Here is a 115,343-nt window from a genome sequence, read left to right as displayed (position 1 = left end):
AAAACTAGAAATTAAACGTCAACAAGCTGAAATTGATGTTTTAAAAAAGTACAAGGAATTGGAAAGGAAGTGGCGCCAAAAGTAATAATACAAGTGGTTAATGCGTTGAAATCAAGTTATTCAGTTAAGGTAATATTAGGGGTTTTTAATATCTCAGAATCTACTTATTACCGCTGGAAACTTAAAAATTATGAAGTAGATTCAGTTGAAGAAAAAATAAAATATATTTGTCGTAAACACAACTATACCTATGGTTATAGAAAAGTAACTGCCGAATTAAATAAACATAGCGTCAAAAAAGTAAACCATAAAAAAGTACAAAGAATTATGCAGGAAAACGAGCTGAATTGTCGCGTTAAACCTAAAAAATCTAAAAGACCAGGTAATCCATTTTATAAAACAGATAATTTGCTACAGAGAAATTTCAACGCAAGCCGTCCATTAGAAGCACTTGTAACGGATATTACTTATTTACCTTTCGGTAATACAATGTTATATCTTTCGTCAATTATGGACGTGTATAACGGAGAAATAATTGCTTATACGATAGATAATCATCAAAATCAAAGTTTAGTAAACGACACATTGAATCAATTAGAAATTCCAGATAGTTGTATACTCCATAGTGATCAGGGCAGTGTTTACACATCTTATGAATATTATAAATTGTGCGAAGAAAAAGGCATTACCAGAAGCATGTCCCGTAAGGGAACGCCAGCTGATAATGCCCCGATTGAATGTTTCCATTCCTCGCTAAAGTGCGAAACATTCTATCTAAACAAAGAGCTCAAAAGCTCTAATAACATTGTAATAGATATTGTCGAAAATTACATTGAAAACTATAATAAAGTTAGAATTCAACAAAAGCTAGGCTACTTATCTCCTATAGAATTCAGAAAATCAGCAGCCTAGAAAATAGTGTTTTTATTAAGTTCCCATTTTAAGGGTTCAGTGCCATTTCTCTCCCATTCCTTTTTTGTGCACGCTTACCGTGGTCATAGCCTCAGCCTGTAGTCTTCGGCTAGCGCTTTTCCCGAAGGAGTGAGTCAAATCACTGCTTTTTTAATGAAAATGGTTATTTTACAATCCAAAATTTCATACAATTGTATAGTACATTCATAAACACACTGCCATATCGCTAGAGATTAAATTAAAATAATACGGGAAGATAATTAATAAGAAGGTGAAATAATGTTAGATAGAGAAGAAGTTTTTAATTATGTGAATCGTAAGTATGATGTAAAACCAGATTATCCTTGGCAAACTTATTCGAACTTTGCAGCTTTAAGACATAAAGATAACAAAAAATGGTTTGCTTTAGTGATGAATATTTCTCAAGACAAAATAGGATTAAATGGCACTGATGAAATAGATGTATTGAATTTGAAAGTCAGACAAGAATTTATTGGTCCTTTAAGAAAAAAAGAAGGGTTTTACAAAGCCTATCACATGGATAAGTCCAATTGGATAAGCATCAATTTAAATGAGATTAACTCTATAAATCATATTAAAGATTTAATAGCAGAAAGTTTTGAGCTAACACATTAACTCTGTTCATTTTTAGCAAAACTTCACGTTAAATTGATATTAAAAACAGGTGAGCATCCTTTAGTTATAAGATGCTCACCTGTTTTATTTTAATTATCTAATTTTACTGTTCTTCTGCTTCTTTTTGATTCGTACGTTTTTGTAATAATATTGCTACCGCTGCTAGGATTAGGGCTAAGACGGCGATACCGATAAGTCCAAGGTATTTAGCAATATTACCAAAGACAATACCTACGACTAAGAAATCTGTATCTGAGAATGTCGTTGCTGCGCCACCAAGTTCTCCTAAGAATGGCAAGAACAGTAGTGGTAAGAATGTAATTAACAAGCCATTTAATGCTGAACCTGCTATTGCACCTCTAATACCTCCACGTGCGTTACCAAAAACGCCAGCAGTTGCCCCTAAGAAGAAGTGAGCTACTACGCCTGGAAGTATAACTACGCCACCAAATAAGAATAAGACGAACATGCCCAAGACCCCAACAATAAAGCTGACAAAAAAGCCAATTAATACAGCATTTTGTGCATAAGGGAAAACTATAGGACAGTCTAATGCTGGTTTTGTATTAGGTACTAATTTTTCAGAAATACCTTTAAACGCTGGCACGATTTCAGCTAATATTAGGCGTACACCTGTTAATATGATAAACACACCAGCTGCAAAAGTAACCCCTTGAATCAGTGAAAATACAATAAAGTTTTGGCCGTCACTAATTTCTGTATGTACGAAGGTTGGCCCCGCAAATAATGCTGCCACAAAATAAAGTAATGTCATTGTGAGTGAAATACTGATTGTACTTTCTCTTAAAAAGCTTAAGCCTTTTGGAAAATTAATTTCTTCAGTTGATTTAGATTTCCCTTTAAATAACTTTCCAACCTCTCCAGCTGCCCAATAACTGATTGTACCAAAGTGACCTAGAGCGACTTGGTTAGTTCCAGTTATTTTCTTCATCGTTGGTTGTGCTAACGCTGGTAATATAGCCATAATTAATCCTAAAATAATAGATCCCGTGATTACTGTCAATGTCCCAGTGATATTACCTACTGACAGTAATATAGCTAAAAAGGCTGCCATATAAAATGTATGATGACCAGTTAAAAAGATATATTTCAAATTCGTAATACGTGCGATAATGATATTAACAATCATCCCAAACACCATAATTAATGCTGCTGTTGTGCCATATTGTTCTAAAGCAATTGAAATAATTGCTTCATTATTAGGTACAACACCTTGCACGCCAAAAGCGTGTTGGAATATTTTTCCAAATGGTTCTAATGATTGTGTTACAACATTCGCCCCTGCGCTTAACACTAAAAATCCAAGTATTGTTTTAATCGTACCGGACGTGATGTCAGTGGCAGATTTTTTCTGCATAATTAGACCTATCAAAGCGATTAAAGCAACTAATATAGCAGGTTGACTCAAAATATCAACGATAAAATCTAGTATAGGTTTCATAACGTTGCCCCCTTACTTATAATTTATAAAATGTTCAAATCACTTAATTTCTCATTCAATTTATTTTGTAACTCTTCCTTATCTAGAATGTTATCTAAAACAATAACGTCCCCTAAGTGCTTTGTATTTTCTTCTAAATCTCTACCGCAAATAAATAAATCTGCCATATCAGGACTCGCAGACATAACATCACTGTGTTCTACTTTAATGTCTGATGGTGCATTTAAATTTTTCAAAGCTTCCTGTGCATTCATTTCCACCATAAAGCTACTTCCTAAACCGTGACCACATACAACTAAAATTTTCATTTTCATCATTCTCCTTTAAATATATTTATTATTTCATCAATGTCTGTTGCTACTAATAATTTATTAACTGTGTTCGAATCCCCTAAGATGGTTGCTAAATTCCTTAATATTTCTAAATGGCCTTCGTTATCAACAGCGCTTAATACAAACACGAGAGAAGCATGATGTCCATTTTCAGAAAAGTTAATATGGTGATTCAATTTCAATAAACTTAATCCTATTTTTTTGACATCATCACTCGGTCTAGCATGCGCTATTGCGATTTCAGGTGCTATTACAATATAGGGCCCTAATTCTTCTACGCTATAAATCATCTTTTCAATGTATTGTTGTTTAAAGTACTCTTGTTCTAGCAGAGGTTTAGATGCTACACGAATTGCATGTTTCCAATCATCCACTCGATCTCGTATCAGTACTTTATCTGATGATAAAATTTCCAGACTCATTTATATCCCCCTTATTAATGTTGACTTACATCACGAATACATGACATGATATCTGCTATATTTCCAGAAAACAGTGTTGCTCTCATTGCTTCGTCCATGATTAGCTCGCTAAATTGTCGCAAAGCATTTAAATGTATCTGCGGCTGCTCCGTAGCTAATGTAATAATGATATGCACTGGATCGTATTGCTGATGATTAAAGGTCACACCCGTTTTAAAATGAACTAAACTAAAGCCTACAGGTTGTTTAACATGTTTATGGTTAGCATGAATCAATGCAATATGAGGACTAATTACCATATAAGGTCCAAATGCATCTAATTGTTCAATAATGTCAGCTGCATAGGCCTCATCTACGATTTGGTCATTTACAAGCGGTGATACACATTGTCGAATTGCATCATTTCTTAAAAGTGTTGGCTGTTGTGTCAATATTCGAGATTGTGGTAATACTTCTTGTAACGTTGGTCCTAACCCTTTGACATCATTTACATATCGTTCTCTTGAATGGTTGATAATTTCATTTAATTGTTTTCGATCATCTTTATTTAAAAATGGTGAAACCCTAATTACTGATACACTTGCTTGTTCAAAAGGGACAGTAGAAATGATATAATCAATACCTTCATGTTTTAGCATTACTTCATCTATTTCATATATAGAATAAGCATCTACAATTTCTAATTCCGGATAAATATGATCCATCCTACTTTTTAATAATTGAGAAGTTCCTATACCTGATCCACAAAGTAATACGACTTTAATGGCATTTGTTGTCACTGCTGAAATCCGTTCAATCGCAGAAGCAAAATGCAGTGTGATGTATGATATTTCATCATCAGTAAAGTCGATTTGGTAATTTTCTTCAATGCCCCATACATGTCTTTTGATTCCCTCTATAATATGGTCATACTGCGCATGAATCTCCTTATTTAAAGGGTTCGCATGCGTCATATCAAACTTCAATCGATGAATTGCAGGTCTCAAATGTACGATTAAACCATTTGCTAATTTGCTATCAGACATTAAATCTAATCCTAACTCTCCACTCATACGTTCAATCAATTGTTCTGTTAATACCTCTAAATCGTCTATTTGTTGATTGAGTTCATTCACTTCTGACGTTTTAGCACCTAATAAATGCAAAGTAATAAAAGCTGCCTCACTTTTTGGAAATTCAATCTGAAAAATATCTTCTAATTTTCCTTTAATTTTAAGCGCAATATGAAATTGCTCTGTTTTAGAGAGCTTTTCATACTCTTTATCAGGTATGTCGAAGGCGAAATGTTCATTTGTACGATGCAGCGCAATCAAAATGTGATAAATCAATCCGTCAATTGCACTTTGAACTAACTGATATTTCGCATCTAATAAGATAGAAGTGACTGTTAAACGAATTTGTTCTAACTCTTTATTCGAAAAAAGTTGATGTCCCATATGATGTGTATGCGTTTGAAAATATTCATGTACACGTGTGGCATAGGCTTTACGATAAGCATTTTCCTCACCCTGTATCACAAACCCTTTATTTTTCTTGTACTCAAGAAGCAAATCGTTTTCTTCTAACCAAGATTGAACATTTTTCAAATCTTCAACAATCGTACGACGTGTTACTGAAACTAAAGTTGCTAATACTTGGGATGATGTGGGTTCAATCGATTCAAACAACTTCAAAGTGATATATAATATGCGTTCTTTCTTTGAATAATGCATCGATGTTCCTGTATATTTTGGCTCTAATGTTGCCAACTGAGGAGCTGTTGTTGTAATCTTTATCCCATCATATTTATTCCGATGTATCGTTAAATCTAATTTATCTTCCATAGTTTCAATATATTCAAGATCATATTGAATTGTTCTTTCAGATACATTGAACTGTGTTGCTAAATTATGAATTTGAACAAAGGCTTCACGTTCAAGTAAGTACGTTAATATATGATGTTGTCTCTTGCTTAACACATCAGCAACCTCCTTACAGTTATATTGTAATCGCTTTCTTGCACGTGTGGATGTGTAATCTATTTCGTCTCACAATACGAAAAGTTGCACACCTAATTTAAAAATACTATTTTTAAATTATAAAATGCATAGACCTAATTTGATACATCTTTATTTATTTTTCAAAACAAAAAAGATGTAAAAGTAACTAAACTTTTACATCTTTTGCTGACATTGATTCAATACCATAACAAATCATACAATTATTTATTATTTTTTACTTCTTTATACAAATCTATCATTTCCTGTGCAAGATCTTTAAAAGTGATAGCTGTCATTAAATGATCTTGACTATGCAATGTTAACAGCGTCAAATTGATATGTTCACCTTGTGCTTCCTTCGTTAACATGTTTGTTTGAACATGATGCGCTTCAAGTAATGCATCTTCAGCTTGTTTTAGTTTCGTTTCCGCTTCATCAAATCCACTTTTTTTAGCTGCAAATATGGCTTCCATCGCACTACTTTTAGCATCACCGCTATAAGTAATGAGCGACATTGCAAATTCTAAATTTTTCTCTTCTTCAGACATCATCCCACCCCTATTCGCTCATTAAACGTTCAGCAGCACTTAATACGTTTGCGCCATTCATCGTACCGTAATCCGTCATTTCAATCACTTCTACGGGTATGTTTTTTTCCGCACCTTTTTTAGTATATTCATCTTTTTTAAAACGCACTTGTGGTCCTAACAACAAAACATCTACTTGAGCATCTTCAATTTTCTGATCTGCTTCTGTCGTTGAAACTGCAAATATTTCACGGTCTAACTCTTGTTTTTCAGCTTCTTTTTGCATTTTCTGAACTAACAGACTTGTACTCATTCCTGCTGCACATACGAGCATTATTGTTTTTTCTGCCATATAAATCCCTCCATTTATTAATACCATACCCTATCTGTTAATTGATCTCGCTATCATTGATAATGTGTGACGTTGTCCACGTATCGCTTTACTTAATTCAAAAATATTTTCTACAGGAGCTAAACCACCATAGCCTGCGTCACCAATATGTTGAATATCCACACCGCATATTTTATTTCGAATAGCAAAATCCCTAATTGTACTGGCGTCAGAACTCTCTTGACTTGTCCCTATTGCTGACATAACTAAACCACTATGATGATGGACGGCTTTCACTATGTCTTTTAGTTGTGCTTCATCAAACCCTGGCACTGTTCCGATAGATGGTACTAAAATAATATCAGCACCTGCATCAATAAATTTTTCAACATATGCTTTTGTAATTACAGGTTCATCTACACCTGCGCTGTGCATTTTTCCTGCTATAATCAATCCTGAAAAATTTGCTCTTGTCTCAGCAATTGCACCAACAATCTTTTCATTAGATACGCCAGTACCTGGGTTCCCTGTCATGCAAATAAAGTTTATGCCTAATTTTTCTAAAGCCTTTACTGTTTTCGGACTTGCTTGACGTCCTTTAGCAATATTTAATTTTTCTTCTGCCATGCTCGCTTGGTCATCTACTGGTTCTAAATTGACGCCTATAGGTCTTGCAACAAGACGTCTCAATTCTTTGATGACGTGTTTGTTCTCATCTATATTTTCTACTTTAGGATTGAACGCATCTAATCCATTCAATAAAATCAAATCTGCTCCGAAGGCACGTGATAGTTCTGCATTTGTTATATCTGGTATGACTGGTGTGCGCGTAACAACATTCTCTGCTAACACTACCCGACCATCACTTGCTTTAATACTTTGTTTTAATTCTTCAGCCGTCATTTTCACTATTTCTGAAGCATTCGCACTTAATAATCTCTTAACCATATCATCTACTCCTTTATTTTGATTCTTCCGTTTCTTTTATTCCGTTCGCTTCCTTGTCTTCTAAATATAAATTATATTTCTCCATCGCTCTATAAAATGGGTAATAGAGTAAAATATCGATAATGATACAGACAATTTGAACCAATGAACCACTATAATGTCCTGTTGCTAAAAACCCACTGATGATAGGTGGTATCGTCCATGGCATCGCTGTACCATTTGTAAGGTGTACGAGACCACTCGACATTGCGAAATAAGTTATCGTCGCATTAATCATTGGTGCTAATACAAATAGAATAATTAATCTCACATTAAGTACAACAGGTAAACCAAACAATGTCGGTTCATTAATATTAAATATACCTGGCATCAGTGTAAGTGGTGCCATCGTTTTTGTGATTTTACTAGAACGCTTTTTAAAAGCTAATATCGCAATTACGATTACTAGTCCTATTGTTGAGCCACCGCCACCCATAAATACAAAGTTATCAATGAATGGCTGCGTTATGATGTGCGGTAAGTCTCCGTGTGGATTGGCTTGATATGCTAGACGGTTTTCATCAATATTTTTCAACCAAATAGGTTGCATAACTGCATTTACTACGTTTGCACCATGGATACCGACAAACCAAAATGCACTATTAAGACCAACTAAGATAATGGTACCAATTAAGCTACCTCCCATCAGACTTAACGGCACACCTAATGTATTAACAATCAATTCATGGATGTTGCCAAAAGGTAAATTATCCAATGCGATATATACAGCAAGCCATAATATGATAATAGCTGCCCCAGGTATTAATGCACTAAAACTTTGTGCTACTGCTGGTGGAACCTGATCTGGCATTTTGATTCTAATGTTTCTATTGATAAACCACTGAAAAATTAACCCTGAAATAATACCAATAATCAGTGCTACAAATAAGCCCTGACTTCCCATATATATTTGAGGTATTGCCTCTTCAGGTACCTTATCTCCAGTCATTACATTTGGTGTGACAACTAAAAACGCTGACATCGCAATAATACCGGCTGAAACCCCATCTGTATTGTATTGCCGGGCAATACTATGTGCGACACCGAAACTTGCAACTAACCCCATTAACCCGAATGTCCCATTCACTGCTTTCATTAAATATGGTTGAATTCCCTGTGCTTCTAGCCACTCTATCCAGCCTGGTATCGCAATACCACTGATTACTAAAAATAATGAACCAATAATAATCAAAGGCATTGCAACGATAATGCCATCCCTCATTGAAATTAAAATTTTATTAGATCCCAATTTAGAAGCGACTGGTAACAAATGTTTTTCTAATGCGTCATTAAATTTACTCACATCAACACCCCATCGTAGATTCGATTTTGAAAACGCTTTCAATGTTTTAATTAATTATAATTTATAACTAATAGAGTGTCAATATAGTTGCAACTTTTTATTTTTAATATAATAATAAGAGTATTAAGAAATTATGGTGATAAAAATGAAAGCAAACATGACAAATAAACAGCGTATGATACGGGGTCAAATTTTAAATGAAATATATGTACGCGGCCCTATATCAAGGGTTGATATAGCAAAAAACACAGGTATTACACCCGCAACAACAACTGCAGTAACCGCAGATTTAATACAAAATAATCTCATTAAATCTACGGATATTGAAGTTGATAACTATGCTATTAACACTAAAAAAACATCAGGACGCAAAAAAATATTACTTACAATTTGTAATAAATACAATTACTATGTTGGTATTGAATTAGCCAGAGATTTTGTAACGTTATGCTTAAGTGATAATCTTGGGAATATCGTTGATCAAAATATAATCGATATTACTGCAACACAATTTCTAAAAAAAATCACACCAAACTTTATCTTGGAAGAACTTAATCATTTCTTAAAACAACATGCAGCTTACGATATTCAGGCAGTTGGCATTGCTTTACCAGGTCACTTTGATGAAACATCTCAACAAATTGCTTCAAATAGTGATTGGTCTGGTTTTGATTTGGAAGATTTACTTTCTCGTATTAGCTTTCCTGTATTTTTAGAAAATAATGTACATTGTATGAGCCTATATGAACATTTACTTACATCAGAAAATCATGGCGAAAATTTCATCTTCTTCCATGCTGTAAAGGGCATTTTTTCATCTAGTATGTATCGTGGCAATTTATATGGCGTTTCTAACTTTTCTGTAGGGGAAGTTGGACATACTATTATCCATCCAGATGGCGAACGTTGTGAATGTGGTCGTAGAGGATGCTTACAAAACTATTTAGGTGGCATGAATATTATAAATAAAGCTAAAGTCATTTATAGAAGTGCTCAAAGTACTTATCTCACAAGTTTAGTAGCAGACTCAAATGATATAACTTTAGATACTGTTATAGAAGCATATCGTTTAGGCGATAGTGGCATTGTACAAATTATTAAAGATGCCATGCGTGCAGTTGCAATTACGCTCAATAATTTAACCATGTTAGTTGATACCAATAAAATTTATTTGCATGGCCCATTATTTAACAATGATATTACGAATGTCATTTTAAAAGAATACTTGAGTTACCAAAACTTATACGGGGGATTAGGTGAAATTGATTTTCAAATGAAGTCGTATCAGCCTATTAATGGTGCAAAAGGTGCCTGTGCCCTTGCCATCCACCAACATTTAATTTGGTCAGAAGTATAAATGAAGCCAAAATATAATAGTTCAATAAAAGTGGGAGAAGGAGATTATTTATCTCCCTCCCTCTTTTTTGATTTCTAATACTTCTTACAACAAATATTCACTATAAAAATTTATAACTCACAAAAATTAAACAAAAATAACTTTTTAAATTATGAATTTTTATATTTTATGAAAAAGCGGTGCGCATAATATATAACTGTGATATTCTATTTTAATAAACATATTACAAGGGGGATTTTTATGCATTGCCCAAATTGCGGGGAGCCAGTTACAAACACAGATTTATTTTGTGGTGAGTGTGGCGCCAAATTAACACTTCAAGATCAATCATCTACTGACAACCCAACTACTAATCAACATACATCTCAGTCTGATGTATCACAGAATCAGGAATCATCTCAGACATCTTATCAGCCCAAACAACCAAGGCAATCAAACAAAAATAATACTAAACATTCTGATGATATTTTTAATGAGGCAAAATTATTTTTCTCCAACTCATTTTCTAGGACAGATGATGAAGTTATAAGTAAACATCAATTTACATTTAAAACACTTTTCAGTCTCATTATTGCAGGATTTATAGTTACACTTATTTTATTATCTTTAGTTATACCAGCAGAGATAGCATTTTTTGCAACAAGTAAGGCTAATATCGTTTTTAATATTACCTTTTACATACTCATAGCTATTTCAATACTTTTTGGTATTACCTTATTATTGATTAAACTGCTAAACATTAAAATCAGTGTACATAAAGCACTTTCAGATTTTGTATTAGTTAATACTTTTTCTGTAATTGCGTTCTTATTAGGTTTATTATTTCTAGCCATTAATGTACCAAGTTTTGGATCAATGCTTGTTTTAATTTCTATGCTATTTACATTAGTATCACCAATTTATCTCACAACAAAGCATAGTCATAAGCATCCACTTCGCATGCCCGTGGTTTATGCTATTTTAATTTATATTCTTATTTTAGGTGTCATCCTTCGCATCTTTATTGAAGGTACAGTTTCAAATTCTTTAAGTGTTTTAGATTCATATTTTAATACAGATTATTAAGGAGAGAGTTAATTAATGAAATACTGTAGTAATTGTGGAGCCGAAATTAAACCAAACCAAAAAGTATGTACACAGTGTGGCACCCCTGTACATCAACAACGTAGTACAAATAACAACGACAATCATAATAAAAAATCAAAATTACCATTTTATATTACAATTGCTGTCATTGTAGTTATCCTTATTGCATTATTTACAGCTTATAAAATAATTGAAAGTCAACTTTCACCGACAAAACAAGCTGAAGCCATTTCAAATGATTTAAAGAAAAATAAGCCGAGCAACTTAGCTCATAATTTAAAAGCAAACGGCGAGTCTCTATCTAAAGACGAAGCCAAAGCTGTCTATAAATATATTAATGAAACAGATAGCCCTGAACGTGTTGGTAATGAAATACAAAGCGCTGCGCAAGATATGAAAGATAATACAATGGGTGGTTCTTCTGTTACAGTTGGCGATAATGAACTCATAAACATCTCTCAAGATGGTAAAAAATGGGGGATATTTAAAAACTATAATTTTAATGTAAATGAAGAGTCTGTCACCATTCTTCCTGAAGAAGATAGTACGTTATCTTACAAACATAACGACGATACGAAACAAGTGAAACTAAAACAAGGTAAGACAAAAACACTTGATGACTTCCCTATTGGAATATACGATTTAAAAGCTACTCAAAAAGTAGATGAGAAAAAGTTTGATGGCGTCGTTCATATCGATATGTCAGAAAGTAGCGATGCTGAGCCTCAATTCAAACAAAAGCGCTTCACTGTAAGTACTGATTCAGCATATATCGATTCAGATTCACTAAAGCTTTATATCAATGGTGAGAAACAACAAGACTTTAATGAATACGCTAGCGAAACATTTGGTCCATACTCTCCTGATGAAAAAGTAGAAGTATATGCTACAACTGAAGTTGAAGGTAAACAATTCACATCAAATGTAGAGAATGTTTCAAGCCCTGAAAACGATGAGGAAGAAGTTGATGTGACTTTAACCTTTGATGATGAAGCTATTAGCGACCATGAAGACAAAGTATTTGAAAAAGAAACTCAATCTGAAGAAGACGAAGACCCATCCAGTTCAGATGATGAGGAAGTCACACGTGATAATGTTATAGACAAAGTCGAATCATATGAAGGCGAAAGTTTAGACACTGATACTTATACTTATAAAGAACCTGAAGAAACAGATGATGGTTGGGGATTTTCATTTACCGATAAAGACGGTAATTTAGCTGGATCATATACTATAGATGATGATGGTTATGTCACAGAATATGATGAAGACGGTGAAGAAGTCAATTCTGGATATTAATATTGTTTTATAACAGCCTACGTTGTATACGTGGGCTGTTTTTATTTAAATATATCTTTCTTACTTCTTTTGAAAATAATTTTAATTATGTGTTGTTATCCACGTTATTCGAACATCTTCAATCCCCCTTTTTTTATCACTCTACTCCACTTTCATTTATTTTTTTAATTGTAACGATTTTCGTAACTTTTATATGCAAGTGTATATAAATGTAATATTACATGTTAGAATTTTATCGTAATAAACTCATAATGTTTATAAATCCACTAGATCTTGGATACCTGGACTATTTATCCAGGTTTCTTATCATTTAAGAAATAGGTGAAAAGATGAACTTCGTAGAATTAACAGAAAAAGAATTCACTGATTTTATTAATCAAAACTTTGTGCATTATACCCAGTCTACTTCTCATTTTCATTATAGAAATAATAAGAAGAAGGATGTACATTTAGTAGGTGTTAAAGAAGATAAGAAAGTGATAGCAGCTTGTCTATTAACAGAAGCTAGGGCATTAAGATTTTTTAAATACTTTTACTCTCACAGAGGTCCGGTTTTAGATTATAGTAATCCAATATTAACTAAATTCTTTTTTGAAAATTTAAAAGTATATTTAAAAGCTCAAAAAGCATTATTCGCTTTAATAGATCCATATATTTTAGAAAATATTAGAGATGCTGATGGAAAAATAATTGAGCACTATGATAATGAAAAGCTTAAAAATGCATTATCAAAATTAGGTTATGCTCATCAAGGTTATAGTATCGGTTACTCTACTACTAGCCAAATTAGGTGGTTATCTGTTTTAAATTTAAAAAATAAAAATGAGAGTACCATATTAAAAGAAATGGATTATCAGACACGTCGTAACATTAGAAAAACTTTTGAAATGGGTGTAGAAGTAAAAACACTGGATATTTCAGAAACTAATGTATTCTTTGAACTATTTCAAATGGCAGAAGAAAAGCATAATTTTAAATTTAGAGATAAATCTTATTTTGAGGAAATGCAAAAAATTTATGCCAATCAATCCATGTTAAAACTCGCGTATATCAATTTAGAAAATTATAAACAACAATTGCAAAAGAAAAATGCTAATCTTCTTTTAGAAATTAAAGATTTAGAGAATAAATTACAAGAAAACACTAATTCTAAAAAAACAAAAACGAAATTGTACCAGTTAACACAACAACAAAATAGTTATGAAAGAAAAATTAATGAGACGATTGAATTAATCTCAACAGAAGGAAATATCTTAAATTTAGCTGCTGCATTTTATATATACACGAAAGATGAAGTTTATTACCTATCTAGTGGTTCTAATCCTAAATACAACCAATTTATGGGATCTTATCGTTTGCAATGGGATATGATTACATTTGCCATAAATAATGCTATTCCAAGATATAATTTTTATGGCATTACTGGAGACTTCAGTGAAACTTCTGAAGATTATGGCGTACAGCAATTTAAAAAAGGCTTTAATGCACACGTAGAAGAATATATTGGCGATTTTATAATTCCAATCAGAAAGTATTTATATAAACTATATTTATTAAATAAAAATAGACACGTTAAATGAATTAGATTCAGCTAGATTCAAAACCAAACGCTGTAATGGTATTTGGTTTTGAATTTATTTTTGTTCATTTATCTCATTATTTAATATTTCTTGAAAATGGCAGCGCCTTAGGCCAATTTCTGAATAACCCGAAGATTACAGGATGAGGTTGCGCCAGCAAAAAGCGCACAAAAAAATGCCAACAAAGTCATAAACTTTGTCGACATTCTAAACCAATACAAACTTGTATCGTCTTCTGTATATTTATTTAATTTAAAGCTGAGTCATCGACGATAACTTCTACATTCGGATGTTGGTGCAAGATTGAAGCAGGAAGTGATTCTGACACTTTACCATCCAGTAATTGTTGGATTGCTTCTTGTTTATTACTTCCAAACGCTATCAGAATGATACGCTTCGCATTCATGATAGATGCTAAGCCCATTGAAATAGCTTGTTTAGGTACATCTTCAATATTATCGAAGTGTTGACTGTTGGCTTTGATTGTTGAATCCGTTAAATCTACTACGCGTGTTTCACTTTCAAATGATGAAAATGGCTCATTAAAACCAATATGTCCGTTTTCACCGATACCTAAAATTTGAATGTCTGCTGGCCCTGCATCTTGTATACATTGCTCATAAGCTATACATTCTTTTTCTACATCTTCTGCATCACCTTTAGGTAAATAGATATTGTCTTCATTCCAAGTGCTATTATGATTGAATAAATTCTCTTTCATATAAGCATGATAACTTTGTTCGTGATCTGCCGCTAACCCAATATACTCATCTAAATTAAATGTCACCACATCATTTAATTTTGTGTGATTAACATTAATTAATTCCGATAAGTATTTATAAATATCAATCATTGTACTTCCCGTAGCAAGACCTAACACAGCATTAGGTTGCGACTTTATTTGTTTTAAAAGTTCTATAGCAACATATTGACTCGCCGTTGTGCGATCTTTCAAATTTATAACGTTCATATTTCTACCCCATTCTTTCTAATATCACTATATATTTTCATAATTAACATTTAATATCCTATATTACATAATTATCTGTTTTTTATCAAATTAATATAAAATGAATCATGCATACAATACCATTATACGCCTGTTTATGACTGTCGACTATCTAATAGTTCTTCTACTTCATTTTTTATCGTAGTTACATGGGGGCCATAAACAATTTGAACGCCGTTACCCTTCTGAATAACGCCTCTTGCCTCGGTCGACTCTAATACTTTTCTATCAACATCTTGATTAGTCTTTAAGGTCACTCTTAATCTTGTTGCGCAACAATCAACGACATCAATATTCTCTTTACCACCAAGACCTTGAATAATCGTTTTAGCACGATCAGTTGCTTCTACAGTTTCAGCGACTTCCCCTTCTTCACGCCCAGGTGTTTTGAAATTAAATTTCGTTATGCAAAATCTGAATATTATATAATAAAGTATAAACCAAACGATACCTATTGGAATTACCCATAAGAAATTCGTCTTAGCGTTGCCCTGCAATATACCAAATAATAGATAATCAATGAAACCACCACTAAATGTTTGACCAATTGTAATATTAAATATGTCTGCGAACATAAACGCTAAACCATCTAAAAAAGCATGTATGACATAAAGGACCGGTGCTACAAATAAGAAACTGAATTCTAATGGTTCTGTAATTCCTGTTAAAAATGATGTTAACGCTGCAGATAACATTAATCCGCCAACGACTTTTTTACGTTCTGGCTTTGCAGTATGATAGATTGCCAATGCTGCACCACATAAACCAAACATCATGGTAATAAATCTACCAGACATATATCTTGATACACCCGAATAATATTTAGTAACATCAGGATCACCCAATTGAGCAAAAAAGATGTTTTGTGTACCTTGTACAATTTGTCCTTTCACTTCTAAAGTACCACCCAGTGCTGTCTGCCAAAATGGTAAGTAAAAAATATGATGTAAACCAAATGGTCCTAAAAGCCTTAAAATAAAACCAAAGAAAAATGTACCAATAACGCCTGTCTTATCTACGAGGCCTCCAACACCAAATATCCATCCTTGAACAGTTGGCCAAATAAAGAACATCACGACACCTAATAGAATAGAACCTAATGCTGTGATAATAGGAACAAAACGCGAACCTCCAAAGAAGCCTAAATAGGCTGGCAAGGATATTTTATGGAACTTATTATGTAAAAGCGCTGTCATGACACCGGTTATAATACCACCAAATACGCCTGTTTCCACTGTTTGTATTCCAAGGACTGTACTTTGTCCTTCTTTAGCCAAATTACCGTCTGCTAATGTATCAGTAATAATTAACAAACCATTCATTGAAGCATTCATAATGAGGAACCCTAACATGGCAGCTAAACCTGCTGTCCCTTTATCACTTTTGGCTAAGCCAGTCGCAACACCCACTGCAAAAATGACAGGTAAATTTTGGAAGACAATATTACCTGCAGATGACATTAATATAAATATATTTTGTAATAGTTCAATATCCAATAAAGGATATGCTTTGATTGTATTTGGATTACTTAATGCCCCACCAATACCTAACAATAAACCAGCTGCTGGTAAAATCGCTATAGGTAACATAAAGGACTTACCGAATTGTTGCGCTTTCTCAAATAGCTTACTCATAATTGATTAACATCCTAATTACCATAAATATACAAGCAAAGAAAATGATAATCAATACAATTCGTCATTATGAAAAACATTTTCAAAAAGATGTAACGCTTTTTATGTAAGCCCTTCATTATAAATCCCGTTTAGTTCACTTAAACAACAGTTTTCTTTATATATTAAGTAATCTTTTTGACCTATCAAAGGCACTTTACAATCTACATTGTCATATTAAAAGTTTCTCGGCAGTGTTTTGAGCCAACATTTTCGGTAAATAATAGTGGCTCAAGACTATAATCTGTGACTTCGTATGGTGTGCAAAAAAATGGGGAGGGACAGAAATCAAAATTTAAAATTTGATTTCGTATTCCCAACCCTTACAGCTATTACTTCGCTTAAAATATATCGCCTAGTGTCACTGACATAATTGCTTTTATAGAATGTAATCTATTTTCAGCTTGATCAAATATCACAGCGTGTTCACCTTGAAATACGTCATCCGTAATTTCCATTTCAGACAAGCCATATTTTTCATAAATCTGTTGTCCTACTTCAGTGTTTAAATCATGAAATGCTGGCAAACAATGTAAGACGATTGCCTCAGGATTCATTGTATTCAGTAGCATCGATTCATTGACTTGATAAGGTAATAACTCATTAATACGTGTTTCCAAAACAGATTGATCCTCACCCATTGATAACCATACATCTGTATAAATAGCATCTGTTTGATAAATCGCTTGATTCACGTCATCCGTAATTAAAATTTCACTCTGAGATTGTGCAGCATAATCCTTAGCTAACTTTTGAATTGCTTCATCAGGTTGTAAAGATTTAGGTGCAGCAATATGTACGTTAACGCCTAATATTGCTCCAGTAATAAGTAAATCATGTGCTACATTATTTCTAGCATCACCTACATAAGTTAATGTTTTGCCTTCTAAAGTTCCCCAATTTTCTTTTAATGTAAAGAAATCCGCAATCATTTGCGTTGGATGCCACTCATTCGTCAAGCCATTCCAAACTGGTACATTGGCATTTTTAGCTAAAGATTCTATATCTTTTTGATGATAACCTCTAAATTCAATACCATCATACATACGTCCTAATACTTTTGCAGTATCAGCTGTAGATTCTTTCACACCTAAGTGAATATCTCCTTGGCCGAAATACTCTGGGTATGCGCCCAAATCATACGCGGCAACACTAAATGCCGAACGTGTTCTTGTAGAGGGTTTTTCAAAGAGTAACGCTAAATTCTTTCCTTTTAAATAAGGATGAGGGATCCCACGTTTTTTCTTTTCCTTTAACTCTCCAGTAAAATCTATCAATGTATTCAATTCTTCTGCTGAAAAATCGCATGTTTTCAAAAAGTGTTCCCCTTTAAAAACTTGTAACTTATTTAAAGCTGTTGTGTTCAACCCCATTTTCATCACTCCAATATTTTTATAAGATTTATATACATAATATACGTAATTAACAAATAAAACAAGTATAAATATACTTTATTCTGTATATTATTGAATTAAAGTTCAAAATATTATCTTACATCATTTGATAAACAGCACTAATTTAAACTAATGTTTTTAACATTTATGCAGTTTTTCAAAGCATTTATGCAATGTGTTTTTTAATGAATCACACTTGTGAAATTTATTTTTTGAGTTATGCACGAATGCATATTACACTACTTTTTTATACTACAATGTCCCTGAACTACTTAACTGACGGAGGTGATCGATTCTGTTAAATGAAATTGTGGCTGTAATCAAACAGATTATTGCTCAAGTTATTTCTGGAGAGTTCCAAGAAAATTAGTCTTTCATTTCCACACCATTTCAAAACGATTGCATAATTAGCTTTTTAAAATAAGAGAGTCCCATTCTAATTTCCAAACTAGAATGGGACTCCAATAACGATAAATATTTATTTTTTAAATACATGCTTTTTTACGCTTATGTTGCTTCTTTCTTACTAAGTTTTGCACGTTCTTCAGGTGTTTTTAAGAAACGTGTCATAATTGCACTTGCCACATATAATCCAAAGATTAAGTACATCATTCCTTTTACACCAATACTATCGTAGAATAATGCTACTAACCCAGGTCCAGCAAATACACATAGCCCTGCGCCTAAGTTTAATATAGCCATCGCTGGTCCTTTATCGCCATCACCTACAAGAGAAGGTACAAGCGCAGAAATTGGAACAAATCCTGCTAGACACATACCCCATAAAAATCCTACAGTACCAACGACAAATACATTACCTGTAAATAATTCTGGTACAAAATATAATCCTAATGTAAACACAGCACAACCAACACCACCGATGTATGAGATTGTATTCTTCCAACCAATCTTGTCACTCAACGCACCGAATATTAAATTAAATATAATATTTGCGATAAAAATTGTTCCCCAAATATTGAGCCAAGTCGTCGTTGCAATACCTTTGGATGATAAATATATTGGTAAGAACAATGGAAATGCATATTGTGCCGCTTGATTAATTATTCTTACGATACATGCCACTGCAACACGTGGCTCTCTTTTTAATATCGTAATTCCAGCGCCCATTTCTTTTACATGTTCTTTAACACCATGCCCTTTATCTTCTATTTCAAATTGATCTCTGTTTACAAATACAGCTAAAAATGTTCCGATAAGTACCCATATAATGGCTGTCCATAAAGTGAACACATGACCAAACCATTGAATTGCAAATGAAGAATAGAATGAACCAAGCACACTTAAACCACCTGTAAATACAAACCAGAACCAACCTACTGCGGCACCTAATCGTTTTTGAGGTGAACGGTAAGCCACCCAAACTAAAAATGAATAAGCAAACAACGGATAACCAAATCCTCGAATAGCATACGATGGAATCATTAATTCATAATTCATCGTAGGTATCGCAAATCCTACAAATATAATATGACCAACAATATATAAACCTGTGCCTAATAACATAACTTTACGCGGTCCAATAATTTCGACCAAAACACCAGAGAACCAAGATCCAATTGCAATCGTCACACCATAACAAGTCGTTAAAATTGCAGTTTGTTGAACGGATAAGCCATGATCATGAAGATAAGGACTAATCCATGCAAGTTCTAATCCATCCCCCATCATAAATATTAATACGCCAATGTAACCCCATAATAAGGTTGGTGGCATTCCCATTTTCGTTAATTTTTTATTCATATTTAACACACCCCTATGTAATTAAATTGATAACTTATGGCTACTTATACAATTACAAAACATACTAAAAACTTGAGTAATAAAAAAATTTCAATTATATTCTTCCATGATTTATTGATTAGAAAACGCTTCCATATATTGCCTTTATATTATTGTATTTTTCTAATAATGCAAATTTATTTTCGTTTCCTTTCGTTTTCTTTCGATTTATAATTAATAATAGATGCTTTTTGTATTATTACACCTTCTATAGTACTCTATTAAATAAACACAGCTATTCTTTTGATATGTTTAATAAATTATTTAAGTTATATATTAATTACAGATGATTGATTTTTATACTGAAAACGTTTACAATAATCATGATTTAATCATCATATGACTAGATGATATTAATTTGTAAGTTAGGGGTTAAAATATATGCTGTTATTAATTGCTTTAAGTGCTGTAATTGTACCGTTTATCTTTTTAGTGCTGCTTCGCATGTCAGCTTTAAAAGGTATGATAATCAGTGCAATTGTTGTTACGTTATTGGGAATATTTGTTTGGGGTATGAAAGGTAATGTCGTAATTGCCTCATTATTACAAGGTACGCACAAAACGTTTACGATTCTATATATCTTATTCGGTGCGCTTGTATTACTTAATACTTTACGACAAACTGGGGCTGTAAATCGTATTAATTCAGGCTTCCAGAAAATATCTGGAGATATGCGTGTCCAAGTGATTATCGTCGCTTTCTTATTCGGATCACTTATTGAAGGTGCGTCTGGTTTTGGTACACCTGCAATGGTTACAGCACCATTAATGGTAGCTTTAGGTTTCAGACCAATGATTGCTGTAGTATCTGCATTAATCGCAGATAGTGTGGCCGTATCATTTGGTGCGGTTGGTACGCCTGTCCTTGTAGGATTGAGTACATTGAAAGATGCTGACAGTGAATTCTTCCAATCTACTGCTGAACGTATTACTACATTAGATTTATTAAGTGGTATTTTCATTCCAGTTATTGTAATCATTACTTTAGTTGTTTTCTTTGGTAAGAAAAACAAATTAAAATCTATACTTGAAATGTTACCATGGCTCGCTTTAATTGGTGTTGTTTATGCAGGTTCAGCATTTGCTTATGCATTCTTATTTGGCGCAGAGTTCGTTGCAATTTTAGGTTCATTAACTGGTCTAATAGTAGCAGTTATAACTGCAAGTAAAGGTTGGTTATTGCCTAAGACTGAGTGGAAAGATGGCTTAGATGATTCATATGAAACTAATGAGTCTGAACACTCAATGAGTTTGCTAACAGCTTGGGCACCGTATTTAATGGTAGTTGTCTTATTACTACTTACAAGAACGGTACCATTTATTAAAGATTTCACAACAAGTGTTTTAGATTTAACTTGGACTAATATAATGAATTTTGAAGAGATTTCATCAGATTGGGAAGTATTATATTCACCCGGAACCATCTTAATACTATCCGCAATATTTGCGATACTCATTCAGAAAAAACCGTTTAAAGACCTAACTAAAGCTAGTAAGGAATCATTGAGTACAATTAAAATTACAGGTATTACGCTTATTGCGACACTAGCAATGGTTCACGTCTTCATTAACTCTGGTATTAATGCCAATGACTTAATTAGTATGCCTGAGTACATAGCTAATGCTATGTCCCAATACTTAGGTCCAATTTGGTTATTTGTCGCTCCATTCTTAGGTGCCTTAGGTTCCTTTATTACCGGAAGTGCAACAGTATCAACGCTTACATTCTCACCAATTCAAATGAACATCGCAAACGCAATTGGTGCTGAACCATTCACTGTATTAGCAGCACAAATTATCGGTTCCGCTGCAGGTAATATGATTTGTGTTCATAACGTTGTTGCAGTTTGTGCTGTGGTAAATATGCCAGGTAAAGAAGGTAGTGTTATTAGAAAAACACTCGGACCAGCACTATTATATTGTGCACTTGCAGGTATTAGTGCATATATCTTCACACTATTTTTCTTCTAATTTAGTTGAAGTTAATAAATAAAACAGACTAAGTGCTTTGATTAGCATTTAGTCTGTTTTTATATGTTCTTTTTTAATGCTGCAAAACACCTAGGATATCCAATAGATTAAAGTGTATTTTTACTTTATAACTTCGTTATATTATCATACTCCTTAATATTTTGATAAAGTACAATTAACTTATTAATTAAATTTATTTGCCAAACTAAACAATGGGATTGGATGGGGATCTACAAATGAAATTTAAAAATGTTACATTATTAACATCTGAGTTGGAAGAAACTTTGCAGTTTTACGAAGAAACATTAGAATGTCCTGTTCAAGTTATTGATCAAGATTCTTTTATTGTTCAAATTGGGGAAACTCAATTACATTTTCAAAAATCTGAAGAAATCAATCAACCGTTTTACCACTTTGCAATAGATATTCCTTATAATCATTTTTATGATATGAAACAACATTATCAAAATATCTTATTTTTATTAATGGAAGATGGTCAACACACAACTTATTTTGAGTCCTTTGTTGCACATTCACTTTATTTTAATGATCCTTCAGGTAATATTGTCGAACTCATTGCAAGGGTATCTAATATGACGGATGATCCTGAATTTTCAAGAATTAGTGAAGTTGGATTTGTATGTAATGAGCTAGACGATGTATATCAAGCTTTAATCAATCATCATCTTACAACTCATGAAGCACGCTCATTTTCTCCAGAAGGTTTAAATTTCATGTGTGACTCAGACGATGAGTGTTATATTTTATTGACGCCAGAAAATAAAAAATGGTTTTTTTCTGATAAAGCATCTACTGCATTTCCGATAGCTATTGAAACACAAGACTTCAAATTAACTTACGACGACAAACATCAATGGTCTTTAGTATCTTTATAAATTTATACATAAAAAAGGATGGGAGCAAGACATGTATTGCTCCCATCCTTTTTATATTCAAAATATTATTCTCTTACCTGTGATTTGTCACTGACAAACTTTTTTAACGTTTTATCTAATCCATCTTTTGCTTCTTGATCATAATCATAAGTGCCGTCTTCATTAGAAGTGATGTGTTTATCTAATATAAATCTACCTTTGTGAATTGTATCTGCACCTAATTCTTTAATCACTGGATCTAAGCTATATTGAATTGCTAATACATGTGCAAAGGTTCCGCCTAATGCTAACGGCAATACTGTCTTACCTGTGAAAGCACCTCTTGGTAATAAATCTAAATACGTTTTAACAATACCTGAATAAGCTGCTTTAAATACAGGAGATATGATAATAATACCATCTGCGCTTTCTATTTTCTGATGTGTTTCATTAATAGACGCATTAGAAAAATCCGCTGTAATCAACGCTTCTGCGTCTAATTGATGAACGTGTACAACATCTGTATCAATACCTTCACCTTCTAGATATTTTTCAGCATACTCAACAATACCTGTTAAACGAGATTGTAATTTATTTCCACCTGCAATGATTGCTACACTTGCCATCTTTAATGTCCCCCTTTATTTATTCAAACTGCTTATACATTTTCAGACACCTGACAGGTCCTCAATTGTTAAAACCAAACATGTTATTGTTGTGCGCTTTGTCTCTATCAAATTTAAATTTCTGCTGTACTATAACTATATTGTTCATTTAATTGCGGTTTATATTGTGATCCTGGATGCGTTGATCTTAAATACTTTTCACCTTTACCGAATAAATTTTCTCTAAGTGTTGTATTTTCTTCATCATAATCTTTACGATAAACGCCACGTGCTTGTAATATTGGAACGACTTTTTCTATGAAATCTTCATATGAATTTGGTATCGTTCCATAGGCAATATTAAATCCATCTACATCAGCAACTTCAACCCAATGCTCTATTTCATCAGCAATTTGCGTAGGTGTACCGACAAAGCGAACTGAGCCAATACCTAAGCCATGATGTTTAATAGCCTCTTTCAGTGTCCATTTACGTGTCGGATCTTTCGCATAAATATCTAACAAGCTTTGAATTGCGTCTGTTTCAATATCTTCTAAATATTGATCAGGATCAAATTGAGAAAAGTCTATGCCTGTGTGTCCACTTAACAAAGCAGCAGTTCCTTCATAAGTGATATGTTGGATTAACTCTTGATGTAATTGTTCTGCTTCTTCTACCGTATCACCAATAACGGGAACAATCATAGTAAATACCTTTAAGTCTTCTTTATTTCTGCCTTGTTGTGTTGCTCTAGAACGAATGTCATTTACATCATTAGCCAAACCTTGAAGTGAATGATTCACGACAAAGATTGCTTCTGCATGTTTACCTGCAAAGTTACGACCTTTATCTGAAGCACCTGCTTGGAATAATACTGGTGTACGTTGTGGAGATGGCTCTACAATATGTGGTCCAGGTACATTAAAGAAACGACCTTTGTGATTAATTAAATGTACTTTATCAGGATCTGCATACGTGTTGGTAGCTTTATCTTTTACAACTGCATCATCTTCCCAACTGCTTTCCCACAATTTATACGTTACATCTAAAAATTCATCTGCACGATCGTATCTTGTTTCTTTAGGCATACGTTCTGTTAACCCTAAATTTTCCGCTTCACTTCCTAGGTAAGATGTCACAACGTTCCAACCAATACGACCATGTGTTAAATGATCTAATGTAGAAAATTTTCTCGCAATATCATACGGTTGAAAATAAGTTGTAGATACAGTTGGTGCAAACCCTACATGTGCTGTTGCTTGCGCCATAGCAGAAATTACTAATAAAGGATCATGATCTGGGACTTGAACGGCATGTTGTACAGCTGTTTTATAATCATTGCCATATTCACTATATGTTCCTAATACATCAGCGATAAATAATGAATCGAACTTGCCTTTTTCAAAAAGCTTTGCAAGCTTCACCCAATAATCTATTGTGCCATGTTGCGCACCTTCATGTTTGTCATGTTTCCATAGTCCAATTGCGTGTGGTGCTGGTGAGTTCTGAATAAAGCCATTGAAATGTATTTGTTTTTTTCCCATTGTTATTACCTCCTATGAGTTTAAGTGATACCTGTACTTATATTTCATGTTTCCATTTTCATTTATCATGTAAAATATTTTTATATTAATTCGATATAATTAATCGGATATTATTTAAAAATTATTTTTCAATCGTACTCAAATCTCCAGCTGGTAAACCTAATTCCCAAGCTTTTAAGACACGACGCATAATTTTACCAAAACTTGTTTTCGGTAATTTATCCATAAAATCAATTTCTCTTGGTGCAGCATGTGCAGCTAAACCGGTCTTAACAAATTGTCTTATTTCAACTTTGAGTTCATCTGTTTTCTCTACGCCTTCACGCAATGTGACATACGCTTTGATTATTTCACCCCTTACGTCATCAGGGATGCCAATAACACCTGCCTCAGCAATCGCTGGATGTTCTACAAGTTTAGACTCAACTTCAAACGGGCCTACTCTTTCGCCTGATGTCATAATCACATCATCTACTCTACTTTTGAAGAAAAAGTAATTGTCTTCATCACGATATGCTGAATCTCCAGAAATATACCAACCATTCACAAAATATGAATTGAATTTTTCATCATTTTTCCATATTTTTCTCATCATGGAAGGCCATCCTGCTTTTAACGCTAAATTACCTAAAGTATTGGGAGGTAGTTCATTGCCTTCGTCATCGACAATACTTGCAGTAATACCTGGTAATGGTTTACCCATAGAACCCAATTTAATTGTCTGACTTGGATAATTCACAATCATTAATCCACCGGTTTCTGTCATCCACCAAGTATCTAGTATACGTCTGCCATATACTTCATTGCCCCAACGAATCACTTCTGGATTTAATGGTTCACCGACTGACAAAATACTTCTTAACGTTGATAAATCATATTGCTTAGTGAATGCTTCGCCTTTACTCATCAACATACGTAAGGCTGTAGGTGCGGTATACCATAATGTGACTTTATATTTTTCTATCATTTCATACCATAATTCTGGTGAGAATCTTCCACCTATGACACAATTCGTTACGCCGTGAAGCCAAGGGCTGAATATCCCGTAGGACGACCCTGTCACCCATGCTGGATCTCCAGTACACCAATAAATATCATCTTCTTGTAAATCTAATACATATTTCCCTGTAATGTAATGCACAATCATCGCATCCTGTGCATGTAAGACGCCTTTAGGTTGGCCAGTTGAACCAGACGTGTAATGCAATACAAGTGGATCTTCACGATTTAGCCATTCAATGTCGAAGCTATCACTCGCATGCTTGAACGCTGTATGAAAATCAATATGTTCTGGCGATACATTGTTACCCACAACTATAATTGTTTCTAAGTCTGGTAGTTTTGAGTAAGGTACACGAGGTAATAAATCTTCCGTTGTAACTAAGACTTTAGCGTCTGCATTGCTTAAACGTTCTTCTACTGCTTGATCCATAAATGCTTCGAATAATGGGCCACATATTGCTCCAGTTTTTAAAATACCTAAAAATGAAAAATAAAGTTCTGGCATTCTAGGCATATACACAAACACTCTATCGCCTTTTTCTACGTTAGCTTCTGTCTTTAATAGATTCGCTACTTTATTTGAAGCTAGCTTTAAATCTTCGAAAGTAAAAGATGCTTCTTGTGCGCTGTCTTTATAATTCAAGGCAATTTTTTGCCCTTTACCGTTGTCTACGTGACGGTCTATACATTCATATGCCATATTTACTTTTCCTGTTTCATACCAAGAAAATGCTTTTTCCGCTTCTTCCCAATCAAAGTTATTATATATATATTCATAATCTTGAAGATTAAAGTTTCCTTTTTCACCTTTTAAAATTTCAGTTGTCATGTGTATGCCTCCTATAAAGATTTAAAAATCATTATAGATGGAACTTTCTGAATATTCAACCTATCATTTAATAATTCCGATATATTTAGTATGATTTAAACCTTTAAAACCTAGAGCCACATATCTTAGAAGTTTTACAAATAATTTTAATATTTTTAATTGTTCCACAATTTCATTTTAAATTATTATAACTTAAAGGAAATTTATTATTCATTTGATTATGATTGCTTTGGTGTGAGAATTGATAATAAAAATAATTATTATGTTAGATTATATTTTATAATTGATGAGAATAAATATGTCATTATCATCTCAAGAGATATAGAGGTCTTTTGAGATGATATTTGAGACTCATAGATGTATTTGGTTTATTTAGGCAAACTAAGGATAGTAGGCGCTTATATAGCATTGTAATGAGCAGTGGTTGTGGTGACTCCCAAGCTAAAAAGGGCTAACTATTTATTGTTAATAAATAGTTAGCCTTTTTTAAATATATTGTCTATCGTACTAACGCTGGATGGTTGTACCAACGTTTTGACCGCTTTGTAATTTTTTAATAATATGTGATTCATTACCTGCCGCAATGACTACTTTTTCACAACCTGATTCAATCGCTTGAACCGCATCTTGAACTTTAGGAATCATACCGCCATAAATTGACGCTTGATCGATATAGTGATTGATACGTTCAGCATTCAGTGTAGCTTGCACTTTTTCATCAATGATGACACCAGGAATATCACTTAATAGATAAATTGGAGCCTGTAAAAATTGTGCGATTTTATATGCTAATGTATCTGCATTAATGTTATACAATTGCCCTGTGCTTCTATGTTGACCTATAGATGCAATGACTGGTACAAATTGTTCTGTTAATGAAGCAAGTACAGAAGTATCGACATCTGTAGGTTCACCGACATAACCATATTTATCGTCTAATGGGATGACATCAAATAATTTTGCATCTATGCCATTGATACCAACACTTTGAATATCTGATTTATTAATTTTGCTAACGAGACTTGGATTGACTGATCCAATTAATGTCTGACTTGTTACTGAAAGTACTTCTCGCGTTGTCACTCTTAAGCCATCTTTAAATTGTGTAGGCACGCCTTGTTGCTCCAAAGCTTCATTAATAAAAGGTCCACCGCCATGTACAATGATGGGTTTAAAGCCTTGTTGTCTTAAAAATGCAATATCTTCTATTGTTGAATCGTGTAGATTTGTCAGAGTGCTGCCACCTATTTTAATTACAATATAGCTCATCTGTCACACTCCTTAGGTTCTATATGAAGCATTGATACGTACATATTCATATGAAAGGTCACAACCATATGCTGACGCTGCGCCTTCACCATTACCAACTGATGCTTCAATGTAAATATTATCCGCTTCTAATTGTTTTTTTAAATGTAACTCATCAAATTCAACTGACATGCCATCTTCAACGACAGGCACATTACATAAAGAAACATTCGTCTGACTTGGTTCTATGTCTTCAGAAGCATAGCCCATCGCTGTAACGATTCTTCCAAAGTTGGCATCTTCACCATGAATTGCTGTTTTAACGAGACTTGATGATACAATACTTTTAGCAATTTTTCTTGCTTCTGCAACATCATTTGCGCCTTTAACTTTAGCCGTAACTAATTTCGTCGCTCCTTCACCATCTTTAGCTATAGATTTAGCAAGATACTGGCTCACGAAATTTAACGCATATTCAAATTTTTCCCAATCTGGATGTAACGTATCGAGTTTATTATGGTTCGCCTGTCCATTTGCCAAGCCAAGAACCATATCATTTGTACTAGAATCTCCATCAACTGTAATCATATTAAAAGAGTTATCAATCGTTTGTTTTAAACAATTGTCTAGCGTATCCGCATCAATTTTGGCATCTGTAGTAATAAATGACAGCATTGTTGCCATATTCGGATGAATCATACCCGAACCTTTAGCTGTTCCTCCAATTGTTACAGTTATACCATCAATTTCAACTTGCACAGATAAATGTTTAGTAAATGTGTCCGTCGTTAAAATAGCTTGATTGAAAAACTCACTTTGATTATATTGTTCTTTTAAAACGTTTTGTGTGCCGTGTTGTATCTTATCCATAGGTAAAAACGATCCTATAACACCTGTAGACGCGACACCCACGCTTTCTTTGGATAAATTTAAATGCTCTGCTACCCATGCTTGCGTGTCTTTGGCATCTTGTATACCTTTTTCACCAGTACATGAATTAGCATTTGCTGAATTCACTACAATGGCTTGTAATGATTGATTATTTTTAATCGTTTCTTCAGTTACTTTTAACGGTGCTGCTTTAAAACGATTCAGTGTATAAGTTCCTGCTGCAGCAGCTGCTGTCGTAGAGTATATCCATCCAAAGTCTTTTTTCTTTCTTCTTAATCCAACGTGCATGCCTCCAGCTATAAAACCTAATGGAGAACTTACATCCCCTTGTAAATCTATCTTCAATTGATTGAGTGTATCTAACGTTTCAATATCTTTCATCCCATCTCACCTTTCTTTTTATATTACGGATATACAGGTAATTGTGTTAATCCTGTTGCTTCGTTCAATCCATACATTAAGTTTAAATTTTGTATTGCTTGACCACTTGCACCTTTGACTAAGTTATCAATAACAGAAACAATCACTGCTGTTTGACTTTCTTCGTCAACATACATGCCGATATCACAATAATTACTACCGTATACTTCTTTAGTTTTAGGATAATTACCTAAATCTCTAATGCGTACAAATGGTTTACTATCATAATATTGCTTGAAAGTTGCATGTAAATCTTCGCTAGTAGTTTGTTTGTTTAATTTCACATATATCGTAGAGAGTATGCCACGTGTCATTGGTACTAAATGCGGGGTAAATACTACTTTGATATCTTCATTTGCTAAATGCGAGACATATTGTTCTATTTCAGGCTTATGTTTATGCTTACCAATCGCATAAGCACTTAAGTTTTCATTCATTTCAGCGTAATGGACGTGTTGTGCAAGCGACCTTCCAGCGCCTGAAACGCCTGTTTTGGCATCTATAATAATTGAATCTTCTTGAATTAGTTTTTGATCTATTAACGGATGTAACGCTAATAATGTCGCAGTAGGGAAACAACCTGGATTAGCTACTAGTTGTGTATTCGTTTGATCTATTTCAGACCATTCTGCAATACTATAGTTTGCATCATTTAATTGTTGTTGTGTCGCAGCTGCTTCACCATAAAATTGTTGGTAGACATCTCTATTAGTTAATCTGAAGTCACCTGATAAATCGATGACTTTTATATTTTTCTTTACCAAATCTGGCGCTACATGTTTACTTACATTTGAAGGTGTAGCAAAGAACATCACATCACAGTCAACTGTTTCAGTGTCTAAAGCTTCGTAGTGATGCGTTAAATGAGTTAAGTGAGGAAATGTATCTTTTATTGGTTCATCCGCTTTAGAATGTGAAAAGATATATTTAATTGTTACATTTGGATGGTGTTGTAATAATCGAATTAACTCCACTGCACCATAACCACTGCCTCCTACTATCCCAACTTCTATCATAACGTTCATTCCTTTCTGAATATTCAAACTTTTTTAAGTGTTATGCTTTACTTTTTTTCTAAAACTTCTGTTATTACTTTTATAACTTTATCAATTTCCTCATCTTCAATAACAAGTGGTGGTGCAAGTCTAATAATATTCCCTTGTGTTTCTTTACATAGCACACCTTGTTCTATCATCTGTTGACAATAAGATTGTGCTGCTTCAGTTAATTCAATACCGATAAATAATCCTCTGCCTCTCACATCTTTTATGATGTTGCTGTCTATCAGCTGTAAATGGTTAAGTAATTTTTGTCCTTGTTCAGCAGAACGTTCGATTAAGTTTTCGTCAATCAACACATCTAATGCTGCGATTGATACTGCACATGCAAGTGGATTACCTCCAAATGTTGAACCATGTGTACCAGGTGTAAGTACTTTCATCACGTCATCGTTAGCTAACACTGCTGAAATCGGATAAAGACCGCCACCAAGCGACTTACCTAATAAGTAAATGTCTGGTTCTACACCTTCCCATTCCATTGCAAACATCTTACCTGTTCTACCAAGACCAACTTGTATTTCATCTGCAATAAATAGAACGTTGTGTTCATTACATAAGTTTCGAACCTCTTGGATGAAATAATCTGGCGGTACGTTGACGCCACCTTCACCTTGTATTGGCTCAAGTACAATTGCGGTTGTATTTTCGTTAATGAGTGATTTCAAGCGAGTGATATCTCCGAAATCCATATATTGCATATTATCTAGCAAAGGTCCAAAACCTTTTTTATAACTTTCTTGCGACGATAACGATAAGGCACCTAGTGTACGACCATGGAAATTACCATTCATTGCAATAATTTCGCCTTGGTTTTCCGCTATACCTTTAACATCAGATCCCCATTTTCGTGCGATCTTAATTGCCGTTTCAATGGCTTCTGTACCTGTATTCATAGGTAATACTTTTTCTTTATTGGCAAGTGAACATATTTTCTCTTCCCATTTGCCCAAATTATCGCTATATAATGCACGTGATACCATAGTTATTTTTTCACTTTGCTCTTGAAATGCTTTTATAATTTTCGGATGACAATGCCCTTGATTGACGACTGAAAAACCTGAAATACAATCAATGTAGCTATTATCTTCAACATCCCAAACTTTAGCACCGAGACCTTTCGTTAAAGCCAGTTTAAGCGGGCTATAATTGTTCGAACTGTATTGATCTGTTAGTGCAAATAAATCATTCATCGAAACCCTCATCCCTTTTCTATAATTATTCTAAATTTTGAATTAATATCCATAAATCATACACGTAATTTTACAATTAGTCAAAGATTAATTTAAATAATAATTAAATAAACAATTGCCTTAAAGCCTTTTTTCGAATTTTTTATATACTTAACATTTCTATAAATACTGTGATGACAATCTGTTTAATGTATATAAGTTGTATTATTTAGTGCAGATGGCTTTTAAAAAAACTGTTATGTAATTATTTTATGGCAGTAACCGCCCTACTATTTTCATAAAAATGGCAAACTAAGTTTCCTTTCCACTTAGTTTGCTTAATATTAATTATCACTATCTAAGATTTTCATTTGCTATTATAGAATTTTGGTTTGTGCTCAAATTTGAACTTTTATCTTTATTGATTTGCTTAGTAAATTTAAAACAGATACTACGCCGTAGCATGCTGTATCAAATTTATAATAATTAGATATGAAATCATACGGGGCATGAATCTCGTTAATACAATTTTTCACGATACTTTTTAACAATAAGAAGGCAACGCTTACAAAGTATAAATAATTCATAAAGTGCTACCATTTATTTGCGTTTTTGCTAATCTATTTTACGTTTAAAACAAGTTGAATGCATTTTTTATACAAACTCTTGTATACGAAATTATTATACGCATATAAAAAACTCAAGTCAAAACAACTTTTAAATCGACAATAACTGTATATAAATGTATTTTTATACATATTAACCATGCTTAATGTATAAAGATGTGGCACAATTCATTCGCCTTCAGTCCTATAGATAAAGTCCATAGCGTGTCATTTTACCATGTTACTCATTTATTCATTAAAAGTATATTCACAGTAAATATCAAATTTACACGCAATTGCCTTCAAACCTTTTGATGCCAACACTTGTAGCCATTTTATAGCCTTTCAAATCACAAATTTACCCTTATTTTACTTTTTTAATGTATTTATACACAAATGAAGCAGTATCTACAAGGAATTGTGTTTAATCCATTTAGATACTACTTTTTATGATGTTACTCAAATATATAATTATGCTTTTAGTAAGGTCATTACATAAATAAATCTAGTATTAGGACAACAATTAATCCAGTAATTGATGTCGTCAATAATAAGACACCCCATGTTTTAAAGGTATCCTTTATGGAAATATTAAAGTATTCTTTAAATAGCCAGAATGAAGCATCATTTACGTGTGTAATGGTATTACTACCTACTGCAGTAGCGAGGACCATAAGCACAGGACTTACATTAAACGTAGGTATCAGTGGCCCTACAATACCTGCTGCAGTAATCGCTGAAACTACACCTTGTCCAGTAGCAATACGAATTAACGCTGTAATGAGCCAAGCCATGATAAGTGGTGAAATATTAGTATCTTTCATAATATCTGCTATATAGTTCCCAACATTAGCTTCTAGTATTACTTCTTTAAATGCACCACCTGCACCGACGATGAATATAATCGTTGCAACACCTTTCAAGCCGCTTTCAAATGTCTTCATCATATCATCCATATTTTTACCTTTTCTAAGACCGAAAATGACAATAGCAGTTAAAATAGCAATAATAAGACTGATTTCTGCACTTCCTAAAAATGTTACAGTTTCATGTAATAATGTATCCTCAGTAATAAATAAACTTAGAATTGTTGAAATCGAAATTAAAATTGCAGGAATAAGTGGTATAAATAAACTCATTCCAAAACTTGGCATTTCACTTTCTGAAAAAACCTTGTTCTTTTTTAATAACGGAGGTACTGGATAATCCATATTTTTCATAAACTTAGGTAGTACAATACCTGCCATGAACACACTAGGTATAAAGACAATAATTCCTAATATATAAACCATACCCATATCTGCGTTGTAAGCATCTACAAGGGCAGTTGGTCCTGCTTGAGGTGGAAATATACTATGCGATAGTGTCGTGGCAGCAACCATAGTAATCGCTAACTTCATAAATGATGTTTTTGCTTCCACTGCAATACTAATTACTAATGGTGCTAAAATCATAAATGCCACTTCATAAAACACAGAAATACCAAATACAGCACCTACAATAATTAATGCCCACTGCACATGTTTAGCACCAAATTTATTTATAAGTGTCGATGCAATACGTTGTGCTGCCCCTGAATCCACCATTAATTTACCAAGTACTGCACCAAATCCAATAATAAGTGCTAGACTTCCTAACGTTGATCCTAATCCTTCTTTAATTGTTTCTAATATTGCAACAGGTTTCATCCCGTTAATAAAACCAACCACTATTGCTGAAAAAATGAGCGCTAGAATACTATTGATTTTGAGCTTAATATTTAAGAATAATAGTAAGGCAACCCCTATTACGAGTGAAATGAGTGGTAGATGTTCGCTTAAAAATGACAATTTCATGTCCTCCCATCCCTTAATAAATTATGAAAGCGAATTCACAACTTCTAATTATAATAGATTTGATTTAAAATAACAACGTTGTTATTTTAAAATTGCTTTTACTTTAATTTCTCAAAAGATATTCAACTAATTAATATAAAAATAAAAGCATACCCGTCACTGTATAAGTCTCTTTATAACAATAACGGATAGGCTTTTTAATTTTGTTTATTATACGTATCAAAGTGCCATTGCTTATCTTTCAGGACATCTCTATAGAATGGGTCTGTGCCGATTACTTTAATACGATCTGCTAACGCTTCTACTTCGTCTAAATGATGTGTCGTTAATATAATCAGACATTGTGCTTTCATTTTATTGAGCAAGCTATGAATGTCATATCTTGATTTCAAATCTATACCTACAGTTGGTTCATCTAATATTAATATTTGCGGATTACTTAAAAGCCCTATTAATACATTCACTTTTCTTTTCGTGCCACCTGATAGTTTCGACACAGCAACTGTTCTATCTGCTAAATGAAGTTGGGATGCATACTGGTCTATTGTGTCCTCTGTTATAGGATTTTTACATAATGCCTTAAAGCAATTGATATTTTCATTTACTGACATGTGTTCAAATAATGCAATATCTTGAGGCACATATCCAATCATATCTTGAAGTTGCTTTTTTGCAACTTGGTCACCAAAGTAAGTAATATTGCCTCGATCCGCATCCTCTAATCCTGAAATCATTCTTAGCAGTGTGGATTTTCCAGCCCCATTTTCACCAAGTAAAATAGTTAACTGTTTATCTTCAAATGTCATATCTAGCGATTCAAAGATGCTTTTACGACGGTATTCTTTTTTAATATTTTGTAATTTTATCATCTCATCACTCCTATAATTGTATGAAGATATAAATTAAACTCATCACTAGTGCATATATAAGGGTCATAAATAGTCTATGACTTAATGTATTTACTTTAAATAATAGCCAAGCTACGCCCAATTCATAAATTAAAATAACCAATAGCGATTTCACATAAAATATCAATGATAAATTTTGTTGAAATACGATTGTTGTCAGACTTAAAAAAATCATTAATATAATGGTATGTGCAATAGCATATGTGCCAAACAATTTAAGTCGACTATAGTGGAACATAAATAACCTTGCCAGCGCTCCATTTTGTTTCAATCTTTGATGTAACACAATTTGAACACTGCTAACACATAATAAAATCGCAAAGACAATACTTAATGATATAGAAGTATTAGAACTATGATTAATAACATAATGCGCTATCTTTGATTCTGGTGTTTCTTGATTTAATTTTTTATTAACTGTATTTAACGAATAATCTCGACCGTTATCTTCTAAATGCGACTTCACTATATTAGGTATTTGCTGTTCATACAACGAACGACTAATCATTTCTAACGTAATATCACCTATAAAGTCATCTCTGCCATATAGGGTTAGTGCATTTTTTAAATTATTACTATGCAACTTGTCACTATAATTTTCTGGTATTTGTAAACTCACTACCGCTTCTTTTCTAGTAACGCGTTCCTCAATAGATGCTTCATCAAGCGGAACATGCTCAATTTTCACAAATTCATTATTATCTATACCTTCAATCAATTTTTTAGATGACGACGAGCGTTCTTGATCTTGGACTGCAACTGGTATTTGAAATGATTGATTGAGTGTCTTGTACACACCCCACACTGCCAATAGTGTAAATAATAATAATATCGTCAGTAACACGTATTGTTTCCACTGTTTTACGACTACGATAAAAAGGTAAGGTTGAATCATCTACGATACCTCCTGACAATGACAAATATTAATACAACAAATGATAATAGCAAGCTAATATAAAACATAAGCGGCGTTTCTAAAATGTAATTATTTAATATGATTTCCAACATTTGATTTGTTACAAAACTAAATGGTTGAGTCGTAAAAATACCATTGAATAAATGCTTAAAATATATGGTAGGTATGATTAAGCCTGATAGCAGCAAAATCACAAGACTTAATATACTTTTCAAAATATAATTCATCCATTTAAATGATATTAAATCAATAATCGTCAGCCAGATTATCAGCATCAAGATATAATATATAAGTTGAATTACTAGAGTAGACCAATTGTAGCTTTCAAAATCATTCGGCAATACATTGAGCATCCAAAATAAGCCAACTACAGCCCAAATACTCGTATAAAATAATGTAAATAAACTTCGAATAAGTGTTAGTTTCTCAAATGAAAAATGATACATGCTTAACCTAGATTTTAATGCTGTTACTTGATTCATTTTTAAAATTGAAAATAACGATAAAGCGAAGATAAAAATAGACGCTAAATAGCCAGTTATCACATAATAACTCGCAGTATCATAGATTTGTACAGGTTGATAATCAAAACCGCCTGTACGGTTTAACCCTGTAAACAATAAGTCTGTTAATAAAAGCATCGTGTCTTCTTTTCCAGCGTCCTCTGCAAGTGATGTATAAGCAAGTCCCCCACCCATAGACAACATGAGACGATTGTACACTGAATCTGTTAATTGATTAATGACTAAACTTTTAGTCGATTGTTTATCATATGTATAAACCGAAATAGGCAAGTTACCATTTTTATAAAATGACTTAGTCATCCCTTTTTCAAACACATAGTATCCTTCTAACTTCCGAGCTTTTAACAATTGGTGTGCTTCTTGTTTATTATAGCGTTTGATACTAATGTCTTTGCCTAAGTTTGTGCCATTGCCCATCGATTTAAGTATTAATGCAGTTTCTGTCGATTGATCGCGATCCACAACACCAATTCTAAATTTGGAATCATCTTGGTTAAATTGTTGTATGACAAGTAAGACTGAAAACAAACCAATGATAATTAACACCAAATATAAAAATAAATGCCATTTTTTCAATAAAAAGGAGTGGTAAATGCGAAACAATTGTAATGTTCTCATTTAACCACTCCTTTCATTAATATTTTAGTTTAAATTTCTATAATGCTTATTTATCTTCAAGATCTTTCACAACATCTTTCAAGATGTCTTCAGCATTATCAGAAATTTCTTTTTGTAATTTACTGAAATCACTGTTAGACATTGTATTTAAGTCTTTCGCACCAGCTTTATCAAACTTAATGTCTTCTTTAAGTTTAGTTTCGCCTTTTATGTTAACTGTAACAGGTTCATATTGAACTTCAGTAGTAATGTCGAGATCTTGTTTTTGTGAATTATTCTTCACATCAGTCTCTAATTTATTTTCATATTCAATTGTAGTTTCATCGTAGTTTGCACTGATTTCGATATCACCTTTATCAGTACGTTTGTTACCGTCCACTGTTTCTTTATTTGTAACTTTGATATCTGATTCTTTAATACCATCATCAAAACCTAAAGTATATTTATCGTCATACTTATCATCTTCTTTTGTTGACTCACCTTTAAGCGAAATCTTAGCCTCATCAGCAGATACGTTATAATCCATAACTAACTTGTCATCATCGATTAGACTTGTACCCTCTAATTTAATTTCAGCACCGCTGTTATCTTTCAATGTTAAATCACGTTTAAGAATTTGATTGTCATCTTCCCATATTACAGATTTAATACTTGGGAATTCATCTTTATCAGCATCTTTCACTTCTTCTAAAGCCTCATCAATTGAATCATCATATTCTTCAGCATTAAATTGATCTTCTGCAATGCCTTTAATATCTTTATCTTCTTTAGCTTTTTCTAGAACTGCTGTCAAAATTGATTTCGTTTCAGCTTTGCTAATATCCATTGTTACTTTATTCGTATCTTTCTCTTCGCCATCAACATCGATCTTATCGTCTTCTTTTTCAAAATTATCATCATCAAGTTTATCGATAATTAATTCACTATAGCGTTCACTAATTTCTTCAACTTTTTCTTGTGAAATTTGTGTCCCAGATAATAGAGAATTTAAATTCAATGTATCATTCGTGATTGCTGAATTATTGCTGTTCATACTTGATGAACTACTTGAAAAATCGCTTGATGAACTACTTACTGTTTCACCCGTTAATTTTTCATAAACATCTACGAGTTCATCATTTTTAGCTTTGTAAACATCATCTAAAATTGGTGCTGAGTAGTATTGATTATCCTCATCTGCTGCCCATTGAAATTCCCCAATTTCATTATCGGCTACAGTAGGGTTTAATGCTAATGCTGACTTTTCGTTCTCTGGATCATGTCCCATTTTAAATCCTATTTTAGAAGCATCTACTGCAGATTTTGGTATATCAGATGATTTAAGTAATTTCTCTGGTACATCTGCACTTGCATCTAAACTAATTAAATATGACTCATCTTTCATTTTGTCTTGAAATTTAAATTCATTTTCAAAACGGTCTTTAGCGTATTCTTGCATTTGCTTAGCGGTTTCTTGCTCACTTAATAAATATGTGTTCTTCGGTGAATTTTTCATGAAATAATAAGCAGCTGCACCGCCTATCCCAACAACGAGTATCAACCCAATAACGACTGCTATGACAATCTTCACTGTCTTTGACATATCGTCCAACCTCCCATAAACTTTTATTTCTTTTATAATATCACAAAACTTATAATATTAATTAATTAATTTGATAATTTTTATAAGTTTTTGCATCTTTTTAAATTATATATTTATACTTTTTATACTGATGATATTATTTAATTAAGTGCAATGTATTGTGCTTAATTGACGATTGCACAAATTATTACAACTCACTTTTAAAGATTCATCATATAAAAAGACGCAATGCTCATAAATAAGCATTGCGTCTCTTATAATTCACCTTATTAATCTTTTTTAACTTCATCTTCCCACCAAAGTGCATCTTTAGGATTTTGAATTACGTCTTCATATTCTTCTTGATTTTCAACGTTTGGATAATTTCCTCTCAATGATTTGTTTGATGTTGATTTAAACATTGTTAAGAAAATGATAAGTCCGATGACGTTAATAAACATCAAATAATATGAAGGTGAAATTTCTTGACCTGTCGTTTGTACTAACATTGATAAAATAAACGGTGTTAAACCACCAAATATTGCAGCACCAATATTATAAACAAGTGACAAGGTACGTAATCTCACTTTTGTATGGAACATACTTGGTAACACCGATGGCATTACGCCTTCAAATGTTGACATGAATAGTGCGATGATAAATAATCCTAAGATAACAACTGGTATCATTGGAATACTCATGAGCCAGAAGGCAAGCACAGAGAATAAACTAAAGCCAATTAAACCAAATAAAATTGTATTCTTATTACCAACTTTATCACTATACCAACCAAAGAAAAATACAGCTGGTATCATCACTAACATCGTGACCGTACTCAGTATAGAACTCATAGTGCCCCCTAAGTTAATGGTTGAGTTTAAGTACGATGGCATAAAGGATAACACCATGTAATTAGCCACATTTAAGAATGCGACACCTGCGAAACAAACGATGATATCTTTCCAATAATATTTAAATATATCTAAATAAGAATATTCTAATTCTTCTTGTTCTTCTAATGTCGATTCATAAGCAGGACTTTCGTCTAATCCTGTACGCAAGAAGATACCTACGATACCTAATGGCGCAGCAAGGATAAATGGAATTCTCCAACCCCAGTCTGCCATTTGTTGATCGCTTAACAATGCATACATCAAACCAGCTAGGGCCGCCGCCATAATACTACCTGCGAGTGTACCAATTTCTAATCCACTACCTAACTTACCACGTGCTTTATCTGGCGATGATTCTGCTATGTAGGTCATCGCACCAGCGTACTCTCCACCAGTTGAAAATGACTGAATCATACGTACTACAAGTAATAGAATTGGCGCCCATATACCGATTTGATCTTGCGTTGGTAGTAACCCAAGCATCAATGTTGAAGCTGCCATAAGTAATATTGTTGATGATAATACAACTTTCCGTCCATATTTGTCCCCTATATGACTGAAGAAGATACCACCAATCGGTCGTACTATAAATGCAAAAGCAAATACAGCAAATGTAGATACAATTTGCATCTCTTGCGGTAAATTACCAAAGAAATTGGCACTTATAACTACCGCTAATTGCGCATATAACCCGAAGTCAAACCACTCAATTGCGTTACCAATACCTGTGGCAACTACACTTTTTTTAGCTTGATCGGAATCTACCCTATTAACTTTTTCTTTTTTAAACTTCACAAAAAAAACACCCCTTAATTTTTGTCTATCAATATAACATAACATAACCTGTGTACAAATTTTTAAACAATTTAGATTTAATGTTCCTTGTATTTTACATTTAAAATGCATAATTACTTATATATCAAAGCGATACAGTGACCTACTTTAATCTCTATATTCATTATAATTCCCATAACATTGGACTTTATGGATTTTAAAATTAATTCAATTAAACAAAAACAGTTTATTTTAAATCACATTATGTTATATAAATACTTTTTACACCCCAAAAATCATTCTTAAATTAATTTTTCAGAACGCTACATATTGTTTTCTTTGGTATAATAGCCTCATAAAATGAACATATGGAGGCATTCAAATTATGAAACAAATTTACTTTAACCATGATGGTGGTGTAGATGATCTCATTTCATTATTTCTATTAATACAAATGGATGATATAGAGCTTATTGGTGTAAGCGCAATTGGTGCAGATAGTTATATCGAACCAGCAGTAAGTGCATCTCAAAAAATAATTAACCGCTTCTCTGACCAACCAATACATGTTGCCGCTTCAAAAGAGCGCGGTAAACATCCTTTTCCAAAAGATTGGCGTATGCACGCATTTTTTATGGATGCGTTACCTATTTTAAATGAACCATCAAACCAACACTCTTTATTATTAAAGCAGCCTGCCTACCAAGATATTATAGATAAATTACAAGCTCCGTCCCAAAAAGTCACTTTACTTTTTACAGGTCCCTTAACAGATTTAGCCAAAGCTATCACAGTAGAGCCTACTATTGTTCAGAATATCGATTGCCTTGTATGGATGGGGGGTACATTTTTAGATAAAGGTAACGTTGAAGAACCTGAACATGATGGAACAGCTGAATGGAATGCTTTTTGGGATCCCGAAGCTGTGCAAATTGTATTTGATACGAATATCAAAATAGAAATGGTAGCTTTAGAAAGCACGAATCAAGTACCTATGACATGGGATGTTAGACAAGCATGGGCAAACGAACGTCATTATCCTGGTGTAGACTTCTTAGGTGTAAGCTATGCTGCTGTCCCACCATTAACACACTTCCAAACGAATTCCACTTACTTCTTATGGGACGTATTAACAACAGCTTACGTTGGCATGCCTGAACTTGTTCAACAACACAGTGTGAATGTGTCTGTACATACTGAAGGAGCTAGCCAAGGACAAACGTATATTGACGATGTGAATGGTAGACCTATTTCACTAGTAGATCACGTTGAACATGACGCTTTCTTCAAATACATCACTGATTTAGCTAAAAAAGTCATACACTAAAAAGTAAATAATAGTTTTACTAATAAAAAAAGAGGGATTTCCAATTTTTTGGAAGATCCCTCTAATCATTAAATATTTTTAACAGACTATATTAATAACTATTCGGAGTTAAATATTGTTTATCGATGACATCTTTAGTAATTGTTTCTAAACGTTGTTTTGTAACATCATTTTCGTCATCATAGCTTAGTGCGTGGCGTTTTGCTAACTTATCATCGTATCTTTTAAGTGGATACATTTTAAAACTATGTCGTGTGTTGTCATCAAGTGGATTGGCTATTTCATAATGCGTAATTAAAGACTGCCATTTAACATTTTTAATCGTTACGCCCTTGGGCAATTTCTCAATATTAAAACGAATATTACCTCCTAATACATTACTTTCATCACCTGTACTTTGCCCATTCAAAAAATTTCCCAGGGAATAAGCTACTAGCGTCTTATGATTATCTTTTCCTTTTACCCATTCTATAGGTTGAATGACGTGAGGATGTGTCCCAATTACAACATCTACGCCTGCATTTGCAAATACTTCAGCATATTTATTCTGTTTACGCGTTGGTTCATGTTTGCCTTCACTTCCCCAATGTGCCGACACAATAATCGCATCACTTTGTGTTTTAGCTTTCGCTACATCTTTTTTAATCTGAGCTTCATCAAAATAATTGATATGATACGGTTTTTCAGGAGAAATATCATTTGTGCCATATGTATAACTTAATATTGCAACTTTGATTCCATTTCTCTCAACAACAGGTATATGATCTCTCGCTTTTTGTGAATTAAACGCGCCAGTATATAAGATATCGTCAAATTGTTTCCACAAATTTATCTCATTCCGCAATCCATCGGTTCCTTGATCAAGCGTATGGTTATTCGAACCGTTAACAATGTCAAATCCCACATCAACGATATCATCCGCTATATCCGTCGGCGTATTAAATTGTTTGAAGCCTGAAAATCCTTTTTCATCTCCACCAATTGGTGATTCTTGATTTATATAAGAAATATCTGCAGATTCAATATCTTTTTCTAAGTATTCATACATAGGTTTAAAGTCGAAATTACCATCAACTTGTAACGCATCCTGATAAACTACTGGATGAATTAAATTATCTCCAACTGCATAAAATGAAACTTTATCTACTAATTGCTTTTGGTCATGCAAGCATAATCCACTAAAAAATATAAAAACAGTAAATAACATTGTCATCATTATTCTATATTTCCACATAGCTTCCCCCCTTTGACCATTTCAAATAAGTTTCACTTTACATATATTAATTCTATTATAATTAAATATCTCAAAATATTATAGAGGATTTACAATATACTCAAACTTCCTTAACAATATAATAAGAGCTTAGGTAAAATCTCTGTTTGTATGAGTTCTTCATAGTGATTGAATTCGTAGAATTCTGTTTCTAGAATTGTTTCAACAATTTGATTAACTGCATGTGCGATATCATTGTTAGGAATCAAAATTTCAGTTTCCATTGGTAGTGTTAGCTGAGTCATATTATAAGTTTTATACATAAGACACCTCGTTTTAAAGTTATGTTAGAGTAACTTTATTATACGAAAGTGGCTTGTTTTTTGTATGAATTTATATAATTGTGCCGATTTTGTAAAGCGCTGACGCCTAGGGGAATAGTATGAGTCTGTAAAACAAATAATATCTCAACTCTATTGCTATATTGTCAGTAGATGACTGAAGTGAAAGCGCGTATAATATTAAGCTTGTTTCACTTCTAGTCATCTTTGCCGGGGTGGGACGACGAAATCTTATTAGAAAAATTAGATTTCTGTCCCACTCCCATACCCCAGGCAAGCATGCGCTTTCAAAATCGGAATATTTTAACATAGAAAAGCAGCAATCCATTAGAAACTAATAGATTGCTGCTTTTAATTTGAGAATGGGATATTTATGTCTCAGCCCCAATTGGATTCAGCTTATAATATTATACGTGCTTAGTAATTGTTTCTGCTGGTAAACGGTATGAACCATGAGCAGGATTTTTTGCTTTTCCTATTGCTATAATCATAACAGGTTCATAACGTTCTGAATCGATATCAAAGGCTGCGGCTATTTGATCACTTTCAAATCCACCTATTGGATTCGTATCATAACCATAAGCTCTGGCAACTAACATGAATTGCATAGCAGCTAGACTACTATCAATTTTTATAATATCGTTCATTTCAGTTTTTTCTAAACTTCTATAGAAAGGTAATACTTTCCCAAGTAATTCATCTTTCACATCTTCGGGCATTAATCCTTGCTTGACAGCGTTATTATAGATTTCCTCACCGTATTCATGACTTTGCATATCCCCAAAGATAACTACCATTGCGGACGAAGAATCATTTTGACGTGTATTAAAGCGTATAAGCGGGCGTAATTTATCTTTACCTTCTTCACTCTCTACAACTAAAAAGCGCCATGGTTGCATATTGACTGATGATGGTGCCTTTGTTGCTTTTTGAATCATTTCATCCATCTCTGAGGTTGATATTTTGACTTGCTCATCAAAAAGTTTTACAGATTTTCTATTCATTACTATATCTTCAAAGTCGTTATTAATCATTATTCATTTCTCCTTAACTATTTTTAACAAAAACAAATTATACTCAATTTATTTCAATTTACAAATCATCTGTTTGAGAATGAAATGAATACCAACGAGAACTTAAATAATCATTAACAATACTTCATCAAAAAATTAATATAAGGATACGCTTTTCCAAAAAATCTATTATACTCTTTTTAATTAAATGCAATTCATCCACTTAAACTTCACGAGTGCAAAATCGTAAATTACTCTAATCTGTTATTTGCATAGACATTGTTATATTTCTATCACAGAAACCCATTTTTTCGTATAATTTTTTAGCAAAGTTATTCGCAAAAACATTCAACCTTACTTCTTTGATATTTTTCGCTTTAAAATACTCGCCGACAAATTGTATTAATTCTTCAGCGACCCCGTGTCTTCTATATTCATCAAATACATACAACTCATATATAAAGCCATACTCTTCTTGAATAAAATAATCTGTCTTGTCATCTATAAGCACGAAACCTTTCATGTGTCCTTCTTCTATTAATACATAATACTCAGCACCTTCATTGATTAATTGTTTTGACGCTGATCTCATCGCATGATCTGATAAGTCAAATTCTGCTGTTATTGCTTCTTTAAATACAGTCGGTATCGTTTCATTGATTATTTTCAACTCTTCTTGGTTTGCTTTTCTAATTGTCATCATTACGCACCCTTTCTGCAACACACTTGCTTTGTAAATACTTACAATCATTGTTATATCACTTTACAATTCAAATAATTTTTATTACTTTGACAATACCCTAAATCAAAATAATTTAATTTCAAGGCTTTGCAAAATAAAAACTTTGTTATTCAAAAAATTTAATATCAATATAATTCTTCTTAACTACTGTATATATTGAATTTTTATAGTAAAATAGGATAGTGACTTTATCTATATAACATTAATTACAGGCGACTTCACTATATTATCAAGAAGGTTTTTGCAATATACAAAGACCTATTTTTTTATAGTGAATACTGTACATGATACAATGGATGCTTTACAATCAACAGATCATCTGATGATTGATTACCATTGTTTCTTAATAGAGCATTTAAATAACTTACAAAGCTATTATCAATAGCCGAAAATATTATAAAAAGTTCGATATATTCTACCTTATATCAAAATATAAAGAGAAAATTTTAAAAAAAGAGGGAATAAATAATGAAGTCCATATCTGTCATAGTGACTTATTACAACTCAGAAGACTATATAGAAAGTTGTTTAACTAGTCTTAAAAAACAAAGATTTCAAGATTTCGAGTTAATTTTAGTTAATGATGGTTCAACTGATAATTCAAAAACAATTGCAACACAAAGTATTGCAAATTGGGATATACCAATAAAAGAAATTGATTTACAACAAAATACAGGTCATGCACATGCAAGAAATATTGCCATGCAAGAAGTAGATGCACCATATTTTATATTCATTGATTCAGATGATTATTTAGCTTCTTATGCACTTGCATTTTATATGAAAAAAATAAATCAATTTGATGCACTTATTTCACCAATACATTCATTTACACTGGATATACCACAATATATAGACCAAGACTTAGTGCGTGTGGAATATTTAGATACAAAAACTAAATCAAATCAATTTTTACGCAAAAATTCAGCGTGTAATATTGTCTTTAAAACCGCTATCGCACGTGGGCATAATCTACAGTTCAATGAAGGATTAGATGTCTTTATTGACTGGTCATTCATATTAGATTTTATAAAATATTCAAATGGTTTTGTACGTGTGAGTCGCTTCCCATTTTATATCAAAGGCGAAGTTTACGACCCATTCTTAAAACCAAGATTATCTAAGCAAGATTTCGGTATTGTCTTCAATGATTATGTTTATAGTTTTTCAGATTCTATTCAACGTGCGCCTTTAAAGGAAAACAAGCGTTTCATAAAAAATAAAATGAAAAGTTTATTTAAATATTCGTTTGAACCTTCATTAAGAAAAACACCTGAAAGATACGAACAAAATAGTGAGTTATTACCAAGCGTAACGAGAAAACTATTTCCTACAATTTTCAAAAATGAAAAACCTTTATTTATCGCAGAAGCGCTCATGCTTATGTTTAATAAGAGAAAATCAGCATTTAAAATTAATCAGTTTAGAAATAAAGCTAGATTAGCTAAAAATGTTGTTTTACGTAGAAAAAATAAACATCGTGCGCTTTATCAATTAACTGATTCTGAAGATAAAGTAAATCCAAAAACAATCGTATTTGAAGCTTTTGGTGGTAAAAATTACAGCGATAGTCCTAAATATGTTTATGAATATATGATGAAACATCATCCAAATTATGAATTTATATGGGTATTAAAAAAGCCTAACAGCGTACAAATACCAGGGCCTGCAAAAAAAGTTAGAAAGAATTCTAAAGCATACTACGATGCTTATTCTAGAGCAAAATACTGGGTATCAAATGCTAGGCTCCCACTGTTTCTAAATAAAAAACCTAACCAAGTCTATATCCAAACTTGGCATGGTACACCATTAAAACGCTTAGCAAACGATATGAAGGTCATTCGTATGTCTGGAACAACAACAGATCGTTATAAACGCAATTTCAGAGAAGAAACAAATCGTTGGGATTATCTCGTTTCACCAAATGCTTATTCATCAAAAATATTTGAAACAGCGTTCTGGATGAGTCCAGAACAAATTCTCGAAATTGGTTATCCTAGAAATGACGTTTTAGTTAATCGCTCACAAGACGAAGCATATCTTCAAGAAATCAAAGAAAATTTAAATTTACCCGAAGATAAGAAAGTAATTATGTATGCTCCTACATGGAGAGATGACGAATTTGTTAAAAAAGGTAAATACTTGTTTGATTTGAAAATTGACTTAGATAACTTACATGAGCAATTAGGTGATGAATATGTAATTTTATTAAGAATGCATTACTTAATTTCTAATGCTCTTGATTTAAGGGGTTATGAAGAGTTTGCAATTGATGTTTCAAATTACAGTGACATCTCTGAATTATACTTAATTTCAGATTGTTTAATCACGGATTATTCATCAGTCATGTTTGATTACGGCGTACTAAAAAGACCGCAATTCTTTTTCGCTTATGATTTAGATAAATATGGTCAAGATTTACGTGGTTTCTATCTTGATTATCATAAAGATTTACCAGGTCCAATTTATCAAGATGCTTATAAATTAGCTGATGATTTGAAAAATTTAGACCAAGTAAAAGTAGATTACAAAGATAAAATCGACACTTTCTATAATGATTTTTGTTCATTAGAAGATGGTAAATCGTCTAAAGCAATTTCTGATTTAATTACTGGTCGACAAGACAAGTAGTTCTTAGATAAATGTTTCAGCTCTTGTATTCCATTTTAAATTAGCCTTGTGGGGCGGAAATAAGCAATCAAATTTCAAATTTTGATTGCTTATTTCCGCCCCTATTTTCATTTAATTTTTGAGCTAATAACTGCCAAGCTTTGTGATAATTATCATCTAATTGTACAGGTTTAAAACCAAACTCAAGATACATATTGATGGCTTTATAACTAATCGTTTGTGAAGTTAAATAAGCTTTATCATGATATAACGCTAAAATATTCATGGCTGCACTAAGTAATGGTTTAGATAACTTTTTTCCTTGATATGGTGGTATAATACCCACCCAATGAATCCTCCCCATCATTTGAGTATCATCACCTAAATAGCCATACCACGCAGTTGTCGTACCCACAACTTCTCGCTGTTCATTTTCAATGAAGATACAACGTTGTTCCATCTCTGTTACATGATTCCCAAATTCTTTATTAAACCTCTCTAATGCCATTTCCTCAGTTGTAAACTCACCTGCTAGCGTTTCTATATAAGCCCATAATTTTTCATCGCCTTTACGGAATTTCCTAATGACAAAACCTTTAGGCACATCATACTGTGGTATGTCGTCTAACTGGGTTCTCATCATTTGTACTTTAATATTTTCCATCCTGCCACACCCCACATCTTTAAATTTGTTATATCAACTTATATTTATAATAGCCTTATTCCCATCATAAAAACACATATTACAACTTCAAATAAAAATTTATATATTATGCACATTATAAATTTATGAAAAACATAAAAAAACTGCCAACCAAAAAATCATACATTTTTGGTGACAGTGAAAATATCTATACTTATCTAGGATGTTATTCAAATCTATACTTCCTTATTTTGAAACACCTATCGTATTCAACAATACAATACCTATGAGTATAAACACGATTGCTATAATACCTGTGAGATTTAGATTTTCATTAAATAAAACAACTGCGAGTACTGTACTCAATATTAATCCCAAACCAGCCCAAGTGGCATAACTTAAGCCTAATGGTAGATATTTCATAGCTAAACTAAAAAAATAAAAGCAAATAATAAATGAGACAGTTGCTGATAAACTTGGGTATAATTTACTAAAGCCTTCAGAAGCCTTGAGTGAAACGGTTCCTGTTACTTCAGTAATAATAGCAATCACTAAATATAAATAAGCCATAATACTCCTTTCCTAAATCGAAGCACTTGGAAAGTTAATCGTTTTTATATTAACCTTTTTAACAATCGCTCTACTTCTATTTAATCAATATCAAAGTCTTTTTTACTATTGTAGCAATTGTTCACTTTGCCATTTCCAACTCTAAAATAGTATCACTTTAACACCTACAAATAATAAGAAACTGGTGAAAATCATTGAATTTATGACTTCACCAGTTGTTATTTCAAATTATATATTTGTTCATTTCTTTTATTTTACTGTTCCTGCATCTTTGTCATGTACACCATGACGATAGAAATCGATATATTCTGGTTCCATAGGTTTTTTACCACGGATAATGTCTGATGCTTTTTCTGCCATCATTAATACAGGTGAGTGGATATTTCCGTTTGTAGTACGTGGCATTACAGATGCATCTACAACACGTAAGTTTTCCATACCATGTACTTTGAATGTTTCAGGATCAACAACTGACATTTCGTCTGATGCTGGTCCCATTCTACAGCTACATGATGGGTGTAATGCAGTTTCGCCGTCACGTTTTACCCATTCAATGATTTCTTCATCTGTTTGTACTTCAGGTCCTGGAGAAATTTCTCCACCATTAAATGGATCTAATGATTTTTGAGACAAGATGTTTCTAGCTACTTTGATTGCTTCAACCCATTCACGTTTATCTTCTTCTGTAGATAAGTAATTAAATACGAAATCTGGTTTTTCAAATGGATCTTTAGACTTAATCTTCAAGTAACCACGAGAGTTAGAATACATTGGTCCTACGTGTACTTGGTAACCATGAGCATGTGGTGCTTTCGTACCATCGTATCTTACCGCGATTGGCAAGAAGTGGAACATTAAGTTTGGATAATCTACATCATCATTTGAACGTACAAATCCGCCACCTTCGAAGTGGTTAGATGCTGCTGCACCTTTACGACCTAAAATCCATTGTAAGCCAATGAATGGCATTTTCAATTTGTTAAGGCTAGGTTGCATTGAAACGGGTTGTTTACATGCATGTTGCACGTATACTTCTAAATGGTCTTCAAAGTTTTCCCCAACACCTGGTAAATGTAGACGAGGTTCAACACCAACTGAACGTAGGTGTTCTGTATCACCAATACCAGATAATTGTAATAATTGTGGAGAGTTAATTGCGCCACCAGATAAAATAACTTCTTTCGCATTCACTGTATGTTCTTTACCATTCTTCTTGAATGTTACACCAGTTACTTTATTACCTTCAAAATTTAATTTAGTTACAAACGCACGTGTTTGCACGTCTAAGTTTTTACGTTTCATAGCTGGATGTAAGTAAGCTCTTGATGCTGAAACACGTCTACCGTTATGCACTTGGCTATCAAAAGGACCAAATCCTTCTTGACGGAAACCATTAACGTCTGGTGTTTTATTATAACCAGCGTCAACACCAGCATTGAAAAACGCTTGGAATAACGGGTTTTTAGCAGGTCCACGTCTTAATTTAATTGGACCGTGGTGACCACGATACTGATCATCTTTAGTAGAACCAAATGTTGTTTCCAAACGTTTAAAGTATGGTAAACAATGCGCATAATCCCATGATTCCATGCCTTTTGGTTGTGCCCATTTTTCATAATCCATTGGGTTACCACGTTGGTAAATCATACCGTTAATGGAACTTGAACCACCTAATACTTTACCACGCGCATGTCCAACTTTACGTCCACCCATATGTGGTTCTGCATTTGTTTCATAAATCCAGTCATATAGTTTATTCCCTGCTGGATACATTAATGCTGCTGGCATTTGAATTAATAAATCCCAAGAATAGTCACTACGTCCAGCTTCTAATACAAGTACATCTTTAGATGCATCTTCACTTAAACGGCCACCAAGTACCGAACCGGCACTGCCACCACCAATAATGATATAATCATACGATTTTTTCATTTTTGATAAAACCTCCTAAATTTTTAATTATTAATATTTTGTATTTGTGTGTAAATTACCTATTGTTTACCAAACCAATTTACTGGCTCTGGGTTCGTATTACGTAGAATATGTTTCTCAACTTGATATTCTGCTAAACCTTCTTTACCAAGTTCTCTACCAATGCCTGATTGTTTATAACCGCCCCATGGTGCTTGTGCAAAGTATGGATGGAAGTCATTAATCCAAACCGTACCCATCTTCAATTTATTAACAACACGTTCAGCTTTACCGATATCTGAAGTGAATACGCCACCTGCTAAACCATAAATTGAATCATTTGCTAGTTCGATTGCTTCTGCTTCTGTTGAAAAGCCTTCAATTGTTACAACTGGACCAAACACTTCTTCTTGTACAATACGCATTGAAGTATCACAATCTGTAATGACAGTTGGTTCAAAGAAGAAACCATCTTGTAAGTCTTCACGTTCTGGTCTTTTACCGCCAATCGCAATTGTTGCGTTTTCCGATTTTGCAACTTCCATATATTTTTCGATTTTTTCTCTGTGCTCAGCTGAAATAACTGGACCCATTTCGGTTTCTGGATTAAATCCATCACCTAATTTAATATTTTTAATTCTTTCAATTAATGCTGCTTCAAATTTATCTTTGATATCGTTGTGTACTAAGATTCTTGCCCCAGCAGAACATACTTGTCCTGCATGGAAAAACCCACCATTCAAAGCTTGATCGACTGCAAGATCAAAATCAGCATCATCGAAAATAATATTAGGATTTTTACCACCAAGCTCTAATGCAACATTCGTTACGTGATTAGCAGCTTGTTTCATAATATGTTTTCCTGTTTGAATACCACCTGTGAAAGATACTAAGTCTACTTCTTTATGCGATGATAACGGCTCTCCTACTTCTGAACCTTTACCTAAGACTAAGTTAATTACACCTTTAGGGAACCCCACTTCCGCCATCAATTCAAATACACGAATTGTTGTTAGCGGTGTGATTTCACTCGGCTTCATAACAAGCGTACAGCCTGTAACTAATGCTGGAGCAATCTTCCATGAAGCTTGTAGTAAAGGATAGTTCCAAGGTGTGATTTGTGTGACAACGCCTACTGGTTCTTTTATCACTTTACTTTCAGTATTAGGGATTGGTGAATCTATTATTTCGCCACCATCTTTATCTGCTAAACCAGCAAAATAATTAAATACATTCGCAATGTCGTCCATGTCCGCATAAGATTCTTCTAATGTTTTACCTGTATCTAATGTTTCAAGTCTTGCTAATTCTTCACGGTGTTCAACGATTAAGTCAGCAATTGCGCCAACTTTTTTGCCTCTAGATTCACTTGTTTCTTGAGACCATTCGCTACCTTCAAATGCATTTCTCGCAGCTAAAATGGCACGTTCACTATCTTCCGAAGTACCTTCTGCGACTTCAAAAATGACTTCTTGGTTATATGGATTAATAATTTTTCTTGTTTCTTCGTTCGAGCTATTTACCCACTCACCATCAATATATTGACGACGAGATAATTGATTTAAAAGTTCCATGAAAATTACCTCCGTTAAGTTTGTTAAATTTTTATTTAACGAATTTTACAAGCTTTATGTTAGCATAGTAATTGAAAGGGTGTCAAACGAGTTTAGTTATAAGCTGATTAGGGATTTGTATAATTATAAAAATGTAATTATTTTGCATTACTTAATCATCAATATCTTAAATTCGTATAAAAAATTATCGGAGGTGTACATCGTGGTACATTCAAACAACCCTGATAAGCAATTGGATGAAGCAAAAGACATCGTTATCAATGCAATTGGTGAAACGATGGACTTATACGGGATTAACAGAAGTGTAGGTAATTTATTTGGTACTATGCTCTTTGAAGACAGCATGACATTAGATGAAATGCGTGAACAACTACAAATGAGCAAACCTAGCATGAGTGCTGGAGTAAAAAGGCTCCAAGAATTCGATCTTGTCAAACAACAGTTTACACGCGGCAGTAGAAAACAACATTTCATTGCTGAAAAAGACTTTTTCAATTTCTTTAGTAACTTCTTTACCCGCAAATGGAAAAGAGAAATTGTAATTAACTCTGAGGCTGTTTATGATTCAGTAGCTATACTTGATAAGGTCATCAACGATAAAAATGCTGATGCAGCGACTAAGACAGAAGCTAGCGAAGTCAAAGCACAATTAATCGATACATTACCCTACTATGATTGGTTAGATAATTTAGGCCAAGCAATCGAAAGTGGAGAAATATTTAAATACTTCCCAATTCCCGAAAATAAGAAATAACACTTATTTCAATGCTTCAAGAGAAGTTTTACAACTATAAAAATGACAGTTAGATTCTTTCTTAGAAATCTAGCTGTCATTTTTTTCATTTCAGATACATCTTCATTGAAAAATCAGTGTAAAATACGTATTTAAAATTCCTGATACGTCACAATCCACTTCCATCTCCACTACAAAAATAAGCAGTGAAGCAATCTAATGTCATAGATAGTCCACTGCTTTTTATATGTTTTTATCTATAAGTTGTCGTCATTTTTCTTTTCTCTCACTTGTGTAATTCTCAGTGAGCGTCTTTCTACTTCTTTATATTTATCCGCACGACGCTCAAGTTTGAGTCGATCCTCATTTAATGTCCGTAAGAAGGAAATCATCATCATGACGAAGACAATGAGTACTGGCACACTAGCAAGTAAGGAAGCTGTTTTTAACACTTCCAATGATCGCTCACCACCAACTAGCATTAATGCAAATGGTAATAAACATAATGCGAATGCCCAATATAAACGGTTTGCTTTTAAAGGTTCTCCAACCACTTTTTTCTGAGATGCTGCTGCTAAAATATAAGATCCAGAATCAAAAGTCGTTGCTAAGAACAGTACCGCAGAAATCAAGAATAAAATAATAACTAAATTAGGGAATGGTAATTGATGCAACACTTCAATTATAGTTGCTTCTGTACCATGTGTGTTTAAATTCTGAACAACATCAAACGCTCCCGTTATTTGTAAGTAAACTGCATAGTTACCGAAAATACCAAAGAACAACATACAGCCTAAAGTACCGTATATTATCGTACCTAGAACGACTTCTTTCATAGTTCGCCCTTTAGAAATTCGAGCAATAAACAACCCTATAAACGGTGCATATACAATCCACCATGACCAATAGAATATTGTCCAATCTTGTGGGAAGTTCGTTTCCTTACGTCCACCGATACCTCCGAATGGTTCTATCCATGTCGCCATTTGGAAGAAGTTTTTTACCATATTACCCATACCTGTTATCGTTGTTTCCATAATAAACACAGTTGGACCAACAATCAGTACAAATCCGAGTAAAACAAATGACAAAATAACGTTCCCGTCACTTAATACTTTTATCCCTTTTTTCAATCCAGAATAAGAACTGTATGCAAATAGTGCAGTTATGATAAATAGAATCGCACCACGCATGACCATACTATCTCCGTCTAAACCAGTTAATCTTTCTATACCTGCTGTAATCATCGGTACGCCAAGTGCGAGTGATGTTGCAGCGCCTCCAAGTAAACCGAAGATAAATATAATATCAGTAACTTGTCCAATAAAACCATCTGTCTGACTTTTTAAGATAGGTCGTAACGTTTGGCTGATTTTAAACACTGGTTTTTTCTTCACGAATATAAGATAACCAATACATAACGCTGGCAGTACGAATGTTGCCCAAGCGATAGGCCCCCAGTGGAACATGCCATACATTGTAGCGTAGTTTAAAGCACTATCCGTCATTCCTTTACCACCGTGTGGCGGGTCTTGATAGTAAAAGGCCCATTCAATAACGCCCCAATATAAAATATCTGAAGCAATACCAGCACAGAACAGCATTGCTGCCCAACTAAAATTATTGAATTCAGGTTTATCTGTAGATTTACCTAATGTCACATTTCCATATTTTCCAAATGCAATGTACAAAACAAATATTAAAATTGCCAATCCAATAAATAAGTATACTGAACCAATTGTACTTACCACAGCTTCATTCATTTTCGTAATAATATCTTGACTGGCCTTTGGAAAAACCATCATAGGAATTACTGCAATTAATAAAATTACGGAAGACCCTATAAAGGTCGTCCAATCCATTACTTTATTCTTTTTCAATTGTTGAACACCCCTCATAGTAGATTTGTATGTAAAATTACCGCTAATAAATTTAATGAATTAGCAAGAACTATTTAATTATTCACAAACATGAGCCTAACGAATTTTAAATAATAATGCAAATTACATTCAAACGAATTATTTGTAAAAGATGAATAATTATATAAAAACGCCAATTAATTTGAATATGAAAATTGCTAAAATCACAGTGTTAAGTTTAAACTTAACGAAATTAATGAATCTTACAAACTTAACTAACTGTATTTTTATACATATAATATGAATATATATTCTATTTTATTTTTTTATTTTATTTATGTATTTGGTGATTTTTCATAAAAAAATCGTTTAATTTTTACATTGCTTGTTTTTTGTTAATATTAGTGAAAAGCATAAAATAATTATAAATATAAATGTCTTTAAATTACGTCATATTAAAATGACTTCGAGTTTAAATTAATGGCATTCAAAACTAAAAAGGGATAGGGGAGTGTGTACAAAAAGAGTGTCGACAAAATCCGAGACTTTGTCGACACTCATAATCTATTTTTATAATTTTAATTTCATTTTTCTATGTACCAATTATTGTTATCGAATATTAATATTTTGCAGCATCAGATGATGGATGTAAAATTAACTCTACATCTTTGTCCGATAATTCATAATCGTAAAATTTTTGATAATATGATTTAATCTCATCTTTCATATTATATTTAAATTTATCAGGATGGTTATGTTGTGCCATCCATTTCAACATTAATGGAGCATCGCCATTTGGTGGGAACCAACGATAAATACCTAAAGGTACCTTATAAACTTCTTTGTCTTTCACTGCCTTCACTTGGCTCCAATCTTGACCATCCGTTTTATTTTCAATCAAATCTTCTGGTTGTGTTTCAGTGAAATTAGTAATATAGATTTTATCCGGATTCCATTTATAAATTTGTTCCATATTGACTTCTTTTTGTCCTTCTACGCCATCTTCTCCAACTATATCAACTCCGCCAGTTGCTTTAATCCATTTTTCACTATGGAAATTTGATCCAGCTACAACGATAGAATTATCTGAGTGCTGATGTAGAAATAAAACTTTGGGTTTCTCTGATTTTTTTGTGTCTTTTAAGCTTTCATCAATCATTTTTTGAGATTTTTCACCCTCTTGCATAAAATTATTAGTTCTCTCACTTGTTTTACCACCTTTGATTTCTGAAGTTATTTCTAGCCAACTGTTAAATGTAGTCAATGGATCATCATCTTCATCATTTACAGTATCAAGACCAATTGTAGGTATACCACTTTCTGTAACTTTATCTAAGGTTTTCTTTTCAGATGCAAGTTCAAAGTAGACATCTGGATTGATTTTAGATAATTCTTCTATATTTATATCACCGTTTTTCACAAATTCAGTAGATGCTTTTTTAATATCAGGAGATATTTTAGCTAGCATTGAATTTTCTGCAGCATTGTTGGCATTTGGATGTAATCCTTTTATTTCTTTAGTAGAATTCGTCCCTACAAACCAAGCAGAAAAATAAGGCAGTATGCCCCCTACTACAATACTATCCGGATCTTTTTTAATCTTCACTTCACGATTTGTTTGATCGGTAACAAGTTTTTCCTCTTTCGTTAATTCTTTATCTTCTGAATTACTCGCTGTACTGTTTGAACTGCATGCAGTAAGTAATGTAGCTGATAATACAATCCCAGATAGGATACTATATTTTCTATTCATTGCTGATCTCCTGTTCATATCTATTTTCTAAACTAAGTCAAAATAACCTAGTGTAATTTATAAGTACTAGACCTATATGCATCCATAAAAATTGATTAAATACTTCCAATAGCATTCTAAGTCTATATTTATGCATATTTATCTATATATAAACTATTCTAATGATAATGATAATCAATTTCAATATGTATTTTAATTATCTTACTTTTAATTGAAAGTATTCTATAATATAGAAGGAATAATAAAGTCTTGAATAAAGAGGGTTTGAAAATGGATAAAAAACAAATTGTAAATTATTGGGATAAACGTGCCGAGTCTTTTAGTAAAGATAAACAGGCCGAATTAGAAAGTAGTCATGCAACAGCTTGGTTGAAAGAGATAGAAGCAATTACTCGATTAAGAGATGGTTTAAAAGTCTTAGACATAGGTACAGGTGCTGGTTTTCTAGCAATCCTATGTGCACAACAAGGCGCTGAAGTATCAGGTATTGATCTTGCTCCTGATATGATTCAATCTGCAAAACAGAATGCACAACAATTAAATCAAAATATACAATTTAAAGTCATGGATGCAGAACATCTAAATTATGAAAATGAAACTTTTGATGTCGTTATCGCTCGAAATGTGACGTGGTTAATGCCTAACACACAAGCTACTTACAAAGAGTGGTTACGTGTGTTAAAACCAAATGGTCATCTTATTAATATAGATGGTAACTATGGCAAAGATTCCTTTATTAATTACGGTTATATCTCAACAGATCACGCACATAACACACTGGAAGATGAGATGTTGCAGGAAAGCGAAATCATCAAACAAAGCATACCTATTAATCATCAATCAAGACCACAATATGACATAAACATCTTAAAACAGTTAGGATATCAAAACATTCATCTTGATACTGGTGTTTATGCTCGAGTATATAAAGAACAAGATGCTTTTTATAATCCAACACCTATATTTTTAATATCAGTCACTAAACCTATGACCTAGTTTAATGTACATTTTTTATATTAGATAGAATATTTATTATATTTTAGTATCTTAAGTGCCTTGAACTTGCGTTATGCTTCAATTTTTATCATACTAAAAGAGAATACAGTAAAAGGAGTGGTAAGAATGAATAAAGAACAATTTGATAAAGTGAAAAATGGTAAAGGTTTCATTGCTGCATTAGATCAAAGTGGTGGTAGTACACCAAAAGCGCTTAAAGATTACGGCGTTACTGAAGATCAATACGATAGCAAAGATGAAATGTTCAAACTCGTTCATGACATGCGTACACGTATTGTATCATCACCTTCATTCAGCGCTGATAAAATTATTGGTGCAATTCTTTTCGAACAAACGATGGATCGCGAAGTAGACGGTAAACATACTGGAGATTACTTAGCAGATAAAGGCGTTGTTCCCTTCTTAAAAGTTGATAAAGGTTTAGACGAACAAAAAGATGGCGTTCAATTAATGAAACCTATGCCAGATTTAGATGCTTTATTAAGTCGTGCCAATGAACACAAAATTTTTGGTACGAAAATGCGTTCTAATATTTTAGAACTAAACAAAGATGGTATTGATTTAGTGGTAAAACAACAATTTGATGTTGCTAAACAAATTATCTCTGCTGGATTAGTTCCAATCATTGAACCAGAAGTTAATATTAATGCTGAAAATAAAGCAGAAATTGAAGCATATTTAGCTGACTCAATCTTAGAAGAACTAAACAAATTAAACGATGATCAACTTGTGATGTTAAAACTATCTATCCCTACAAAAGCTAACCAATACCAAACACTTATTGACCATGCTAATGTTGTACGTGTTGTTGCACTATCAGGTGGATACAGTAGAGAACATGCAAACGAAGTCCTTAAACAAAACAAAGATTTAATTGCTAGCTTCTCACGTGCACTTATTAATGATTTAAATGTAAATCAATCAGATGAAGAATTTGATAAAATCTTAGGTGAAACAATCGAATCTATTTATGACGCTTCAGTCAATAAAGCCTAAATAAATAATTCCTACACATTATTTATTTCCCAGGAAAATCAGAGCGCTTGAGATTTGAATACCTCAGTAAACTAATAAAAGCAGTTTTCTACTCAAAATGTAGAAAACTGCTTTTTTCATGATTAGGTTTTTTTATTTGTACATAGAGGTACTTTTTTCGTAACAACAAACACCTAAAACACATATTTTTTGTATGCGTCCTACTAGAATGTGAGGTGATTTGAGATTATAAGTTCATGAAGTTCCTATGGTATGTAATCAGCAATAACATACTAATTACCTTCATCAATTTCAGGATAAACAATGTATCCATCATCTTCTATAATCGGCAAAGCACCCCATTGTCCTAATTCATGCTGTTGCTGAATAATTTGTTGTTCGTTATCAAGCATAATATGATGTACAGACCATTTGTGAGCAGTTAGCCAATTACTCACAATTAATCTATGACATCGCGCTGGATGAGGTTCTGAACACATGTATGCTACACGTTTTGAATCCCCTAACACTTCTAATGCATTGATTCCTTCTTGAAAATCTTTCGTCAAAGTATAATCAGCGTAATTATGGAAAGACTCATTATTCCATGCTTCATTTATTGTTCTACCTACACTTTCAGAGGCTTTCCTTCTACCACCTAACAACGTATTATATTGATATTCAATGTTTGCTTCAGTGAGCCATTTTCTCATATTCTCTTCATTAAATTGAGGATTGCGTTTACTCCCTCTATACGCACGTACATCCACAATGACCTCTATATTAAATTGTTGAAGCATATCTATAAATTGCTGTTCCGAATGATTCGCGTGACCTATCGTATATATTTCCGACATTCTAATCCCCCTAACCGTTGAAACATCTTGTATTTATACTATATAACCTAATTAAATTTTTATAATCTCAACTATTTAATTTTGCGATATATTGACTATAAACTAATTCTTAAAATATACTAGCCATCATTGAAAAATATCTATATACTAAATTTAATTTATAAAATAACTTTATTTAAAGATTAAGGGGACAAAAATGAAGAATTATTTACATAGGTGGGTCATAGAAGCACTCAGTTTTATGGCTTTAGGATTATTCGGATCGTTAATTATCGGGTTAATTTTGGATACAATAGGTAGTCAAACATTACTGCCTCAATTAGACTTAACATTTTTAACTGAAATAGGTAAGGTTGCCATGTCTGTGACAGGTGCAGCGATAGGTGTTGCAATTGCATATGGATTAGGTGCAAAACCACTCGTTGTTTTTTCTTGTGTCATTGTAGGAACATTGGGGTATACCACTTTTGAAGGTGGTCCTGTGGGGGCATATATTGCTACTTTAATCGTAGTTGAACTGAGTAGATTATATGCAGGAAAAACAAAAATCGATATTATTATAACGCCCTTACTAACAATTATTATTGGTGGTTTCATTGCAAAAAGCTTTGGTCCAGCGCTCAATCAATTTATGACTGGCTTAGGCAAAATCATCAACGCTGCTACTGAGCAACAACCATTCATAATGGGGATTCTCGTAGCTGTCATCTTCGGTTTAGCTTTAACGGCGCCTATTTCTAGTGCTGCACTTGCACTTATGCTTGATTTAAGTGGATTAGCTGCCGGAGCGGCGACAATTGGTTGCGCAGCTCAAATGGTTGGATTTGCAGTCAATGGCTTTAAAGACAATGGCTGGGGCGGTATATTATCCGTTGGAATTGGTACAAGCATGTTACAAGTTCCAAATATTATTAAGCACCCTATGATACTCTTACCTCCAACACTTGCGAGTGCAATTGTTGCACCTATCATGACAACATTGTTCCCTATGACGAATAATGCTGCTGGTGCCGGTATGGGAACAAGTGGATTCATCGGTCAAATTATGACTATTAATACGATGGGTGGCTCACTACAAGTTTGGATGTTAATCCTTGTATTCCACATCCTCTTACCTGCAGCTATTAGTTTTTCATTATATAAACTATGTTTAAATAAGCAATGGATTAAACCTGGAGATCAACTTATCCATATCGCTAACTAATTTTTAAATAGTGATAATTGAATCTGACTCATATGTGGAAAAGCGTGCACAAAAAGCAGTCCGAATATAAAATTCGGGCTGCTTTTTGTATTTATCCTATATTAAAATAATATTACCTATCTTCTTGTATTGGTACTTGCTCACTACTCACAACATTTCTCTTTTGTGTAAAATAGAGTACAAATGCAATGAAATACCAAACTAAGACAATCAACCATTCTGATGGCCAAGCCAATGATGATGGCATGCCAGGCAAGTATATGATTAAGAATAACACACTTAATACAATTGCAATTATACCGACTGCTTTACCATTCTTAATACGATAAGGGCGTTCTAACTCTGGCTGTGTTTTACGTAACTTAAGGAATGAAATAGCCACGAGTAAATAACCTAATACAACACCTATACCCCCTGCATTAACAATCCACTGAAGTGCAGGTCTACCTAATAATGGTGCAACAAATGCAAGTACACCTAAGAATAAAATACCGTGTGTAGGTGTTTTAAACTTGGGATGTATATAAGCAAACCATTGAGGAATCATCTTATTTTTGGCCATGGCATATAATATTCTGCTACCACCAATAATGAAAGCATTCCAACTCGTAATAATACCGGCGACACCACCAAGTACTAGCAAGATACCGAAACCACTATGACCGAATAAATTGACTATCGCATCAGCTGTAGCTAAGCTACTTGTCGTCAATGCTTGTGGAGATAGTCCTGTGGATACACCAAAAACAATCAATAAATAAAATATGACTGACGCAATAATAGAAAAAATTAAAATACCACCAATTTTTTTAGCTGGTGCTTTTACTTCTTCAGCTATTTGCGGTATGACGTCAAATCCCACAAATAAGAAAGGAATCATCATTAAGACAGACATTGTACCACCAACACCATTTTCAAATGGTTGTAAATTATTAAAGTTACCATTAAACCCTGCACCAAACACAAGTAGTAATCCTACTCCAACGATAAATATTGTAAACACTGTTTGTATAATCGCTGCTGGCTTAACGCCGAAGTAATTAAGTGACGTTAAGATGATACTTCCTACAGAACCGATGAGTACCCATGTCAGATAAACATCCCATCCTGCGATATTCCACAATAACCCTTGATGCTGAAACGGAATTACATAATCTATCACAGTTGGCAAAGCAACCGCTTCGAATGTTATTACAGAGACATAGCCAAAAAGTACCGACCAGCCGGATATAAAAGCAATCCCTGGAGAAAATGCTTTTTTCACAAAAACAAATCCGCCTCCTGTTTCAGGAATAGCTGCAGCTAACTCTGCATATGTAAGTCCTATCACAATAACTAAAAATCCACCTATTAAAAATGCAATAATACTTCCTACAAAACCTGCTGTTGAAACCCATTCTCCTGATAATACGACCCATCCCCATCCAAGCATGGCACCGATAGCAAGAAACAAGACATCAACAATACTCATTGATTTATTAAATTCTGATTTCATTGAACATACCCCATATCATTCATCAAATTTCAAAAAGTAATATATCAAGGCTGAAATAACATCTAATTAATTACGATAATTCCAACCTTGGAATTACTTTATTTCCGCACTTTGTTTACGTTTAAATCATTTCACCTTGTAATTGTTGAAAATCAAAATTATCTGCTAAGTTTCTATTGATAGATATTTAGTTTCTAAATATGGTTCAATTCCTTCTGTACCGCCTTCTCGACCATAACCACTTTCTTTCAAACCACCAAAAGGTGCGTGTGCTGCAGAAGGGCCACCGTCGTTCCATCCAATGACGCCGTACTCTAATTCATTAAATAATTTCAATCCAGTACGATAATTATTTGTGAAGAAATATGAAGCTAACCCAAATTCAGTATCATTTGCAATGTCTATCACTTCATCTAAATCATCATAGGTCATGATTGGTGCCACAGGTCCAAATGTTTCTTCATGCATCACTTTCATGTTCAAATCTACATTAGAAATTACTACTGGTTTTAAGAAATTGCCACCTAATGCTTGGATCTCTTCTAAACTACGAGATAACTTGCCACCTTTGTCTTGTGCATCCGTAATATGTGTTAACACTTTCTCGACAGCATTGTGATCTATTAGAGGACCTATTTTAACTTCTTCCTCTAAACCATCACCTACTGTGAGTGCATGTACTTTTTCAGTTAGTCTTGCTGTATATTGTTCCGCTATATCTTTATGTACAAAGATACGGTTTGCACATATGCATGTTTGTCCAGCATTTCTGAACTTAGAAGCAATCGTCCCATCAACGGCTGCTTCAATATCTGCATCATTATGTACAATAAACGGTGCAAGACCTCCAAGTTCCATCGTTACATTTTTAACTGTTTGTGCTGATTGTTCAATTAATGTTTTACCAATGGCTGTCGATCCAGTAAACGTTATTTTATTAATTTGGCCATGTCCAGTAAATATATCACCCGCATCTTTACCTGATGCAATAATATAAGATATCGCATCTTTCGGAATACCCGCTTCATGTGCAAGTTCTATTAATTTGATTGTAGTTAAAGGTGTCTTCACTGCTGGCTTACAAATGATTGTACATCCTGCTGCTAAAGCTGGTGCCATTTTACGCGTAATCATTGCTGCTGGAAAATTCCAAGGTGTAATTGCTCCAACCACACCAACTGGAAATTTATCTATAACCATTTTCTTAGAAGGTGTATGGGCCGGAATTGTACGTCCATAGACACGTTTCGCTTCTTCTGCATACCATTTCACATAAGAATTCGCATAATCTACTTCCCCTTGAGCTTCAGCTAAAGGTTTACCACCTTCAAGGGTAATCAGACGTGCAAGTTCATCTTGGTGTTCATCTATAAGTGTAGCCCATTGGTTTAATTTACTAGCACGTTCATGTGCATCTACAACTTTCCATTCTTGAAAAGCTTGATGAGCACGGTTTATCTGTGCATCAATCTCCTCATGCGTCGTGTAATCTAAACGTTCAACTACTTCATTCGTTGCTGGATTATATACTTCTAACTGTTCCATATCCTTCACTCCTTAAAAAACGTTTTATACTCTATGTCTATCATTAACTTATACTTTTTAATATTTTGAAAATGAACTTCATTTTTTAAGAAACGCTATAATTTGAAGTCACTTCATCAAATACATGCGTTAAAATGTTTAAGCCTTGGTTAAGTTCTTCATCAGTTATTACTAATGGAGGTAAGAAGCGTATAACATTGCCTTTAATTCCTGCAGATAATAACAATAAGCCTTTGTCATTTGCTGTTTGTGTGATTTTACCTGTCAGTGCTTTATCAGGTAAACCTGTTTCAGCATCTACAACTTCAAAAGCTACCATAGCCCCTAGACGACGAATCTGTGCGATATGCTTGTGTGACTGACTGAGTTCTTGCAAATATACTTCAATATCATGGCCAAGCTGTTCTGCTTTATCATTTAATTGCTCTTGCTCTATAATATCAATTACTTTTAACGCAGCTTCACAAGCTAATGGATTACCTGCATACGTACCTCCTAATTCTCCTGGCGCTGCACTATCAATGATTTCTGCTTTACCTACTACACCACTTAAAGGAAATCCCGCAGCAAGTGATTTAGAAACTGTGATTAAGTCTGGTTCAATACCAAAATGTTCAATTGCAAAGGTTCTACCTGTTCTAGCAAAACCCGTTTGTATTTCATCTACTACAAAAACGATACCATTATCTTCACAAATTTGTTTTACTGTATCAACAAACTTTTGATCAGGAATAATAAATCCACCTTCACCTTGTACGGGTTCCATTACAATACATGCAACGTCACTTGGATCTACAGTTTCAATGAAGAAGTCATGTAATTTATGAATCACTTGATCTACATATGCATCTTCCGTTAATTCTTCAGATTTTTCAGAAATATTAGGATATGGTGCTTGATAAACTTCAGGCGCAAATGGACCGAATCCATATTTATAAGGTTTCACTTTGCTTGTCATAGACATTGTTAAATTTGTACGACCATGAAAACCACGTACAAATGATACAACGGCTTGTCTACCTGTATATTTCCGAGCAATTTTCACTGCATTTTCTACTGCTTCAGCACCAGAGTTTAGTAAAATAGCTTTTTTAGCAAATTCACCTGGCGTAATCTCTGTTAATTTCTGTGCTAGGTTAAGGTAACTTTCATACATCATGACATTAAAGCCGGGATGAATGAATTTATCTAGCTTTTCTTTTAAATGTTTGGTAATTTCTGGGTGCGTATGACCGACATTAAGCGTACCAATAGCACCAGCAAAATCAATAAATGTATGACCATCTACGTCAGTAATTGTTGCTCCTTGCGCTTTATCTGCAACATGCAAATTTCCATTACCAACACCACGTGCTACATACTTTTCTCTTTTTTCTTTAAAATGCTCAAATTGACCTGACATTAAAAAACCTCCTCATGCTTATTAAAAAAGATTTATGGTTGTCTAAAAATTTAAGGCATTATTGGTATTATGTAAAGACCCAGTTTAAGCAAACTAATGGTACCAGTTTATTCAGAAAGCACTTGTTTCAAACGCTTTACAGCTTCAGGTATCTGTGATTGTTCAATTTTTGAGAAGCCAATAATTAAAATTTTAACCGCCTCATTCTTTTGAAATGTTTTTACAGAAAAGCGTTTAATAGTATAAAGTTCTAATTTTTGTGCTTTTGCGCGTGTTTCAATTTCTGTATATTTATAAGGAGAAACTACTTCTATGATGAAGTGTAAACCTGCGCGTGTATCTTTTATTTGAATGTCATCTTTAAAAACATTTTCTAAATGTTCGATTAATAGAGACCTTCTTTTTCCATATAGTTGATGCATTTTTTTTATATATTTTTCGTAATGACCTTCTTTAATCATTAAATTGAGTGTTAATGCATTTAACATAGAAAAATCTGGTATCATATTATCATTTTGTAATTCAAACTGCTTAATCAATTTTGATGGTAAAATCATATAACTCATACGTAAACCTGGCATTAATGTTTTGGAAAAAGTACCCAAGTAAATCACGCTGTCATTTTTATCAAAACTAAACAATGACGGTATATTGTCTGTTTCATACTTAAACTCACTATCGTAGTCATCTTCTATAACATAGCTATGTGTTTGGCTTGCCCAGTTTAATAAATCGATTCGTCTTGAGACAGGCATAATGGTGCCCATAGGAAACTGGTGAGATGGTGTTACAATAACAGCATTAGGTTGCACTTGTTTGAGCTGATCTATAGATATACCTTTATGATCTAATTCTATTGCTGTGGTTGATGTATTCGTTTGATTTAGTAATGTTCTAAAACGTGAATAACCAGGATTTTCTACAGCAATCGTTACGTTTCTTTCCAATAATTGAATTAACTGCATCAATAAAGTATTCGTTCCTGATCCTATAACGATTTGTTCAGGATGACATTGTATCCCTCTTTGATATGACACAAGTTTTGCAATAGATTGTCTTAGTTCTATTGGGCCCTTAACGTGTGGAATAGTCGACAAATAATAATCATAATCTTGAAATACACGCTTTGTTAACTTTGCCCATGTGTCGACTGGAAATTCTGATATATCTGTACTCATATGGGAAAAAGAGTAATCAAATGTAGTTCGAGTTGTATGTTCGTAGCCCTCTAATGAAATTTGTGCGTCAGGATCGACGATTAATTTATCTAACGGTTCTATAAAATAACCTTTTCGTTCCTTTGTATAAATGTAACCTTCAGCTAATAGCTGTTCGTAAGCTGATTTCACACTGTTCACACTCACATTAAGATGCTTTGCCATATCTCTTTTTGAAGGGATTTTTTCATGACTTTCATATTTGAATGCGAGTATATCATCTTTTAAGCGGTTATATAACTGTCTATAGATATATTTTTCTGTGTCTTGTTGCATAACTACACCCCTTCGCTATATTACAATTTGTTTATGATACACATGGTTAAGTCTACTATACTAATAAAATTGTTTTTTCTATTTTGATTTAAAAAACAACGGTAGCCACCATGAGGTTAACTATCGCTGTTGGTATTGATTTCACGTCAAGAATTATCAGACATTAGAATCAAATATTATAAAATTGGAGATGCTAATTTAGCAATAGATTGTTTAAACTTAATCCAATGTGAACGCTGTTCGTAACGTTCTTCTGTGAGTTCTTTTGAAACTTTAAGGTCTTCAAAGAATGCTTCTTTTAATTGTTCCGCGATTTGCGTGTCATACATAAATGCATTAATTTCAAAGTTTAATTCAAAGCTACGAACATCCATATTTGCAGTACCCACGCTTGATACTTCATCATCAATCATAATCATTTTAGAATGGATAAATCCATTCTCATATGTGTAGACTTTCACACCGTCTTTAATCAGCTGAGCTACGCTTGTAATTGTCGCCCAATATACAAATATATGATCAGGTTTACACGGTATAATCAAACGAACATCGACACCAGATTTCGCAGCAATACGCAGGGCATTAATAAACCCTTTATCCGGAATAAAATAAGGACTGTGCATATAGATGGACTTTTTAGCATTCATAATCATCTTCATATATCCAAATTCAATTTGATGCCAATTATCACTTGGTGCACTGGCAGCCAGTTGCATAGACACGTTGCCACCTTGATAGGCATTATTCGGGAAATATCTTTTATTATATTCTAGCTGTTCACGTTTAGCTTGCGAGTTCCAATCATGTATGAAACTCAATTGTAGTGCATCGACACCGTCGCCTCTCACTCTTAAGTGTGTATCTCTCCAATAGCCAAACTTCTCGTCTAAACCTAAATATTCGTCACCTATATTAAAACCACCTACATAACCTGTCAGTCCATCAATAATTACAATTTTACGGTGATTTCGGTTATTTACTCTAAAGTTTATAAAAGGTATTTTAGATTTGAAAAATGCCTCGACTTGTCCGCCCTCTGACTGAAACTTTTTAAAATTAGAATTATGTACCGATTTAGAACCTACGGCATCATAGAGTAGTTTAACCTCTAGACCTTCTGCAGCTTTTTCTTCTAATATTTCAATAATTTCACTACCTAAGCCGTCTAATTTTAAAACGTAATATTCCATATGAATATAGCGCTTAGCATTGCGTAAATCTTGCTTCATTTGATCATACAAATCATGACCATCTGTGTAAATATCGATATTATTGTTATTACTTAAAAAAGATTGTTCTTTCGTTAATAACGTATTAGCAATATCAGCATGTTTTCTTACAATAGGATTTTTTGAATCACTAATTTTGTTTGTATCATCTTGAAGTTGTGACCGTAACCTTTTCAACCCATCTTCAATTTGATTATGCTCAAATCCGCGTTCACGTTTTTTTCTAACTGCACGTCCGAAGAATATATACACAATAAAACCTAAAATCGGCATAACGAATAATAAGAATAACCATGCCCAAGTTGAGGTCGCATCTCTTCTATCCCTATCTAAAAATACAATAAGTAAAGCGAGCACGATGTTCATTAGAAAAAAGAAAGCTAACACGATTCTATATATCGGACTTATACCTGTATCAAACATCAATTGCATAAAATCACCTCACTACTTCTCTTTTATGAAATCTGTTATTTAAAAATTAAATATTGCATCAAAACTTCCATTTTATTCACATATAAATTGAATGTCATAAATAATAACGTTCAATGAATAATATTTCAATCGATATAATCATTTCAATTATATTCTATTATGAGTATTTTTACCATTTTAAATACATTTCATTTAATTTATAAAAATATATGACAGCTTATTTTCAAACTATTTATTTTGTTTTGATTGTGCTTGATTGTTCTATAGTACGTTTACGTCCCGCTTGTGAGCCAAATAGCGTTATAACAATCGCAGTAATTAATAAAATACTTAGTGAAGCGGTCCATTTACCTGTCATATCATGCAAGATACCAAATAATAACGGACCTACTGCTGCAACAAGATAACCTACTGCTTGAGCCATTCCTGAAAGCTTTGCTGATGTTTGAATATGTTCCGTTCTTAAACTAAAGAACGTATTTACTAAGCCAAACGCAAGACCACCCGCAACGCCGATTAAGATAGTAGAAATGATTGCTAGATGTGGCAAAACTAGCATAATTGTCACACCCACAATAAAACATATACCTGTAATAAAGGTTAAGAGGAATTGCGATTTCATTTTAGTCGCAAATATAGGTGTAATGAAGGTAAATGGAATAATAGCAATCTGCATAATAGATAAATATGCGCCTGCCTCATTAATAGTCATACCACTCTGAGATAAATATGCAGGCAGCCAATTAATCAACGAATAAAATATAAGTGATTGTCCTCCCATAAGTATCGTAATTTGCCATGCTAATGGAGATTTCCACACATTCACACTTTTCCGAGGTAAAGCTGTGGCGGTTTCTTGTGTTCCTTTTAATTGAAATGACCATATAATAATTGTTATAAGTGTGATAATTCCTATAACACTGATAGCGATATTATAATTAAATGCCTTTACTAAGGGCGCTGTCCCATATGAGGATAAGCCACCAAACACATTCATCACAACGGTATAATATCCCGTCATAATACCGATATGTAGTGGAAATTTCGCCTTAATCATTGCTGGTGCTAGTACATTACCAAATCCGATACCAATACCTATCAGCACTGTTCCTATGTATAACCATGAAATGCCCGTAATTGATCTGACAAGGACACCAATAAAGATTAAACAAAGTGCTAAGAAAATTGTTTTTTCTAATCCCATTTTATTACTTGTTCGAGCAGCAAATAATGAAATCACAGAGAATGCCAATAATGGCACAACTGTTATAACACTGACTGCACTATTAGACATCGCTAAATCTGTCTTAATGTCAGGTAACGCAACACCAATAGATGTGATCGGTGCTCTTAAGTTAGCGCCTACCAATAAGATTCCTATAAACAATAACCAATTAAATGGTTTTATTTTTCTATACTTTTCCATATTGTACCGCCTTGCTCGCTTTATTTTAAAACAACACAATATATGGTACGATATGTACGTTATATTGTAAATAGGAGGATTCACTTGTATAATATTCAGAATATAGTAGCCAGAAATTTATCTGACTACCGAAAAAAACACAACCTCAGTTTAGATAAAGTTGCAATAGCAACAGGTGTGAGTAAAAACATGCTGAGCCAAATTGAAAAAGGCACTTCTAATCCAACGATTACAACGTTATGGAAAATCGCAAATGGATTACATTTATCATTGTCTCAATTAACAGCGATGAATAATGATAGCGTAGACTTTATTGATGAATCAGATATCATCCCTATCATTGATGAACAAATAGCGATTTATCCTTATTTTCCTTACGACGATAATAAAAAATTTGAAATGTTTAAAATGGAGATACAAGCAGGAGGCAAGATGCTTTCTGAACCTCATCATACTGGGTCTGAAGAATATATTATTGTTAACAAAGGCCAGTTAAAAATAGCAATCGATACAACAATGTATACGATCAATAGTAATCAAGCTTTCCGCTTCAATAGTGACGTGCCTCATCGTTACTTTAATCTAACTGATGAACCTGTTGTATTTACCGCAACGATTCATTATCAATAGAACATTCAATTTAATCCTCATAATATTATGAGCCATTAGTCTCCTAACAGAAATAGAAATCTAATGGCTCATTTTGTATTCAAGATATTTTAGAGTCTTGTTGATTCCTTAGGCATTTCGTCATGAATCTTTCATAAGCTAAAATAGCTTAAAGTGTCGTGTATATTTGACACATACTTACATGTCAGATATATTGTACATGTAATATATATTTGACACTAAAGAAGGGTAATAAATCTATTATGAATAAAGTTAAAAACTTTCGTACTGCTAAAAACATGTCACAGCTCACACTTGCGCGTTCAGTAGAAGTATCTCGTCAAACCATTAATATGATTGAAAACGATAAATATAATCCCTCGCTTAATTTATGTATAAAGATTGCTAAAGCATTAGATGTCACCTTAAATGACTTATTTTGGGAGGATGATAATCATGAATAGTAAAGATAAATGGCTTTATCAAAGATTTGCAGGAACAACGAACTATCCCGATGAATATCAAAGACATGAAATTGACAAATTACTTGCTAAACTTTCAATTATTTCACTATACATATTCTTAGCTTTACTTTACTTATCTATATTTTTTGATATTGAGCGTTCATTTATTTCACCTTTTAGTATAGGCGGTATCATATTGATAATTATATTGGCGTGCAGGATGTCTATGAGTCATTTTGCAGCAGATGCCCTTTCAATAGAAGTTACTGATAAAGAAACGTATCATCAAACATTAAAAAATTCACGTAATAAGAGAATTATATTTCTTATTGTAGCAATCATTTATATACTACTTGTTAACTCAGTCATTGCTCCAATGCTTGCAGGAAACGCATTGAATATGGAACGTCTAACTGACTTAAACACATTTTTCCCTGTAATAGTTATTGCAGTATTTACAATTGCTAAAGATTCACGTGTAAAACTTATTGATCAAAAGGAGACGTATAATGGAAAATAACAAGTTACTTCGTTTAATTCCTAACTTCAGGTTTACTGATGAATATGAAAGACAGCAATTACTTCATGAATACGCTAAATATTTTGTGTGGCTATTTTGGGGCATCATGATTATTTCTGTAGCAGATATATGGATAGAATTTTACTTACACCGTATACCTATCTTAGGTATTTTAGGTTTTGCTTTAATTATGATATTATCTCTAATTATGATCATCGCTATTAGAAGCAAAAAAATAGATGTAGTAGAGGCTTATTCAGAAGAATCATTGAAAAAAGAGATGAAGAAAGTGCGTAATGGGAGTTATATTTTTGCTGGAATGATGTTCTTGATTGCAAACTTTAATCAATATATTCTCCCTTTTATTATACATAGTATGCTTCCTGAGAAATCTGATATACTGACTAACTTATTCATTTCTATTGGATGCGCCATTATAGCCGGCTTGTTTGTTTATACCCTTGGTCGCAGAAAAGTTACGCGTGCCTATATGGATAAATAAATATAAAGAACCACGTACTCATAAATAATTGAGCACGTGGTTTTATACTATGTCGGAAAAGTATAACTTAAATCCCAACCAATATCATATTTATCTACCAGTTTAGCGTACTTAGCACCCCAGAACATATCTGCTAGTTCCATCTGTACCTCTCCACCCTCTTTGAGACGGTTATAAACTTCCTCTATATCTGCTTTATTTTCAAACTCTAACACAATATAGACATTGCGATCTTGTAACATAGTATCATCATCTTTCGGAATATCAGACAGCATAAATATTTGACCATCTACCTCGAGTTGACTATGAATAATTCTATTCGGGTCATCAGCAACTGATTCATTCGCTTCGCCATAAGTCATGATTCCTTTGGTCGTCCCACTTAATATTTCACTATAAAAACCTAGTGCTTCTTTACACGTACCGTTAAAAAACAAATAAGGCATTACTGTTTTAAGCATAGTGACACTCCTTATTAAAAATTTTATATCACTTTAACAGTACCCACTCTCACACATAACTAGTCTCCACTTTTTTAAAACAGACACTGACCGACGTCTTAAATATTTCATTCGCTTTGAAACATGATTATAAAATCTAAAATAATAGATGTTATTACAAGAATTTTTCAATATAAAATGCAGATTCTTCAATAGATTTATATTCCGTATTAATCACAGTCGCGTTTAATTTTTCAAAAATTTCCTCAGCATATACTAACTCCTGTCTGATACGTTCAATACTATTGTAATTTGTAGGCCCATGTAATCCTAAAACTTTTACACGTTCATTACGAATATTCAAAATGTAATTAGGACTAGCAGTTAAACCAAATACTTTCAACTTCTTATATTTAAAGACTTCATCTGGTATATCAACTTCTGGTACTAAAGGAATGTTTGCTACTTTATAACCCTTATTCGCTAAATACATACTCAAAGGTGTCTTTGATGTTCTAGAAACTCCAACGATGAGCGCATCCGCTACGCCGATATCAGTAAAATGCTTACCATCATCATATTTCACTGAGTATTCCATTGCTTCAATTCTTTTAAAATAGTTTTCATCTAATTTGCGTAAAGCGCCACTTTCAAGAATAGGTGAACAATTGGTAAGCTGCTGAATAATCCCTATTAAATCTGACATATAGTCGACATAAGGGATTTGTTCATTTTGTGCGTACTTTTGACCTACTATATTAAATTCTGGGTTCACTAACGTCGTAACAACGACTGCCCCTCGCTCTTTTGCTCGTTTCAAAACATTGATTAATTCTGTTTCACTTTTAATAAATGGAAACTTCTTAATCTCTATTTGTGATACTTCTGGAAACTGAGTTAACGTGGCGTGAATCATGCGTTGTGCAGTTTCACCAATTGAATCTGATACCACGAACAAAGTGAGTTGTGGTGTTTGAGTATCATTAAACACGTAATCGACCACCTTCAACTTCACTTTGTGCAGTAGAAAGCAATGCGCCTGGTACTCTATATGGAGAGCATGAGACATAATCGATATCTAAATTATTAAAATATTGTATTGATTTATGGTCACCGCCAAGTTCACCACAAACTCCTATTTTAAGCGTTGGATTGGCAGCTTTCGCTTGTTCCGTTGCCACTTTAACTAATTGTCCTACCCCTTCTACATCTAACGTTTGGAAAGGATCAATATCTAAGATGCCTTGTTCAGAATATGCACCAATAAATTTCCCAGCATCATCACGTGAAAAACCAAATGTTAACTGTGTTAAATCATTCGTACCAAAGCTAAAGAAATCACATTCTTTTGCTAAATCTCCTGCAATTAGACAAGCACGTGGTGTTTCAATCATTGTACCTATGAGGTAATTTACAGATTCTCCCGCTTCTTGCTGTAATACTTCAATACGTTCAGTGATTTGTGTCTTTAATGTCGTGAATTCTGCAACAGTTGAAACAAGAGGTATCATGATTTCTGGTTGGCAATCAATACCTTGTGCTTTTAATCTTAATGCACTTTCCATAATCGCTTCTACTTGCATGACATATAGTTCAGGATAAGTAATAGCTAAACGACAACCTCTATGACCAAGCATTGGATTCACTTCGTTTAAATTTTCTATATATTGTTCTAATGTTTTTACTGGTACGTTTAATTGTCCGGCAACAGATGATTTTTCCTCCGCTGATTTTGGTAAAAATTCATGTAGTGGTGGATCTAACAAACGAATAATTGTCGGACGTTCTCCAGATAGTTTTAATATTTCTTCAAAATCTGCTGTTTGATATTGTTTAATTTCATTTAAAGCTGCGATACGTTTATCTTGTGTATCTGACAGAATGAAACGACGCATTTCAACGAGACGTTCAGGTCCAAAGAACATATGCTCTGTACGTACAAGCCCAATGCCTTTTGCACCAAATTGATAGCCAGCTTGGATATCTTGAGGCGTTTCTGCATTCATACGTACGTCTAATTTTGCTACACCGTCTGACCATTCCATAAACTGTTCGAAAGCTTCACTTCTTTCTGCTTTCATTGTTTCAACTTCTCCAACATAGATGTCCCCTTGAGCACCATCAACAGATATCATATCGCCTTCGTGCAATGTGCCACCAGGATAATTTACAACTTTATCGACAACATTAATTTCTAAATCTGAACAACCTGTAACACAGCATTTACCCATACCACGTGCTACAACTGCTGCGTGAGAAGTCATTCCGCCATGCGTCGTTACAATTGCTTCACTTGCGACCATACCTTCAATATCTTCAGGTGACGTTTCAGGGCGCATTAAAATAACACTTTCACCTTGTTCAAATTGTATTTTAGCGGTTTCTGCTGAAAAGACAATTTTTCCACTCGCTGCACCTGGACTGGCTGGCAAGCCTAATTTAGAAATAACTGAAGCATGCTCTAGCGCTGTTTTATCAAAATTAGGATGCAATAATTGATCAATCGATTTTACTTCGACATTCATCACAGCTTCTTCTTTTGTAATTACACCTTCTTCAACTAAATCTACTGCTATGTGAATCGCTGCATTCGCTGTACGTTTGCCATTACGCGTTTGTAAAATATAGAGCTGTTCATTCTCAATCGTGAATTCTATATCTTGCATATCTTTATAATGTTTCTCTAAACGTTGCGATACATCTACAAATTGTTGATGCACATGTGGCATTTGATCTTTTAATGATTCTATATCTTTAGGTGTACGTATACCAGCTACGACATCTTCACCTTGTGCATTTAATAAATATTCACCAAATAATTTTGCTTCTCCAGTGACAGGATTACGTGTAAACGCAACACCTGTACCACTGCGTTCGCCACTATTCCCAAATACCATTTCTTGAATATTAACTGCAGTACCTATATCATGTGGAATTTCATTTAATTCTCGGTAGACTCGAGCACGATCGTTATCCCACGATTTGAATACTGCTTCAATTGCTTCTGTTAGTTGATCAAATGGTTCTTGTGGAAATGGTTTGTATACTTCATCTAAATAGACACCTTTAAAATGTTCACAAATTTCTTGTAACCCTTCTGCCGGAATATCAGCATCATTTTGATATTCATATTGCGTTTTATAAGCATTAAAATATGTATCAAATGCATTCATTGGTATGCCATATACGACCTCACCAAACATTTGTAACAATCTACGATAACAGTCATAAGCAAAGCGAGCATCATTTGTTTTCGCTGCTAATTTTTTCACGTTATCATCATTTAGCCCTAAGTTTAAAATTGTATCCATCATGCCAGGCATAGATATTTTCGCTCCACTACGTACTGAAACAAGTAATAATTGTTCCTCAGATGAAAATGATTTTTCTATACGTTGAGAAAATGCTGCTAATTGGCTATTCAATTGTTCTGATAATGCTTCAGGTACTTTAGAACCATGTTTCAAGTATTCAATACACGCTTCAGTTGTAAGCGTGAAACCATCTGGAACAGGTAACCCTAAGCGTTTCATTTCAGCCAAATTGGCCCCTTTGCCACCTAGTAAATCTTTCATTGATTTTTGACCTTCGTCAAATGCATAAATATATTTTGTCATACTAAATCACCCCTATTTTTAAAACGTTATACTAATTGTTATTGAGTATGTCATATTAAAAAGCAAAAAACAACTATAATATTTGAAAATTTGGAAAATATATTTATTTTTTCTTTATTACAAATTCATCTGATTCAAACAAATGGTAGCTGCTTTAAACACAAAAAAAGCCCAAGCAATCATTATTAATGCATTGCTTGGAACTTCTTATGTTCACCAGTTTATTGTCATATTTGAATGTAAGATATCATTTAATTTACTATGCAACTATGATGCTTACAATATAAGGAACCTGCTTCATAGGTAGTTTTCATATCACCATCAATAAAATGTTATATTTCTATCAATCATAAAACGCACAGTTAATCTATTTAATATTTTCATTTGATATAAACTGGTTCTATTCATTGATAAATGTTAAAAGATTAAGTGAGTTAAATAGATAGATTTGTGCTATATAAACAATCTAACATTTATAACTTGTGGTATTTACAATCATTCAAAGTGACATGTTACAGACCAAATGTCTGCTTTAAAGTAGGTGAATATTTAATATATAATCATTTGATAAAGTGATAAAGAGGTATACTTGCAATTGAATTATGTCGCGAGTAACAAAGGTGGAAATTATTAGTTTTGAATATGCTCAACTTTTAAGTTGAAAATAAGGTGCTACTTCCTCTGTAGTGTAATACTTATTTTATAGCTTCGTGCTTCGCAAAATACTTTTCTAAACAATAACTTTTATTTCTCCTATATCTTGTTCACGCTCCTTCATCTCGAAATACACCAATAACACATTGATGTGAGTTATTACTTAACAACTCAATAATGGCGCCATTTCCAAAATAAAATTTCAAACTGAAAACAAAACGTTTTGCATCTATAAAGATTTTCGTTATTTATTTTATAGAATTATTTAGCAATAACTTAATTTTATTATATTGTTGTTCGTGTAATTTGTAAAGTGGTTTTTAATAATTTTCTAAAAATTGAAGTTCTAATATTTTACACCCATTACAATTTGAAAATTCAATCATGATAAATATCAAAATTCTAAATTTTATAATCATTTGCTTTTCAAATCACACCTAACCATTCTCGCTTTAACACCACATCGCAATTTGTAATTTCAATGCCTCCGAATACTTTTTAGGGTTCAATCCTGTAACTGTTTTACATTTTTCTAACCTATATAACAGTGTATTTCTATGAATGTATAAATGCTTTGCTGTTTGCGAGATATTCAAATTGTTATGAAAAAATATTTTCAATGTTGCAATACTTTGCTCATCTAAATCCCCTATTATTCTTTTTTTGAATCGTTCTCTAATTTCGCTGTCGATTTGATATAACAGTGTTTTTTCTTCTACCTCTTCAAATGATACAAGTGGTGCTGATTGCTCATTTAACATAAATACGAGCTCACATTCTTCATACGCTTTTTTAAAATCATTTAAATTTGTAAATATAAGGCTTGAGGTCATATGCACTTCTAATTGTAAGTCTTTAAACATTTGATGAATTCGATTTATTTTCACATCTAATGCACATCGGTCTTCATCAGTAGCAAGAATTACGATACGGTTATGATTCGTAAACGCAATGACAAAAGAACTAGGGTCAATCTTACTTGCTAATGTACGCACGGTGCTGTTCTTAGAGAATATTTGTTTTTCAATATTGATGATAATGCATTTGCCGAATGTTAATAGATTAGTATTAAGTTGATTACTCAAATGTTGAATAAATGATTTTGACGGTTCACTTTTCAGCAATTCTTCTATAAATAACTCCTGACTACGTATATTCCCCTCTAATTCGTATGTAAAATAATTTTGGTATAGCAATAATTCCGTAGACATTTTCACTAAATCTGATACATGGGTGAGTTTTTCAGGATCACCTGTTATACCAATCACACCGACGATGTTATCTTGAAAAATAATCGGTAAATTTACGCCTGGTTGTGTTCCTTCTAATGTCGCACTATCTTCCTTTGATAATATAACTGTTTCTTCTCGTTCTAATACTTTACGTGCACCTTCATGAATTGTGCCTACACGTTTTTTATCAAATGATGCTATGATTTCTCCGTTAAAATTCATGATATTAATATTGCTCTGTGTTCTTTTAGCTGTTTCTTCTACAATTAATGTTGCCATTCCCTCTGTGAGTATATTCATATTTTCACCACTTATCGTTTTTATACAAATTTATAGCTTTATATTTGTATAGTTTAACTCTATTTTCAATAAAATAAAATCGATACAATGAAATAATAAACAAAAGTAAGCGTTTACAAAGGAGGATTCACAAGTGAAAATCATTTTAGCACCGGATTCATTTAAAGGGAGTATGACAGCAACCCAAGTCTCAAAATATATGGCAGACAGCATTACAGAAGTATATCCACAAGCTGACATACATGCTTTACCCGTTGGTGATGGCGGCGAAGGTACGATGGAAGCACTAGTGAATGCCACAAACGGAAGCTTTCATACTGCTTCAGTAACAGGTCCTCTTGGAAATCATGTAACTGCTCAATATGGTGTGCTCGGTGACGACACATGCGTAATTGAAATGGCAGAAGCTTCTGGGCTAAAACATTTAACTGATGACACTTTAAATGCTATGACAACAACGACTTATGGCACAGGCGAATTAATTTATGACGCTTTAGAAAAAGGTTACAAAAAATTTATTTTAGCTATTGGCGGCTCTGCAACAAATGATGCTGGTGCAGGTATGTTACAAGCTATAGGCGCCAAACTATTAGATGAAAACGGCAAAGATATCGCCTTTGGAGGAGGTGCTTTGCAACATATTAAGCAAATAGACTTAAGTCATTTCGACACTAGAATTAAACATTGTGAATTTATTATTGCGACGGATGTTCAAAATCCTTTAATAGGTCCTGACGGCGCTTCACATGTTTTTGGTAAACAAAAAGGTGCCACAGAAGATAATATTAAACAACTTGATGACAATCTCACGCATTGGGCAAATCTTGTAGAAAGAAGTACGAATATGAGGCTTCATGATTTGCCAGGGGCTGGTGCAGCTGGCGGACTAGGAGGTGCTTTCAAAGCATTTTTACCTAGTCATTTTGAAGATGGTATTCAAGTAGTAATAAAACATACGCAATTAGAACAGCTTTTACCAAATGCAGATCTAGTTATTACTGGAGAAGGCAAAATTGATTTTCAAACTTTTTATGGTAAGACACCTATGGGCATCGCAAAATGTGCGAAACAATTTGATGTCCCTGTCATCTTTATCGGAGGCTCTATCGAAGTAGATATAGACCAATTTGATGAGGTTGGTGTGGTAAGTGCTTTTAGTTTAACCGATGGTCCATTGTCACTCGCAGAGACGTTAGCAAATTCGGAAAAATTAATAAAAAAAACGACTAAGAACATCATAAGAACATTTTTCCATAACCACTAGCATAATTAAGGGGATGTTTCGTTATGAGAATTAAAGATACGATTGAAAAAGTACCTGGTGGCTTGATGGTTGTTCCGTTATTATTAGGTGCTGCAATCAACACGATTGATCAATTGCACTTGAATTTTATTACGAATGGTTTGAAATTTTTAGGGGCTCCAAAGACTGAAGAAGGACATTATGAAATGTTGCAAATTGGCGGTTTTTCTCAGGATTTATTTAAAGATAGTGCGCTCGTTTTAATAGCCCTATTTATCTTTTGTGTAGGGAGTCAAATGAATTTAAAGATTGGTGGCAAAGCGTTAAAAAAAGGTATGATATTAACATCAACGAAATATTTTTCGGGGTTAGGCGTTGGTCTATTACTTGGCGCTATATTTGATCCATGGACAGGGTTATTCGGTTTATCTACAATAGCAATTATTGCAGCAATGACCAATAGTAACAGCGGAATGTATGCTGCGCTAACAAGTGCATATGGTAACCGCTCTGATATCGGTGGTTTATCTATATTAGCTATTAATGATGGTCCTTTACTTACATTAATATCCTTAGGATTTATCGGTACGAATTTTCCAGTCATTTCTTTCGTTTCTGTGTTATTACCACTCGCAATAGGTATGCTCTTAGGTAACTTAGATCCTAAAATCGCAGAATTTTTACGACCAGGAGAATCATTACTCATTCCCTTCTTTGCCTTTTCATTAGGAGCAGGAATGAATTTAGCTGAATTCTTTAATTTCTCAGTATTATCTGGTGGTCTCACATTAGCATTACTTACATTTGTCTGTACAGCTGTGACAGGTGTAATTGCCTTTAAACTATTTAAAGAGAAAAGTGTCATCGGTCCTATTTCAGAATCGTCTACTGCAGGTAACGCCGTTTCTACACCTGCTGCAGTTGTCGCAGCCGCTTCAACTGCTTTAGCTAGTGGTAACTTGAGCCAAAGTGAATTTGCTATGATAGAAAAAGTAGCGCCTATCGCGACAGCTCAAATTTCAGTTTCTGCTATTACTACGGCGATTTTATGTCCAATTGCTGTTATCATGGTAGATAAATACCAGAAGCGCAAAGGCATTGATGGCACTCAGGAACATTTTAAAACCAATCACAAAGCATTTCCTAAGTTAAAACAAGCCACAAATGCCGCTAATTATGAAAGCGCTTTAACTAAAAAGGAGGATTAACTTTGAAGACTACAATATTATACGGCAAATCAAATGTTGAAGTTGACTTGCCGGAGCAAAGCGTTCTAATTGAACCCAAAAACATTGATCCACTTGAAGATCATGTAACAGCAATACGTACAGCCCTAAATAATCCAATTGGCTCAGAACCATTGCAAGACATGGTGAGTGCTAACCAAACTGTATCTATTGTTATTAGTGACATCACACGACCGACACCCAATCACATTCTCGTACCATTACTGATAGAAACATTAGCCCACGTACCTTTAGAAAACTTTGTGATTATCAATGGTACAGGTACACATCGCGATCAAACACGAGAAGAACTTGTACAAATGCTTGGTGAAGACATAGTGAGCAAAGTGAAAATTGTACATAATCATTGTAATGATAAGGATACGCTTAAAAAAGTAGGCCATAGTCAATATGGTTGTGATGTATACCTGAACAAAGATTATGTTGAATCTGACTTTAAAATTGTCACCGGTTTTATCGAACCTCACTTCTTCGCTGGCTTCTCTGGTGGGCCTAAAGGTATTATGCCTGGTATTGCTGGCATAGAAACAATTATGACCTTCCATAACGCTAAAATGATTGGCGATATACGTTCAACTTGGGGCAATATGCAAGATAATCCTGTTCAAAATATGACCCGGGAAATCAATGCAATGTGTAAACCAGACTTTATGCTCAACGTCACGTTGAATAAAGAGAAAGCGATTACCGAAGTATTTGCTGGTGAATTATATGAAGCACATGATAAAGGGTGTGAATATGCCAAAGCACATGCTATGTTCAAGTGTGATGAGCGTTTTGATGTCGTGATTGCTTCTAACTCCGGCTATCCTTTAGATCAAAACTTATATCAAACAGTTAAAGGCATGAGTGCAGCACATAAAGTAGTTAAAGAAGGTGGCAGCATTATTATGTTATCTGAATGTAGCGATGGCTATCCTAATCATGGTAATTATGCAGAGATACTAAAAATGGCTGACTCTCCTCAAGGGCTTGTCGACATGATCAGTGATCCTAACTTCGCGATGCTTGACCAATGGCAAGTACAAAAACAAGCTGTGATTCAAACTTTCGCTGATGTTTATTTATATTCTAAACTCAGTGACCAACAAACCAAAGATGCCATGTTGCATCCAGTGCATAATATAAATGAGACACTTAAAGCATTAGAAGATAAATATGGAAAAGATATGAAGATAGGTGTTATGCCACTTGGACCACTTACTATTCCATACGTAGAATCATAATTTAGGAGGAATCATTATGTTAACTAAAGTATTAACTAAAGAACAACAATTAGAACGTGTATTAAAAGATATGAATCGTGTAATCGTCGCGTTTTCAGGTGGTGTAGATAGCAGCTTTGTATTAAAGAAAGCCATCGATGTACTCGGCACTGATAATGTAAAAGCAGTTATTGTAAAATCCGAGTTATTTAGAAATGAAGAATTTGATCAAGCCCTGCGTCTAGGTAAATCACTTAATGCCAATGTGATAGAAACTGAAATTGAAGAATTAAAAGATCCAAATATAGTTGAAAACACACCAAGTAGTTGGTATTACAGTAAACGTTTATTATATTCAAAACTTGAAGACTTGAGAGTAAACTACAACTTCGACTATGTCGTCGACGGTATGATTATGGATGATTTAGATGACTTCAGACCTGGACTCAAAGCAAGAACTGAATTCGGTGTTAGAAGTGTGCTACAAGAAGTTGAATTATATAAATCTGAAATTAGAGCGCTAAGTAAATCTAATGATCTCCCTGTATGGAATAAGCCTGCTTTGTGTAGCTTGGCTTCTCGAATCCCTTATGGTGAGCCTTTAAATTTCACAAAGGTTAACAAAGTAAATGAAGCTGAAAAATTCATTTTAAGCTTCAACATTAATCATGTCAGAGTACGCTATCATAATAATATCGCAAGAATAGAAGTAGACGACACAGATATCCCAGTAGTGATTCAATTTAAAAATCAAATTACACTTCGCTTGAAAGAACTTGGTTTTGATTATGTAACTATTGATTTAGAAGGTTATCGTACAGGTAGCATGAATGAAGTCATCAATACACAAGATGAGATTTAACAAAATAAAGGTGGCGAAACTATGACTGAAAACCAAGACACAATAGAGTCATTACTTTTAGCAGTTAAAGAGAACGAGCTTTCCATTACAGAAGCCAAAGATAAATTAAGTCATTATGATGAATTAGGTTTCGCAAAAATTGATTCACACAGAACAAAACGACAAGGCTTTCCTGAAGTTATATTTGGTGAAGGGAAAACTGTAACCCAATTAGACGAAATCGTACACACTTTAATAAAGCATAATGAAGTCATCTTAATTACTAGAATCGATCAAAGTAAAGCAGACAATATCATTGCTAAGTATCCACAACTTGAATACCATGAGACAGCACGTATTGTTTGTACACCCGTTAATACAATTAACAAAACCGAACATTTTGCAGCGATTATTTGTGCGGGTACATCTGACCTACCTGTAGCTGAAGAAGCAGCTATTACAGCTGAAGTTATGGGTATTTCAGTACAGCGCTTTTATGACGTAGGTGTTTCTGGCATCCATCGTCTTTTTGCACATATCGAAACCATTCGTCAAAGTAAGGTGTCCGTAGTTATTGCTGGTATGGAAGGTGCATTGTCTAGCGTCGTTGCTGGCTTAGTGGATCATCCAGTTTTTTCAATACCTACGAGTGTTGGTTACGGCGCCAATTTAGATGGCGTTACCACACTCTTATCTATGGTTAATTCTTGTGCACCTGGCTCGAGCGTACTCAACATCGATAATGGATTTGGTGGTGGCTATAATGCCGCAATGATTATAAAAATGATTGAAAATGCTTAGAACGGAGTGAAACATTATGTCCAAAGCGATTTATCTTGATTGTCATGCTGGTATTGCTGGAGATATGCTATTGTCTTCGCTTGTAGATTTGGGTGCAGATGTCACCTTTATTGAAACACAATTAAAAACATTACCGCTCAATCATTTCAAACTTAACTTCTCAACTCAAAACAAAGAAGGCATTCAAGCTATGTCACTTAAAATTGATTTCGAAGAAGCACACCATCATAGAAAAGCATCAGATGTCTTTAAGATGATTAAAGAGAGTAGCTTACCAAGCAGAGTGAAAGAAAGAAGTCTCCGGGTATTTGACGTGATTGCACACGCAGAAGCTAAAATTCACGGTATGTCTGTTGAAGATGTTCACTTTCATGAAGTTGGCGCTATGGACTCTATCATTGATATTATTGGCGGATGTCTTGCACTAGAAGATTTAGCAATTGATGAACTCTATGCCTCGCCTATCCCAACTGGTAACGGTAAAATCAATATCGCACACGGTGTCTATCCAGTACCTGCACCAGCGACTGCTGAAATACTCAAAGGTATCCCGCTTGCGTCCTTTGATGTTAACAGTGAATTGACAACACCAACTGGCGCTGGTTTTATTAAAGCATTAGTTTCGGAAATCGGTCCTTTACCTGCAGTAACCATGGAGCAAATCGGTTATGGTTGTGGCACGAAAGATTTCGATTTCCCCAATATTTTACGAACAATTGAATATACAGTAAAAGACAACACACCAACACAAGTCCAAGTGATAGAGTGTCAGATTGATGATATGACACCAGAGATGCTCGGTTTCTTTATCGAACAAGTACTGGATGACGGTGCGCTAGATGCTTACTTCACTCCAATTACGATGAAGAAAAGTAGGCCCGCAACACAACTTACAGTGATTAGTAAATTTGATGACGCACAATACTTTGAGGATTATATACTTAAAAATACAAGCTCTTTAGGTGTAAGAAGTTATGCAGTCAATCGCAAAATTCTCCATCGTCAGTTTCAAACAATTCACACAAAGTATGGTGCTATATTAGTAAAAATAGGCATGATGGATAATAAAATTATCAAAGCGAAACCAGAATTTGAAGATGTAAAAAATGCAGCAATCCAATCTGGCAAAACTTTCTCAACTGTATACAATGAAATTCAGCACGAAGTTCATAACCACATTAAAATAGAAGATTAAAATAGTCTATCACGAGCTAAAGACTACAGGCTGAGTCTGTACCCGCGGATACCCCACACAAAAGACTGCTCCAAAATTAAAAAATCTATCAACAACATAAAATCCAGCACTCACACTCAAGTGAAGTACTGGATTTTTTATTGCTTAATTATTTTAAAGAAGGACCCACTTTAATATTTGCACTATCTAATGCAAGTTCTAATACTTCAATAACTTGAATACTATGTTCTAACTTTTCTTCTGCTAAATCGAAATTTTTATCATTAATAATCTGAACCATCTTCACAAATTCCTCATACATACGATGTTTTTGTTGGTTAACTTGATATGATTGTGTACCACCGTCATTAAATGTAAGATCAAACGCTTTCAATTCATTTGTTGGACCTTTAATATGAATTGTTGCATTTTCACCTTGAATGTAAGACTGATTGTCAGAACTAGAGTCTTTTGCACCAATACAAACAACTTTCATTTCACCATAATCAAGATTTAAGATACCAGATGTATCAATATCATTTTTAACATTAGCAAAATAAGTAACACCTTTAGGCATCCCGAAGAGTCCAACTGCTAAATGGATATTGTATACATTGATATCCATGAGTGCACCTCCGCCCTTCTCAGGATCGAAAGCAGGTTGAATAATGCCTTTTTTAAAATTATCATATCTTGAAGAGTACTGTGAATAATTAAATTGGGCTATTTTACATGTACCTATTTCACTCACTGATTGTTTTAACACATCATAATTACTCAAATACAGGTTAGTAATAGCTTCGATAATAATAACGTTGTTCGCTTCAGCCAATGCTTTTAATGTTGTTAATTCTTCTTTAGTTAAAGTAAATGGTTTTTCACATATTACATGTTTCTGTTGCTCAATTGCTTTGCGTGCATAATCAAAATGCAGATGATTTGGTACAGCTAAATAAATCGTTTCCATACCTTCATCTTGAAGGAACTCATTATAATCCGTAAAAATTGTTTTAATATTAAACTGTTTCTGTAAACTTTCTACATTTTCTGGATTTCTTCCTGTTGAAACAATACTATGAAACTCAATGTCTGAAATTTCTTCCATCACTGGTAATGCTTCTTTGACGATCTTGCCCGCGCCTACGATACCTAATTTCATGTTGGTCTCTCCTTCTCACTTAATCTAAATTATGCTACGTTATCACTTGGTGCAATATTAAATTGTTAATAGCTATTTTAAAACCCATTCAATATATCATTATATTTGAATTCATCATGTAATTCAAAATCTACAGTCTTGATACAATTCGTATTTTGTTTTGAAAATCTCACTAGTGGTATACAATTAATATAAAGGTATAACATGAGATTATTTTTTATATTCTTTAAATAAAGGAGGCATTTTTGTGTCCATATTTTATTTTTTAATATTTATAGTAATTGTTTTAATTATTTATTTCATTTTCCGAAAAAATTATAAAAAAGAAGCTGCAGTTAATAAAAGAAAACGTAAACGCGAAAAAAGAGTAGCAAACTATATTAGCGAAGCTTTTAAAATAGAAAATTTAGAAGATGTTAAAGAAAGTAAAACAACAATTGCTTTGGTTTATCCTAAAGAAACATTAGATGTTGAACCTGAACAAGTCGTAAAAGTAGAAAATCAAAGTGAAGAAAAAGTCGTAACAGAATTTGAAATGCCTGAAGGTATTAAAAGAGAAGAATTATATGACTTTTCTCTTAAACACACTAAATTTTATATCGCACATGATCGTTACGCACGTCTTAAAACGGTTGATGAAAATGAACAAACAAATAGTGGCATTATAAAATAATTCAATTGTTAAAGGAGTATGTATATGACACCAATTGTTAAAGCTTATTCAAATGATGAAGACATTGAAATTAATATCAACACATTAAAAGATCAAAAAATTAATGCAAAAGATATTTATGTTCTATCTCATGATGCAGATCATACAGAACGCATCGTGAAAAATACAGAAGTCTCAGGTATTGATTACAATCGTTCTGATGTTGGCGAAGATGAACAAAATCAAGGTGACCAACTAAGAGATAAGTTACAAATTCTTGGCGTTTCTGAAAGTGATGCGCAAGATTACGAAGAACTTATGGATCAAGGTAATGTACTACTCATTGTTACAGATCAACGCGCAGCTAATGTACTCTAAAATTAAATTATTTAGCTAAACTAATGTACCCCGTATTCTTTTAATTAGGATGTGGGGTACATTAGTCTTTTATACATATTTATTATAATTGATTAAAGTTATTTTCTTGAAGATCTGTAATTTTAGCAATTTCTACTTTTTGGTCTTTAGGCTCCAATACATGTAAATACTGTTCATCGTCGTTATCTTCAATTTTCTTTACAGTAATGCGGTCATGTTCTATAGTTTCGATAATTATTTCTGAATGCTTACTTAAAGCCTCTTTAATATGTTGCTTATCCATGCTACAACCTCCTTAAGTAAAAGCTGATTATATTTCGAGTCTCTTCATCTTCTACCCTTAAGGTATTTTTCAAATCAAAGAAAACATAACCAACCTATTTATAAACCATTGAATATTGTTGTGACGAAAGTGAATGTAACAATTAAGGCTGAGACATGAATTTATGCCTCAGCCTTAATTATCAATTTTTATTAACTTAATATTACATCTACTAATTCTTCTGCAGTAGCTTTATCGAAATAATATGTAATGTCTATTTCACTTAAAGCTTTTAATAAATCCTCTTTGACTACACGTACGCCTTTGAGTTGTTCTTCAACGTCTTTAATGTCGCCTTGTCCAAAAAAATCTCCATAAATACGACATGCTGAAATACGTCCTTTTTCTACCGAAAGAGAGATATCAATCGTGCCTGCCGCTAATCTCGCGTCTCTATTATATTCATAGCGTGGGGAACCACCAAAATTCCATTCCCAATTTTTATATTTTGACGCTAACATTTCATCAACGGCTTCCCAATCAGCATCAGTTAATTCGTAACGCTTTGCGTCATTCATATCATCAATGTCTAAAATCTCTTTAACCATCAGATCTTTAAATTCATGGATCGTTACATTTTGATATTCCGGTGCCAAATATTCACGAATATTGCCTACACGTGATCTTACGGATTTAATACCTTTGGATTCTATTTTTTTACGATTCGGCTTCAATACTTTAACCATAGGTTCATAATCTACATCCAATAATAAAGAATAGCCACCATAGATACGTCCCTTAATCAAAGTCATTGCTGCACCAGATACTTTTTTATCGTGAATGGCTAAATCATTACGTCCACTTTGCACAACTTCTGTTGCACCCAGTTGATGTAAAGCATGTATACCTGGTTCGTAAAAGCGTTTAAAATTACCATAAATTGTATCGTCTTTTTCTAAAATACAACACATATTCACTGCACCACTGTCTACATAAACTGCGCCACCACCTGTATCACGGCGAACAACTTGAATACCATGTTCGTCTAAATAATCTTGGTTAATTTCTACCGCAGTATTTTGAAAACGACCTATCTCCACTTTTGGATCACAGATATACGGGAATAAGATATCCTCATTTAAAAATATATTTTGGCTAACGTGAATTTGCATCGCTAATGCAACTGTACCGTCTGTTATATATTCGCCATTGCGAATAGGTTCAATTAAATACATATTGTTCTCCTATATAGTTAATTTTTTGTTGGCTTCAGTTATGAGTGTTGAAATATCTTCGGTTAGATGTATTGTTCTATCTCGAATATTTTCTGGAATACGATATGCTTTCTTATTCATTGTCATAAATAAAGCATTTGGATTATGTCGTGTCATGCGTTGAAAAGGTTGTTTCACATATTGTGGTGTCGTATAGCCGATACCTATTTCTAGATATAATACTTTATCTTCTTTATGTGCATCAAGGAACTGATTATAGCGAGATAACTGCGCATGAAAATCAGCATCCTCTACCATACCAACTTGTGCTTTTCGTTTATTGATTTCCATGGGCGCATCACATTCAGGACAATGCGGCAAGAGTTCTCGTGGTACTTCCATATTCTCTTGTTCTACAATCATTTGACGTATTGCAGCATCATCACGGTAAGTCTGCGCATGACAATGTTGACTACATTGCCACAAGATATACTCTCCTTGAATATGAAAAACTTTATCCAAATCAAAATCAGCTACCGCAAATGCATTATCTGCATTCGTCGTGATGATATGATAATCTTTATTACTTAAAATTTGATTAAGCGCAGTGTAAGATGCGCCTACAGGTTGGTCTAAATAATTCAGCGCAACAAATCGACTTTGAAAAGCCCAATATTCTTGCCAACTTTCGAATGTATGAAGGCTTGCTTGTAGCATATCAAAGAAACCGTATTTTTTAATAAAATCCGGGAAATTTTGAGTGAAACGTTCACCTATATACGTAAAACCATCTGACGCTGACATACCGGCACCTAGCCCAACCACAACTGCGTCCGCTTCATTTAAAGCATCTGCTAATATATCGGATTGTCGATTATAACTAGTTTTTAAGACATCCCAAGTTGATTCAGTCATAATGTTTCAGTCCTTCCTTATACAATGCAGCATCTTTATCTGTAAACACATTGAAAACAACTGTGATATCAGAATCATGTTCTCTTTTATATTGCATTACAGTCGAAATTGCTATCTGTCTAGCCTCATCTTGAGGAAAACCAAATACGCCTGTTGAAATACAACAAAAAGCAATACTTGATAAGTTTTGCTGATCCGCAAGTTCGAGACAGCTTCGATACGAGCGCGCAAGTAAATCACGGTTCATTTGTGACACCGGTGTTTTACGAATTTGTGGCCCTACTGTATGAATGACATATTGAGCAGGCAAGTTATAACCAGGGGTGATTTTTGCTTTACCAACACCTTCACGTCTACCTTGTTTATCTATTAAATCTGCACAAGCTAAACGCAACTGGACGCCTGCTTTAGTATGGATGATATTATCAATACAGTTATGATTCGGCTCAAAACAGCCTAACAGCTTACTGTTAGCAGCATTTACAATAGCGTCTACCTCAAGCTGCGTGATATCACCTTGCCATAAATATATATCGTCATTGAGATATGGGGTTAATGATGTTAACGACGTAACTTGTTGCGCATTGTAATTTTTCAAAAATGCATCTTGCACCTCAATAAAATCAGCTTCAATCGGTGTTGCTGGTCTTACATTTACTAACCCTCGAAACGTTTCGAAACGTTCTGTTTCCGTATCAGGTAAGTCTGCAATGACACCGTCATGTGTTTCTTGCCACAAATACTCAATTAAATACGCTAAACGTTCTGTTTGTTGCATAATTTATGCCTCAGGAAGTGCATTAAATGCTGCTTCGTCAACATTTTCTAATTTAACCAACCAATTTTCTTCAGCTTTTTCAGAATTTAAAAGCGTTGGTTCATCTTCAGCTTTTGTATTACGTGCAACAATTTTACCTGCTAATGGTGATTGAACGTCTAATACTGTTTTAGAAGCTTCAATACTAACAATTTCGTCATCGACTTTAATGTCGTCGCCACCCATAAATTCAACATAACCTACTGTTCCTACATCATCTTGCAATTCAGGTGTCATACTGTATACGTACTGCTCTCCAACTTTTTCTACCCATAAATAATTAGCTAATTTTTTCATAAAATATCTTCCTTTCATCAATTTGTTATAAATATATTTGCGCGAGTAATTCGATTGTACGACAGCGTTGCGCTATGTCTGGTATCAAAGGTACAACCATCACTTCGTCAGCATTAAATGTTTGAATCATTGTGTCTATTTGTTTTTTTGCACTTTCTTTTGTACCTACAATTATACGAGCTCGGCTTTGAGTAATCAAACGTTCATCTCTTTCAGAACGTGAATATGATTGCGCTGTTTCGATAGAAGGTAGACGCTCAAATTCGGCAAATTGTTGTTTTCCTAGTAGCCAAACGTCTAATGATTGAGCTAGTGCATCTGCTTCTGATGCCGTATCAGCAACTGCAACAAATGTAGTGAGCATAACAGTAGGTTTCATATTTAATGCCGTAGGTTTAAAGGCTTCTCTATAAGCTTGTACACTGCTTTCAGCTTTTTTAATTGCTTTTTCATTAGGTAATAAAAAAGTTCCCAGTGTATATCCCATGCCTTGACGTCCTGCCATTTGTGCAGACGGTACACTCGTACTTAATAGCCACATTTGAGGCACAGTAGTAACACGAGGTTGTGCAAATACTTGTTTAAAACGTTGCTCTGGTTCACGCTCAGTTAGATAATGTCGCACATCGGTAATAGACTGCTCGTAGTCTAAGAAATGTGTTTTCGTTTCATTCATAGCTTGTTTTACACTGGGTGTACCTGAATTATTACCGATACCTAAGTCTACACGCCTAGAGTAAAATGCTTCTAATAATCGAAAATTTTCAGCCACTTTAAACGGACTATAATGCGGTAACATCACTCCACCCGAACCGAGTCGGATTTGCTTCGTCTTTGCCAGTAATTGCATCATCAATAATTCTGGACTACTACATGCAAACGCCGGTACATTATGATGTTCCGTCATCCAAAAGCGCTTATAACCAAGTTTGTCTGCTAATTGCGCTAAGCGTACTGTATCCTGTAAGGCATCTTGTGCTGACTTGCCTTCATCAATAACAGCGTAATCTAAAATATTCAATTGAACCACGTTGGTTACCACCTCCACCAATACTGACCTTATATACTTTGTCGTACTTATAATGTAAGCACTTTCGTTTGAGTGTATATCGTATCTCAGTTATGCTAAAATTCATGTACAAAACTTTAGACACGTATCTGCAAAACATGTTTCCCTTTTTTAAATTACCCTCACCCTCTAGGATAACTGATATAGAAAATTTTTGTTACATTTTGCTTGAAAAAATTACCATATTTTTTATTTAATTGACCACGATATCCTATTAGTGTTAATTTAAAATTACATATTACAACGAAGATCGAGGTTATAGTTATGAAAACTCATTATCAAGCATTATTCGAACCATTAACATTCCCCAATGGCGTCGTCTTCAATAACCGTTTTGTGCTATCACCTATGACTACGAATTCCTCAACACAAGACGGACATATTACTGAGCAAGACTTACGCTATGCACAACGCCGGGCACACGCTGCGCCCTTACAAGTAACAGGTGCAGCCTATATTGAACCTTATGGTCAATTATTTGAATATGGTTTTAGTATCACTGATGACAGTTGTATACCTGGTTTGAAAAAATTAGCAACTGCAATGAAAAAAAATGGCAATAAAGCCATTTTACAACTGACTCACGCAGGACGATTTTCAAATCAAGCCATCTTAAATTATGGCCAAGTTTATGGCCCAAGCGCTATGTCCTTAAATTCTCCTATTCAACATGACGTTCTAGCTATGTCTTTAGATAAAATCACTTCTATAACGCATCAATATGCGGAGGCAACTTCTCGTGCTATACAAGCTGGTTTTGATGGTGTAGAAGTTTCAGCTGCCCAACGCTTACTTATACAAACATTTTTCTCTACCTTTTCTAATCAACGTACAGATCAATACGGAAATCAAAGTTTAGATAATCGTGCTCGTATCGGATTGGAAATACTAGCTGCTGTACAAAAAGTCATTGATAAAGAAGCACCACCACAATTTATTTTAGGCTATCGCGCTACACCTGAGGAAACACGAGGGAGTGATGTCGGTTATACAATAGACGAATTCAACGAACATCTGGATTGGGTATTAGATACAGCGAATATACAATATTTAGCAATCGCAAGTTGGGGGCGTCAAATTTATCAAAACAAAGTCCGCTCTGACGGCAAGCACACAGGAAAATATGTCAATGCTGTCGTCCATGATTACCTTGATGGTAGAATTCCTGTCATCGCTAGTGGTGGTATTAATTCACCTGAAAGTGCGCTTGATGCCTTACAACATGCAGATATGGTTGGAATGTCGTCTCCATTTGTGACGGAACCAGATTTTGTCTTAAAATTACAAGAAGACCGTCCAGAGGATATTGATTTACATGTAACCATCGACGATATTGATGAACTCGCAATCCCGTATGCGGCATTTAAAGATATTGTTAAAATGATGGACTACGGCGAAGGGTTAAAAAAAGAAACCCGTGACGAGTTACGTAAACTTGAAACAAACTATGATCAAGTAGATTATAAAGCAATAGAAAAAGATTAATTTAAAATACAGACAAACTGAGCAGATAAAACAGCTTAGTTTGTCTTTTTTATATCGCGTATTTGCTTTGTAAAAACGAATTAATATCTCAAAATATGTAAAAAGCATTGGACCTTATCAAGTCCAATGCTTCCTTGTTACATTTTATGTGAATTTAACCATTTTGTTTGGCAAATGCTTGGCCAATTGCATTTAATTTATGTGGTGCGTCATGTACTGCCATCTTCACTTCAACTAGATGCATCATGTCTGGTTGTGCCTCGATTTCGAGGAATGTATTTTGTAGTGTTTCACTCGTTGTCACATCGTGCACAATGACTTCATCTTTTCCACCGAAGACTGTTGGTAATAATTTATAATCCCACATTTTAATATCGTTGTATGACGCATTTTCTCCATGAATTTTACGTTCTACTGTATAACCATCATTATTGATAACAAAAATAATCGGCTTGATTTGCGCTCTGATCATCGAAGACATTTCTTGTACTGTTAATTGTAAGGAACCGTCTCCAATTAATAATAAATTTCTACGCTGTGTGTTCGCCATCTGCGTACCCAGTGTCGCTGGTAAAGTATAACCAATTGACCCCCATAATGGCTGTCCTATAAATTTATTGTTACTGTATAACGCTAAATCATAAGCACCAAAGAATGATGTGCCTTGTTCAGCTAATATCACGTCGTCTTGCTTAATAAAATCTTGCATCATTTTGAAATAAGTTGCTTGAGATAAAGGTTCTCCATTCAAATCGTATTGATTTTCTTTAGGACGTTGAAATTGAGGGAACGTTGCGTCATTAACGTAATTAATTGTATTTAAGCCATCCAATAAATCGATAAGTGATACTTCCATATCTTTCGTTTCATTCATTTTAAAGTGACGATGATTAATCATAACGACATCATCAATATCAAATTGATACGAATATCCTGCAGTTGCAGAATCTGTTAATTTCGCTCCAATATTTAAAATTGCATCACTTTGATCCACGTAATTTCTAATATCTTCTTCTGCTAATGAGCCATCATAAATACCCATGTAATATGGGTTTTCTTCATTAAATGAACCTTTGCCTAATGATAATTGTGCTACAGGAATTTGCGTTTGATTCACAAATTGTTCAAGCTTTTCATGTAAATCGAAACTATTAATCTCATGGCCTGTGATTATGACTGGTTTATCCGCACTTTGTAACTTTTCTTTGATCATATTCACATACTTAGCAACATCCATCCCCTGATGTTGTGGCACTTCAAACGGTTGGTCTACTTCAATTTCTACGCTTGCTACGTCAATTGGTAAATGTATATGCACTGGGCGTTTTTCAGTTAATGCAGCTTCAATTACTCTAGGAATTTCTGACTGGGCATTTTCAGGCGTAAGATACCCTTGTGTCGTCGTAATCGGTTCATACATTTTTCTGTAGTCATCAAAATTTCCTTCTCCTAAGGAATGATGCACATACTTCCCTGCCTTTTCTACTGCTCTTGTAGGCGCACCGGTAATTTGAATAACCGGCACACGTTCAGCATATGCACCAGCAATACCGTTAACAGCACTGAGTTCTCCTACACCAAATGTTGTTACCATTGCACTTATCCCTTTTAAGCGCGCATAGCCGTCAGCCGCATAACTAGCATTTAATTCATTTGTGTTACCAACCCAGTCCATATCATCGCGACTAATAATATCATCTAGAAAAGTCAGATTAAAGTCACCTGGCACACCGAATACTTTATCGACGCCTACAGCGCTGATACAGTCCATTAAATATTGTCCTATACGTTTTTTCATTCATCATTTCCCCTTTTTTATCCATCTCTATTACACTACAAACTTAACTTAATAGAGATAAAAGGTCAATGATGTTGACTTTATTTTTTACTATTTTTTATATGTTAATTCTAATTGATGAATCATATGTGTCAGCATTTCATTATGTGGGGTCGCCACACCACAGGCTTTACCGTATGTAACAATTTGTCCATTTAAATAATCTATTTCTGTTAGCCGCCCTTTATATAAATCTTGATGCATTGATGGATAATGTAAACCTTGTGATTCAATTGGATAAGCAGCTTCAATTTTGTTAATTAAATTTTCAAAATTGAGTTCTAGTCCTCGTGCATGAGCCACAGCCACGATTTCTTCAATAATAGTAATAACCATTTGTCGTGCTTGTTCATATAGTGAAAATTGGTTTATTGTTTTATCTAAGATCGTGCATAATGGATTCAGTACACTGTTCAATGTAGCTTTTGACCATATAGATTCAAAGACATTATCACTGATTGTAGAATTTAATTTTGCATTATTAAAAATTGTATTAATTGCTTCTGTACGATAGTCTTCCCCACCGTCTGCGCGCTGCAGTTCTATTGTTCCTGTACCTTCTAACAGTATTTGTCCAGGCCCTCTTAAACCTGCTGTCCACATCGTTACTGCTAAAAATATTTGTGATTTTGGTATAATTTTGGCAAAACGTTCTTCATGTCCTAAGCCATTCATCATTGTTAATACCGCCGTCGTTTCTTTAATCGCATTAGCTTCATTCAACGCCTCAATCATTGCTTCTGAATCCATTGCTTTTGTTAAAATGATAATCAGATCATATTGTTCATCGATTTGTTCTGGCAACTGCGCTTTGATATTAATATGATATGTATCTTTTTCGGTTTGTATATTCAAGCCATGTTGCTGAATATTTGTAATATGTTCTGTCCAATAATCTATTAAAGTTACATCATATCCTGCTTCGGCAATTTGCGTTCCAACACGACCACCCATTGCTCCTGCCCCTGCAATTGCTATCTTAACCATACAATCATCCTTCCTTTTATTTCATAATAGTAATTCAGTAAGTTAATTCCGCTATAGTTAGAAAATTCTTAATTTTTAAATAGTATAAAGTTGTTTAATCATTTAATCTTTCTTATTCTCGTCTTTTAAATATTTTACTTCTTGAAATCCTGTACGATAAGAAGCAAATCCTTCCATTATGGCATACCAATCATTGCCAACTTTTTTCTGTATATCTTGAAATAAATCATTTTGTGCCTTATTAAGTTCTTTTACTAATTTGGTTCCTTTTTCTGTGGGGTACAAGGCTTTAATACGTTTATCCGTTTCGGTTGGTTGTTCAGTGATATATGCCTCATCTTTTAATTTTTTCAACGTTGCATGACTGCCTTGTTTAGAAATCTCTAAACTTTTCAATAAATCTTTTATTGTAATTCCAGGTACTTTTTCGATAAAAAATAAGAACCTATGATGTTGTCTATTTAAGCCATATGCTTCAATAATTTCATCTGCTGTATTTATAAACGTTTTGTAAGCAAAATAAAATAACAAATTCTCATAATCATTATTATTACTTTCCATTATTCACATTCCTTTTTTGTAATTTTTAGCGCATCGGCGGGGGATTACTAATTAATATATTTATAACAGTTCAGTTGATTGTTACAAGTGCTTTAAATGTGGCTCCAATAATACGGAAAGTTCTCCTACTAAAGTATCTATATCACATGGTTTTGATTCTTCAATCCACCATATAATAACGCCTACTACAGCAGAAGATAAAAACTGGGCAGTAATTTCACTGTTTTGTTTATTTATGGTGTCGCGCATTTTCTTTGATAATGTTTGCTTAAGCATATTAAGATCTGACTTTTTAACCAAAGTTTTCAAAATATCGTACTGATCGTCAATCACGTACATGACTTCACGCAACGTTTCTTTATTATTTCCTGATTCTGCAAGATAAATATTGCATTTATCAACTGCTGCGCCCAAAATATAATCAATTGCATGATCTAAAATGTCGTACTTATCTATAAAATTCAAATAAATCGTACCTCTATTTATATTGGCATGTTGAGCAATATCATTCATCGATATTTTATCAAAGTCTTTTTCTCTAATCAGTTCAACAAAGCTACGAATAATAAGTTTTTGGGATTTTTCTTTTCGTTTATCCATTTTAACTCCTTTTAATATCAACAATTTTTAATATTTGTTCATTAAACATCAACAAGGTTGTATTGTTCATTGAGTTTAAATCTTATTGATGATAACTTCAAGTTATTAAACAATTGTTCAATAATTAAATTGGAGTGATAATGATATGAAAATTTTAATATATGGTGCAGGTGTACAGGGGCAATTTTTAGCTCACGCACTAAATACCAAAGATAATGACATTACAATGTTTGCACGTGGAAAAACTTTAGAGCACTTGAATCAAAAAGGTTTGAAACTTCAGCATTCATTGCAAAGAAAAACGACAAATGAACATATAACAACGATAAGTACACTTTCAGAACATGATATTTATGATGTTATTTTTGTAACTATGAAATATTCAGATTTTTACAATGTCGTACCAACATTAGCTCAAAACAAAAGTGAAAACATTATTTTCATTGGAAATAACATGAATCCTAAATTACTACAAAGCACATTGACCCAACAGAGTAATCACCTTAAGCATATCACTTTCGGCTTTTCAATGACTGGTGGTTCAAGAGAAGCAAGCCATACTAATATTTTAAGATTTAATGCTGGAGAGCTCAAAGTAGGAAACATGCATGGAGAAATTACATTCTCAGACAAACTAAATTCAATATTTAAAAATGCGAAAATCAAACTAACTTATGAACAGAACTTTGAAGATTGGTTGATGTCACACGCTGCTTTAGTCTTACCTTTAAACATGCTATTTATTCTAAAACAAAACCAAAATACTAACGCGCAGACGTTAACCAAAGAAACGATAGCTGCTTTTACTGAACTACATCAATTGTTAGAACACAAAGGCCATACTATAAAACCAAAAGCACAGTCTATTATATTTAAAAATTTCAAAGGATTATCCAATATAGTATTAAAAACAGTTATGAACATTGGCCTCATCAATCAAACACAAGGTTCTTTTAAAGAGCTTGAAGCACTTTATAACGATGTTAAAGTACTCAATCAAAATACAGCACTAACTACAAGTCATCTAGATGCTCTATTTGAAGCGAGCAAATCCGTCAGTTAAAACGACTCAATTCATTGCAGTTAAAAAGGAGTGGGTATACGAAATCAAAATTTAATTTCGTATACCCACTCCCACTATGCTGACTAGATGATAGGTTCATTCTTTAATTTAGGTTATTTTATTTCAATTGTACGTTTCTTTAGAAATGAAGCATATCCTAAAATCACGTAAATCACAGTCACGATTGCAAATATCACTTCAAATATCATTACAAAATACAACACACTTTGTACTTTATGAGGTAAAGATTCAATTTCAAGTAAGTTATAGAGTGATGTCGCTGTTGTCACCCACGGGAAGGTTAATGCTGAGAATGAAAATCTAAAATTCAATTTATATAATTTCGGTATAAATGTTAATGAGTATATAAATATGAGTTGAGAGATAATCAACATCGTTATAATGTAAAACATTTGTGTATGTACTACACTTAATAAATAACCGTTTAAACAAAGTGAAGCTGGTGCTGCTATGATGATTGTCATAGGAAATTGATTTTCGTTATATAATCGCCATGTCTTTTTAAACAGTACGACACATATTAATACTAAAAAGCATAGCGTCGCAATATACACGATCAATTCCCCAAAGAATGGTGAAAAATCTTCAGCAGTTTCTGAAATAACGCCAATTCCCACAAATGTAACAAACCAACTGGTACTCGGAACGATACGTTCATTTTCATGTAAATAAATATGGTAATAAATAAATAACCCAATAATAACAAACTGCAGTATCACAACGAACCACCACAACCAAATTATGATTTCCCAGGTAATATTCAGTTGGTGGTATAAGATATAGAGTAATGTCAGAAACGTCATTGTAAACGTGGGAAAAGTCGCACATATATTACGGTCAGATAATTCTTTCAATACAATGCTAGGAAATTGTATACATTTTAGTATAAATAATCCAACCACAATAACACTAATAATTAAAAATATTGTAGCTAAAACATTCCTATCCATAATGTACAAAAGATTACTTAATGCTGAAATACCCAATGCTAAGCCACAAATAGCAGTCGGTATTACACTTATAAATTTTCGAAACATATCATTTATTAATCCTTTTTATTTATATTTGAATATTACATACATTATAACTATACTATTTTATCGAATTCCAAGCGTTACATCTGTTTATATTGCTTTGAAAGCCGATATGATTCTTCTCATTTATCAAATGAATTTTAACACTAATAAGTGACAGATAATACCTCACTGGGAATAATCTTTTTTTATATAAACAAGCAGCCCACTGTTATTAATTATAGACTGCTTTACATTATTTTCATTACAATTGTATATTAATCTTCAATAATGTCTAATCCATCTTTACGTAATTGTGCTAACCCTTTTAACATTTGTTCAATATCATGATTCGAGTGTCGTTCCCATGTAGCTAATTTTGCTACAATTCTCAAAGGTTCCTTCGAGCGATATGAGCGAGTTGGGTTACCAGGAAATTTTTTATCTGTGACATTAGGATCATTTTCAAATGCCCCAATGGGTTCAATAATATAAATATATTCTTGTGCCGGTTCGTCAGCTAATGTAGCCGAAAGTTCTGCCCCCCACTTAGCTGTGTCTAAAGCGCCAGTAAAATAAATATGGTTCATTTTACGGTTTTGATAATTAGAAATTCGCTGTGTTTGTAGTAAATCACCTATTTGTAATTCAGCCTTTGTCCCATGAAAAAATGGTCCTTGATCCAACACTTCTTTTTGTTCTACCATTGTTCAACACTCCTTCTTCATCTAAGCTATTCACCAGTATAAACTGATAAACAATAAAGAAGTAGTCTATAATAATATTATTATTTAATGTATAATTAAGACAAAGGACCTCTGATTTTAAATCATATTAAAAAAGAGCAGAAGAAAATCAAAATTCGGAATTTGCTTTCCTAATCCCCTCCAGAAATACAATTTTACAATCTTTCTAAATGAATCATTTCATCTGCTTTGTCTGTAAAAATACCATCAACGCCCCAATTTGCTAATTGATTTGCACGTAATTGCTTATTTACTGTCCAAACGTTTAATACATAGCCAGCATTTTTAATTTTTTTAACACGTGCTTCTGTCAATTTCGCATCTTCTATATTCACTATTTTCGAACCACAATAATCTAATAACGTTCTCCAATCATCACCAAAAGCTGCTGATTTAAATATTACAGCTCTCTCATAATCAGGTATAAACTGCTCTGCTAATTTCACTAAAACCAAATTAAAACTTGATATCAATACATTTAACTCCGAATCTAATCTTTTTAGTTTATCTGCAACTTGTTTAATCATACTTTCTGATAATACTGTGCCATTCGGACCTGTAACGCCCTTCAATTCAATGTTTAAGTTCATGTTATAGGCATTTGCCAATTCAATAACCTCATCAAACGTAGGTAGTTTTTCTGCTTCAAATTCTGTGCCAAACCAGCTACCTGCTGATGTATCTTTGATGTCGGAATAATTTAATTGTGTCACTTCTCCTACCATATTCGTTGTTCGATCTAAAAAATCATCATGGATTAAAATCAACTGTTCATCTTTAGTAATCGCTACATCTAATTCTATCCATTTTAATCCAGGCGTATTCCCAGCTTCTTTATAAGACGCGAGCGTATTTTCTGGTGCTTTACTTGGTAAACCTCTATGTCCATAAACAGTAAACATACCATCATCCTCTTCAATTTAAATTTAATGTAAGTATGATATGGTATTAAAGATATTTCAAATATTCTTTGTTAATTCTGCATATTACTATAAAAAAACGTCCTTGAATTCTATAACAGAATTTCAAGAACGTTTTATTTTATCATTTTAATTTATGCTTTTGAGTTTACGTATGAAGTTGGGTCTACTGAATAACCGTTACCAATTCCGCCTTCCATGCGTTGGAAGTGTAAATGTGGTGCAGTAGAGTTACCAGTGCTACCTGACTCACCGATTTGTTGTCCTTCTTTAACTTGGTCACCTTTTTGAACGTTTAATGAATTCATGTGCATATACCATTGATAGTTGTCACTGTTTTGTTCTTGGATTGTAACTTGGTTTCCGCCACCATAATTACTCCAACCACTTTGAACAACAGTACCATCTGCTAATGAATACACTGGTGTGTTTTCATCCATTGCATAGTCCACACCGTAATGTGCCCCGCCACCATGATATTGACCATATGGTTGCATTTGACTATTACTTGTTAACCAATTTGATGAACTTGTGCTGTTATTATTGTTTGATGATGTATTGTTATTTGAAGCTTCTGATGTGCTCGCATTGTTATTGTTGTTTGATGATGCATTGTTATTTGAAGCTTCTGATGAAGGTGCCGCTTCTTGTTGTGTAGCTTGTCCTTCATTAGAACTATTTGTGTTTGTTGATTCTGTAGCAGGTGCATTTGTTGTGTTCTCTACATTATTTGATGTTGCATTTTGTTTTACATCTTCAACACCATTACCGTCATTGCGCGTATAACTATTTTCATAGTTTTCGTTTGATGATGTATTATTTTGTGTATAAGATGCGTTGTCGTTAGCTGCTGTGCTTTGTTCTTGTGATGAAGTTTGAGCAGAAACTTCATTATTAGAACTTTGTGGTGCTTCTTGTGATTGCGCTGGTGCTTCATTTACATCGTAGCCACTCTGTTGAACAGCTTCATGACTTTTATCAGCACTATAGTTGTTATCATTATATGCACTTGTTGCATTCGTATTTGTTGAGTTTGTGCCCTGATCATTCATAGGGAAATAGTAATAATGGTAATTTCCTTCTTCATCAATTAAATAGAAATAATATTGTTGTTGATCAAACATTGATTGATCCCAGTTTCCATCTAATGTATGGTGATAATTCCCATTATTATCTTCATCAATATAACCATATTCAAATATACCATTTGTAGATTGGTTACTTGAATATTGCGTACCTGATTGATTATTCTCTGATGCTTCTGCGTCTGACTGTGCTATGCCCACTGCTCCCAATGACAATGTAGCAAGTGTTGCTGTAACGATTTTTTTCATAATTAATAAATCCTCCCAAAATTTTTCCTTAGCTAACAATAGCAAAGAAATTATATAAAGAGAATAGCAGAAACTGTTTTTTAATTTCTTAGTAATTGATTTGAGATACCTGTAATTTTTTTGAAAATTCTATCTAAAGCTTCTAAAAAATACAGTCACTTCTCAATAATCTAAGTCCTCATATTATTAGATCTTTTAAAATAAATAATGTATTTTTTATATTATCTGTTAAGTGATACTATAGATATATTAAGAATAAAGGGGTCATATAATGGAAGATTTGAAAAATAACTATGTAAATAGAGGTTCAAAAGCATATATTAAAATTATCGTTGCACTTTTCATTTCAGGATTTACTATTTTTTCAATTCTATATAGCGTTCAACCATTAATACCCCACTTCACACAATCATTTAATGTGAGCGAAACTGTTGCAAGTTTGGCATTGTCGGCAGCAACCCTGACATTAGCTTTTGCTATGTTATTTTTCGGTGCAATATCGGAAGTAATTGGACGCAAACCTATTATGATTTTTTCTGTAATTTCGGTGTCATTATTAGCGCTAGTGCAACCGTTCATTACAGATTTCAACACCTTCTTAATTGTTAGACTTATACAAGGCATTTGTTTAGCAGGCTTACCCTCTATCGCCATGGCATATATCGGAGAAGAAATTTCTGCACATAGTTTACCCGAGGCAATGGGTATTTATATTAGTGGCAACGCCTTTGGTGGTGCGTTTGGTAGAATATTCACTGGATTTATTTCAAGTATTTATGGGTATCAAGTCGGCTTATTCTCTATTGCAGTTATTAGTGTTATTGCAGCAATATTATTTGCTTTCTTACTACCAGCATCTCGACATTTTGAGAAACAACACTTTTCTGTTAAAGCATTAGTATTGAGCTATAGTCAACATTTGAAAAATATTCGTTTACTAAAACCATTTATGATTGGCTTTCTATTATTAGGCTGTAACATCGCTGCTTTTAACTATATTGGCTTTGTGTTGGCAGCTAAACCTTATCAATTGCATGACAGTATTATTAGCTTTGTTTACTTATTATTCTTAATTGGTATGATATCTTCTATATTAAATGCAAAATTACGTAATAAATTAGGCACATTAAACGCTTTAAAATTCAGCATATTACTATTAATCGTTGGTATTTGGATTACACTTTTACCTTTTTTAGCTTTTAAAATACTCGGATTGGCATTCAGTGTTTATGCATTTTTCAGTGGTCACGCGATAGCAAGTGGCGTAGTTGCAAGTCGTGCTGAACATCATAAAGCGCAAGCATCTAGTTTATATCTATTATTTTATTACATGGGGTCATCTATTGGCGGTACATTAGCAGGTATCTTCTATGGGCTGATACAATGGCCAGGTGTTGTATTTATGATCACAGCTTTCATGATTATTGCATTTATTATTTCATTAACAATCAAACAGAAAACAGCTTACAAATCTTAAATTTAAGATTTATAAGCCGTTTCTTTTACTTCTTCAGTGTTTTTATCCAATTATATTAATGTTATTGTATAGGTGTCATTTGTGCTTCAAATTCATCAAGCAGTGTCCGGACTTCATCTGTTGTACTCGTACTCATCAGCTGATGTCTCAGTTCACCTGCACCTTTGATGCCACGTACATAGACTTTAAAGAATCTGCGCAATGGTTTAAACTGACGGGGTTCTTCTTTTGTATATTTATCGAATAGATCAAGATGTAATCTTAACAAACCTAATAGCTCTTCACTCGTATGCTCTTTTGGTTCTTTTTCAAATGCATACGGATTTTGGAAAATTCCACGTCCAATCATTACACCATCAATGCCATACTTCTCTGCCAGTTCGAGTCCTGTTTTTCTATCCGGAATATCTCCATTAATCGTTAATAATGTGTCCGGTGCGATTGCATCACGAACCTTTTTAATTTCTCCAATCAATTCCCAGTGCGCATCCACTTTACTCATTTCTTTACGCGTACGAAGATGAATCGATAGGTTCGCAATATCCTGTTCGAATACGTGTGTCAGCCAATCTCTCCACTCATCGATATCAGAATAACCGAGTCGAGTCTTAACACTTACGGGAAGACCTCCTGCTTTAGCTGCTTGAATAATTTCAGCTGCAGTTTCAGGATGCTGAATTAGTCCTGAACCTTTACCTTTTGTTGCAACATTTGGCACAGGACAACCCATATTTAAATCGATGCCTTTAAAGCCCATTTCTGCCATACCGATACTCATTTCACGGAAATGCTCTGGCTTATCTCCCCAAATGTGAGCGACAATAGGCTGTTCATCTTCAGTAAATGTTAAGCGTCCGCGTACACTGTGTACACCTTCAGGGTGGCAAAAGCTTTCTGTATTTGTAAACTCCGTGAAGAAAACGTCAGGTCTGCCTGCTTCACTGACAACGTGACGAAAAACAACATCTGTAACATCTTCCATTGGTGCCAAAACAAAAAATGGACGTGGTAATTCACGCCAAAAGTTTTCTTTCATATATATTTAAACCTTCTTATCTATTATTATCTCGAATTTTTATCCATGACGATATTACCACAAAAAGTCAATTTACACAAAAGTATTATGACTGTTAAAAAACCTGAATAGAGTACTTCTACACGTGTATATAACTCCTCTAACTTTTTATTTATTTAAATCCATTTTCTCTTTTGAATATATCATTTAATTTGTGACTCTATAACTATACATACTGCTTAATAGTCCCACGCAAAGTATAATTGACGCGAAAATCAGTGCTGCATTATAATTTCCAGATTCACCGATCAATACACCAGAAAGTGCTGGTGCAATCATTTGTCCCAAACTATAAATAACCGTTAATGAAGCAACTAAATTTATTTTACTATTACTTTGAAACATTAACGTTTGTGCTTTAGACATAAACAATGTCGTTAAACCAAGAAACGTAGCACCAAATAAAATAGAACTTATCACTAAACTCGTTATACTTTCTGAAAAAACAGGCAATATTACGGCAATAATTTGTAAAATAAATGCTAAATTAGTTGCTTTACTGTACCCTAATTTTTCAGCCATCATAGACCATAAAATCGTCGATGGAATAGCTCCTAATCCTACAAACATCCAACTTAACGCTGCATAATCTGCAAATTCAGGTATGGATTTAACGATTGCTACTAAAAATGTACCTGTAATTATGTAACCCGCACCTTCACAAAAATACGCTATTGAAAATCCCCAAATAAATTTTTTATTCAACTTAACTTTCGGTTTATCTTCCTTTTCATTTAAGGTTTGTGTTTCATTTTCAACATTTGAATTTTGGCGCATACCAAAAAACACAAAACTTCCCATAACTAAAGCAAAAACGCCCAGCAAAATCCACGTTATCTTCCAATTATTTTCTGTAGTGAATAAAAATATGAATATACTACTTGTGAAAATGCCTAGACCCACACCACTATAAAGCATACCTGAGATACGACCCTTGTTCGCTGCTCTCAATGCTTCGAGCGCCACATTTGAGGCTAAAACAAAAACCGTTCCGCTCGTTATCCCTGCGATTAAACGGAAAATTATCCATAATGTAAAATTATCAAATAATCCCATCAATATTGTTGAAACTATATTGATTAGTAAATAAACTTTCAAATCTGTAACCTTGCTAAACACAACTATCCATATAGGAATAATTGCTCCAATTAAATAACCTAAGTAATTAATAGTTGCAAGTAATCCTGCACTCTGGTTATCCATATGTCCCGTTTGTTGCATAAACGGCATAATAGGTGTGTATGCAAAACGTCCAATTGCCATAACTATAAACAAACAAATCATACCTAATATAAGTTGCCGATAAGCTTTTTGCATTTCTCCACACCTTTCTTTACTAATTACTCCATTATACGCCTAAGCTATATTTTTAGAAATGGCACATCATCAATAAGTTATATACAAAAGAAGACGGAAGCTCTATTTAAAGAGCATTCCGTCTTCTTTATTTTGTAATACTTTAATGATATTTTATCTTTATAATATTAATACTTATTAATGTTCTTCTGTATTTTTACGACGTCTTCCAATTAATATAAATGCACCAATCATAGCTAATAATGAACTGAATAATCCTTTATTTTGGTTCTCATTTTCACCAGTAGTAGGTAATTTATCTACATGTTTATTATTTCCTTTATCTAGATTATTTTTATCATTATTCATATTTGAAATAGTACCTTTTTCATCATTAGTTTGTATAACATCGCCTTTGGAAGCTATATCTGTCCCTGATTTATGATTAACTGAATCATCGGAATGTTTGATGTTACTATTTAAATTTGTGTGTTCTTTTCCATCTTCCCCTTCAATTCCATTCAATCCTAATTGACTATTTAAATCAAAATTATTGCTAGATTTATCATGATCATTCGCTTGTTTTGTTATTGAAACACTACTATTATTCACAATAATTGTTGTTGTTCCAGACATATTTCCTGACTTATCAATTGATGAGACTTGTATAGTATCTCCAGGGTTTAAATCTATTATAGAAGGGATATTAATTACGTAGTTTCCTTGATTATCAGCCCTTCCAGTTACGATAGTTCCATTTGGGAATTTAACTGTAATTGTTGATCCTGGTTCACCTGTTCCTGTTACTTTCGTATCTCCACTCGTAACTTTATTCACTGTTGGTGCTGCTGGTGCTGTCGCATCTTTAACTGTCACTTTTGTTTCTCGTGACACATTACCTGATGAATCTGTTGATGTGATAACCAATTCTTCATTTCCATCTAATTTTTTATCAACCGGTAAATCAATCACGTAATTTCCTTGGTTATCTACTGTACCTATTATGACACTTCCATCTGGGAATTTAACTATGATTGTTGATCCTGGTTTACCTGTTCCTGTTACCTGTGTACTTTCACTTGTAACTTCATTTACCGTTGGGGCTGCTGGGGCTGTCGTATCTTTAACTTTCACTTTTGCTTCTCGCGACACATTACCTGCTCCATCTGTTGATGTCACTACAAGTTCTTCGTTACCTTTTAATTTTTTATCAATTGGTAAATCGATTGCGTAGTTTCCTTTATCATCAGCTACACCCGTTACCACACTTCCATCTGGGAATTTAACTGTGATTGTTGAACCTGGTTCACCTGTTCCTGTTACTTGTGTACCTTCACTTGTTACCTCATTCACTGTTGGGGCATCCGGAGCTGTTGTATCTTTAACAGTTAATCTTGTTTCTGCTGACACATTGCCTGCTCCATCTGTTGATGTCACTACAAGTTCTTCGTTACCATTTAATTTTTTATCAATTGGTAAATCGATTGCGTAGTTTCCTTGATTATCGGCTGTACTTGTTACCACACTTCCATCTGGGAACTTAACCGTAATTGTTGAACCTGGTTCACCTGTTCCTGTTACCTGCGTACTTTCACTCGTAACTTCATTCACCGCTGGTGCGTTTGGTGCTGTCACATCTGTTACAGTTACTTTTGTTTCTGCTGATACATTGCCTGATGCATCTGTTGATGTCACTACAAGTTCTTCGTTACCTTTTAATTTTTTATCAATTGGTAAATCGATTGCGTAGTTTCCTTTATCATCAGCTACACCCGTTACCACACTTCCATCTGGGAACTTAACTGTTATTGTTGAGCCGGGTTCTCCTGTTCCACTTACTTGTGAATCTTCACTCGTCACTTCATTTATCGTTGGGACTGCTGGTGCTGTAGCATCTGTAACTGTCACTTTTGTTTCTGACGATACATTGCCTGCACCATCTGTTGATGTCACTACGAGCTCTTCATTCCCATTTAATTTTTTATCAATTGGTAAATCGATTGCGTAATTTCCTTGGCTATCTACTGTTCCCGTTACCACACTTCCATCTGGGAACTTAACTGTGATTGTTGAACCTGCTTCGCCCGTGCCTATTACTTGCGTACTTTCACTTGTTACCTCAGACACCGTTGGTGCGTCTGGCGCCGTCACATCCTTAACAGTTACTTTTGTTTCTGGTGACACATTGCCTGAATCATCTGTTGATGTCACTACGAGTTCTTCATTTCCATTTAATTTCTTATCTACTGGTAAATCAATCAAGTAATTTCCTTGATTATCGGCTGTGCCTGTTACCACACTTCCATCTGGGAACTTAACTGTGATTGTTGAGCCTGCTTCTCCCGAACCTGTCACTTGCGTATCTTCACTTGTTACCTCAGTCACCGTTGGTGCGTTTGGTACCGTCGCATCTATAACCGTCACTTTTGTTTCTGGTGACACATTTCCTGAATCATCTGTCGATGTCACCACGAGTTCTTCATTTCCATTTAATTTCTTATCTACTGGTAAATCGATTGCATAATTTCCTTGATTATCTGCCGTACCAGTTACGACACTTCCATCTGGGAACTTAACCGTAATTGTTGAACCTGCTTCGCCTGTTCCTGTTACTTGAGTTACTTCACTTGTGACCTCATTCACCGTTGGTGCGTCTGGTGTTGTCGTATCTTTAACAGTTAATCTTGTTTCTGGCGACACATTTCCTGAATCATCTGTTGATGTCACTACAAGTTCTTCGTTTCCATTTAATTTTTTATCAATTGGTAAATCAATTGCGTAATTTCCTTGATTATCTACTGTTCCCGTTACTGTGCTTCCATCTGGGAATTTAACTGTTATTGTCGAACCGGCTTCGCCTGTTCCTGTAACTTGTGCACCTTCACTTGTCACTTCATTAACCGTTGGGGCTGCTGGTGTTGTCGTATCTTTAACAGTTAATCTTGTTTCTGGTGACACATTTCCTGAATCATCTGTTGCTGTGATAACCAATTCTTCGCTTCCATTTAATTTCTTATCAGCCGGTAAATCAATCACGTAATTTCCTTGGTTATCTACTGTTCCCGTTACCACACTTCCATCTGGGAATTTAACCGTAATTGTTGAACCTGCTTCGCCTGTTCCTGTTACTTGAGTTACTTCACTTGTGACCTCATTCACCGTTGGTGCTACCGGTGCCGTCGCATCTGTAACTGTCACTTTTGTTTCTGGCGACACATTACCTGCTCCATCTGTTGACGTAATAACCAACTCTTCATTTCCTACTAAATCCACATTTGTTGGAATATCAATTGCGTAGTTGCCTTGGCTATCTACTGTACCTGTTATGACACTTCCATCTGGGAACTTAACCGTAATTGTTGATCCTGATTCACCTGTTCCTGTTACCCGCGTACTTTCACTCGTAACTTCATTCACCGCTGGTGCGTTTGGTGATGTCGCATCTGTTACAGTTACTTTTGTTTCTGGCGATACATTGCCCGCACCATCTGTTGATGTCACTACCAATTCTTCATTTCCTACTAAATCTACATTTATTGGAATATCGATTGCGTAGTTTCCTTGGTCATCCACTGTTCCCGTTACTACACTTCCATCTGGGAACTTAACTGTAATTGTTGAGCCGGCTTCGCCTGTTCCTGTTACTTGTGAATCTTCACTTGTTACTTCACTCACCGTTGGCGCTACTGGCACTGTCACATCTTTAACAGTTTCTCGTGTTTCGGGTGACACATTGCCTGCTCCATCTGTTGATGTCACTACGAGCTCTTCTTTTCCTACTAAATCTACAGTTGTTGGGATATCAATCGCGTAGTTACCTTGGTCATTTACCGTACCAGTTACAACACTTCCATCTGGGAATTTAACTGTAATTGTTGAGCCGACTTCGCCTGTTCCTGTTACTTGCGTACCTTCACTTGTCACTTCATTCACCATCGGTGCTACGGGTGCTGTCGTATCTTTAACAATTACTCTTGTTTCTGGCGATACATTTCCTGCTACATCTGTTGATGTCACTACGACCTCTTCATTTCCTACTAAATCCACATTTGTTGGAATATCGATTGCGTAGTTCCCTTGATTATCGGCTGTGCCTGTTGCCACACTTCCGTCTGGGAGTTTAACCGTAATTGTTGAACCAGGTTCACCCGAACCTGTCACTTGTGTACCTTCACTTGTCACTTCACTCACCATCGGTGCTACGGGTTCTGTCGTATCTTTAACAATTACTCTTGTTTCTGGCGATACATTGCCTGCACCATCTGTTGATGTCACTACGACCTCTTCATTTCCTACTAAATCCACATTTGTTGGAATATCGATTGCGTAGTTTCCTTGATTATCGGCTGTGCCTGTTGCCACACTTCCGTCTGGGAGTTTAACCGTAATTGTTGAACCAGGTTCACCCGAACCTGTCACTTGTGTACCTTCACTTGTCACTTCATTCACCGTTGGTGCACTTGGTGCTGTCACATCTTTAACAGTTGCTCTTGTTTCTGGTGATACATTGCCTGCTCCATCTGTTGATGTCACTACGAGTTCTTCGTTACCATTTAATTTCTTATCAATTGGTAAATCGATTGCGTAGTTTCCTTGATTATCTGCTGTGCCTGTTGCCACACTTCCGTCTGGGAGTTTAACCGTAATTGTTGAACCAGGTTCACCTGTTCCTGTAACTTGCGCACTTTCACTCGTAACCTCAGTCACCGTTGGCGCTATGGGTGCTGTCACATCTGTTACAGTTACTGGGTCTGATGCATAGCTAGTTTTTCCATTCTTAGTGGCAGTGGCAGTCAAAACTGTTCCAGCTTTTAGCGGTTGATTTAACTGTAATGATTTTGTTGTTTCTCCTTTTCCTAAAACAACCGTCCCAATAACATTGTTGTTATTATCCTTAACCACAACAGTAGAACCTTCAACACCTTTGACTTGGAGGTTTGTATTTTGATCGTTAACTGGTGCAATGGCAGGCTTTAATAATGCTTTCATATCAATTACATTAAATGTATTTACTTCAGCATTTCGATAATTCGGTGACTCAATAGCCACTTTATATTTTCCAGGTGGTAATTTTGACACGTTAAAACTAAACGTACCATTTTTATTTAGCGCGCCTTGTTTTATGACATTGCCATTTGGATTTAAAATTTTCACCTTTTGTCTTGCTGCTGATTTATCTAATGGGACATCACCTCTAATAATAGTATCCTCTGTTGTGATGTCATTTACGATGGGTTTCCCTACTAAAGGAGAAGTTTGATATCTTAAAACCTCGTCCCCATCATTTTTGCCATCTCTATCTGTATCACCATTAAATGGATCAGAATGTGAATTGTGAATTTCATAATTATCCGTTAAACCATCTTTATCTAAATCTTGTATATAGTAGGTTGCAGATCCAAAGGTGTTATTAATTATTCCTCCATTTCTATCTGTAAAATACCCATAGAATGCAAAATCTTCTTTTACTTGAGTTGTACTAGATATTAAATTACCGTTTTGATCATAGGAAGCATTTCTAGTCAATATATTATTAGGACTTTGATTATATTTAATTACTATTCTAATACCTACTGTTTCTGGCAAAGCATTATTAAATTCTATTAATTGATTTAAGTCACTATGTGTAATAGATCCTCTACCTTTCGAATCTACACGTAGCGTCGCTACTTTATTGGCTGCATAATATTTCTTGTCAAAACCATATAACCCGCGAAAATCTTGTTTATGTAACTCTATTGAACCGATATAAGGTAATAAAGCTGGGTCAATTTGGTAATGATATGTCCATTGTTTATATAGACCTGCATCCATTATTTTCCCACGATAGTTAAATATTCCATTTTTTAATATTTGTTGGTCTATAATTGCACCACCAAAGTTGCCGATTTTAGGATCGTATTGTACTGTTCCACTACTTGCTTTAAAAGAATTATTAGCATTAGTGGATTGTGACGGTGGTATATTATTTATTTCTCTCTCTGCTGCTGTCAAAAAATATCCACTCGTTTCTGAAGTTTGGATTTTTTTATTTTCAGAATTATCTTTAACATAGATTAAATAATTTAACTTATCATGTTTATTGTTCATACTGTTCAGGATATTTTTAACTGTAGTATCAAGATATATGACCCCATTAGAAGCTGTATATTGACTTAATATTTCACCACCGCCAAATAAACCGTTATTTGCTCTAATGAAATTAACTTGCCAAATGTTAGTTAATCTACCTTGTTTATTAGATAATCTAACAAATTGTACTGGTGATGTACGACCAGCTGGGTTAACAGTAATTCTTGTCACATGGTTAGCAATTATTGGATCAAGTTGTAAGTTTATTTTATATCTATCCCCTGAATTTGCTCCTGTCATATAACTATGGATTTCAAAAGGAATCGTTTTACTATTTAAAACACTATTCTTTGCTAATGATTCAGGATCAAAAATTAAAGTTTGAAATGTGTAATTTTCTGAATACTCTAATGCTTCTAAAGCACTATCTTCGGTCATTGCTTTGCTTGATGTTTTTCTATTTATAATTGAACGTCTCTTTCTCACTTTAGCAACCGCATTATTTGATTCTTTTGTATTTAGTACGCTTTCAGTGTTATTTCTGTCTGGGACATTATGTTCACTCGCTGGCTTAATATTTTCGCTTTGAGTATTCACTTCATCTTTTGCTTCTAATTTATTACTTGTATTATTTTCTTCATGGTTAATATCTTCTCTGTTTTGGGCTTCGCTTTGGTTTATTGTAGCTTTCTCTGCTATGTCATCTGTTTCTCTATTCTCGAATTTTTGAGATGAGTTATCAAAATTATGAGCAGCTTTCATTTTATTTTCCGTTTTTACAATTTCACTATTTTCTTCATTAGTTTTATTAGCTTTTGACTCTTCAATTTCTTTTTCAATTACATTCGACGTGTTGTTATTATTCTCTTTATTGTCAGTGACTTTATTTTTAGTAGTGTTTACAGCTACTTCTCGTTCTTTATTGCTAGTGTCTATTTCAGCTGTGTTATTTACTGTTGGTTTATTTTCAACAACACTTTGCTCTGAAGCACTATCACTAGTATTTAAATTATCGTTATGAATATCATGGCTTTCTGAAAAATCATTGACTGGATTTTGTTCGTTGCTATTTGCTTTTTCTGTATCAACTAAGTGGTTATCCTCTTCATTCACATTAGTACTGAGTGCTTTGGAGTCTTTTGAAAGATCGTTTTCTGCTGCATTAGCATCGTTAGAGATTCCGAATACTAACACGCTTCCCACTAATAATGACGCTGTGCCAACTGAAAGTTTTCTAATAGCATATTTATTCATTCTATTGGGTGTTAAATCATGATTGTTTTTCATTGCTTTCCTCCATTAATCTTAGTCGTTTGATATAATATCACAATTGTATTATTTTTTTAAGAGTTTTATATGGATTTAAATATAAAAATTAAGTTAGAAAATTATTTATTAGGTTTATGAAAATATACAATTAGAAATATTTTTAGTAACAAAAAAACTATCACGCATTAGCGCAATAGTTTGAAATGTCTCATTATATTTATTTATTTTTCATTAAAATAGACCTGTTGGCTTTGTATCATAACTTACAAGTAGATTTTTAGTTTGTTGATAATGGTCTAACATCATTAAATGATTTTCTCGTCCGATACCGCTCATTTTGTATCCGCCAAAAGCAGCATGCGCTGGGTAAGTATGATAATTATTAACCCACACACGTCCTGCTTGAATTCCTCTACCAATACGATACGCAGTGTTCTGGTTTCTCGTCCAAATACCTGCTCCAAGACCATAGATAGTATCATTCGCCATTTCTAGAGCTTCTTCATTTGTTTTAAAAGTTGCAACAGATAATACCGGACCAAATATTTCTTCTTGGAAAATACGCATACTTTGGTCACCTTTGAATATCGTTGGTTCAATATAAAATCCATTTTCTAAATTCTCTTTTTCTTGTCTAACATTTCCACCTACAAGAATTTCAGCGCCTTCTTCTTTACCAATATCTAAGTATTTTTTGATTTTTTCTTGTTGTTCGTTTGAAGTTTGTGCACCAACCATTGTGGTTTCATCTAAAGGATTTCCTAATTTTATTTTATTAACTTTTTCTATACATAAAGCTATGAATTTTTCATAGATATCTTCATGAATCAGTGCTCTTGAAGGACATGTGCATACTTCACCTTGATTTAGTGCAAACATGACTAAACCTTCTACAGCCTTTTCTAAAAATTCATCATCTTCATCCATAATATCTTTGAAGAATACATTCGGTGATTTACCGCCCAGTTCAAGTGTAACTGGTATAACATTGTCACTAGCATTCTTCATAATAATTTTTCCAGTTGTTGTTTCACCTGTAAACGCAACTTTATTTATGTTTTTATGCGTCGCTAACGCCTCACCAGTCTCATTTCCGAAACCATTTACTATATTGAGCACACCTTCTGGTAGAATATCTTCTATCACTTCAATAAAATGTAAAATCGATACCGGCGTTTGCTCTGCGGGCTTTAGTACTACTGTATTACCTGTTACAATCGCTGGCGCAATTTTCCAAGTTGCCATAAGTAAAGGGAAATTCCAAGGAATAATTTGTCCAATTACGCCTAATGGTTCTTTGTAATGATATGCAACTGTATCATTATCTATTTGTGAAATGCCGCCTTCTTCTGCACGAATCACACCTGCAAAATACCTAAAATGATCTACTACTAATGGTAAATCTGCTGTAAGTGTTTCTCTCACTGGCTTTCCATTATCAAACGTTTCTATCACTGCTAAATATTCTAAATTTTCTTCAATACGATCAGCTATATCTAATAATAACTGTGATCTTTCAGATAATGATTTTTTACCCCATTCTACTTGCGCTTTCTGGGCAGCTTCAACAGCTAAGTCCACATCTTTTTGTGTAGACTTAGGTATCTTGGCATAACTTTCACCTGTAACTGGTGAAATATTATCAAAATAGTTCCCTTCTTGTGGTTCAGTCCATTTTCCACCTATAAAATTAGCATATTTCGATTTTACTTTGTATTTTGCATCTTCTTGATTTGGATTTGTATATATCACTGTAAAACCTCCTTTATTGAGTCTAATACCCTCAAAAAAATAAAGTAAGCGCTTTCCTATATAATGTTTTAATTTTGATAAGAAAAGGCTCTCCACCCTTAATGGATGAAGAGCCTTTACAATATCACTTTGATTATGACATTTTGTTTTCGTCTTCTTCTTTTTTTCTACGACGCATCACAAGCAATAGTAAGCCGCCTAAACCTGCAATTAATGTGCCGAATAAAGTGCTATTACGTGTTTCATCTTGACCTGTTTCCGGCAATTCATTTTCTGAATTAAGTTTGTTGCTATGAGCACGTTTTGATTCACCTTTGTTAATGCTTGAATTAGTGGTGTTTTTATTCACAGTAGAATTGCTGTTAGTTTTTTCTATTGTTGAATTCTCTTGTGACATTATATCTAGTGATTTGCTTTGAGTTTCTTCTTTACTTGATGTTTCGTTTGTATTTGATTTTTCACCTATACTTGCTGTTTGTTCTGTTTTTGGTGTTTCACCTGTATTTGGCGTTTCACCTGCA

94 protein-coding genes and 1 pseudogene (1 of these 95 running past the window's edge) are annotated in these 115,343 nt (G+C 33.8%); 29 read left to right on the top strand and 66 right to left on the bottom strand.

The annotated features are described in order from the left end of the window. Both SOJ_RS02815 and SOJ_RS02810 read left to right on the top strand, forming a co-directional pair. Positions 1 to 912, top strand: a protein-coding gene (locus SOJ_RS02815) for an IS3 family transposase (protein ID WP_156789163.1) whose coding sequence is annotated in 2 segments (ribosomal slippage) — positions 1 to 41 and positions 41 to 912 — 1,143 coding nt in all; it begins 230 nt to the left of the window's first position. Because the reading frame shifts where the segments join, the coding sequence is not laid out codon by codon here. 279 nt (positions 913 to 1,191) lie between these two features. Continuing rightward, positions 1,192 to 1,548 carry an MmcQ/YjbR family DNA-binding protein gene (locus tag SOJ_RS02810; protein WP_002506568.1) on the top strand — a complete coding sequence of 119 codons (357 nt, stop codon included), beginning with the start codon at positions 1,192 to 1,194 and terminating at the stop codon, positions 1,546 to 1,548. Between the two features lie 103 nt (positions 1,549 to 1,651). Here the strand turns inward: SOJ_RS02810 and SOJ_RS02805 are convergent, their stop codons facing one another. From SOJ_RS02805 to SOJ_RS02770, 8 genes are all read right to left on the bottom strand, one after another. Beyond that, positions 1,652 to 3,010 carry a PTS ascorbate transporter subunit IIC gene (locus SOJ_RS02805; RefSeq protein ID WP_002506567.1) on the bottom strand — a complete coding sequence of 453 codons (1,359 nt, stop codon included), beginning with the start codon at positions 3,008 to 3,010 and terminating at the stop codon, positions 1,652 to 1,654. Positions 3,011 to 3,033: 23 nt separating this feature from the next. Then, complete coding sequence (locus SOJ_RS02800) at positions 3,034 to 3,318, bottom strand: PTS sugar transporter subunit IIB (RefSeq protein ID WP_002506566.1); 285 nt, start codon at positions 3,316 to 3,318, stop codon at positions 3,034 to 3,036. A 5-nt stretch (positions 3,319 to 3,323) separates the two neighbouring features. After that, positions 3,324 to 3,764, bottom strand: coding sequence for a PTS sugar transporter subunit IIA (locus SOJ_RS02795; RefSeq protein WP_002506565.1), 441 nt, complete (start codon positions 3,762 to 3,764; stop codon positions 3,324 to 3,326). A 14-nt stretch (positions 3,765 to 3,778) separates the two neighbouring features. Continuing rightward, on the bottom strand, positions 3,779 to 5,722 hold the full coding sequence (locus SOJ_RS02790) for a BglG family transcription antiterminator (protein ID WP_002506564.1): 1,944 nt from the start codon (positions 5,720 to 5,722) through the stop codon (positions 3,779 to 3,781). A gap of 242 nt (positions 5,723 to 5,964) precedes the next feature. Next, entirely contained in the window at positions 5,965 to 6,291 is a 327-nt protein-coding gene (locus tag SOJ_RS02785) for a PTS lactose/cellobiose transporter subunit IIA (protein WP_002506563.1), read from the bottom strand. A 10-nt stretch (positions 6,292 to 6,301) separates the two neighbouring features. After that, positions 6,302 to 6,622: a PTS sugar transporter subunit IIB gene (locus tag SOJ_RS02780; protein WP_002506562.1), complete on the bottom strand. Its 321-nt coding sequence runs from the start codon at positions 6,620 to 6,622 to the stop codon at positions 6,302 to 6,304. A 30-nt stretch (positions 6,623 to 6,652) separates the two neighbouring features. Continuing rightward, the gene (locus SOJ_RS02775) at positions 6,653 to 7,549 is read right to left on the bottom strand and encodes a DUF7916 family protein (RefSeq protein ID WP_002506561.1); all 897 of its coding nucleotides are present in this window, start codon (positions 7,547 to 7,549) and stop codon (positions 6,653 to 6,655) included. Positions 7,550 to 7,562: 13 nt separating this feature from the next. Next, positions 7,563 to 8,891, bottom strand: a complete 1,329-nt coding sequence (locus SOJ_RS02770; protein ID WP_002506560.1) for a PTS sugar transporter subunit IIC — start codon at positions 8,889 to 8,891, stop codon at positions 7,563 to 7,565. A gap of 145 nt (positions 8,892 to 9,036) precedes the next feature. On the opposite strand from SOJ_RS02770, the gene SOJ_RS02765 reads away from it, so the two are divergent. The 4 genes from SOJ_RS02765 to SOJ_RS02750 all read left to right on the top strand — a co-directional run bounded on the left by SOJ_RS02765 (position 9,037) and on the right by SOJ_RS02750 (position 14,213). Then, a complete protein-coding gene (locus SOJ_RS02765) occupies positions 9,037 to 10,248 on the top strand; it encodes an ROK family protein (RefSeq protein WP_238536962.1) in 1,212 nt (403 codons plus the stop codon). Positions 10,249 to 10,488: 240 nt separating this feature from the next. Next, on the top strand, positions 10,489 to 11,313 hold the full coding sequence (locus tag SOJ_RS02760) for a zinc-ribbon domain-containing protein (RefSeq protein WP_002506558.1): 825 nt from the start codon (positions 10,489 to 10,491) through the stop codon (positions 11,311 to 11,313). Between the two features lie 15 nt (positions 11,314 to 11,328). After that, the gene (locus SOJ_RS02755) at positions 11,329 to 12,633 is read left to right on the top strand and encodes a TcaA second domain-containing protein (RefSeq protein ID WP_002506557.1); all 1,305 of its coding nucleotides are present in this window, start codon (positions 11,329 to 11,331) and stop codon (positions 12,631 to 12,633) included. Between the two features lie 329 nt (positions 12,634 to 12,962). Next, positions 12,963 to 14,213 (top strand): aminoacyltransferase, encoded by a 1,251-nt coding sequence (locus tag SOJ_RS02750; RefSeq protein ID WP_002506556.1) that lies wholly within the window; start codon positions 12,963 to 12,965, stop codon positions 14,211 to 14,213. 247 nt (positions 14,214 to 14,460) lie between these two features. On the opposite strand, the gene nagB is transcribed toward SOJ_RS02750, so the two are convergent. The 4 genes from nagB to SOJ_RS02730 form a co-directional block, all read right to left on the bottom strand. Then, entirely contained in the window at positions 14,461 to 15,183 is a 723-nt protein-coding gene (gene nagB, locus SOJ_RS02745) for a glucosamine-6-phosphate deaminase (RefSeq protein ID WP_002506555.1), read from the bottom strand. Between the two features lie 134 nt (positions 15,184 to 15,317). Then, positions 15,318 to 16,856, bottom strand: a complete 1,539-nt coding sequence (locus SOJ_RS02740) for a PTS transporter subunit EIIC (RefSeq protein ID WP_002506554.1) — start codon at positions 16,854 to 16,856, stop codon at positions 15,318 to 15,320. A 380-nt stretch (positions 16,857 to 17,236) separates the two neighbouring features. Further along, on the bottom strand, positions 17,237 to 18,268 hold the full coding sequence (argF, locus tag SOJ_RS02735; protein ID WP_002506553.1) for an ornithine carbamoyltransferase: 1,032 nt from the start codon (positions 18,266 to 18,268) through the stop codon (positions 17,237 to 17,239). Positions 18,269 to 18,796: 528 nt separating this feature from the next. After that, entirely contained in the window at positions 18,797 to 20,050 is a 1,254-nt protein-coding gene (locus tag SOJ_RS02730; protein WP_002506552.1) for an MFS transporter, read from the bottom strand. A 420-nt stretch (positions 20,051 to 20,470) separates the two neighbouring features. Between SOJ_RS02730 and SOJ_RS02725 the strand changes: the two genes are divergently transcribed. After that, complete coding sequence (locus SOJ_RS02725) at positions 20,471 to 22,060, top strand: L-lactate permease (RefSeq protein ID WP_002506551.1); 1,590 nt, start codon at positions 20,471 to 20,473, stop codon at positions 22,058 to 22,060. 236 nt (positions 22,061 to 22,296) lie between these two features. Beyond that, positions 22,297 to 22,956: a hypothetical protein gene (locus tag SOJ_RS02720; protein WP_002506550.1), complete on the top strand. Its 660-nt coding sequence runs from the start codon at positions 22,297 to 22,299 to the stop codon at positions 22,954 to 22,956. A 65-nt stretch (positions 22,957 to 23,021) separates the two neighbouring features. On the opposite strand, the gene ssuE is transcribed toward SOJ_RS02720, so the two are convergent. The 13 genes from ssuE to SOJ_RS02655 form a co-directional block, all read right to left on the bottom strand. Beyond that, positions 23,022 to 23,561: an NADPH-dependent FMN reductase gene (gene ssuE, locus SOJ_RS02715; protein ID WP_002506549.1), complete on the bottom strand. Its 540-nt coding sequence runs from the start codon at positions 23,559 to 23,561 to the stop codon at positions 23,022 to 23,024. 113 nt (positions 23,562 to 23,674) lie between these two features. Further along, entirely contained in the window at positions 23,675 to 25,084 is a 1,410-nt protein-coding gene (locus tag SOJ_RS02710) for an LLM class flavin-dependent oxidoreductase (protein WP_002506548.1), read from the bottom strand. 121 nt (positions 25,085 to 25,205) lie between these two features. Further along, positions 25,206 to 26,915 carry an acetate--CoA ligase gene (gene acsA, locus SOJ_RS02705; RefSeq protein WP_002506547.1) on the bottom strand — a complete coding sequence of 570 codons (1,710 nt, stop codon included), beginning with the start codon at positions 26,913 to 26,915 and terminating at the stop codon, positions 25,206 to 25,208. A gap of 507 nt (positions 26,916 to 27,422) precedes the next feature. After that, positions 27,423 to 28,184, bottom strand: a complete 762-nt coding sequence (gene argB / locus SOJ_RS02700) for an acetylglutamate kinase (RefSeq protein WP_002506546.1) — start codon at positions 28,182 to 28,184, stop codon at positions 27,423 to 27,425. A 12-nt stretch (positions 28,185 to 28,196) separates the two neighbouring features. Next, complete coding sequence (argJ, locus tag SOJ_RS02695; protein WP_002506545.1) at positions 28,197 to 29,435, bottom strand: bifunctional glutamate N-acetyltransferase/amino-acid acetyltransferase ArgJ; 1,239 nt, start codon at positions 29,433 to 29,435, stop codon at positions 28,197 to 28,199. 23 nt (positions 29,436 to 29,458) lie between these two features. After that, a complete protein-coding gene (gene argC / locus SOJ_RS02690; protein ID WP_002506544.1) occupies positions 29,459 to 30,490 on the bottom strand; it encodes an N-acetyl-gamma-glutamyl-phosphate reductase in 1,032 nt (343 codons plus the stop codon). A 47-nt stretch (positions 30,491 to 30,537) separates the two neighbouring features. Then, the gene (gene rocD, locus SOJ_RS02685) at positions 30,538 to 31,725 is read right to left on the bottom strand and encodes an ornithine--oxo-acid transaminase (protein ID WP_002506543.1); all 1,188 of its coding nucleotides are present in this window, start codon (positions 31,723 to 31,725) and stop codon (positions 30,538 to 30,540) included. Between the two features lie 1,075 nt (positions 31,726 to 32,800). Next, complete coding sequence (locus SOJ_RS02680; RefSeq protein ID WP_002506542.1) at positions 32,801 to 34,138, bottom strand: gluconate:H+ symporter; 1,338 nt, start codon at positions 34,136 to 34,138, stop codon at positions 32,801 to 32,803. A gap of 203 nt (positions 34,139 to 34,341) precedes the next feature. Further along, positions 34,342 to 35,013: an ABC transporter ATP-binding protein gene (locus tag SOJ_RS02675; protein ID WP_002506541.1), complete on the bottom strand. Its 672-nt coding sequence runs from the start codon at positions 35,011 to 35,013 to the stop codon at positions 34,342 to 34,344. A gap of 10 nt (positions 35,014 to 35,023) precedes the next feature. Continuing rightward, entirely contained in the window at positions 35,024 to 35,947 is a 924-nt protein-coding gene (locus tag SOJ_RS02670; protein ID WP_002506540.1) for an ABC transporter permease, read from the bottom strand. After that, positions 35,944 to 37,110: an ABC transporter permease gene (locus tag SOJ_RS02665; protein ID WP_002506539.1), complete on the bottom strand. Its 1,167-nt coding sequence runs from the start codon at positions 37,108 to 37,110 to the stop codon at positions 35,944 to 35,946. Before SOJ_RS02665 ends, SOJ_RS02670 begins: the two co-directional genes overlap by 4 nt. A gap of 46 nt (positions 37,111 to 37,156) precedes the next feature. Then, the gene (locus tag SOJ_RS02660) at positions 37,157 to 38,692 is read right to left on the bottom strand and encodes a DUF6583 family protein (RefSeq protein WP_002506538.1); all 1,536 of its coding nucleotides are present in this window, start codon (positions 38,690 to 38,692) and stop codon (positions 37,157 to 37,159) included. Between the two features lie 269 nt (positions 38,693 to 38,961). Beyond that, positions 38,962 to 40,359, bottom strand: coding sequence for an MFS transporter (locus SOJ_RS02655; protein WP_002506537.1), 1,398 nt, complete (start codon positions 40,357 to 40,359; stop codon positions 38,962 to 38,964). Between the two features lie 364 nt (positions 40,360 to 40,723). Between SOJ_RS02655 and SOJ_RS02650 the strand changes: the two genes are divergently transcribed. After that, entirely contained in the window at positions 40,724 to 41,665 is a 942-nt protein-coding gene (locus tag SOJ_RS02650; RefSeq protein WP_002506536.1) for a nucleoside hydrolase, read from the top strand. A gap of 91 nt (positions 41,666 to 41,756) precedes the next feature. Here the strand turns inward: SOJ_RS02650 and SOJ_RS02645 are convergent, their stop codons facing one another. The 4 genes and pseudogenes from SOJ_RS02645 to SOJ_RS02630 all read right to left on the bottom strand — a co-directional run bounded on the left by SOJ_RS02645 (position 41,757) and on the right by SOJ_RS02630 (position 44,932). Next, a complete protein-coding gene (locus tag SOJ_RS02645) occupies positions 41,757 to 42,899 on the bottom strand; it encodes a CapA family protein (protein WP_002506535.1) in 1,143 nt (380 codons plus the stop codon). 119 nt (positions 42,900 to 43,018) lie between these two features. Next, a pseudogene (locus SOJ_RS02640) lies at positions 43,019 to 43,201 on the bottom strand (IS5/IS1182 family transposase); the annotation flags it as partial. 425 nt (positions 43,202 to 43,626) lie between these two features. Beyond that, complete coding sequence (locus SOJ_RS02635) at positions 43,627 to 44,253, bottom strand: nitroreductase family protein (RefSeq protein WP_002506533.1); 627 nt, start codon at positions 44,251 to 44,253, stop codon at positions 43,627 to 43,629. Between the two features lie 235 nt (positions 44,254 to 44,488). Next, on the bottom strand, positions 44,489 to 44,932 hold the full coding sequence (locus tag SOJ_RS02630; protein ID WP_002506532.1) for a GNAT family N-acetyltransferase: 444 nt from the start codon (positions 44,930 to 44,932) through the stop codon (positions 44,489 to 44,491). 510 nt (positions 44,933 to 45,442) lie between these two features. On the opposite strand from SOJ_RS02630, the gene SOJ_RS14160 reads away from it, so the two are divergent. Beyond that, the gene (locus tag SOJ_RS14160) at positions 45,443 to 47,605 is read left to right on the top strand and encodes a bifunctional glycosyltransferase/CDP-glycerol:glycerophosphate glycerophosphotransferase (RefSeq protein ID WP_002506530.1); all 2,163 of its coding nucleotides are present in this window, start codon (positions 45,443 to 45,445) and stop codon (positions 47,603 to 47,605) included. A 67-nt stretch (positions 47,606 to 47,672) separates the two neighbouring features. On the opposite strand, the gene SOJ_RS02620 is transcribed toward SOJ_RS14160, so the two are convergent. The 4 genes from SOJ_RS02620 to betB form a co-directional block, all read right to left on the bottom strand. Then, the gene (locus tag SOJ_RS02620) at positions 47,673 to 48,248 is read right to left on the bottom strand and encodes a GNAT family N-acetyltransferase (protein WP_002506529.1); all 576 of its coding nucleotides are present in this window, start codon (positions 48,246 to 48,248) and stop codon (positions 47,673 to 47,675) included. A gap of 225 nt (positions 48,249 to 48,473) precedes the next feature. Then, positions 48,474 to 48,797: a DMT family transporter gene (locus tag SOJ_RS02615; RefSeq protein WP_002506528.1), complete on the bottom strand. Its 324-nt coding sequence runs from the start codon at positions 48,795 to 48,797 to the stop codon at positions 48,474 to 48,476. Positions 48,798 to 49,046: 249 nt separating this feature from the next. Next, a complete protein-coding gene (gene betA, locus SOJ_RS02610) occupies positions 49,047 to 50,729 on the bottom strand; it encodes a choline dehydrogenase (protein WP_002506527.1) in 1,683 nt (560 codons plus the stop codon). A gap of 59 nt (positions 50,730 to 50,788) precedes the next feature. Beyond that, positions 50,789 to 52,282, bottom strand: a complete 1,494-nt coding sequence (gene betB / locus SOJ_RS02605; RefSeq protein ID WP_002506526.1) for a betaine-aldehyde dehydrogenase — start codon at positions 52,280 to 52,282, stop codon at positions 50,789 to 50,791. Positions 52,283 to 52,484: 202 nt separating this feature from the next. Here betB and cudC point away from each other — a divergent pair, with 202 nt between their 5' ends. Continuing rightward, positions 52,485 to 53,036 carry a choline uptake/conversion transcriptional regulator CudC gene (gene cudC, locus SOJ_RS02600; protein ID WP_002506525.1) on the top strand — a complete coding sequence of 184 codons (552 nt, stop codon included), beginning with the start codon at positions 52,485 to 52,487 and terminating at the stop codon, positions 53,034 to 53,036. 236 nt (positions 53,037 to 53,272) lie between these two features. Here the strand turns inward: cudC and SOJ_RS02595 are convergent, their stop codons facing one another. Then, entirely contained in the window at positions 53,273 to 54,895 is a 1,623-nt protein-coding gene (locus tag SOJ_RS02595; RefSeq protein WP_002506524.1) for a BCCT family transporter, read from the bottom strand. 598 nt (positions 54,896 to 55,493) lie between these two features. Next, a complete protein-coding gene (locus SOJ_RS02590; RefSeq protein ID WP_002506523.1) occupies positions 55,494 to 56,627 on the bottom strand; it encodes an ABC transporter substrate-binding protein in 1,134 nt (377 codons plus the stop codon). 270 nt (positions 56,628 to 56,897) lie between these two features. Here SOJ_RS02590 and SOJ_RS02585 point away from each other — a divergent pair, with 270 nt between their 5' ends. Both SOJ_RS02585 and SOJ_RS02580 read left to right on the top strand, forming a co-directional pair. Continuing rightward, positions 56,898 to 57,623 carry a class I SAM-dependent methyltransferase gene (locus tag SOJ_RS02585; RefSeq protein WP_002506522.1) on the top strand — a complete coding sequence of 242 codons (726 nt, stop codon included), beginning with the start codon at positions 56,898 to 56,900 and terminating at the stop codon, positions 57,621 to 57,623. Positions 57,624 to 57,749: 126 nt separating this feature from the next. Next, a complete protein-coding gene (locus tag SOJ_RS02580; RefSeq protein WP_002506521.1) occupies positions 57,750 to 58,640 on the top strand; it encodes a fructose bisphosphate aldolase in 891 nt (296 codons plus the stop codon). Positions 58,641 to 58,912: 272 nt separating this feature from the next. On the opposite strand, the gene SOJ_RS02575 is transcribed toward SOJ_RS02580, so the two are convergent. Beyond that, positions 58,913 to 59,476 carry a DUF488 domain-containing protein gene (locus SOJ_RS02575; RefSeq protein WP_002506520.1) on the bottom strand — a complete coding sequence of 188 codons (564 nt, stop codon included), beginning with the start codon at positions 59,474 to 59,476 and terminating at the stop codon, positions 58,913 to 58,915. 196 nt (positions 59,477 to 59,672) lie between these two features. Here SOJ_RS02575 and SOJ_RS02570 point away from each other — a divergent pair, with 196 nt between their 5' ends. Continuing rightward, complete coding sequence (locus tag SOJ_RS02570) at positions 59,673 to 60,680, top strand: PTS transporter subunit IIC (protein WP_002506519.1); 1,008 nt, start codon at positions 59,673 to 59,675, stop codon at positions 60,678 to 60,680. 112 nt (positions 60,681 to 60,792) lie between these two features. Here the strand turns inward: SOJ_RS02570 and SOJ_RS02565 are convergent, their stop codons facing one another. The 6 genes from SOJ_RS02565 to SOJ_RS02540 form a co-directional block, all read right to left on the bottom strand. Then, entirely contained in the window at positions 60,793 to 62,175 is a 1,383-nt protein-coding gene (locus SOJ_RS02565) for an APC family permease (protein ID WP_002506518.1), read from the bottom strand. Between the two features lie 165 nt (positions 62,176 to 62,340). After that, complete coding sequence (locus tag SOJ_RS02560) at positions 62,341 to 63,720, bottom strand: NAD-dependent succinate-semialdehyde dehydrogenase (RefSeq protein WP_002506517.1); 1,380 nt, start codon at positions 63,718 to 63,720, stop codon at positions 62,341 to 62,343. Positions 63,721 to 63,805: 85 nt separating this feature from the next. Continuing rightward, positions 63,806 to 65,122: a 4-aminobutyrate--2-oxoglutarate transaminase gene (gabT, locus tag SOJ_RS02555; RefSeq protein ID WP_002506516.1), complete on the bottom strand. Its 1,317-nt coding sequence runs from the start codon at positions 65,120 to 65,122 to the stop codon at positions 63,806 to 63,808. 107 nt (positions 65,123 to 65,229) lie between these two features. Further along, positions 65,230 to 66,615, bottom strand: coding sequence for a MocR-like transcriptional regulator GabR (gabR, locus tag SOJ_RS02550; RefSeq protein ID WP_002506515.1), 1,386 nt, complete (start codon positions 66,613 to 66,615; stop codon positions 65,230 to 65,232). A gap of 176 nt (positions 66,616 to 66,791) precedes the next feature. Then, a complete protein-coding gene (gene cls / locus SOJ_RS02545; RefSeq protein ID WP_002506514.1) occupies positions 66,792 to 68,276 on the bottom strand; it encodes a cardiolipin synthase in 1,485 nt (494 codons plus the stop codon). A 232-nt stretch (positions 68,277 to 68,508) separates the two neighbouring features. Beyond that, entirely contained in the window at positions 68,509 to 69,702 is a 1,194-nt protein-coding gene (locus SOJ_RS02540) for a CynX/NimT family MFS transporter (protein WP_002506513.1), read from the bottom strand. Between the two features lie 84 nt (positions 69,703 to 69,786). Here SOJ_RS02540 and SOJ_RS02535 point away from each other — a divergent pair, with 84 nt between their 5' ends. From SOJ_RS02535 to SOJ_RS02520, 4 genes are all read left to right on the top strand, one after another. Continuing rightward, positions 69,787 to 70,332, top strand: a complete 546-nt coding sequence (locus SOJ_RS02535) for a helix-turn-helix domain-containing protein (RefSeq protein ID WP_037539419.1) — start codon at positions 69,787 to 69,789, stop codon at positions 70,330 to 70,332. 242 nt (positions 70,333 to 70,574) lie between these two features. Then, positions 70,575 to 70,775 carry a helix-turn-helix transcriptional regulator gene (locus SOJ_RS02530; RefSeq protein WP_002506511.1) on the top strand — a complete coding sequence of 67 codons (201 nt, stop codon included), beginning with the start codon at positions 70,575 to 70,577 and terminating at the stop codon, positions 70,773 to 70,775. After that, positions 70,768 to 71,295 (top strand): hypothetical protein, encoded by a 528-nt coding sequence (locus SOJ_RS02525; RefSeq protein ID WP_002506510.1) that lies wholly within the window; start codon positions 70,768 to 70,770, stop codon positions 71,293 to 71,295. The genes SOJ_RS02530 and SOJ_RS02525 overlap by 8 nt, the downstream gene beginning before the upstream one ends. Further along, positions 71,285 to 71,797 carry a hypothetical protein gene (locus SOJ_RS02520; RefSeq protein WP_002506509.1) on the top strand — a complete coding sequence of 171 codons (513 nt, stop codon included), beginning with the start codon at positions 71,285 to 71,287 and terminating at the stop codon, positions 71,795 to 71,797. Before SOJ_RS02525 ends, SOJ_RS02520 begins: the two co-directional genes overlap by 11 nt. A gap of 47 nt (positions 71,798 to 71,844) precedes the next feature. Here the strand turns inward: SOJ_RS02520 and SOJ_RS02515 are convergent, their stop codons facing one another. The 4 genes from SOJ_RS02515 to SOJ_RS02500 all read right to left on the bottom strand — a co-directional run bounded on the left by SOJ_RS02515 (position 71,845) and on the right by SOJ_RS02500 (position 78,040). Further along, positions 71,845 to 72,258, bottom strand: a complete 414-nt coding sequence (locus tag SOJ_RS02515) for a VOC family protein (protein WP_002506508.1) — start codon at positions 72,256 to 72,258, stop codon at positions 71,845 to 71,847. 154 nt (positions 72,259 to 72,412) lie between these two features. Beyond that, positions 72,413 to 73,228 carry a pyruvate, water dikinase regulatory protein gene (locus tag SOJ_RS02510; RefSeq protein WP_002506507.1) on the bottom strand — a complete coding sequence of 272 codons (816 nt, stop codon included), beginning with the start codon at positions 73,226 to 73,228 and terminating at the stop codon, positions 72,413 to 72,415. Further along, the gene (gene ppdK / locus SOJ_RS02505) at positions 73,221 to 75,854 is read right to left on the bottom strand and encodes a pyruvate, phosphate dikinase (protein WP_002506506.1); all 2,634 of its coding nucleotides are present in this window, start codon (positions 75,852 to 75,854) and stop codon (positions 73,221 to 73,223) included. Before ppdK ends, SOJ_RS02510 begins: the two co-directional genes overlap by 8 nt. A 1,106-nt stretch (positions 75,855 to 76,960) precedes the next feature. Then, entirely contained in the window at positions 76,961 to 78,040 is a 1,080-nt protein-coding gene (locus tag SOJ_RS02500) for a CdaR family transcriptional regulator (protein WP_002506505.1), read from the bottom strand. Between the two features lie 133 nt (positions 78,041 to 78,173). Here SOJ_RS02500 and SOJ_RS02495 point away from each other — a divergent pair, with 133 nt between their 5' ends. Genes SOJ_RS02495 through larC form a run of 6 tightly spaced genes read left to right on the top strand, consistent with a single transcriptional unit; the run spans position 78,174 to position 84,572 of the window. Beyond that, positions 78,174 to 79,304 (top strand): glycerate kinase, encoded by a 1,131-nt coding sequence (locus tag SOJ_RS02495; protein ID WP_002506504.1) that lies wholly within the window; start codon positions 78,174 to 78,176, stop codon positions 79,302 to 79,304. A 23-nt stretch (positions 79,305 to 79,327) separates the two neighbouring features. Next, complete coding sequence (locus tag SOJ_RS02490; protein WP_002506503.1) at positions 79,328 to 80,491, top strand: 2-keto-3-deoxygluconate permease; 1,164 nt, start codon at positions 79,328 to 79,330, stop codon at positions 80,489 to 80,491. A 2-nt stretch (positions 80,492 to 80,493) separates the two neighbouring features. Further along, positions 80,494 to 81,756, top strand: coding sequence for a nickel-dependent lactate racemase (gene larA / locus SOJ_RS02485; RefSeq protein WP_002506502.1), 1,263 nt, complete (start codon positions 80,494 to 80,496; stop codon positions 81,754 to 81,756). A 16-nt stretch (positions 81,757 to 81,772) separates the two neighbouring features. Next, on the top strand, positions 81,773 to 82,597 hold the full coding sequence (gene larE / locus SOJ_RS02480; RefSeq protein ID WP_002506501.1) for an ATP-dependent sacrificial sulfur transferase LarE: 825 nt from the start codon (positions 81,773 to 81,775) through the stop codon (positions 82,595 to 82,597). 21 nt (positions 82,598 to 82,618) lie between these two features. After that, entirely contained in the window at positions 82,619 to 83,377 is a 759-nt protein-coding gene (gene larB / locus SOJ_RS02475) for a nickel pincer cofactor biosynthesis protein LarB (RefSeq protein WP_002506500.1), read from the top strand. Between the two features lie 16 nt (positions 83,378 to 83,393). Continuing rightward, positions 83,394 to 84,572: a nickel pincer cofactor biosynthesis protein LarC gene (larC, locus tag SOJ_RS02470; protein WP_002506499.1), complete on the top strand. Its 1,179-nt coding sequence runs from the start codon at positions 83,394 to 83,396 to the stop codon at positions 84,570 to 84,572. A 148-nt stretch (positions 84,573 to 84,720) separates the two neighbouring features. Here larC and SOJ_RS02465 read toward each other — a convergent pair whose 3' ends face one another. Beyond that, positions 84,721 to 85,710 (bottom strand): Gfo/Idh/MocA family protein, encoded by a 990-nt coding sequence (locus tag SOJ_RS02465; RefSeq protein ID WP_002506498.1) that lies wholly within the window; start codon positions 85,708 to 85,710, stop codon positions 84,721 to 84,723. A gap of 247 nt (positions 85,711 to 85,957) precedes the next feature. Here SOJ_RS02465 and SOJ_RS02460 point away from each other — a divergent pair, with 247 nt between their 5' ends. Then, the gene (locus SOJ_RS02460) at positions 85,958 to 86,383 is read left to right on the top strand and encodes a hypothetical protein (RefSeq protein WP_002506496.1); all 426 of its coding nucleotides are present in this window, start codon (positions 85,958 to 85,960) and stop codon (positions 86,381 to 86,383) included. A 24-nt stretch (positions 86,384 to 86,407) separates the two neighbouring features. Continuing rightward, positions 86,408 to 86,740, top strand: a complete 333-nt coding sequence (locus SOJ_RS02455; RefSeq protein WP_002506495.1) for a general stress protein — start codon at positions 86,408 to 86,410, stop codon at positions 86,738 to 86,740. Between the two features lie 82 nt (positions 86,741 to 86,822). Here the strand turns inward: SOJ_RS02455 and SOJ_RS02450 are convergent, their stop codons facing one another. The 6 genes from SOJ_RS02450 to SOJ_RS02425 form a co-directional block, all read right to left on the bottom strand. Further along, complete coding sequence (locus SOJ_RS02450) at positions 86,823 to 87,023, bottom strand: hypothetical protein (protein WP_002506494.1); 201 nt, start codon at positions 87,021 to 87,023, stop codon at positions 86,823 to 86,825. Positions 87,024 to 87,214: 191 nt separating this feature from the next. Beyond that, positions 87,215 to 88,237 (bottom strand): lipoate--protein ligase, encoded by a 1,023-nt coding sequence (locus SOJ_RS02445; protein WP_002506493.1) that lies wholly within the window; start codon positions 88,235 to 88,237, stop codon positions 87,215 to 87,217. A 9-nt stretch (positions 88,238 to 88,246) separates the two neighbouring features. Next, the gene (locus SOJ_RS02440; protein ID WP_002506492.1) at positions 88,247 to 89,131 is read right to left on the bottom strand and encodes an SIR2 family NAD-dependent protein deacylase; all 885 of its coding nucleotides are present in this window, start codon (positions 89,129 to 89,131) and stop codon (positions 88,247 to 88,249) included. Continuing rightward, complete coding sequence (locus SOJ_RS02435) at positions 89,124 to 89,909, bottom strand: protein-ADP-ribose hydrolase (protein ID WP_002506491.1); 786 nt, start codon at positions 89,907 to 89,909, stop codon at positions 89,124 to 89,126. The genes SOJ_RS02440 and SOJ_RS02435 overlap by 8 nt, the downstream gene beginning before the upstream one ends. A gap of 3 nt (positions 89,910 to 89,912) precedes the next feature. Further along, complete coding sequence (locus SOJ_RS02430) at positions 89,913 to 90,245, bottom strand: glycine cleavage system protein H (RefSeq protein ID WP_002506490.1); 333 nt, start codon at positions 90,243 to 90,245, stop codon at positions 89,913 to 89,915. A 25-nt stretch (positions 90,246 to 90,270) separates the two neighbouring features. Beyond that, complete coding sequence (locus SOJ_RS02425) at positions 90,271 to 91,275, bottom strand: LLM class flavin-dependent oxidoreductase (RefSeq protein WP_002506489.1); 1,005 nt, start codon at positions 91,273 to 91,275, stop codon at positions 90,271 to 90,273. A gap of 303 nt (positions 91,276 to 91,578) precedes the next feature. On the opposite strand from SOJ_RS02425, the gene SOJ_RS02420 reads away from it, so the two are divergent. Continuing rightward, positions 91,579 to 92,799 carry an NADH-dependent flavin oxidoreductase gene (locus SOJ_RS02420; RefSeq protein ID WP_002506488.1) on the top strand — a complete coding sequence of 407 codons (1,221 nt, stop codon included), beginning with the start codon at positions 91,579 to 91,581 and terminating at the stop codon, positions 92,797 to 92,799. Positions 92,800 to 92,953: 154 nt separating this feature from the next. Here SOJ_RS02420 and SOJ_RS02415 read toward each other — a convergent pair whose 3' ends face one another. From SOJ_RS02415 to SOJ_RS02400, 4 genes are all read right to left on the bottom strand, one after another. Beyond that, entirely contained in the window at positions 92,954 to 94,597 is a 1,644-nt protein-coding gene (locus SOJ_RS02415; RefSeq protein ID WP_002506487.1) for an alpha-keto acid decarboxylase family protein, read from the bottom strand. Between the two features lie 90 nt (positions 94,598 to 94,687). Then, the gene (locus SOJ_RS02410) at positions 94,688 to 95,623 is read right to left on the bottom strand and encodes a ketopantoate reductase family protein (protein WP_002506486.1); all 936 of its coding nucleotides are present in this window, start codon (positions 95,621 to 95,623) and stop codon (positions 94,688 to 94,690) included. A 102-nt stretch (positions 95,624 to 95,725) separates the two neighbouring features. Further along, complete coding sequence (locus SOJ_RS02405; protein ID WP_002506485.1) at positions 95,726 to 96,184, bottom strand: MarR family winged helix-turn-helix transcriptional regulator; 459 nt, start codon at positions 96,182 to 96,184, stop codon at positions 95,726 to 95,728. 81 nt (positions 96,185 to 96,265) lie between these two features. Continuing rightward, positions 96,266 to 96,784, bottom strand: a complete 519-nt coding sequence (locus SOJ_RS02400; RefSeq protein WP_002506484.1) for a TetR/AcrR family transcriptional regulator — start codon at positions 96,782 to 96,784, stop codon at positions 96,266 to 96,268. A 145-nt stretch (positions 96,785 to 96,929) separates the two neighbouring features. On the opposite strand from SOJ_RS02400, the gene SOJ_RS02395 reads away from it, so the two are divergent. Continuing rightward, a complete protein-coding gene (locus SOJ_RS02395) occupies positions 96,930 to 97,847 on the top strand; it encodes a ketopantoate reductase family protein (RefSeq protein WP_002506483.1) in 918 nt (305 codons plus the stop codon). 113 nt (positions 97,848 to 97,960) lie between these two features. On the opposite strand, the gene SOJ_RS02390 is transcribed toward SOJ_RS02395, so the two are convergent. From SOJ_RS02390 to SOJ_RS02375, 4 genes are all read right to left on the bottom strand, one after another. Then, positions 97,961 to 98,905 (bottom strand): TDT family transporter, encoded by a 945-nt coding sequence (locus tag SOJ_RS02390; RefSeq protein WP_002506482.1) that lies wholly within the window; start codon positions 98,903 to 98,905, stop codon positions 97,961 to 97,963. Between the two features lie 254 nt (positions 98,906 to 99,159). Next, the gene (gene arr / locus SOJ_RS02385) at positions 99,160 to 99,588 is read right to left on the bottom strand and encodes an NAD(+)--rifampin ADP-ribosyltransferase (protein WP_002506481.1); all 429 of its coding nucleotides are present in this window, start codon (positions 99,586 to 99,588) and stop codon (positions 99,160 to 99,162) included. Positions 99,589 to 99,782: 194 nt separating this feature from the next. Then, the gene (locus tag SOJ_RS02380) at positions 99,783 to 100,529 is read right to left on the bottom strand and encodes a glycerophosphodiester phosphodiesterase family protein (RefSeq protein ID WP_002506480.1); all 747 of its coding nucleotides are present in this window, start codon (positions 100,527 to 100,529) and stop codon (positions 99,783 to 99,785) included. A gap of 152 nt (positions 100,530 to 100,681) precedes the next feature. After that, positions 100,682 to 101,881 carry a M23 family metallopeptidase gene (locus SOJ_RS02375; RefSeq protein WP_002506479.1) on the bottom strand — a complete coding sequence of 400 codons (1,200 nt, stop codon included), beginning with the start codon at positions 101,879 to 101,881 and terminating at the stop codon, positions 100,682 to 100,684. A gap of 271 nt (positions 101,882 to 102,152) precedes the next feature. Here SOJ_RS02375 and SOJ_RS02370 point away from each other — a divergent pair, with 271 nt between their 5' ends. Further along, positions 102,153 to 103,358 carry an MFS transporter gene (locus SOJ_RS02370; protein WP_002506478.1) on the top strand — a complete coding sequence of 402 codons (1,206 nt, stop codon included), beginning with the start codon at positions 102,153 to 102,155 and terminating at the stop codon, positions 103,356 to 103,358. A gap of 61 nt (positions 103,359 to 103,419) precedes the next feature. Here the strand turns inward: SOJ_RS02370 and SOJ_RS02365 are convergent, their stop codons facing one another. The 5 genes from SOJ_RS02365 to SOJ_RS02340 all read right to left on the bottom strand — a co-directional run. After that, positions 103,420 to 104,394, bottom strand: a complete 975-nt coding sequence (locus SOJ_RS02365; RefSeq protein ID WP_002506477.1) for a tRNA dihydrouridine synthase — start codon at positions 104,392 to 104,394, stop codon at positions 103,420 to 103,422. A gap of 186 nt (positions 104,395 to 104,580) precedes the next feature. Next, positions 104,581 to 105,750, bottom strand: coding sequence for a YbfB/YjiJ family MFS transporter (locus SOJ_RS02360; protein ID WP_002506476.1), 1,170 nt, complete (start codon positions 105,748 to 105,750; stop codon positions 104,581 to 104,583). Positions 105,751 to 105,927: 177 nt separating this feature from the next. Continuing rightward, positions 105,928 to 113,088: an Ig-like domain-containing protein gene (locus tag SOJ_RS14155; RefSeq protein ID WP_002506475.1), complete on the bottom strand. Its 7,161-nt coding sequence runs from the start codon at positions 113,086 to 113,088 to the stop codon at positions 105,928 to 105,930. A 213-nt stretch (positions 113,089 to 113,301) separates the two neighbouring features. Further along, positions 113,302 to 114,822 (bottom strand): acetaldehyde dehydrogenase ExaC, encoded by a 1,521-nt coding sequence (gene exaC, locus SOJ_RS02345; RefSeq protein WP_002506474.1) that lies wholly within the window; start codon positions 114,820 to 114,822, stop codon positions 113,302 to 113,304. 133 nt (positions 114,823 to 114,955) lie between these two features. Continuing rightward, positions 114,956 to 115,343 (bottom strand): LPXTG cell wall anchor domain-containing protein (locus SOJ_RS02340; RefSeq protein ID WP_037539417.1); only part of this gene is annotated, 388 nt, incomplete at its 5' end.

The sequence above is a fragment of the Staphylococcus sp. OJ82 genome (assembly GCF_000294465.1).
Lineage (GTDB): Bacteria > Bacillota > Bacilli > Staphylococcales > Staphylococcaceae > Staphylococcus > Staphylococcus equorum.
The sequence above is the reverse complement of the archived record's forward strand: the minus strand, read 5'-3'. Positions and strand labels throughout refer to the sequence as shown.

What these genes read in the sequence shown, in the direction of transcription:
- SOJ_RS02570 (WP_002506519.1), top strand. Translation starts at nt 59,673, where the DNA reads ATGAAGAATTATTTACATAGGTGGGTCATAGAAGCACTCAGTTTTATG.
- SOJ_RS02660 (WP_002506538.1), bottom strand. Translation starts at nt 38,692, where the DNA reads ATGTCAAAGACAGTGAAGATTGTCATAGCAGTCGTTATTGGGTTGATA.
- SOJ_RS02465 (WP_002506498.1), bottom strand. Translation starts at nt 85,710, where the DNA reads ATGAAATTAGGTATCGTAGGCGCGGGCAAGATCGTCAAAGAAGCATTA.
- SOJ_RS02670 (WP_002506540.1), bottom strand. Translation starts at nt 35,947, where the DNA reads ATGATTCAACCTTACCTTTTTATCGTAGTCGTAAAACAGTGGAAACAA.
- SOJ_RS02590 (WP_002506523.1), bottom strand. Translation starts at nt 56,627, where the DNA reads ATGAATAGAAAATATAGTATCCTATCTGGGATTGTATTATCAGCTACA.
- SOJ_RS02775 (WP_002506561.1), bottom strand. Translation starts at nt 7,549, where the DNA reads ATGGTTAAGAGATTATTAAGTGCGAATGCTTCAGAAATAGTGAAAATG.
- SOJ_RS14160 (WP_002506530.1), top strand. Translation starts at nt 45,443, where the DNA reads ATGAAGTCCATATCTGTCATAGTGACTTATTACAACTCAGAAGACTAT.
- SOJ_RS14155 (WP_002506475.1), bottom strand. Translation starts at nt 113,088, where the DNA reads ATGAAAAACAATCATGATTTAACACCCAATAGAATGAATAAATATGCT.
- SOJ_RS02500 (WP_002506505.1), bottom strand. Translation starts at nt 78,040, where the DNA reads ATGAATATACTCACAGAGGGAATGGCAACATTAATTGTAGAAGAAACA.
- cls (WP_002506514.1), bottom strand. Translation starts at nt 68,276, where the DNA reads ATGCAATTGATGTTTGATACAGGTATAAGTCCGATATATAGAATCGTG.
- SOJ_RS02410 (WP_002506486.1), bottom strand. Translation starts at nt 95,623, where the DNA reads ATGGTTAAGATAGCAATTGCAGGGGCAGGAGCAATGGGTGGTCGTGTT.
- SOJ_RS02800 (WP_002506566.1), bottom strand. Translation starts at nt 3,318, where the DNA reads ATGAAAATTTTAGTTGTATGTGGTCACGGTTTAGGAAGTAGCTTTATG.
- SOJ_RS02515 (WP_002506508.1), bottom strand. Translation starts at nt 72,258, where the DNA reads ATGCTTAAAACAGTAATGCCTTATTTGTTTTTTAACGGTACGTGTAAA.
- SOJ_RS02805 (WP_002506567.1), bottom strand. Translation starts at nt 3,010, where the DNA reads ATGAAACCTATACTAGATTTTATCGTTGATATTTTGAGTCAACCTGCT.
- SOJ_RS02395 (WP_002506483.1), top strand. Translation starts at nt 96,930, where the DNA reads ATGAAAATTTTAATATATGGTGCAGGTGTACAGGGGCAATTTTTAGCT.
- larE (WP_002506501.1), top strand. Translation starts at nt 81,773, where the DNA reads ATGTTAACTAAAGTATTAACTAAAGAACAACAATTAGAACGTGTATTA.
- SOJ_RS02430 (WP_002506490.1), bottom strand. Translation starts at nt 90,245, where the DNA reads ATGAAAAAATTAGCTAATTATTTATGGGTAGAAAAAGTTGGAGAGCAG.
- argC (WP_002506544.1), bottom strand. Translation starts at nt 30,490, where the DNA reads ATGATAGAAGTTGGGATAGTAGGAGGCAGTGGTTATGGTGCAGTGGAG.
- SOJ_RS02730 (WP_002506552.1), bottom strand. Translation starts at nt 20,050, where the DNA reads ATGAATAAAAAATTAACGAAAATGGGAATGCCACCAACCTTATTATGG.
- arr (WP_002506481.1), bottom strand. Translation starts at nt 99,588, where the DNA reads ATGGTAGAACAAAAAGAAGTGTTGGATCAAGGACCATTTTTTCATGGG.
- SOJ_RS02370 (WP_002506478.1), top strand. Translation starts at nt 102,153, where the DNA reads ATGGAAGATTTGAAAAATAACTATGTAAATAGAGGTTCAAAAGCATAT.
- SOJ_RS02375 (WP_002506479.1), bottom strand. Translation starts at nt 101,881, where the DNA reads ATGAAAAAAATCGTTACAGCAACACTTGCTACATTGTCATTGGGAGCA.
- SOJ_RS02380 (WP_002506480.1), bottom strand. Translation starts at nt 100,529, where the DNA reads ATGTTTACTGTTTATGGACATAGAGGTTTACCAAGTAAAGCACCAGAA.
- SOJ_RS02665 (WP_002506539.1), bottom strand. Translation starts at nt 37,110, where the DNA reads ATGAGAACATTACAATTGTTTCGCATTTACCACTCCTTTTTATTGAAA.
- SOJ_RS02710 (WP_002506548.1), bottom strand. Translation starts at nt 25,084, where the DNA reads ATGGGAAAAAAACAAATACATTTCAATGGCTTTATTCAGAACTCACCA.
- gabT (WP_002506516.1), bottom strand. Translation starts at nt 65,122, where the DNA reads ATGTCAGGTCAATTTGAGCATTTTAAAGAAAAAAGAGAAAAGTATGTA.
- ppdK (WP_002506506.1), bottom strand. Translation starts at nt 75,854, where the DNA reads ATGACAAAATATATTTATGCATTTGACGAAGGTCAAAAATCAATGAAA.
- SOJ_RS02580 (WP_002506521.1), top strand. Translation starts at nt 57,750, where the DNA reads ATGAATAAAGAACAATTTGATAAAGTGAAAAATGGTAAAGGTTTCATT.
- SOJ_RS02620 (WP_002506529.1), bottom strand. Translation starts at nt 48,248, where the DNA reads ATGGAAAATATTAAAGTACAAATGATGAGAACCCAGTTAGACGACATA.
- acsA (WP_002506547.1), bottom strand. Translation starts at nt 26,915, where the DNA reads ATGACAACTGAAATTTTAAAAGGTGAAAAAGGAAACTTTAATCTTCAA.
- gabR (WP_002506515.1), bottom strand. Translation starts at nt 66,615, where the DNA reads ATGCAACAAGACACAGAAAAATATATCTATAGACAGTTATATAACCGC.
- argB (WP_002506546.1), bottom strand. Translation starts at nt 28,184, where the DNA reads ATGAGCTATATTGTAATTAAAATAGGTGGCAGCACTCTGACAAATCTA.
- SOJ_RS02540 (WP_002506513.1), bottom strand. Translation starts at nt 69,702, where the DNA reads ATGGAAAAGTATAGAAAAATAAAACCATTTAATTGGTTATTGTTTATA.
- SOJ_RS02530 (WP_002506511.1), top strand. Translation starts at nt 70,575, where the DNA reads ATGAATAAAGTTAAAAACTTTCGTACTGCTAAAAACATGTCACAGCTC.
- SOJ_RS02420 (WP_002506488.1), top strand. Translation starts at nt 91,579, where the DNA reads ATGAAAACTCATTATCAAGCATTATTCGAACCATTAACATTCCCCAAT.
- SOJ_RS02585 (WP_002506522.1), top strand. Translation starts at nt 56,898, where the DNA reads ATGGATAAAAAACAAATTGTAAATTATTGGGATAAACGTGCCGAGTCT.
- SOJ_RS02645 (WP_002506535.1), bottom strand. Translation starts at nt 42,899, where the DNA reads ATGTGGAAATATAGAATAATGATGACAATGTTATTTACTGTTTTTATA.
- SOJ_RS02455 (WP_002506495.1), top strand. Translation starts at nt 86,408, where the DNA reads ATGACACCAATTGTTAAAGCTTATTCAAATGATGAAGACATTGAAATT.
- SOJ_RS02755 (WP_002506557.1), top strand. Translation starts at nt 11,329, where the DNA reads ATGAAATACTGTAGTAATTGTGGAGCCGAAATTAAACCAAACCAAAAA.
- SOJ_RS02435 (WP_002506491.1), bottom strand. Translation starts at nt 89,909, where the DNA reads ATGCAACAAACAGAACGTTTAGCGTATTTAATTGAGTATTTGTGGCAA.
- SOJ_RS02360 (WP_002506476.1), bottom strand. Translation starts at nt 105,750, where the DNA reads ATGCAAAAAGCTTATCGGCAACTTATATTAGGTATGATTTGTTTGTTT.
- SOJ_RS02650 (WP_002506536.1), top strand. Translation starts at nt 40,724, where the DNA reads ATGAAACAAATTTACTTTAACCATGATGGTGGTGTAGATGATCTCATT.
- SOJ_RS02750 (WP_002506556.1), top strand. Translation starts at nt 12,963, where the DNA reads ATGAACTTCGTAGAATTAACAGAAAAAGAATTCACTGATTTTATTAAT.
- SOJ_RS02560 (WP_002506517.1), bottom strand. Translation starts at nt 63,720, where the DNA reads ATGGAACAGTTAGAAGTATATAATCCAGCAACGAATGAAGTAGTTGAA.
- SOJ_RS02525 (WP_002506510.1), top strand. Translation starts at nt 70,768, where the DNA reads ATGAATAGTAAAGATAAATGGCTTTATCAAAGATTTGCAGGAACAACG.
- SOJ_RS02440 (WP_002506492.1), bottom strand. Translation starts at nt 89,131, where the DNA reads ATGACTGAATCAACTTGGGATGTCTTAAAAACTAGTTATAATCGACAA.
- betA (WP_002506527.1), bottom strand. Translation starts at nt 50,729, where the DNA reads ATGAAAAAATCGTATGATTATATCATTATTGGTGGTGGCAGTGCCGGT.
- SOJ_RS02675 (WP_002506541.1), bottom strand. Translation starts at nt 35,013, where the DNA reads ATGATAAAATTACAAAATATTAAAAAAGAATACCGTCGTAAAAGCATC.
- betB (WP_002506526.1), bottom strand. Translation starts at nt 52,282, where the DNA reads ATGGAACTTTTAAATCAATTATCTCGTCGTCAATATATTGATGGTGAG.
- SOJ_RS02630 (WP_002506532.1), bottom strand. Translation starts at nt 44,932, where the DNA reads ATGACAATTAGAAAAGCAAACCAAGAAGAGTTGAAAATAATCAATGAA.
- SOJ_RS02795 (WP_002506565.1), bottom strand. Translation starts at nt 3,764, where the DNA reads ATGAGTCTGGAAATTTTATCATCAGATAAAGTACTGATACGAGATCGA.
- larB (WP_002506500.1), top strand. Translation starts at nt 82,619, where the DNA reads ATGACTGAAAACCAAGACACAATAGAGTCATTACTTTTAGCAGTTAAA.
- SOJ_RS02445 (WP_002506493.1), bottom strand. Translation starts at nt 88,237, where the DNA reads ATGTATTTAATTGAACCTATTCGCAATGGCGAATATATAACAGACGGT.
- SOJ_RS02400 (WP_002506484.1), bottom strand. Translation starts at nt 96,784, where the DNA reads ATGGATAAACGAAAAGAAAAATCCCAAAAACTTATTATTCGTAGCTTT.
- SOJ_RS02720 (WP_002506550.1), top strand. Translation starts at nt 22,297, where the DNA reads ATGAAATTTAAAAATGTTACATTATTAACATCTGAGTTGGAAGAAACT.
- SOJ_RS02415 (WP_002506487.1), bottom strand. Translation starts at nt 94,597, where the DNA reads ATGAAAAAACGTATAGGACAATATTTAATGGACTGTATCAGCGCTGTA.
- SOJ_RS02520 (WP_002506509.1), top strand. Translation starts at nt 71,285, where the DNA reads ATGGAAAATAACAAGTTACTTCGTTTAATTCCTAACTTCAGGTTTACT.
- SOJ_RS02760 (WP_002506558.1), top strand. Translation starts at nt 10,489, where the DNA reads ATGCATTGCCCAAATTGCGGGGAGCCAGTTACAAACACAGATTTATTT.
- argF (WP_002506553.1), bottom strand. Translation starts at nt 18,268, where the DNA reads ATGGGGTTGAACACAACAGCTTTAAATAAGTTACAAGTTTTTAAAGGG.
- SOJ_RS02635 (WP_002506533.1), bottom strand. Translation starts at nt 44,253, where the DNA reads ATGATTAATAACGACTTTGAAGATATAGTAATGAATAGAAAATCTGTA.
- nagB (WP_002506555.1), bottom strand. Translation starts at nt 15,183, where the DNA reads ATGAACGTTATAAATTTGAAAGATCGCACAACGGCGAGTCAATATGTT.
- ssuE (WP_002506549.1), bottom strand. Translation starts at nt 23,561, where the DNA reads ATGGCAAGTGTAGCAATCATTGCAGGTGGAAATAAATTACAATCTCGT.
- rocD (WP_002506543.1), bottom strand. Translation starts at nt 31,725, where the DNA reads ATGAATGATTTATTTGCACTAACAGATCAATACAGTTCGAACAATTAT.
- argJ (WP_002506545.1), bottom strand. Translation starts at nt 29,435, where the DNA reads ATGAAAGATATTGAAACGTTAGATACACTCAATCAATTGAAGATAGAT.
- SOJ_RS02365 (WP_002506477.1), bottom strand. Translation starts at nt 104,394, where the DNA reads ATGAAAGAAAACTTTTGGCGTGAATTACCACGTCCATTTTTTGTTTTG.
- SOJ_RS02390 (WP_002506482.1), bottom strand. Translation starts at nt 98,905, where the DNA reads ATGTTTCGAAAATTTATAAGTGTAATACCGACTGCTATTTGTGGCTTA.
- SOJ_RS02810 (WP_002506568.1), top strand. Translation starts at nt 1,192, where the DNA reads ATGTTAGATAGAGAAGAAGTTTTTAATTATGTGAATCGTAAGTATGAT.
- SOJ_RS02615 (WP_002506528.1), bottom strand. Translation starts at nt 48,797, where the DNA reads ATGGCTTATTTATATTTAGTGATTGCTATTATTACTGAAGTAACAGGA.
- larC (WP_002506499.1), top strand. Translation starts at nt 83,394, where the DNA reads ATGTCCAAAGCGATTTATCTTGATTGTCATGCTGGTATTGCTGGAGAT.
- SOJ_RS02740 (WP_002506554.1), bottom strand. Translation starts at nt 16,856, where the DNA reads ATGAGTAAGCTATTTGAGAAAGCGCAACAATTCGGTAAGTCCTTTATG.
- SOJ_RS02785 (WP_002506563.1), bottom strand. Translation starts at nt 6,291, where the DNA reads ATGTCTGAAGAAGAGAAAAATTTAGAATTTGCAATGTCGCTCATTACT.
- SOJ_RS02565 (WP_002506518.1), bottom strand. Translation starts at nt 62,175, where the DNA reads ATGAAATCAGAATTTAATAAATCAATGAGTATTGTTGATGTCTTGTTT.
- SOJ_RS02725 (WP_002506551.1), top strand. Translation starts at nt 20,471, where the DNA reads ATGCTGTTATTAATTGCTTTAAGTGCTGTAATTGTACCGTTTATCTTT.
- SOJ_RS02490 (WP_002506503.1), top strand. Translation starts at nt 79,328, where the DNA reads ATGAGAATTAAAGATACGATTGAAAAAGTACCTGGTGGCTTGATGGTT.
- SOJ_RS02575 (WP_002506520.1), bottom strand. Translation starts at nt 59,476, where the DNA reads ATGTCGGAAATATATACGATAGGTCACGCGAATCATTCGGAACAGCAA.
- SOJ_RS02405 (WP_002506485.1), bottom strand. Translation starts at nt 96,184, where the DNA reads ATGGAAAGTAATAATAATGATTATGAGAATTTGTTATTTTATTTTGCT.
- SOJ_RS02450 (WP_002506494.1), bottom strand. Translation starts at nt 87,023, where the DNA reads ATGGATAAGCAACATATTAAAGAGGCTTTAAGTAAGCATTCAGAAATA.
- SOJ_RS02780 (WP_002506562.1), bottom strand. Translation starts at nt 6,622, where the DNA reads ATGGCAGAAAAAACAATAATGCTCGTATGTGCAGCAGGAATGAGTACA.
- SOJ_RS02765 (WP_238536962.1), top strand. Translation starts at nt 9,037, where the DNA reads ATGAAAGCAAACATGACAAATAAACAGCGTATGATACGGGGTCAAATT.